General features: G+C 52.1%; 96 protein-coding genes (2 of these 96 only partly in view). 42 read left to right on the top strand and 54 right to left on the bottom strand.

The genetic code is table 11. The features are described 5' to 3' along the window. Positions 1–294: the end of a cellulose synthase family protein gene (locus ACYVBJ_RS03400; RefSeq protein ID WP_460980896.1), read on the top strand. The gene continues 1,197 nt to the left of window position 1, outside the view; 294 of the gene's 1,491 nt are visible here — the last part of the coding sequence; its start codon lies beyond the left edge, outside the window; its stop codon occupies positions 292–294. Between the two features lie 22 nt (positions 295–316). Here the strand turns inward: ACYVBJ_RS03400 and ACYVBJ_RS03395 are convergent, their stop codons facing one another. Further along, entirely contained in the window at positions 317–2,908 is a 2,592-nt protein-coding gene (locus tag ACYVBJ_RS03395; RefSeq protein WP_460980895.1) for a glycoside hydrolase family 9 protein, read from the bottom strand. A 110-nt stretch (positions 2,909–3,018) separates the two neighbouring features. Continuing rightward, entirely contained in the window at positions 3,019–4,014 is a 996-nt protein-coding gene (locus ACYVBJ_RS03390) for a hypothetical protein (RefSeq protein WP_460980894.1), read from the bottom strand. Positions 4,015–4,224: 210 nt separating this feature from the next. Here ACYVBJ_RS03390 and sov point away from each other — a divergent pair, with 210 nt between their 5' ends. The 8 genes from sov (at position 4,225) to ACYVBJ_RS03350 (ending at position 17,170) form a co-directional block, all read left to right on the top strand. Further along, entirely contained in the window at positions 4,225–11,904 is a 7,680-nt protein-coding gene (sov, locus tag ACYVBJ_RS03385) for a T9SS outer membrane translocon Sov/SprA (RefSeq protein WP_460980893.1), read from the top strand. Between the two features lie 70 nt (positions 11,905–11,974). Continuing rightward, positions 11,975–13,033: an aldo/keto reductase gene (locus ACYVBJ_RS03380; protein WP_460980892.1), complete on the top strand. Its 1,059-nt coding sequence runs from the start codon at positions 11,975–11,977 to the stop codon at positions 13,031–13,033. 91 nt (positions 13,034–13,124) lie between these two features. Beyond that, positions 13,125–13,508 (top strand): glycine cleavage system protein GcvH, encoded by a 384-nt coding sequence (gene gcvH, locus ACYVBJ_RS03375; protein ID WP_460980891.1) that lies wholly within the window; start codon positions 13,125–13,127, stop codon positions 13,506–13,508. 98 nt (positions 13,509–13,606) lie between these two features. Then, on the top strand, positions 13,607–14,923 hold the full coding sequence (locus ACYVBJ_RS03370) for a dihydroorotase (protein ID WP_460980890.1): 1,317 nt from the start codon (positions 13,607–13,609) through the stop codon (positions 14,921–14,923). Further along, positions 14,920–15,474, top strand: a complete 555-nt coding sequence (locus tag ACYVBJ_RS03365) for a DUF4199 domain-containing protein (RefSeq protein WP_460980889.1) — start codon at positions 14,920–14,922, stop codon at positions 15,472–15,474. The genes ACYVBJ_RS03370 and ACYVBJ_RS03365 overlap by 4 nt, the downstream gene beginning before the upstream one ends. Before the next feature lie 6 nt (positions 15,475–15,480). Then, entirely contained in the window at positions 15,481–16,002 is a 522-nt protein-coding gene (locus ACYVBJ_RS03360; RefSeq protein WP_460980888.1) for a DUF4199 domain-containing protein, read from the top strand. A gap of 92 nt (positions 16,003–16,094) precedes the next feature. Beyond that, positions 16,095–16,814 carry a gliding motility-associated ABC transporter permease subunit GldF gene (gene gldF / locus ACYVBJ_RS03355; protein ID WP_460980887.1) on the top strand — a complete coding sequence of 240 codons (720 nt, stop codon included), beginning with the start codon at positions 16,095–16,097 and terminating at the stop codon, positions 16,812–16,814. Beyond that, complete coding sequence (locus ACYVBJ_RS03350; RefSeq protein ID WP_460980886.1) at positions 16,811–17,170, top strand: VanZ family protein; 360 nt, start codon at positions 16,811–16,813, stop codon at positions 17,168–17,170. The genes gldF and ACYVBJ_RS03350 overlap by 4 nt, the downstream gene beginning before the upstream one ends. Before the next feature lie 71 nt (positions 17,171–17,241). On the opposite strand, the gene ACYVBJ_RS03345 is transcribed toward ACYVBJ_RS03350, so the two are convergent. Further along, complete coding sequence (locus ACYVBJ_RS03345; protein ID WP_460980885.1) at positions 17,242–18,132, bottom strand: sugar phosphate isomerase/epimerase family protein; 891 nt, start codon at positions 18,130–18,132, stop codon at positions 17,242–17,244. A gap of 514 nt (positions 18,133–18,646) precedes the next feature. On the opposite strand from ACYVBJ_RS03345, the gene gnd reads away from it, so the two are divergent. Both gnd and ACYVBJ_RS03335 read left to right on the top strand, forming a co-directional pair. Continuing rightward, on the top strand, positions 18,647–19,543 hold the full coding sequence (gene gnd, locus ACYVBJ_RS03340) for a phosphogluconate dehydrogenase (NAD(+)-dependent, decarboxylating) (RefSeq protein WP_460980884.1): 897 nt from the start codon (positions 18,647–18,649) through the stop codon (positions 19,541–19,543). Between the two features lie 149 nt (positions 19,544–19,692). Next, on the top strand, positions 19,693–20,754 hold the full coding sequence (locus ACYVBJ_RS03335; RefSeq protein ID WP_460980883.1) for a fatty acid desaturase family protein: 1,062 nt from the start codon (positions 19,693–19,695) through the stop codon (positions 20,752–20,754). A 22-nt stretch (positions 20,755–20,776) separates the two neighbouring features. On the opposite strand, the gene ACYVBJ_RS03330 is transcribed toward ACYVBJ_RS03335, so the two are convergent. Next, entirely contained in the window at positions 20,777–21,661 is an 885-nt protein-coding gene (locus tag ACYVBJ_RS03330) for a DNA/RNA non-specific endonuclease (protein ID WP_460980882.1), read from the bottom strand. Positions 21,662–21,766: 105 nt separating this feature from the next. On the opposite strand from ACYVBJ_RS03330, the gene ACYVBJ_RS03325 reads away from it, so the two are divergent. Beyond that, positions 21,767–23,779, top strand: a complete 2,013-nt coding sequence (locus tag ACYVBJ_RS03325; RefSeq protein ID WP_460980881.1) for a tetratricopeptide repeat protein — start codon at positions 21,767–21,769, stop codon at positions 23,777–23,779. A 90-nt stretch (positions 23,780–23,869) separates the two neighbouring features. Here ACYVBJ_RS03325 and ACYVBJ_RS03320 read toward each other — a convergent pair whose 3' ends face one another. The 3 genes from ACYVBJ_RS03320 to ACYVBJ_RS03310 are packed head-to-tail and all read right to left on the bottom strand — an operon-like array spanning position 23,870 to position 28,045. Then, positions 23,870–24,538, bottom strand: coding sequence for a Uma2 family endonuclease (locus tag ACYVBJ_RS03320; protein ID WP_460980880.1), 669 nt, complete (start codon positions 24,536–24,538; stop codon positions 23,870–23,872). A 40-nt stretch (positions 24,539–24,578) separates the two neighbouring features. Further along, on the bottom strand, positions 24,579–26,702 hold the full coding sequence (gene scpA / locus ACYVBJ_RS03315; RefSeq protein WP_460980879.1) for a methylmalonyl-CoA mutase: 2,124 nt from the start codon (positions 26,700–26,702) through the stop codon (positions 24,579–24,581). A 20-nt stretch (positions 26,703–26,722) separates the two neighbouring features. Then, positions 26,723–28,045, bottom strand: a complete 1,323-nt coding sequence (locus ACYVBJ_RS03310) for a methylmalonyl-CoA mutase family protein (RefSeq protein ID WP_460980878.1) — start codon at positions 28,043–28,045, stop codon at positions 26,723–26,725. 303 nt (positions 28,046–28,348) lie between these two features. On the opposite strand from ACYVBJ_RS03310, the gene dnaA reads away from it, so the two are divergent. Then, positions 28,349–29,758 carry a chromosomal replication initiator protein DnaA gene (gene dnaA, locus ACYVBJ_RS03305; RefSeq protein WP_460980877.1) on the top strand — a complete coding sequence of 470 codons (1,410 nt, stop codon included), beginning with the start codon at positions 28,349–28,351 and terminating at the stop codon, positions 29,756–29,758. A gap of 7 nt (positions 29,759–29,765) precedes the next feature. Further along, positions 29,766–30,809, top strand: a complete 1,044-nt coding sequence (locus tag ACYVBJ_RS03300) for a GNAT family N-acetyltransferase (RefSeq protein WP_460980876.1) — start codon at positions 29,766–29,768, stop codon at positions 30,807–30,809. 13 nt (positions 30,810–30,822) lie between these two features. Here the strand turns inward: ACYVBJ_RS03300 and ACYVBJ_RS03295 are convergent, their stop codons facing one another. The 11 genes from ACYVBJ_RS03295 to ACYVBJ_RS03245 all read right to left on the bottom strand — a co-directional run bounded on the left by ACYVBJ_RS03295 (position 30,823) and on the right by ACYVBJ_RS03245 (position 40,223). Continuing rightward, entirely contained in the window at positions 30,823–31,611 is a 789-nt protein-coding gene (locus ACYVBJ_RS03295; RefSeq protein WP_460980875.1) for a DUF3108 domain-containing protein, read from the bottom strand. Between the two features lie 28 nt (positions 31,612–31,639). Next, on the bottom strand, positions 31,640–32,686 hold the full coding sequence (locus ACYVBJ_RS03290; RefSeq protein ID WP_460980874.1) for an aminopeptidase: 1,047 nt from the start codon (positions 32,684–32,686) through the stop codon (positions 31,640–31,642). Positions 32,687–32,787: 101 nt separating this feature from the next. Next, the gene (locus tag ACYVBJ_RS03285) at positions 32,788–34,074 is read right to left on the bottom strand and encodes a serine hydrolase domain-containing protein (RefSeq protein WP_460980873.1); all 1,287 of its coding nucleotides are present in this window, start codon (positions 34,072–34,074) and stop codon (positions 32,788–32,790) included. Positions 34,075–34,162: 88 nt separating this feature from the next. Further along, on the bottom strand, positions 34,163–34,723 hold the full coding sequence (locus tag ACYVBJ_RS03280) for a GNAT family N-acetyltransferase (RefSeq protein ID WP_460980872.1): 561 nt from the start codon (positions 34,721–34,723) through the stop codon (positions 34,163–34,165). Between the two features lie 7 nt (positions 34,724–34,730). Further along, positions 34,731–35,831, bottom strand: a complete 1,101-nt coding sequence (locus tag ACYVBJ_RS03275) for a mandelate racemase/muconate lactonizing enzyme family protein (RefSeq protein ID WP_460980871.1) — start codon at positions 35,829–35,831, stop codon at positions 34,731–34,733. Between the two features lie 10 nt (positions 35,832–35,841). After that, positions 35,842–36,543, bottom strand: a complete 702-nt coding sequence (locus tag ACYVBJ_RS03270; RefSeq protein ID WP_460980870.1) for a thioredoxin domain-containing protein — start codon at positions 36,541–36,543, stop codon at positions 35,842–35,844. 16 nt (positions 36,544–36,559) lie between these two features. Beyond that, entirely contained in the window at positions 36,560–37,690 is a 1,131-nt protein-coding gene (locus ACYVBJ_RS03265) for an amidohydrolase family protein (protein WP_460980869.1), read from the bottom strand. A 20-nt stretch (positions 37,691–37,710) separates the two neighbouring features. Next, positions 37,711–38,196, bottom strand: a complete 486-nt coding sequence (ispF, locus tag ACYVBJ_RS03260) for a 2-C-methyl-D-erythritol 2,4-cyclodiphosphate synthase (protein ID WP_460974489.1) — start codon at positions 38,194–38,196, stop codon at positions 37,711–37,713. Positions 38,197–38,208: 12 nt separating this feature from the next. Further along, positions 38,209–38,607 (bottom strand): HEPN domain-containing protein, encoded by a 399-nt coding sequence (locus ACYVBJ_RS03255; protein ID WP_460980868.1) that lies wholly within the window; start codon positions 38,605–38,607, stop codon positions 38,209–38,211. After that, positions 38,604–38,957, bottom strand: a complete 354-nt coding sequence (locus tag ACYVBJ_RS03250) for a nucleotidyltransferase domain-containing protein (protein WP_460980867.1) — start codon at positions 38,955–38,957, stop codon at positions 38,604–38,606. The genes ACYVBJ_RS03255 and ACYVBJ_RS03250 overlap by 4 nt, the downstream gene beginning before the upstream one ends. 15 nt (positions 38,958–38,972) lie before the next feature. After that, entirely contained in the window at positions 38,973–40,223 is a 1,251-nt protein-coding gene (locus ACYVBJ_RS03245; RefSeq protein ID WP_460980866.1) for a M16 family metallopeptidase, read from the bottom strand. 172 nt (positions 40,224–40,395) lie between these two features. Here ACYVBJ_RS03245 and ACYVBJ_RS03240 point away from each other — a divergent pair, with 172 nt between their 5' ends. After that, the gene (locus ACYVBJ_RS03240; RefSeq protein ID WP_460980865.1) at positions 40,396–41,445 is read left to right on the top strand and encodes a hypothetical protein; all 1,050 of its coding nucleotides are present in this window, start codon (positions 40,396–40,398) and stop codon (positions 41,443–41,445) included. Positions 41,446–41,480: 35 nt separating this feature from the next. Further along, positions 41,481–42,467 carry a phosphotriesterase family protein gene (locus tag ACYVBJ_RS03235; protein ID WP_460980864.1) on the top strand — a complete coding sequence of 329 codons (987 nt, stop codon included), beginning with the start codon at positions 41,481–41,483 and terminating at the stop codon, positions 42,465–42,467. 30 nt (positions 42,468–42,497) lie between these two features. Here ACYVBJ_RS03235 and ACYVBJ_RS03230 read toward each other — a convergent pair whose 3' ends face one another. The 3 genes from ACYVBJ_RS03230 to ACYVBJ_RS03220 all read right to left on the bottom strand — a co-directional run bounded on the left by ACYVBJ_RS03230 (position 42,498) and on the right by ACYVBJ_RS03220 (position 46,821). Beyond that, positions 42,498–44,417: a DNA polymerase III subunit gamma/tau gene (locus ACYVBJ_RS03230; protein WP_460980863.1), complete on the bottom strand. Its 1,920-nt coding sequence runs from the start codon at positions 44,415–44,417 to the stop codon at positions 42,498–42,500. 140 nt (positions 44,418–44,557) lie between these two features. Then, complete coding sequence (locus tag ACYVBJ_RS03225) at positions 44,558–45,352, bottom strand: ion transporter (RefSeq protein WP_460980862.1); 795 nt, start codon at positions 45,350–45,352, stop codon at positions 44,558–44,560. 59 nt (positions 45,353–45,411) lie between these two features. Then, complete coding sequence (locus ACYVBJ_RS03220) at positions 45,412–46,821, bottom strand: MFS transporter (protein ID WP_460980861.1); 1,410 nt, start codon at positions 46,819–46,821, stop codon at positions 45,412–45,414. Positions 46,822–47,178: 357 nt separating this feature from the next. Between ACYVBJ_RS03220 and ACYVBJ_RS03215 the strand changes: the two genes are divergently transcribed. The 7 genes from ACYVBJ_RS03215 to ACYVBJ_RS03185 all read left to right on the top strand — a co-directional run bounded on the left by ACYVBJ_RS03215 (position 47,179) and on the right by ACYVBJ_RS03185 (position 56,952). Then, complete coding sequence (locus tag ACYVBJ_RS03215; protein WP_460974497.1) at positions 47,179–47,889, top strand: GNAT family N-acetyltransferase; 711 nt, start codon at positions 47,179–47,181, stop codon at positions 47,887–47,889. 214 nt (positions 47,890–48,103) lie between these two features. Continuing rightward, positions 48,104–49,363 (top strand): AAA family ATPase, encoded by a 1,260-nt coding sequence (locus ACYVBJ_RS03210; protein WP_460980860.1) that lies wholly within the window; start codon positions 48,104–48,106, stop codon positions 49,361–49,363. A gap of 57 nt (positions 49,364–49,420) precedes the next feature. Further along, positions 49,421–51,403, top strand: a complete 1,983-nt coding sequence (locus ACYVBJ_RS03205) for a CocE/NonD family hydrolase (RefSeq protein ID WP_460980859.1) — start codon at positions 49,421–49,423, stop codon at positions 51,401–51,403. Positions 51,404–51,693: 290 nt separating this feature from the next. Then, positions 51,694–52,056 carry a hypothetical protein gene (locus tag ACYVBJ_RS03200; protein WP_460980858.1) on the top strand — a complete coding sequence of 121 codons (363 nt, stop codon included), beginning with the start codon at positions 51,694–51,696 and terminating at the stop codon, positions 52,054–52,056. Between the two features lie 114 nt (positions 52,057–52,170). Then, complete coding sequence (locus ACYVBJ_RS03195) at positions 52,171–53,490, top strand: cryptochrome/photolyase family protein (RefSeq protein WP_460980857.1); 1,320 nt, start codon at positions 52,171–52,173, stop codon at positions 53,488–53,490. Positions 53,491–53,590: 100 nt separating this feature from the next. Then, complete coding sequence (locus ACYVBJ_RS03190; RefSeq protein ID WP_460980856.1) at positions 53,591–55,918, top strand: TonB-dependent receptor; 2,328 nt, start codon at positions 53,591–53,593, stop codon at positions 55,916–55,918. Between the two features lie 2 nt (positions 55,919–55,920). Next, positions 55,921–56,952, top strand: a complete 1,032-nt coding sequence (locus ACYVBJ_RS03185) for a DUF4249 domain-containing protein (RefSeq protein ID WP_460980855.1) — start codon at positions 55,921–55,923, stop codon at positions 56,950–56,952. Here the strand turns inward: ACYVBJ_RS03185 and ACYVBJ_RS03180 are convergent, their stop codons facing one another. From ACYVBJ_RS03180 to recQ, 4 genes are all read right to left on the bottom strand, one after another. After that, positions 56,953–58,191: a lytic transglycosylase domain-containing protein gene (locus tag ACYVBJ_RS03180; protein ID WP_460980854.1), complete on the bottom strand. Its 1,239-nt coding sequence runs from the start codon at positions 58,189–58,191 to the stop codon at positions 56,953–56,955. It abuts the gene before it with no gap. Between the two features lie 125 nt (positions 58,192–58,316). After that, the gene (locus tag ACYVBJ_RS03175; RefSeq protein ID WP_460980853.1) at positions 58,317–59,522 is read right to left on the bottom strand and encodes a lytic transglycosylase domain-containing protein; all 1,206 of its coding nucleotides are present in this window, start codon (positions 59,520–59,522) and stop codon (positions 58,317–58,319) included. A gap of 165 nt (positions 59,523–59,687) precedes the next feature. Then, positions 59,688–60,755: a lytic transglycosylase domain-containing protein gene (locus ACYVBJ_RS03170; protein WP_460980852.1), complete on the bottom strand. Its 1,068-nt coding sequence runs from the start codon at positions 60,753–60,755 to the stop codon at positions 59,688–59,690. 183 nt (positions 60,756–60,938) lie between these two features. Continuing rightward, the gene (gene recQ, locus ACYVBJ_RS03165; protein ID WP_460980851.1) at positions 60,939–63,059 is read right to left on the bottom strand and encodes a DNA helicase RecQ; all 2,121 of its coding nucleotides are present in this window, start codon (positions 63,057–63,059) and stop codon (positions 60,939–60,941) included. A 521-nt stretch (positions 63,060–63,580) separates the two neighbouring features. On the opposite strand from recQ, the gene ACYVBJ_RS03160 reads away from it, so the two are divergent. After that, the gene (locus ACYVBJ_RS03160) at positions 63,581–64,390 is read left to right on the top strand and encodes a peptidoglycan-binding protein (protein WP_460980850.1); all 810 of its coding nucleotides are present in this window, start codon (positions 63,581–63,583) and stop codon (positions 64,388–64,390) included. Positions 64,391–64,392: 2 nt separating this feature from the next. On the opposite strand, the gene ACYVBJ_RS03155 is transcribed toward ACYVBJ_RS03160, so the two are convergent. Both ACYVBJ_RS03155 and ACYVBJ_RS03150 read right to left on the bottom strand, forming a co-directional pair. Beyond that, positions 64,393–65,571 carry a glycosyltransferase gene (locus tag ACYVBJ_RS03155; protein WP_460980849.1) on the bottom strand — a complete coding sequence of 393 codons (1,179 nt, stop codon included), beginning with the start codon at positions 65,569–65,571 and terminating at the stop codon, positions 64,393–64,395. Positions 65,572–65,573: 2 nt separating this feature from the next. Beyond that, positions 65,574–66,782, bottom strand: coding sequence for a glycosyltransferase family 4 protein (locus tag ACYVBJ_RS03150; protein WP_460980848.1), 1,209 nt, complete (start codon positions 66,780–66,782; stop codon positions 65,574–65,576). 96 nt (positions 66,783–66,878) lie between these two features. Here ACYVBJ_RS03150 and ACYVBJ_RS03145 point away from each other — a divergent pair, with 96 nt between their 5' ends. From ACYVBJ_RS03145 to ACYVBJ_RS03120, 6 genes are all read left to right on the top strand, one after another. Beyond that, positions 66,879–68,549, top strand: coding sequence for a hypothetical protein (locus tag ACYVBJ_RS03145; RefSeq protein WP_460980847.1), 1,671 nt, complete (start codon positions 66,879–66,881; stop codon positions 68,547–68,549). 295 nt (positions 68,550–68,844) lie between these two features. Then, positions 68,845–71,205, top strand: coding sequence for a penicillin acylase family protein (locus ACYVBJ_RS03140; RefSeq protein WP_460980846.1), 2,361 nt, complete (start codon positions 68,845–68,847; stop codon positions 71,203–71,205). Positions 71,206–71,303: 98 nt separating this feature from the next. After that, complete coding sequence (argS, locus tag ACYVBJ_RS03135) at positions 71,304–73,088, top strand: arginine--tRNA ligase (RefSeq protein ID WP_460980845.1); 1,785 nt, start codon at positions 71,304–71,306, stop codon at positions 73,086–73,088. A 67-nt stretch (positions 73,089–73,155) separates the two neighbouring features. After that, complete coding sequence (locus ACYVBJ_RS03130; protein WP_460980844.1) at positions 73,156–73,464, top strand: hypothetical protein; 309 nt, start codon at positions 73,156–73,158, stop codon at positions 73,462–73,464. Between the two features lie 95 nt (positions 73,465–73,559). Further along, positions 73,560–74,177: a glutathione peroxidase gene (locus tag ACYVBJ_RS03125; protein WP_460974517.1), complete on the top strand. Its 618-nt coding sequence runs from the start codon at positions 73,560–73,562 to the stop codon at positions 74,175–74,177. Positions 74,178–74,273: 96 nt separating this feature from the next. Continuing rightward, positions 74,274–75,167, top strand: coding sequence for a 1,4-dihydroxy-2-naphthoate polyprenyltransferase (locus tag ACYVBJ_RS03120; RefSeq protein WP_460981264.1), 894 nt, complete (start codon positions 74,274–74,276; stop codon positions 75,165–75,167). A gap of 66 nt (positions 75,168–75,233) precedes the next feature. Here the strand turns inward: ACYVBJ_RS03120 and ACYVBJ_RS03115 are convergent, their stop codons facing one another. The 8 genes from ACYVBJ_RS03115 to hemA all read right to left on the bottom strand — a co-directional run bounded on the left by ACYVBJ_RS03115 (position 75,234) and on the right by hemA (position 81,194). Next, on the bottom strand, positions 75,234–76,184 hold the full coding sequence (locus ACYVBJ_RS03115; protein ID WP_460980843.1) for a hypothetical protein: 951 nt from the start codon (positions 76,182–76,184) through the stop codon (positions 75,234–75,236). A gap of 12 nt (positions 76,185–76,196) precedes the next feature. Continuing rightward, complete coding sequence (locus ACYVBJ_RS03110; RefSeq protein ID WP_460980842.1) at positions 76,197–76,694, bottom strand: NADH-quinone oxidoreductase subunit B; 498 nt, start codon at positions 76,692–76,694, stop codon at positions 76,197–76,199. A 24-nt stretch (positions 76,695–76,718) separates the two neighbouring features. Then, positions 76,719–77,264 (bottom strand): hypothetical protein, encoded by a 546-nt coding sequence (locus tag ACYVBJ_RS03105; protein ID WP_460980841.1) that lies wholly within the window; start codon positions 77,262–77,264, stop codon positions 76,719–76,721. A gap of 5 nt (positions 77,265–77,269) precedes the next feature. Continuing rightward, positions 77,270–77,767, bottom strand: coding sequence for an NADH-quinone oxidoreductase subunit A (locus ACYVBJ_RS03100; RefSeq protein WP_460980840.1), 498 nt, complete (start codon positions 77,765–77,767; stop codon positions 77,270–77,272). A gap of 77 nt (positions 77,768–77,844) precedes the next feature. Beyond that, a complete protein-coding gene (locus ACYVBJ_RS03095) occupies positions 77,845–78,450 on the bottom strand; it encodes an outer membrane beta-barrel protein (protein WP_460980839.1) in 606 nt (201 codons plus the stop codon). 70 nt (positions 78,451–78,520) lie between these two features. Further along, positions 78,521–79,081, bottom strand: coding sequence for a YqgE/AlgH family protein (locus ACYVBJ_RS03090; RefSeq protein WP_460980838.1), 561 nt, complete (start codon positions 79,079–79,081; stop codon positions 78,521–78,523). Between the two features lie 145 nt (positions 79,082–79,226). Then, positions 79,227–79,817 carry a DUF4230 domain-containing protein gene (locus ACYVBJ_RS03085; protein ID WP_460980837.1) on the bottom strand — a complete coding sequence of 197 codons (591 nt, stop codon included), beginning with the start codon at positions 79,815–79,817 and terminating at the stop codon, positions 79,227–79,229. Between the two features lie 96 nt (positions 79,818–79,913). After that, positions 79,914–81,194 (bottom strand): glutamyl-tRNA reductase, encoded by a 1,281-nt coding sequence (hemA, locus tag ACYVBJ_RS03080; protein ID WP_460980836.1) that lies wholly within the window; start codon positions 81,192–81,194, stop codon positions 79,914–79,916. A gap of 351 nt (positions 81,195–81,545) precedes the next feature. Here hemA and ACYVBJ_RS03075 point away from each other — a divergent pair, with 351 nt between their 5' ends. Further along, on the top strand, positions 81,546–82,739 hold the full coding sequence (locus tag ACYVBJ_RS03075) for a sensor histidine kinase (protein WP_460980835.1): 1,194 nt from the start codon (positions 81,546–81,548) through the stop codon (positions 82,737–82,739). 46 nt (positions 82,740–82,785) lie between these two features. On the opposite strand, the gene ACYVBJ_RS03070 is transcribed toward ACYVBJ_RS03075, so the two are convergent. Beyond that, complete coding sequence (locus ACYVBJ_RS03070) at positions 82,786–83,328, bottom strand: hypothetical protein (RefSeq protein ID WP_460980834.1); 543 nt, start codon at positions 83,326–83,328, stop codon at positions 82,786–82,788. Between the two features lie 38 nt (positions 83,329–83,366). Between ACYVBJ_RS03070 and ACYVBJ_RS03065 the strand changes: the two genes are divergently transcribed. After that, positions 83,367–84,449 (top strand): LuxE/PaaK family acyltransferase, encoded by a 1,083-nt coding sequence (locus ACYVBJ_RS03065; RefSeq protein WP_460980833.1) that lies wholly within the window; start codon positions 83,367–83,369, stop codon positions 84,447–84,449. Between the two features lie 94 nt (positions 84,450–84,543). On the opposite strand, the gene ACYVBJ_RS03060 is transcribed toward ACYVBJ_RS03065, so the two are convergent. The 3 genes from ACYVBJ_RS03060 to lacZ all read right to left on the bottom strand — a co-directional run bounded on the left by ACYVBJ_RS03060 (position 84,544) and on the right by lacZ (position 89,865). Next, positions 84,544–85,695: a sigma-54-dependent transcriptional regulator gene (locus ACYVBJ_RS03060; protein ID WP_460974529.1), complete on the bottom strand. Its 1,152-nt coding sequence runs from the start codon at positions 85,693–85,695 to the stop codon at positions 84,544–84,546. Between the two features lie 205 nt (positions 85,696–85,900). Continuing rightward, entirely contained in the window at positions 85,901–86,497 is a 597-nt protein-coding gene (locus ACYVBJ_RS03055) for a hypothetical protein (protein ID WP_460980832.1), read from the bottom strand. Between the two features lie 149 nt (positions 86,498–86,646). After that, a complete protein-coding gene (lacZ, locus tag ACYVBJ_RS03050; RefSeq protein ID WP_460980831.1) occupies positions 86,647–89,865 on the bottom strand; it encodes a beta-galactosidase, LacZ type in 3,219 nt (1,072 codons plus the stop codon). Positions 89,866–89,999: 134 nt separating this feature from the next. Between lacZ and ACYVBJ_RS03045 the strand changes: the two genes are divergently transcribed. Next, the gene (locus tag ACYVBJ_RS03045) at positions 90,000–90,947 is read left to right on the top strand and encodes an alpha/beta hydrolase (RefSeq protein WP_460980830.1); all 948 of its coding nucleotides are present in this window, start codon (positions 90,000–90,002) and stop codon (positions 90,945–90,947) included. A gap of 42 nt (positions 90,948–90,989) precedes the next feature. Here ACYVBJ_RS03045 and ACYVBJ_RS03040 read toward each other — a convergent pair whose 3' ends face one another. Both ACYVBJ_RS03040 and uvrB read right to left on the bottom strand, forming a co-directional pair. Further along, entirely contained in the window at positions 90,990–91,517 is a 528-nt protein-coding gene (locus tag ACYVBJ_RS03040; protein WP_460980829.1) for a DUF2911 domain-containing protein, read from the bottom strand. A 216-nt stretch (positions 91,518–91,733) separates the two neighbouring features. Beyond that, complete coding sequence (gene uvrB / locus ACYVBJ_RS03035) at positions 91,734–93,755, bottom strand: excinuclease ABC subunit UvrB (protein WP_460980828.1); 2,022 nt, start codon at positions 93,753–93,755, stop codon at positions 91,734–91,736. A gap of 269 nt (positions 93,756–94,024) precedes the next feature. Between uvrB and ACYVBJ_RS03030 the strand changes: the two genes are divergently transcribed. Then, positions 94,025–94,807, top strand: a complete 783-nt coding sequence (locus ACYVBJ_RS03030) for a hypothetical protein (RefSeq protein WP_460980827.1) — start codon at positions 94,025–94,027, stop codon at positions 94,805–94,807. Positions 94,808–94,925: 118 nt separating this feature from the next. Here ACYVBJ_RS03030 and ACYVBJ_RS03025 read toward each other — a convergent pair whose 3' ends face one another. From ACYVBJ_RS03025 to ACYVBJ_RS03000, 6 genes are all read right to left on the bottom strand, one after another. Beyond that, the gene (locus ACYVBJ_RS03025) at positions 94,926–95,123 is read right to left on the bottom strand and encodes a DUF4177 domain-containing protein (protein WP_460980826.1); all 198 of its coding nucleotides are present in this window, start codon (positions 95,121–95,123) and stop codon (positions 94,926–94,928) included. A 166-nt stretch (positions 95,124–95,289) separates the two neighbouring features. Continuing rightward, complete coding sequence (gene sufB, locus ACYVBJ_RS03020) at positions 95,290–96,768, bottom strand: Fe-S cluster assembly protein SufB (protein WP_460980825.1); 1,479 nt, start codon at positions 96,766–96,768, stop codon at positions 95,290–95,292. A gap of 281 nt (positions 96,769–97,049) precedes the next feature. Continuing rightward, positions 97,050–97,766 (bottom strand): hypothetical protein, encoded by a 717-nt coding sequence (locus ACYVBJ_RS03015; protein ID WP_460980824.1) that lies wholly within the window; start codon positions 97,764–97,766, stop codon positions 97,050–97,052. Between the two features lie 73 nt (positions 97,767–97,839). Continuing rightward, entirely contained in the window at positions 97,840–98,223 is a 384-nt protein-coding gene (locus ACYVBJ_RS03010) for a DoxX family protein (RefSeq protein ID WP_460980823.1), read from the bottom strand. Further along, positions 98,220–98,483, bottom strand: coding sequence for a hypothetical protein (locus tag ACYVBJ_RS03005; RefSeq protein WP_460980822.1), 264 nt, complete (start codon positions 98,481–98,483; stop codon positions 98,220–98,222). The genes ACYVBJ_RS03010 and ACYVBJ_RS03005 overlap by 4 nt, the downstream gene beginning before the upstream one ends. Positions 98,484–98,561: 78 nt before the next feature. After that, on the bottom strand, positions 98,562–98,852 hold the full coding sequence (locus tag ACYVBJ_RS03000; protein WP_460980821.1) for a hypothetical protein: 291 nt from the start codon (positions 98,850–98,852) through the stop codon (positions 98,562–98,564). Positions 98,853–98,951: 99 nt separating this feature from the next. Here ACYVBJ_RS03000 and ACYVBJ_RS02995 point away from each other — a divergent pair, with 99 nt between their 5' ends. Both ACYVBJ_RS02995 and ACYVBJ_RS02990 read left to right on the top strand, forming a co-directional pair. Continuing rightward, positions 98,952–99,746 (top strand): alpha/beta fold hydrolase, encoded by a 795-nt coding sequence (locus ACYVBJ_RS02995; RefSeq protein WP_460980820.1) that lies wholly within the window; start codon positions 98,952–98,954, stop codon positions 99,744–99,746. Continuing rightward, positions 99,746–100,690 (top strand): alpha/beta hydrolase family protein, encoded by a 945-nt coding sequence (locus tag ACYVBJ_RS02990; protein WP_460980819.1) that lies wholly within the window; start codon positions 99,746–99,748, stop codon positions 100,688–100,690. The genes ACYVBJ_RS02995 and ACYVBJ_RS02990 overlap by 1 nt, the downstream gene beginning before the upstream one ends. A 16-nt stretch (positions 100,691–100,706) precedes the next feature. Here the strand turns inward: ACYVBJ_RS02990 and ACYVBJ_RS02985 are convergent, their stop codons facing one another. Then, positions 100,707–101,348 carry a peptidoglycan DD-metalloendopeptidase family protein gene (locus tag ACYVBJ_RS02985; RefSeq protein ID WP_460980818.1) on the bottom strand — a complete coding sequence of 214 codons (642 nt, stop codon included), beginning with the start codon at positions 101,346–101,348 and terminating at the stop codon, positions 100,707–100,709. Positions 101,349–101,497: 149 nt separating this feature from the next. Between ACYVBJ_RS02985 and ACYVBJ_RS02980 the strand changes: the two genes are divergently transcribed. Continuing rightward, positions 101,498–103,000, top strand: coding sequence for a peptide MFS transporter (locus tag ACYVBJ_RS02980; protein ID WP_460980817.1), 1,503 nt, complete (start codon positions 101,498–101,500; stop codon positions 102,998–103,000). A gap of 2 nt (positions 103,001–103,002) precedes the next feature. Here the strand turns inward: ACYVBJ_RS02980 and ACYVBJ_RS02975 are convergent, their stop codons facing one another. From ACYVBJ_RS02975 to ACYVBJ_RS02950, 6 genes are all read right to left on the bottom strand, one after another. After that, positions 103,003–103,338 (bottom strand): translation initiation factor, encoded by a 336-nt coding sequence (locus ACYVBJ_RS02975; RefSeq protein ID WP_460980816.1) that lies wholly within the window; start codon positions 103,336–103,338, stop codon positions 103,003–103,005. A 90-nt stretch (positions 103,339–103,428) separates the two neighbouring features. Further along, positions 103,429–103,629 carry a hypothetical protein gene (locus ACYVBJ_RS02970; RefSeq protein ID WP_460980815.1) on the bottom strand — a complete coding sequence of 67 codons (201 nt, stop codon included), beginning with the start codon at positions 103,627–103,629 and terminating at the stop codon, positions 103,429–103,431. Between the two features lie 8 nt (positions 103,630–103,637). Continuing rightward, entirely contained in the window at positions 103,638–104,420 is a 783-nt protein-coding gene (locus tag ACYVBJ_RS02965) for a LytR/AlgR family response regulator transcription factor (protein WP_460980814.1), read from the bottom strand. Beyond that, positions 104,417–105,898 (bottom strand): histidine kinase, encoded by a 1,482-nt coding sequence (locus ACYVBJ_RS02960; RefSeq protein ID WP_460980813.1) that lies wholly within the window; start codon positions 105,896–105,898, stop codon positions 104,417–104,419. The genes ACYVBJ_RS02965 and ACYVBJ_RS02960 overlap by 4 nt, the downstream gene beginning before the upstream one ends. Before the next feature lie 78 nt (positions 105,899–105,976). Beyond that, positions 105,977–107,134: a YybH family protein gene (locus ACYVBJ_RS02955; protein WP_460980812.1), complete on the bottom strand. Its 1,158-nt coding sequence runs from the start codon at positions 107,132–107,134 to the stop codon at positions 105,977–105,979. A gap of 20 nt (positions 107,135–107,154) precedes the next feature. After that, on the bottom strand, positions 107,155–109,338 hold the full coding sequence (locus tag ACYVBJ_RS02950; RefSeq protein ID WP_460980811.1) for a TonB-dependent receptor: 2,184 nt from the start codon (positions 109,336–109,338) through the stop codon (positions 107,155–107,157). 158 nt (positions 109,339–109,496) lie between these two features. Between ACYVBJ_RS02950 and ACYVBJ_RS02945 the strand changes: the two genes are divergently transcribed. The 5 genes from ACYVBJ_RS02945 to ACYVBJ_RS02925 all read left to right on the top strand — a co-directional run. Beyond that, positions 109,497–110,093: a LutC/YkgG family protein gene (locus tag ACYVBJ_RS02945; RefSeq protein WP_460980810.1), complete on the top strand. Its 597-nt coding sequence runs from the start codon at positions 109,497–109,499 to the stop codon at positions 110,091–110,093. Positions 110,094–110,138: 45 nt separating this feature from the next. Then, positions 110,139–110,690, top strand: coding sequence for a GNAT family N-acetyltransferase (locus ACYVBJ_RS02940; protein WP_460980809.1), 552 nt, complete (start codon positions 110,139–110,141; stop codon positions 110,688–110,690). Positions 110,691–110,821: 131 nt separating this feature from the next. Beyond that, complete coding sequence (gene cmk / locus ACYVBJ_RS02935) at positions 110,822–111,538, top strand: (d)CMP kinase (protein ID WP_460981263.1); 717 nt, start codon at positions 110,822–110,824, stop codon at positions 111,536–111,538. A gap of 63 nt (positions 111,539–111,601) precedes the next feature. Beyond that, positions 111,602–112,657, top strand: coding sequence for an NAD(P)/FAD-dependent oxidoreductase (locus tag ACYVBJ_RS02930; RefSeq protein ID WP_460980808.1), 1,056 nt, complete (start codon positions 111,602–111,604; stop codon positions 112,655–112,657). 97 nt (positions 112,658–112,754) lie between these two features. After that, positions 112,755–115,343, top strand: the 5' portion of a protein-coding gene (locus tag ACYVBJ_RS02925) for a hypothetical protein (protein ID WP_460980807.1). The gene runs 687 nt beyond the window's last position; the window shows 2,589 of its 3,276 coding nt (coding positions 1–2,589); its start codon is at positions 112,755–112,757; its stop codon lies beyond the right edge, outside the window.

Below are 115,343 nucleotides of genomic sequence, written 5' to 3'. Positions count from 1 at the left end.
GTAATCGAAGGATACATTGGCCGTAAAACGCCCTTTGTCCGGACGCCAAAATTCAACGTAACAACCGCAAAGGACAGCTGGGCCGCCAACAAATACGTCAGCCGACAAGTGAACTGGCTAACCGTGCTGGAAGGGATGCTGGCCCTGTATTTTCTGGGCGGGCTGGCGCTGGCGTTTTATATCCACGACTTCCGTATGTTTTTTCTTCACATCATGCTGATGGTGGGATTTGGCATGGTGTCGTTGTATTCACTCATACACGCCAGACAACGGTTCGCTGTGGCAGGTGAGTAGGTACTACGTAACAGGCGTTGACTTACAACGCATCGGCGCGCACAAACTCGTATGATTTGCTACGCATCTCGCTGATGAACGTATCCAGATGCTGATAGAGCTTATCGGTGCGGGCGGGGGCGGTGCCAATGTGCATTAATAGGAAGAAGCCGTTCAGACCGGTTGAACTCTTTTGTTCGTACGTGCGAATAGACTGGAGAATGGTGGCACTGCTGCGGTAGTTACGTGCGTCGGGTGTTGTATAGTCCGCGTGGCTGAGCGTGCCGGGCGTGTAATTGATCAACGTTACGCCCTCCGTTTGCGCCCAATGGGCAATAGTGTCGTTGTACCACTCGTACGGGGGCAAAAAGAGGGAAGCGTTGCTCGATTTGATACCGAACGTAGCAAGCGCAACATAATTGGTCCGCAAGTCCGCAACGAACTGATCTTGGCTGACGAGCAAGCTGTCGCGCTTTTGCCAGTCGCAGTACAGCAGGTGCTGATCCGAATGCGGACCGATGTAATGACCGTCGTGGTGTAGTTGCCTGACGAGCGCCGTAAAATCCGGATTTCGCAGAAAACGACCCGTCAGAAAAAAAGAAGCCCGGACACCATGCTTCCTGAGGGTCCGGGCAATGTGTTGGCCACCATCGGCGTATTCGTCGCCGGTAAAGACCAGGGCAATCCGCCGTGCTGTCGTGTCACCGCGGATTTTAGCCCCTTTAAAATAGGTTGAAAAGAGATGGTTTGCCGCCTGTGGCTCCTGTCGCACGCCCGACTGCTGACCTAGCCTGGCGCGTTGGCGAACGGGTTTGGTGTTACGTAGGGCGGGCTTGGGCGAGGGGCGGTTCTCCGCTTGCTTAGCTGCTAACAGGTAAATCAGCGAAGCGGTACCGTCCATAGTGGGCTCATTGGTGCTGTAGTCGCCGTAATCGTCGTGATACACCGCTACGTCGCTCTGAAACGCGGCATATTCGTCGGACTCGTGAAGCGTTATGCCAATCAGGTTTTTGTAGATGCTTCCGCGCACAGGTCCGTCGACCAGGCCACCATCAATTGGGTATTGTTTCAGATTGGTGAAGGCCGAATGCGGATCGGTCGGTGTATCGCCCCCCGCCGGAAGCCCGTAGACAAAGCTGCTGCCCCACGGGTTGCAGCCAAACAGCCAGTCGAAATTCGCCTGTTCAAATGCAGTGTATCGCTGGTCGCCCGTGAGTTGCCGGTACCAGAAGCACTGCGTAGCAAAAGACGTAGTGAGGTTATTGCTGCACCACACAAACGGCACACCCCGATAAAACGCGTTTTGTTTGGCGCGTTGCCAGACGACTTCAATGCCTTGTTTGTAAAAATCGGTGACGGTCTTCCGTTCCTTGGCTGGCAACCGCTTGGCCAGCTCGGCATGGCCGACATTCACGAAGGGATACCACTGGTAATGCCGGGCTGTATCGTTCAGAATCCAGGGCGTAACGGGCTCCTGCCGGGCAAAGGCCAGTGCTGTCTGTTGGAGGGTCTGCGCCGATTGGCCCGTTGCGCTGGTCGCATTAAGCTGTTCAACTGCCGCCAGCTCCATGTCGTCGGTATAATTGTCTTCTTCGTAAAAGTAAGGAGCGCGGCCCGGCGCAGTCTGACAGTTACCTGGCTTTTGTAAGCCCAGTTGATACGCTGATTTCGATCGCTTTAAGAGCTTATCGGCGTAATCGGGCTGCCGGTCCCGCAAGAGTTGGTAACCCAGGGCTAAGGCACTGCTCACTTTACCCGCCGTCGACGCTACGCCCGTAGCCCGGTTCTTGTACTTAAACATACCTTGTGGCTGACCGCTGGCGAAGTAAACCGGACGTTCAAACCCTTTGCCGTAGAAGTTATCTTCTTTCGGGATCCGCATGCCTGCGTGGTCCCGGTCGTCGCCAAGCTGGTTGAACAGCCACTCGTCGGTTGGGTGCATTTTCAGGAGCCAGTCGAGGCCCCAGCGTGCTTCGTCGAGCACATCCGCGTGGCCATTGCTGCCTGCAAGACCGTTTGCCTGATGCTGATCGCGGAAGGCTGTCGGAAAGTCGCGGGCCGCGGCCAGCAGGTGATAGGCTGCATTGGCCGAGGTCGTTACGTATTGCAGGTAATCGGATGCGTCGTGCCAGCCACCCGACGCGTCAATATGAGTACTATCGGGCATGGGACCATACAACGTATAGCCATCGTGCGTATGGCAGGAATCGTTCAGGAATGGGTTGAATCCACTACGTTGCTGACGCATGTACCGCAGGCAGAAATCGGCCGCTCCGTCGTACACATCCTCGCCGATGCGGACAAGGGGTGAACGAACCCCTTCGGCGGTACGTACGTAGTAGCGGCCAGGCCGACGAAAGGCCGAAAAGTCGAGCCGGTAACTTTGCCGGAATGGGCCGTAAGCACCAAACGAGCGTCCGGCTTTACCTGACCAGACCACCTGATTCGTTTGTTCGTCAACCAGTTCAAAGCGACTTATGGTCTGATCGGTCAGGCTTCCCCAAACGGCAATTTTCGGACTATCAGGCCGGTAACCCAGCAGATTGATACGAATAACGGCTGACTCATCGGCGCGGCTCAGGAAAGCCGCCAGCCCGATCACCAGCGTTATCAGGGCAAGGAGACGAATAAACATAACGCAACGAGAAAATGGCATTTTCGGAGCAAGGTAGAAAAAAAGCGCATGTGCAGACACAACGGTATTTTAGCGAGTGTGAGCTATTTTTTAGGGTCAATACTACCTAATCAGCCTGCCTGAGCCTGCAGCCAGGCTTTTAGCTGAGCCGGATCTGACAAGGTCTTGACCAGGTTACGCAACGCATTTGTGCTCTTCTTCAACGCATTAATGTCTGCATTCAGTGACTGTTCGAGTTGTGCCATCGACGCGCCAGTTGGGATCGGTTTACCCAGCAGGCGCTCCAGCCGATTCACTGACTCAGTCAGCGTTTGCGTCAGTTCATCCGCCTGCTGCTGCAAAATGGTGTTGTAATAGCGAAGCTGGCTGTCGGCAAGCTTTTCCAGATGACGTTCGTCGATGTGATCTAACTCCAGTTGAAGCTGAAGCAGGGCCAGTAGATTGCTTTTTTCGTAGGCTTCGGTTACGCGCTGCATAATGGTCGTTTTTCGGAGCTTTTCGGCTTCGTCGGGCTCCCGGTCGGGGTGAAACGCTTTCACCAGATCGACGTATAGCGTTCGTACAGCTTTGGTACTGTTCTGTTCCTCTGCCTGAATCCGGGCTTCCCGCTTTTGCTGGCGTGCCGATGTGAAGTGCGTTTCGGCTGATTCGGCTGAGGTCTTCTGCTCGGATTGCGATTCTTCCGAATACGTATACCGGTCAATACGTTCGCTGGTCTTCTTACGGCGGTCCGATCCGGCATGGGTATATTTGTCGAGAATCGGCTGTAGCTCATTCAGGTCATATTGCCTGACAAGCTCTCCGGCCAGTTCACAAATAAGTTCGGCTAGTTTCCGCTGTTCCGGTCGGCTGGTTTCGGGTCGATCATGGGCGCGGTCGTACAGCCTGACAAGTCTGGCACGGTGTTGGTTGTAAGTAGCCAGCAAAGGCTCGTATTTGGCGGCTACGCGCTCCTGAACGGTTAAGGTAAGCTGGCGGATTGTCACCAGGTCCTGTTCCAGGCGGCTAATCTGCTCTGTAAGCCGGTTGAACGCCTTCTGGTATTTTGAGAGCGGAGCCCGGCTGTTGGCAAAAGGAAGAATGCGGACAAGCTGAGACGATGGCATGGCTTATGTTTTTAATTTAACCCAAATGGTTTCCAAATGGACCACTTAATTTGTAATTTTACCCTTCCTATTATCCGTAAACTGTCGCTATTTGCAGGAAATATACCTTTTAAAAAATCTATCGAGTTATTAGACGATTGGCCTGATTTTGGCCGTTTGATAGAAGAATAGACCGTACGCTACTAATACTGAACCCGAAAGTACCCCCTGATGGTGAACCCTTACTTTGTTCACAACTTCGTTGCCAGCACTCAACTTTACGTCGTTAACAGGTTGCCAATCGTATCCATTGGTTGGTTAATGCCGGTTTGCTGGCTATTGCTGGGCCTTGGCGTTACGTTCGGACAGGAACCGCAAACGCCGACTCCGAACCGGCGCGGAGCCGCCGGCCGACGTCAGCAGGCAACCGCCGATTCAGCCAGAGCAGAAGCGCGCCGTCGTGCCGTTGTCCGCGCTGATTCAATCAAACAGGCTGTTCAGGAACGTAACGACAGTATCCGGGCGGCACGTAGTGCGAACCGCCGACCAACGGTCAACTGGCCCGACCGGCGCGCCACCCGCTTCTCAGAACGACCGTCTAAGTCGCCATTTATTCTCCGCGATCCGAAAGGAGTAGCTACCGATTTTAAGCTTGACCCGGAGGGACGCATTGCGGTTACCGAACGCGTTCGGGCGGGAGTATCGCTGTCGGGTCCCCCGTTGCCCAATAGCGTGCAGGGTCGGTCGCCGATTGGCGTACCGGGCAGCACCACTACAACTCCCGGTAATCCATTTCCGGATGCGGCTGCACCCAGCACCACCCCACCCGGTACGATTTCGCCGGGCATACCCGCGCCGGGTCTGGCCTTGCCGCCCTCGCAGTATGGCCTGCCGTATCGACCGGCCGAAGCGATTCCTTTTTCTACTTACAATCAACTGCAGAACCAGCGCGTTGAGCAGAGCTTATGGCGTGAATACGGGGCTCGTCGCGATGGACAGAGCGCAATCAGTGGGCGTGGTCTGGCTCCCAAGCTGGAACTGCCGCCCATTATCGACCGGCTGTTCGGGGGGAGTCAGGTAGACTTTAAACCGAACGGGTTCGTCACGCTCGACTTTGGCTATCTCTACCAGTTTATCGACAACCCGGTTATTCCTGTCCGGCAGCGCCGAAACGGGAACTTTATATTTAACGAGCAGATCAGCATTAACTTCAACGGTAAGATTGGCGAGAAACTGGGCGTGCTGGCGAATTTCGATACCAAAGCGGCCTTCAACTTCGAGAACGCCTTAAAAGTAAATTACCGGCCGGGTGGTGGCCTACCGGCGCTAGGGTCTGGTCAGGGGCTGCCGAATCTACCCAACCTGCCCAGTGCTCCCAATCTGCCGGGTGTTCCGGGGGTAAACGGAACCACCCCTGGTCTGCCGGGTTTCACTCCGCAGAACGAAAGCATCCTACAGGGACTCGAAGTAGGAAATATCAGCTGGGCTGTTAACAGTCAGTTGATCCCGGGCGTACAGAATTTATTCGGTATCAAAACCCAACTGCGGTTCGGTCGCCTGAACGCTACCGTAGTGGCTTCGCAGCAGCGCTCGCGCAAGGCCGAGATTGTGCTGCGGGGCGGTACGTCCAACCGGCCGTTCGAAATTCGGGCGGACCAGTACGACGAAAACCGGCACTTCTTTCTGTCGCAGTTCTTCCGGGCGCGGTACGAGTCATCGCTGCGTTCGCTACCACAGGTAACGTCGGGCATCAACGTAACCCGCGTGGAAGTTTACGTAACCAACCGAACCAACACCACCGAGTCGTTACGTAACATTGCGGGGTTTCAGGACCTGGGCGAAGGTAATCCGTACAGCCAGCAGAATCCGGCCGTTCAGCCATTCTCGCGGAGCAACCTGACGCCAACGGCCAATGCCGCCAATGGTCTCTTCGAAAAGCTAACCAGTAATTCCACCAGCCCCTTCCGACAGGTCGACCGGGCGAATGACGTCCTGACGAGCACGTTCAACCTGGCAAAAGGGACCGACTACGATCTGCTGCGGGGCGCCAAACGGTTAACGGATCGGGATTATAAACTTCAGCCTGAACTCGGCTACATTTCGCTGGTAACGCCCCTGCGTAACGACGAGATTCTGGCTGTAGCGTATGAGTACACTTACCAGGGCCGACGGTATAAAGTGGGGGAGTTGACGGAGGATTATCAGGCTCGTCAGGACAATGAAGTGCTGGTACTGAAGCTGTTGAAGTCGGCCACGCTACGGAACAATCTTCAGTTGCCGATGTGGGACCTGATGATGAAAAACATCTACTCCCTAAACACCTCGCAGATCAGTCGGCAGGGTTTCCAGTTACGGATTGTTTATAAGGACGACATCACCGGGATTGATAACCCGAACTTACAGGAAGGGCGACGCGTACAGAACCGGCCGCTGGTGCAGGTGTTCAATATGGACCGGCTCAACCAGCAGCTCGATGCTCAGCCTGACGGTAATTTCGACTATGTGGAAAACATAACGGTCGATAGCCGGTTCGGGAAGATAATCTTTCCGGTGCTGGAGCCATTTGGGTCGTACCTGGACCGTCAGTTTGACCCCGACGAAACCAATCTGAAGTCTAAATACGTCTTCAATCAGCTATACCGCACCACGCTGGCCGATGCTCAGCAGGTGGCTGACAAGAATAAGTTTTTCCTGCGCGGCTCGTTTCAGTCCGGGAATGGGACGGAGGTTGCCCTGCCTTATGGCGTTAACGAGCAGTCGGTGCAGGTAACCGCGGGTGGCGTACCGCTGATGGCGGGTCAGGACTACGTATTCGAAAGCCAGACGGGGCGGCTGCGCATCATCAACGAAGGGGTTACCAACTCGGGCCGGGAGATCCGCATTAGCTACGAACAGCCGGATTTATTCCAGAATCAGATCCGATCACTGATTGGAACTCGCCTGGATTACGCCATCAGTCGGGACGTAAGCGTTGGGCTGACGGCCATGCACATGAAGGAAACCCCGGCGGGTTATCTGACGCGCGTAGCCATTGGCAACGAGCCGGTTAACAATACCATTCTCGGTGTTAACGCCAGCATCCGGAAAGATGCGCCGGGTTTAACGCGCCTGCTGGACAAGCTGCCCATTGTGCAGACCAAGGAACTATCAACGGTTCAGTTTACGGGCGAAGTGGCACAGTTGTTTCCGGGTACGAACCAAAGAGCCCGCAGCGACAGCTATCTCGATGATTTTGAGGCCGCCCGGACCATCTTCGATTTAACCCGTCAGCCAACACGCTGGCGGCTGGGCACTACCCCACAGCAGTTCCCGCAGGGCTCATTCCAGAACCCGCTCGAATCGGCTTTTAATCGGGCTCGTATTTCGGTGTATTCCGTCGATCCAAGTTTGTACACGCCGGGTTCGCTGGGCGCGGTCTCCAATGTTGACCCCGACGATGCCAATGCGCACGTCTACGAGCGGTACTTCCTGCCAACGGATCTGTTTCCCGGTCGGTCGGCGCGGCCGGTGCAGTTGCCCGAAAGCATTCTGGACGTATCGTATTTTCCCAGCGAGCGGGGGATGTACAACTACAACCCCAACCTGACGGCAGCCGGTTTGCTCTCGAACCCAAGACGTAATTTTGGCGCGGTAACCCGTGCGATTGCGTCGGATATTGATTTCGATAACGCCAACGTTGAGAACGTTACGTTCTGGCTGATGGACCCCTTTGTGCAGGGGGAAGCCGGAAAAATTCGGGCGGGTACCGGCCCCGGTCAGATCTTTGACAATACCGGTCGTACGCAGGGCGGTAAGCTGGTGTTCAACCTGGGCGATATATCGGAAGATGTGATTAAAGACAGCCGGTACCAGTTCGAGAACGGTTTTAATAACGTAGACACGACAAACCGCCAGTTGGGTACGGAAACAACCGCCTGGGGACGCGCTCCCTTGCAGCAGTTTGTGACAAATGCGTTTCAGAGCGGTCTGCGCGACCAGCAGGATATTGGTCTGGATGGGTTGAGCAGTCGTCAGAACGCCGATCCGGCCGTGAGTGAACAGCAGTTTTTCCGGGATTACCTGAACACCATCCGGACGCGGGTAACTGATCCCGCAGCGTTGGCTGACATTGAGCAGGACCCCTCAAACGACGATTTCAGATTTTATCTGGGCGAAGAGGCTGATCAGCAGAAATACATTGTTGCGCGGTACAAGCGGTTCATGGGGATGGAGAATAACTCGCCTGAAAACGTATCGGCAAGCCAGTTCTTAACGCCAGCGTCAACGACCTTACCCGACATCGAGGATCTGAACATTGATAATACTATCAACGACAACGAAGCGTACTACGAGTACGAAATCGATCTTCAGCCCGGTAAGCTGGAAGTAGGGCAGCGGTATATTGTAGATAAGGTGTCGGTGCCGACCCCCGGTGCGCCCGGTGGAGTTGTTACGTGGTATCAGTTCCGGATTCCGGTTCGGGAGCCACTACGTAAAGTTGGGAGCATCAATGGGTTCAAGTCGATCCGGTTCATGCGGATGTACCTGACCGATTTTGCCGATCCGGTTGTCCTTCGTTTTGCTCAGCTTCAGATGGAGGCCAATCAGTATCGGAAGTATACCGGTGATCTGACCCAGCGCGGGTTGCAGGAAGTTCCCGAACCGTACGACGCTAACTTCACCGTGTCGACGGTCAATATCGAAGAAAACAGCGGAGCCGATCTAGCGACCCAGGGAGGCAGCAAGTACGTGTATCAGGTACCTCCGGGCTACGAGCGGGACCGCGATTTCACGCAGGTAAGTACCGTTCAGCTCAACGAGCAATCCATGCGGTTAAGCGTAACGAACCTGCGCGACGGCGATTCGCGGGGCGCTTTCCGAAATACGAATTTCGATCTTCAGTTCCGGAAGCAGCTGAAAATGTTCGTGCACATGCACAATCCGGACAACGAAAGTGGTCAGGTGTCGGCCTTCGTTCGCCTGGGTACCGATTATACCGACAACTATTACGAAATCGAAATACCCCGTCTGCGCGCTACACCCGAAGGAAATCGGACGGCTGAAGAAGTATGGCCGGTAGAGAATGAACTCGACCTTGCGCTTGAGGAACTGATCAATCTGAAAGCCGATCGGAACCGCAGCCTGAGCCGTCGAACATCGCTTCCTTTCTCTCAGGAGTCAGCCAATAGGCGATACATTCTGACGGTGGTCGGTAATCCCGATTTAAGTTCGGTGCAGTCGATTATGATTGGCGTTCGGAACCCTAAAATTTCGGGTGATGGCGAACGGGCAAAAACCTTCACCATCTGGGTGAATGAACTCCGGGCCAATGGCTATGACCAGCACGCCGGGATAGCCGCCATTGGTGCCCTGAACATGAAACTGGCCGATCTGGCTACGGTCACCGCTTCGGGCCGCATTACGACCTTCGGCTTCGGGGGGGTGCAAACAAAAATTGGCGAACGATCCCGCGAAACAACGTCTGAATTCGGGCTGTCGTCGGCCATTTCGGTGGATAAGTTTATGCCTGCCAATTGGGGACTGCGCATTCCGCTGTACGTAAACTACGATCACCGCAATGTCGATCCGCACTTCAATCCGCTTGATCCCGATACGCCACTCGAAACGTCGTTGTCGACCTTACCCGAAGGTCTTGAGCGCGACAACTACCGCCGACTGGTGCAGGACAACACTACCCGGCGCGGGTTCAACTTCTCGAATGTTCGGAAGGTTAAGGTGAATCCGAACGCGAAAGCGCACTTCTGGGATATCGAGAATTTCGCGTTTACGTACGCGTTCAACGACACCAAACGTACCAATATCCTAACCGACGAATACCTGCAGCAGCAGTACCGGGGCGGAATTGCTTATACCTACGCGGCTCAGCCCAAAGCGTTTGAACCGTTCCGCAATAAAGCTTCCTTCGAGGCTCCATATTTACGTTGGCTCAAAGACTTTAACCTGACGCTGCTGCCGTCGCTGGTGTCGATTCGTACGGACCTGGATCGGAGCTTCGTTAAAACCCAGCTTCGGAGTTCGGACCTGACCACCAACGGGATCATACCGCAGTTTGAAAAGTATTTTCTCTTTAACCGGTATTACGACCTGACCTGGAACCTGACGCGCAGCCTGGTGCTGACGTACCACGCGCAGTCAAATGCGGTCATTGATGAACCAGCGGGCGACATTAATACCAAGGCCAAACGGGATTCGATCGTCAATAGCCTGAAACACCTGGGACGGATCAAGAACTTCGTGCAGGACATCAAGGCTACGTACCGGCTGCCCCTCGACAAGATTCCGCTGCTCGACTGGATCGCTGCCGACGCTGTGTATGGGGTAGGCTATCAGTTTCAGGCGAATTCATTCGGCATTGCCGATACGCTTGGCGTGCCGTTTGGGAATGTACTACGTAACAACCGGGAGCGGGGCATAACGGGTCGTGTCGATCTGATCCGGCTGTACAACAAAATCCGGTACCTGCGCTTTGCGAACACACCCGCGCCCGTTCGGAAGAACTTCGCCCGGAACCCCGGCGATATTGAAGAGATTGAACGCGGAGAAAGTAAGGTGCTCAAAAACTTTACGCGGGCCTTGCTGACCGTTCGTGGGATCAACTTCTCGTATACCGTGCAGGAGTCTACGATTCTGCCGGGCTTCCTGCCAACGCCAAAATTCTTCGGACTCGATCAGAACAACGCGCCCGGACTCGGCTTCGTGCTGGGCAGTCAGGACCGCAGCATTCAGGAGCGGGCGGCCAGCAAAGGATGGCTAACGCCGAGTACCGTGCTGAACACGGCTTTCCAGCAAACCCTGTCGAAAAACTTTAATGCCCGAACGACGCTGGAGCCGTTCAAGGATTTTCGGATGCAGGTCGAGTGGCGCCTGACCCGTACGGATGCGTATCAGGAGTACTACCGGCCGGGAGCGCTGGGCGGTCCTTTCGAAACCCAGTCGCCGGTACGTAACGGGCAGTTCAGCATGTCGTTCTGGTCGTTCCGTACCGCCTTCATCGGATTGCGGGACAACAATACGTCGCCGATTTTCGACAAGTTCGAGAGTTACCGAAAATACTTTATCGAAAAGCTCACAGCGGCTAATCCGGAAAAGCGTGGGACGTACGACAACCGGTCACAGGATGTCCTGATTCCAGCCTTCTTTGCCGCTTATAGCGGTCAGCCAAAGGAAAAAGCGCAATTGTCGCCGTTCTACAATTTCCCGCTGCCAAACTGGCGGATTGATTACAACGGTTTATCGGGGCTTAACTTTATCCGGAACCGGTTCAGCGCGTTCACGCTTACGCACAGCTACACGTCGAACTACAGCGTCGGCAACTTCGTCTCGAACCTGGAATACGGGGCCGCTTACGTCAACCTGGCGGTGCAGGGATACCCTATGGCGGCTTCGGTGAATCAGCTTAATCAGTTTATTCCGGTATTTGCGATGAGTACCATCACGATGTCGGAGAAGTTTGCGCCGATGCTGGGGGTTCAGTTCCAGACTAAGAGCCGGATCAGCGGACGGCTGGAATACAACCAGAGCCGCGACGTAGCACTGAATCTGTCGAATGCGCAGGTAGCCGAACTGACCAACAAAGACTTGACGGCTTCAGTTGGCTTTACCCGGCAGAACGTTCGGATTCCATTCCGGATCAATGGCGCGTACAAACGGCTGAAAAATGATCTGACGTTCTCCTGCAACCTGACGTTACGTGATACCCGCGCGATTCAGCGGAAATTAGACGCCGAGCAGATCGTAACGGCCGGAAACGTCAACTTCCAGTTGCGTCCGCAGGTGAGCTATATCGTGAGCCGTCGTCTGAACTTCAACTTCTATTTCGACCGTACATTTAATGATCCACTCGTATCGAACTCGTTCCGGCGGGCTACTACGTCGGGTGGCGTTCAGGTGAAGTTCAACCTGGCTGAGTAAGTTCTCAATTCCCCACTAACATTCTTTTAGGTTCATGGTTGATTATGAGAAAGCTTTCCTGTAATCAACCATGAACTACAATCAATTAGGGAATACCGGCGTACTGGTGTCGGAGATCTGTCTGGGTACTATGACGTTTGGGGGCGAAGGCCATTGGAAAGCGATGGGAACCCTCCAGCAGGATGCCGTGAATGATATTGTGAAGACGGTAGTTGACAACGGCATCAACTTTATCGACACGGCAAACGTTTACTCGTTTGGTCAGTCGGAAACGCTGCTTGGGCAGTCGATAAAATTGTTGGGCTTGTCGCGGGAGGAACTGGTTATTGCCACCAAGGTAAGAGGCCGGATGGGAGCCGGCAAAAATCAGGTGGGCCTGGGCCGGTTGCAGATTATGCAGCAGCTGGACGACAGCCTGAAACGCCTGCAGCTGGACCACGTCGATCTGTACCAGATTCACGGGTTCGACGCCATTACGCCCCTCGAAGAAACCATGCGCGGGCTCGAAGACGCAGTACGTAGCGGCAAGGTTCGCTACATCGGCTGCTCGAATCTGGCGGCCTGGCAGGTGATGAAAGCCAACGGCATTGCCGATAAATATGGCTGGTCGAAGTTCATCTCAACGCAGAATTATTATTCCATCGCCGGTCGGGATCTGGAAAACGAACTTGTGCCTATGGTACAGGATCAGGGGATGGCCATTCTGCCCTGGAGTCCGCTGGCGGGTGGATTCCTGTCGGGCAAATACACCCGCGACAATAAACCCACCGATGACTCGCGTCGGCTGGCGTTCGATTTTCCGCCCGTTAACCAGGAAAAAGCCTACGACATTATTGATGCCATGCAGACGATAGCCGAAGCGCATGGCGTATCGGTGGCTCGTATTGCGCTAGCCTGGGTGCTGGCCAAGCCGGGCGTAACGAGCGTGATCATTGGCGCGAAAAATACCGATCAGCTGCTTGACAACATCAAAGCCGCTGAACTGAGCTTAACCACCGAGCAGCTCACTGAACTCGACGCCATCAGTGCTGCGCCTAAACCGTATCCGCAATGGATGATCGAACGCCAGGGAAATGATCGGCTCGCTCCCGCCAACTTCTCGCCAACTCCGCCAGCTGCGGTCCGGTAAGGGAACCGCTGCCGGAAGCGCTGGCGAGAATACTGCTTGCAAATCCGGTGGCGGGTACCGTATTTTGTAGATACAAACTAATTCCCCCACAATGAATTTTCCCGCAGAACTGAGTTATACGCAGGACCACGAGTGGATTCGACTGGACGAAGACGGTACCGCCGTTATTGGTATTACGGCCTTTGCTCAGCATGAGTTAGGCGACATTGTCTATATCGATGTAAATACCGTCGGTCAGTCGCTGGGCAAAGGCGATGTGTTCGGATCGGTAGAGGCCGTAAAAACGGTATCTGATCTGTTTCTGCCCATCGAAGGCGAAGTGCTGGAACTGAACGCGGCCATTGAGAAATCGCCTGAACTGCTCAACAGCGACCCCTACGGCGAAGGTTGGATCATTAAACTAAAGCCAGCCAATCCTGACGATAAGGATGGCCTGCTGACCGCCGACGCCTATCAGGATCTGGTGGGTGCCTGATGCATACCCGTCAATACTAATCAAGGCTCCGGTAGGGGCCTTTTTTTTAGAACTTCCTCATTCACGGCCTCTTTTTACTAGAAAAAGGGCAGTTATTTATGCAACTTCTGATCCGTTCCGCCCGTATTGTTGACAGCGCTTCGTCGTTCGACGGGCAAACAGGTGATATTTTTATAGAAAATGGTCTGATCCGCCAGATTGGCCAAAACCTGAGCGTTGACGAAGGGACTCGAATTCTGGACGTACCTAATCTGCACGTTTCGCCGGGCTGGGTCGACATGCGGGTTTCGGCCCAGGACCCCGGCTTCGAGCACAAGGAAGACCTAACCAGCGTTTGTCAGGCGGCCGCAGCCGGGGGCTTCACCGACATTGCCGTATTGCCCAATACTTCCCCAGTTATCGACGCTAAGGGCATGCTCGGCTACGTGCGCCGAATGGCCGAAGGACAGGCGGTACGTGTCCACGTGATTGCTGCCATTACCAGGAAAGCCGCTGGTGAAGACTTTACGGAGATGCTTGACCTGCACCAGGCCGGAGCGATTGCGTTTTCAGATGGTGCCCATCCCCTGCAAAACCCGGATCTGCTGCTTAAAACCTTACAGTACCTTCAGCCGATAAACGGGTTGTTGATGAACCGCCCCGAAGAAGCGCTGCTGACGCGGTTCGGCCAGATGCACGAGGGGGTTCAGAGCACACTGCTGGGACTGAAAGGCATGCCCGCGCTCGCCGAAGAACTGATGATTGAACGCGACCTTCGCCTGCTCGATTACGTATTGAGTAGTGGGCGAGAAGCAAAGGGTTCTGAGGATAAGAGCAGTGCGCCGTTACTATCGGCACTCCACTTTTCAACGATCTCGTCGGCTCGGTCGGTCGAGCTGATTCGTCAGGCCAAAGCAAAGGGGATGCCGGTCAGTTGCGACGTAGCGGCTCATCAGCTGGTGTTTGACGATTCGGCGCTGGCTGGCTTCGACACCAATCTGAAAGTAAACCCGCCCTTCCGCAGCTCCGACGACGTAGCGGCTCTCTGGACGGGGCTGGCCGACGGTACCATCGATGCCATTGTATCGGACCACTCTCCGCAGGATGCAGAAAGCAAAAACCTGGAGTTCGATCAGGCAGAGTTCGGCATTATTGGGCTCGAAACGGTGTTCGGCGCTGTAATGACCCACAACCGGGGTTTACCGCTGACACAAATTATCGATGCCCTAACGACTCGGCCCCGGCAGATTCTGCGCTTACCGGCCGTTCACATCGCCGAAGGGCAGCCCGTTAGTCTAACGCTGTTCGATCCGGCCGGAAGCTGGCATTACACGCGTACACAGTCAAAATCTGTCAATTCTCCCTTTTTAGGCCAGACACTCACTGGTCGCGTTGTTGGAACCGTGCATCAAGGGATGCTTACTCATACTTCATGAAAGCCATTATCGCTTATTTCAGCCACCCCCTGTTGAAGATCCCGCTGCTGGCCGGACTAGTTACAGGCCTGTTGTGCTTTGGTTATTTTCTGGCGTTATACGCCCTCGGCATACCCGCTTTAGGAAACATCCGGGTGCTTGACTATGGTATTCACGTCATCGTCATAATTGGTACAGTGTGGTATTACCGGAAAACGATTGGCCAGGGACACATGCACCTCTGGGAAGGCATCACCATCGGATACGTATTAAATACCGTAGCGGCTCTCATCACCGGCTGGCTTATTTATCTATTTGTGACCCAGATTGATCCGGGTGTGTTCACGGAGTACGTCGCCAACTCGAAGAAGTTACTTTTAGAAGGTAAGAAACAGATTGTCGATCAGTTTGGGCCGGAAACATTCCAGGACCAGTGGAGTAAGGTTAGCACCATGCAGCCCGGCGTTTTACTGCCCGATGAATTGACCAAAAAGACGGCGCTGGCCGTATTGCCCGTTCTGATTATATCGCTCATCTTTCGTAAGCAGGACTATAGTGTCTTAAACCCCTAACCAATTATGAATGATACAACGTCTACGGCCCGCGTTGCGCTTAAATGGGGACTGATCACCGGGCTTGGCCTGGTTGTTTATTCCGTCATACTGTACACCCTTGACCTGACGGCCATTCCCTGGCTGGGCGCCCTGATCTACGTACTGCTGATTGTGGGCCTGATACTGGGTATGCGCGAATACCGATCTGCAAATAGTGGATACATGAGTTACAGCGAGGGCCTGAGTATCGGCGCACTCCTGTCGGCAATTGCGGGCTTTTTATCGTCGGCGTTTTCTGTATTCTATACAACCATAATCGACCCCGGTTTTCAGGAGAGGCTGTATGACCAGATGCGCGAGCAGATGGAGGAGCAGGGCAAGCTGTCCGATGAAAAGATTGACAGCATGATGGAAATGACCCAGAAGTTCCAGGGCCCGGGCATCACGTTTTTCTTCGGTATATTCTGGTTTGTCCTGATCGGTGTAATCCTGTCCCTGATTATTGCTGCGGTTATGCGTAAAAACAAAAATAATCCGTTTGATTAGAACAGTCGTGCTGTTGGAAAGATGCTGCGCAGGCATTTACAGGCAGAGCTGCCCACGTACTAAACGACTTTGATTGATCTTACCTGACTACCGTGCTGGCTATCTTTCGCAAAGAAATCAATCAGTTCTTCTCGTCGCCCATTGCCTATATTATCATGGGCGTATTCCTGACGGCCATAGGGCTGCTGTTATGGGTATTTCCAGATACGAGTCTGCTCGAAAACGGGTACGCCGATATGGGCACGTTTTTTAACCTGACGCCCTACGTCATGCTCTTTTTAGTGCCTGCCATTACCATGCGTTCGATTGCCGACGAGGTTCGGTCGGGTACGCTCGAATGGTTGTTGACAAAGCCCGTCAGTCGGTGGGGCGTAGTGGCTGGTAAATTTCTGGCGAGCTGGCTGCTGGTAGCGCTGACGCTGCTGCCTACGCTGGTCTATTACGTTACCCTGTATCAACTCGGCGCTCCGGCTGGTAATATCGATTCGGCGGGCGTTTTTGGTTCGTACATAGGCTTGGTATTGCTCGGCGGGGTGTTTGTCGCCATTGGCTTGTGGGCGTCGTCGCTCAACGACAACCAGGTGGTTGCCTTTGTTCTGGGCGTATTTTTCTGTTTTCTGTTTTACGTCGGGTTAAGTGCACTGGCGGGCCTATTTGGGGCAAGCGACGTCGGCTATTACGTATCATATCTGGCTCTGGACGAACAGTACCGTGCCTTAGGGCGGGGGCTGGTCGATTCGCGGAATGTCGTCTATCTGCTTAGCCTGATGGTTCTCTTTATCCTCTTGACTGCTAACCGGCTCAGGCCATGAATACCCGTCTCATTAACAAAACAAAACTGGTTTACTACCTGGCCGTAGGCTGGACAATCGTTCTCTTCATCGGCTGTTCGCTGCCGGGCAACGATTTGCCTGATCTATCGTCGAACCGCGACAAGTGGGTGCATATTGCCATATTTTTGCCATTTGGCCTGCTCTGGCGTCTGGCGGGTCGGCCGGTTGCCTGGGTGTTTATTACCGGGGCGCTTTATGGCTTACTGATCGAAATCTGGCAGGGCGTCATGCCGATTGGCCGCTCCTGCGATTTGCTCGATGCCCTGGCCGATGCAGTCGGAACCGTCGTTGGTATTGGGCTGGCGTGGGCGGTAGCCAAATCTATAAAAAGCTAGGGTCGTTACGTTAGCAGATCGCTCAACTACGTACCAACCCTGTTGATATAGAACAAACAACCATCCCTTGTTTATACGTCGTAGGTGAAGGCCTTTCGGAGAACTTCCAGACTCTTGGGAACGGCTACATTAGGATCTTCTTTGCCCTCGAACTCCAGTGACACAAACCCCTTGTAATTCGCTTTCTGGAATATTTTGCCGATTCGCGGGTAATCCATCTCCTTATCATAAAACGTGCCCCCGCCGTAATACGTTTTCGCCTGAACAATGGTGGCATAAGGCGCCAGTCTTTCGAGTCCTGCGTACGGTTCTCCGACAAAGTTGCCCGTGTCTACGTTCAACCCCATAGCTGGTGAACTCTTCAGCGCATCATAGATTCTGAGCAGATAATCGGTGTTGGAAGACAAGCCCCAGTGGTTTTCCAAAGCTAGTATTACGCCCGCCTTTTCCGCGTAGGCCAGGCATTCGCCCATTCCTTCGATAACCCACTTAATACCATCTTCATCGGTATAACCAGAAATGGGCGGTTCGACTCCTGTCTGGTAATAGTCTGTTTTTATTTTGTTTTTCACTGTGCCCCAGCTTCCGGTGTTCATTCGAACGCAGGGAATACCCATCTGAGTAGCAATATTTATGCATTTGAATGTATGGTTAATATCCGCTTTCCGTTTAGCCGCATCCGGCTGAAGAAAATTCTGGTGGATTGACAGTAGAGGAATGGCGAGTCCACTATCAAAAGCCATTCGCTTCAGTTTATTTTGATACGCGATTGACTCGTCTGCCATTTGTCTGTGCAATACTTCAACGCCGTCGAACCCCAGCCGGGCGGCTTCTTCGATAACTTTTTCGATGGGAAACTTCTGGGGCGTAAAATGCCAGTAGGAATAGCTGGAAACACTGATCGGAATCCGGCGGGTTGCTGTTGTTACCGGTCTGACTTCGACTTTCGGAGATGGCTCCAATAGGAAAGCGGTTCCCAGTAAAGAAGATTTTTTGAGCCATTCCCTTCTTGAATTCTTATCATAATTTAGCATGAACAGTAGGTAGTTAAGGGTTAATGTAAAGAGACTCAAGCTACTTAAACTTCAGATAAATTTGATGCGATCACGCAAATTTTGAATAAAGCAATCGCGGTGTAGCTGCGTAATAAGGCAGGATGGCAGACTTAAGAGGAAAATAGAGGGGTTACACAATTTATCAATCCCTACTGTTTCTTAAAACAGGATAGATGGAATGGATCAAACAAACTACTTTAGCCGCTGTTTTCAACCTTTTTTGGTATTTCGTTTATAGCAAAGAATTTACGTAACTGTTTGGGGAACATAATGTGATCGTTTATCCAGACCTTTCAGTGCGTATAACCGTTCAGATGAGCTTCCCCAAAACCAAAAAAAGGGCTGTAGGCTAAATGTAATGGCTAACTGAAGGAGGTTTAGAAAAAAATCGCCAATTTGACTGCTCAAACCATTGATTGTTATGCACATTGGATTTATTGGCTTAGGCAAGATGGGATTCAATCTTGTCAGTAACTTAGTCCGTCATGGTCACACTGTTGTCGGCTACGACATCAATGAGACATTAGTCGAGGCCATCAAAACAGAAGGCGCACAGGGCGTCACCTCCCTGGAGGACCTCTACAATGCCTTACCCGAAAAGCGTGTTTTATGGCTGATGATTCCGGCGGGGCCGCTTGTTGATAACGTAATTGAACAACTTCTGCCCATCATGCAGGCAGGAGACGTAGTGATTGACGGTGGTAACTCGCATTACCAGGATTCAGTACGTCGCCATACGTACCTGAAAGAGAAGGGAATCGGTTTTCTGGATTGCGGTACCAGTGGGGGCATTAGTGGGGCGCTCAACGGTGCCTGCACGATGGTAGGCGGAGATGCGGACGTAATCGAGCCGTTACACGGTGTATTCCGGGATATTTCGGTTGAAGATGGCTACCTCTATACCGGTCCTGCGGGTAGCGGCCACTTCACGAAGATGGTGCACAACGGTATTGAGTATGGTATGATGCAGTCCATCGCCGAGGGATTTGAAGTACTGCAGAAAAGTCAGTTTCCGCTCGACTTTGCGGCCGTTGCCAAGATGTGGGGGCACGGGTCGGTGATTCGGGGCTGGTTAATGGAGCTAGCCGAAAACGCCTTCCGGAAAGACGCTAAGCTGGACGAAATCAAAGGGCGGATGTTCTCGTCGGGCGAGGGCAAATGGACGCTCGAAACGGCGCTCGACCTTGGTGTACCAACGCCCGTTATTGCGCTTTCGCTGATCATGCGCTACCGGTCTTTGCAGGACGACACCTTCACGGGGAAAGTGGTTGCTGCACTTCGGAATGAGTTCGGCGGGCACGCGGTTGAGAAAAAATAATTTAATTGCATCAAGGTTTCATTCAATCTTCTTATCTTTTCATCGTTCTTTAGAAGGAGAAGGGTTTAGGCAGTTTCGATTGTCCTCCATAGCGCAATCGAAACAGTCTGAACCCTTCTCTATGTTTGTCGTAAACCGTATCCGCTTGCATGAAAGTATTAGGCACTATTCAAGACCCTATTTTTCGGGAAAAACGCTACAACAGGATCGAGCAGTTTTTTTTACGCTACATCAAGGATGAGCGGGATCTGCCGTTTGTGTTTCTCACAATTCGTATCAGTCTAGTGTTGATTCCGCTGAGTGTACTCTTGTTCATGCCGTTTGTGACGGGTTGGGTCTGGTGGACAGTAGCTGCCGTTCATTTTTACGTCAGCAATTTTGTTTTTAAAGGGCCTTTCGGTTTAATGCTGCACTGCACCAGCCACCGGCCATTTTTTAAACCGGAATACGGCTGGATGAATAATTTCCTTCCCTGGATTGTTGCGCCGTTTTTTGGACACACGCCCGAAACGTACTATAGCCATCATATTGGCATGCACCATCCGGAAAACAATCTGGAGGATGACGAGAGCAGCACAATGGCTTACCAACGGGACAGCTTCCGGAGCTTCCTGGCTTATTTCGGGCAGTTTTTCGTCAGAGGTGTTCATGACCTGCTTACCTATCTGCGCTGGAAAAAACGGCCGAAGCTCGCTAAACGTGCCCTAATTGGTGAGATCTCATTTGGGATTATCTGCCTGGGATTATTAGTTGTGAACTGGCCTGCTACGGTGCTGGTATTTCTGCTGCCCTTATTTATTTACCGCTTCATTGCCATGCTGGGCAACTGGACGCAGCACGCCTTTGTGGACTTCGAAGATCCGGGTAATGCGTACAAGAACAGCATTACGTGCATTAACGTCAAGTACAACAAAAAATGCTGGAACGATGGCTATCACATTAGTCACCACGTTCGCCCAGCGATGCACTGGACCGAACACCCCGTCTTTTTCCAGAAGACACTCGACAAGTACGCGCAGAATCAGGCCATCATATTCGACGGGCTGGACTTCTTGCAGGTGTTTTTCCTGCTGATGCGCGGCCGGTACGATAAACTGGCGCATAACATGGTCAACGTGAACGGTACGTTCGCCGATGAGGCCGATGCCATTGCCTTGCTGCGTCGGCGCACCCAACGTATTGTCGTCGCGCAACAGGCCGAACTGGTTTAATACGTAGTGAATTGATCGCTGATCAGTTATAGGCTCCGTCTACGCGGCCCTCAATAATTCGCTGCACTTCGGTTGGTACGTTCGACAGAAAGTCGAAGCCCGTTAACTGTTCAATCGCATCAACGCTGGTCAGATAAGCCCGCCAGGGTTTGTCGGCTGCGGATTGATTGTTGGGAATCATAACGGCAAGAACACGCGTGTTCGTCGATACCCGTGCGGCATCGTTCGAACCCGTTGGCAGCACAACAATAACTTTCCAGAGCGTGGCCGGAACGGTCAATTTCCCATTGGCCAGCGACTCCGTATAACTGTTCTGTCCAGTGCCTCCCGTTCCAGCAGTACCGGCAATTACGTATACTTCATTACCGCCTGTAGTTAGCTGGCGTTCGTAATCTTCCAGATTTTTCCAGACTTCCCGGTTGTGACGCGGAGCTTGTGGCACGATGTTGGTTAGGAGGAAGGTGGTAGCATTGTCTTCGGGTGAGCCGTCGCGGTCGTCGGAAGGGCACAGGTGACCCCGGTCAAAGCCGGTATTCGTGTAATCGGACGTCCGAACGGCGTACCAGCCGCTGGGCAGGGTAGGGTCAGGGCGAAAGTCGTTGGTTCGTCGGCTGTCACCTTTCCAGGCCGGGCTCAAATGCCAGCTTACCCAGTTTGCGATGCCCCGCTGGCGGTTGTAAGATAGAGCAAAGGTCGATTTTGTGAGCAGGTAATTAGCCGGGTCACCGACTGATGCACCACTTGGGTTGCCGAGCGCCAGATTGTCGTCGCGCGTTGGCTCGGTTGATCCCGTGCCTGCTGTTTTGGGCGTAGCAACGGGAGAGCAACTCTGGATCAGTAACCCGATGCTTACAGAAAACGCAATAGTTTTGATTCGATGACCGATATGAATTGATTTTACTGACATTCTTACGGAACTTTACAACAAGTAAACAAACCAATACCTACTTTGTCTACCAAGATAGTGAGTAGCTGCAACATTGACCTAAAATAAACAGAGTTCTCCGCTGTCATGGCCAAAAAAAAGCAACCAACCGGTCCCGGCCCAGAAAAACCTCGCCCGGTGGCCCCTAACCCTGCTTTGTCATCACCTGCTTCTTCCCGTATTAGTTCAGCCCGTTCTGCTGAAGCCGTTCTGCGCCCACCCACGCGCCCAACGGCCGCAAAATCAGCCGATACTACCTCTTCGCCCGATTTGCCGATCGATGAACGGACGGTGTTGTGGTGGCCACCGGTGTTGCTGGCCCTTCTGGGAGCGTTGCTGTATGTCAATACGTTCGGCCATCAGTACGCCCTGGACGATATTGCGGCAATCGGGCAGAATTTGTTCGTGAAAAAAGGCATCGCGGGTATTCCCGATCTGCTACGAACCGAATTCTGGCATTTTAGTAATATTTCGCTGGGGTATTACCGGCCTTTATCGCTGATTACGTTCGCTTTAGAGCAGGAGTATTTTAAGGACAATCCGAACATCAGCCACATGATTAACGCTGGTTTGTATGGGCTGACCGGGCTGGTAACGGGTATCCTGTTGCAGAAATGGCTGCCGAATCAAATTATCCTGGCCCTACTGATTGGCGTTGTGTTTATGGCGCATCCACTCCATACGGAGATTGTCGCCAATATTAAAGGACGGGATGAGATTTTGAGTTTTCTGTTTATCGCGCTGATGCTGTTAACGTATTGGCGCTATCTGGAAACGAAGCAGTGGGCCTGGATTGTGGCCGCCTGCGTTTCGCTTTATCTGGCGTTCCTGTCCAAAGAATCCTCAATTGTTAGCTTAGCCCTGATTCCGGCTATGCAGTACTGGTTCGCCCGCCGGAACCTGTGGCAGTCGCTCATTAGTCTGTGGCCGTTCCTGATCGTGGCTGCCCTTTTCTTCTATCAGAAAAAGGTGATGATCGGTACGCTTAGCGGTAATCCACCCGTTGACTGGGCGAACTATCCGTACGCGATCGAGAAAACGCAGAAGTCGACGATGTTCAAATTTTTCGAGTACTATCTGCGCCTGCTGATTTTACCCCATCCGCTCGTCTATGACTATTCCTACAACGTGATTCCGTCGGGCAGTAAAGGGGATTTGTTGACATGGGCTGGCTTCTTTACGATCGTGGCTATGTTATGGCTTACCTGGAAAGGCTTCGTGAAACGCACATTATGGGGCTTTGGTCTGTTCTGGTTCTTTGTAACGATGACACCGGGCTTAGGCTTTATCTGGCTGCGGGGCGGTATTCTGGCCGAACGCTTTACGTATGCGGCAGTAATGGGCTTTGCGTTCGTCTTAATCTGGGCGTTACATAAATTGCTGGTTCGCAACCCGGAAGATGGCAGTAAGCCGCTGCTGGTTCGGTATGGGGCGCTGCTGGCCCTGATGGCCGTTATTACCGGGCTGTACTCGTTCAAGACAGTGGAGCGGAACCGCGATTGGGAAAACAACTTCATTCTGTTCAACTCCGCTTTACCTTACGCGCCAAACAGTTGTCAGGTTCAGCGGCACGTAGCCAACGAGTGGATTGAAAAGGGGCTGAAAGATCGGGCGAAAGCCGATTCGATTGCCAGCGTTACCAATGCAATTAAGCCGAAGCCGTCGATCGAGCAGATCAAGAAAGCCCAGGTGCTGATTGATACGAACATTGCTCATGCCAATAAACACGGCCGCTGGGCGCTTGATCACTTGCAGGAGTCGACGCGAATCTATCCAAACTTCGGCGAAGCGTACTTCTCCATGGCGTACGTCTTCCAAAAAATCATACCAAACGTAGACTCGGCTAAGCATTATTACAAGCAAACCATCCGGGCGGCTTCGGCGTATGCGCCGGCTTACAATAACCTTGGCGTTATCTATCAGGGAGAAGGCTTTACGCAGAATAACCGGCAGAAACTTGAGCTTGCGTCGTATTACTACAATCAGTCGATGATTGTGAATCCGGCGTATCAGGATGGACGTAATAATCACGCGAATCTGCTGAAGGCTACGGGGCTTGACGTCAGAACCCTGCCTGACTCGATTATCAAAAAATACTAAGCCAACCGTTTAGTTAAAACCCCCGCTCTCAGCGCTGAGAGCGGGGGTTTTGTTTTTGAGACTAGATTCGTACCTGCCGAAAGAATGGCGCTAACTGGTTTGTAGCAACAAGCGTAATGCGTCTTTATTCGCTTCCGACTCAAAAATAGCGCGCACCGGAATCGAGAAGTCGGGCAGGGTTAAGGACTTGATTGTGTCGTTAAGGTGAAAATTGCCAACGGCGTCGAAGGCCATAAACTCTTCATCTAATCGGAACTGCTCAACGGTTTGACGAGTAGGGTCAACTAGCCAATATTCCCGAACGCCATGAGCTGCGTAATCCTCATATTTAATTCCCCGGTCGCGTTTAGCGGTCGCTTTCGATAGAATCTCGATCACCAAATCGGGAGCCGGGTGCTGCATGGTGTCATCAGTAAATGTATCGGCCACTTCCTTCCGCCAGTAACAAATATCCGGTTCGTAATCATTACGAGTAAGCGTAACCATCGCTTTTTCAATGTCAACTTCACCCAAATCACGAGCATCAACATACTCCAGAAGCAAACGGAACAGGCGTTTACTCGCCCGCAGATGACGACGTTTGACGGGCGAGTGCATTATGACTTCGCCATTGATAAATTCGGCTTTTACGTCATCCGAAAGCCACTCATAGAACTCCTGACGACGCTTTTTCTCGTCGTCAAGCATGGCTTGTACACGGTTGATGATCAGTTGAGCATCGGGTGCGTCGAAGAGTTCGGCAATTAATTCGTCGGCCATGAAGCGGGTTCGTTTACGAGTGAATATACGAAAATTCGTGTTACGCCGAACCCATTAACTTCCTCAGAATCTTCTGGGCTGCGATCGAAATGACGGTGCCAGGCCCAAAAATGCCTTTCACGCCAGCATCGTACAGGTATTGATAATCCTGAGCCGGAATGACGCCACCCGCAATAACCATAATGTCGTCGCGACCGATGGCCTTTAGTTCGTTGATCAGTTGGGGTACCAGCGTTTTATGGCCAGCCGCTAAACTGGATACGCCAACGATATGTACGTCGTTTTCGGCGGCCTGACGTGCTACTTCGGCTGGCGTCTGAAACAAGGGGCCCATGTCGACGTCGAAGCCCAGATCCGCGAAACTGGTAGCAATAACTTTAGCGCCCCGGTCATGACCATCCTGTCCCATTTTAGCCACCAGAATGCGAGGGCGACGACCGTCCAGCTCCGCAAACTGATCGCTCAGTTCGCGCGCCAGCCGGAAGTTCTCATCATCGGAAACCTCCGCCGAATAAATACCCGATACGGCTCGGATTGTCGCTTTATGACGACCGAATGCGTTTTCCATAGCGTCAGAAATTTCGCCTAACGTAGCCCGGTGGCGAGCCGCTTCGACGGCCAGAGCCAACAGGTTACCTTCCCCGGTTTGAGCACACGTAGTAATGGCCGCCAAGGCACTCTGGACCTGCTCGTTGTTACGTGTCGATTTGATTTGCTGGAGCCGCCGGATCTGGGTTTCGCGAACGGCCTGATTATCGATATTGAGCAGTTCAATCGTGGTTTCCGAGGTTGGCCGGTAGCGATTTACGCCGACGATTACGTCCTTACCACCGTCGATCCGGGCTTGCTTCCGGGCGGCTGCCTCTTCAATACGTAGTTTCGGGAGGCCTGTTTCGATGGCTTTCGTCATGCCGCCCAATTTTTCTACTTCTTCGATTAGCGCCCAGGCTTTTTCGGCGAGTTCTTTGGTTAGGTATTCAACGTAATACGAGCCGCCCCACGGATCGACCGCCCGCGTTACGTCGGTTTCGTGCTGCAGATACAGTTGCGTATTCCGGGCGATGCGCGCCGAAAAATCGGTTGGTAGCGCAATGGCTTCATCCAGCGAATTGGTGTGTAAGCTTTGGGCTCCACCCAGCACTGCGGCTAGCGCTTCGATGGTCGTGCGCGCTACGTTATTGAACGGGTCCTGCTCGGTAAGGCTGTAGCCCGACGTTTGACAGTGCGTACGTAAGGCCAGGGATTTCGCATTCCTGGGATTGAACTGCTTCACAATCTTGGCCCATAACAATCGACCGGCCCGTAGCTTGGCAATCTCCATGAAGTGATTCATGCCAATGCCCCAGAAGAATGACAGGCGTGGGGCGAAGGCGTCGATGCTCATGCCCGCCCGTAACCCTGTTCGAATGTATTCCAGTCCGTCAGCCAGCGTATACGCCAATTCAAGCTGCGCCGGAGCCCCCGCTTCGTGCATGTGGTAGCCACTGATGCTGATGGAATTGAACTTCGGCATGTGACGACTCGTATAGGCGAATATGTCGCCGACGATGCGCATGGAGGGTTCAGGCGGATAGATGTACGTATTCCGTACCATGAACTCTTTCAGGATGTCATTCTGGATGGTACCCGAAAGCTTTTCGGGCGTAACGCCCTGCTCTTCGGCCGCTACGATGAAAAAGGCCATAATCGGCAGTACGGCCCCGTTCATGGTCATCGACACCGACATTTGATCGAGTGGAATCTGATCGAACAAAATCTTCATGTCGTCGACCGAGTCGATGGCTACACCCGCTTTGCCTACGTCGCCGACAACCCGTGGGTGGTCGGAGTCATAACCCCGGTGTGTAGCTAAGTCAAAGGCAATCGACAAGCCTTTCTGCCCGGCCGCGAGGTTACGCCGATAAAACGCATTCGATTCTTCAGCGGTCGAAAAGCCTGCGTACTGCCGAATGGTCCAGGGTTGGCGAACGTACATGCTGGCGTAAGGACCCCGCAGATAAGGAGGAATGCCGGCCGCATAGTTCAGGTGTTCGGCCGCTTGTAGGTCGACTTTTGTAAAACGCGGCTTTACTTTAATACCCTCGGCGGTAGTAAATGATTTTGACTGGGTCGGTTGATCCGTGTCCGCTGCCGGAATTGATTTATTGATGAAGTCGGGTCTCATAGTCTTACTCTAGTTCCGCTTTACTCAAACGATTCACCTAATCGACGGTCTGGAAGACCAGTCTTCGATTGGCTACGGCCTTTCGGGTGCGTTGCCGGGCGATTGCCTTCATCGAACCGGAACTTATTGACGCCGACAAGCACCTTGCCGGTTTCAACGGCCTGAATCTTGGCCCGATATGATTTGTCAATTTCGCCGGGAATGAACCCGTTTTCCATTGCTTTCGTATAGCCGCCCTGCTTCTCTACATCAAGAAACAACGTCCAGGCAGCCGTAATAAGCTGACTCGTCAGGGTTTCGATGTAATACGAACCGGCCGCTGGGTCCGCTACCTTACCCAGATAACTTTCTTCGGCCAACAGCAAGGACACGTTCCGGGCAATACGTTCTGAAAAGTTGCTTTCCAGTTCGTCAGTAGCATGACCGAGTACCGTGTCGTACGGATGAATGGTAAGTACATCACAACCGCCCATGACCGCTGCCATCGCTTCGGTCGTGGCCCGAAGCAAATTGGTATAAGGTGTTGCGGTCGCGTCATAAAACGTTGACGTTTGCGCGTGAACGGTCACTGATACGGTTGATGTACCATAAGCTCCAATAAACCGCTGCCAGAGTACCCGTAGAGCCCGTAGCTTGGCAATCTCCATAAAGTAACTGGTGCCGACCGAAACGGAAATAAGCGTTTTCGGTGCTAACTCCTCGGCGGTCAGTCCTGCCTCCGTCAATTGATCATACGCATCGGATAGCCGGGCGAAGGTAAACGCTAACTCCTGGGTGGCTGTTGCTCCGGCATTGTGAAACGGGTGACTGTTCACACAAACCGTTCGGAACTGAGGTGAACCCGCCAGTTGGCGCGTGATCTGGGCCGTATCAGCGCTTACATCCGTTAACAAACCGCCTTTGAGCTGATACGGAGCCACCGTTTGCAGCGCCTGTACAAAGTCGACTTCGGCACTTGCCAGTCGAAAATAAACCGGCGTATCGCTGAGCTTAATTCCGTCCAGTAGCCGATTTACATCGACCTGCAGCGGCAGATCGAGAACAAGTGCGTCGGCTCCGCTGGTTAGCGCAGACCGAAAGGATGCGTTGTCCAGTTTTTCGTTGGTAATGCGCCGTTCGGGCGCGTTGAGCCATCCGGGTGCGGCTTTCTGAGCGGTTTGAATGTCGGCGAGCGGCAGAGTCGTCAGGTCATCAGCTGTGTAGTAGGGTTCGACCCCAAAACCTTCCGGCGATGACCATCGCAGACTCTCGTAGGCATGTTCGTCTTTTAACTCAGCCCGGACCTGGGCTAACCAGGCAAATCGATCAACGGGCGAAAATATGTTCTTAAAAAGCGGCTCCATCCTGCGGGTGTCTCAATGTCTAGTAAATGTACTACTTTCTCTTTTTTTAGGCAAAGTGGCGTCTGTAACGGCCTATGACCCAATGCGATTGCATTATTCAAAGGGATTAGGCAGCTGCCTTGGCGTTTTGTCCGAATCCTGTAATTTTAACAGGTTAAACGTTAAATGCAGGGAGAAGAACTAAAAAACGAAGGCTATAGCTGTGGCTTGGGCCGGATAATTAGCTACATTTGTCTCCCTTTTTTTGGACGTTACTCACCGTAATCAGAAAGTATAATTGTGAATGGAACGACCCCGCCAGGCATGCAACGCGAAGTAACAACGGTATGGAACCGCTGTCTGAACGTGATTCGGGATATTGTACCCGAACAAAGCTTCAAGACATGGTTTGAGCCGATTGTTCCCCTTCGGCTGAACGGGAGCGTACTGACCATTCAGGTACCGAGCGAGTTCTTCTACGAATGGCTCGAAGAAAACTTCGTACATGCCCTCCGCAAAGCCCTCGATACAGCCATTGGCCGCGACGGACAACTGGAGTATTCAATCATTGTTGATAAAGGGAACGAGCAGAACCGGCCCCTGACGGTCAATGTCCCGACCACAAAAAGTCCCCAGACAGCCAAACCGGATAATGTTAATCCGGATATTCTGAAAAGTCCGTTCCAGCTTAAAGATCTGGATTCGCTTACGCTGGATTCGTACCTCAATCCGACGTACACGTTCGATAACTACGTAGAGGGGGATTGCAACCGGCTGGCCCGGTCGGCGGGTTACGCCGTCGCCGAACGACCGGGCGTTACGTCGTTTAACCCGTTGATGATTTATGGGGGAGTAGGGTTGGGCAAAACGCACCTGGTGCAGGCCATCGGGAATTACATCAAGAATAACAACCAGAACAAATTTGTTCTCTACGTTACGTCGGAGAAGTTTACCAACCAGTTTCTGAATGCAATCCGGACGGACGGTATTCGCGACTTCACGAGCTTCTACATGCAGGTAGACGTACTGGTAATTGACGATGTGCAGTTCCTACAGAAAAAAGAGAAGACGCAGGAGATTTTCTTCCACATCTTCAACCACCTGCACCAGTCGGGTAAGCAGATCATCATGACATCTGACCGGGCCCCACGCGCGCTCGATGGACTCGAAGATCGGTTGTTATCGCGCTTTAAATGGGGATTATCGGCCGACCTGCAAACGCCTGATCTTGAAACGCGTATTGCTATTATTCAGAAGAAACTTCAGGCCGAAGGCATTTACATCGAAGATAACGTCATTGAATACCTCGCGCACAGTATCAATACGAATGTTCGGGAACTGGAAGGGGTGATTGTATCGCTGATGGCGCAGGCATCGCTGAACCGCCGGGATATTGACCTGGAGTTGGCCAAGCAGACGCTCCGTAACATCGTCGTCGATTCGGAGCGGGAGGTAACCATCGACTCGGTGCAGGAAGCCGTTGCTTCTTTTTATAATGTCACCATCGCTGATCTGAAAGCCAAGAGCCGCAAGCGCGAACTGGTGCATCCCCGGCAGGTGGCGATGTATCTGGCTAAAGAGAAAACTGACCTGTCGCTGAAGTCGATTGGGTATCATTTCGGCGGTCGCGATCACAGTACGGTTATCCACGCCGTGCAGACCATTAGCGACCTGGTCGCCAAACACGCTGAGACGCGCGATATTATCGAGAAGTTGAAAGCCCAGTTTAAATAAGCTGACTATGGTGGACAGCGATGCGTCTATGGTATCCGTTACGTCCACGAGTGCTACGTTCCCTAATCCGGCTGGTGCGATCAGGTTGCTGACTCGGGCCGAGATCAACACCACAGCCTGGGATGCCTGTGTAGGGGCTTCTGCTGAGTGTATCGTTTATGGGTACTCGTGGTATTTAGACGCTGTGCTGCCTAAGCCGGAGTGGCAATGGGTTGGGCTCGTTATAGACAGCCCTTCCGATGGGTACGAGGCCGTGATGCCCCTGCCGTTACGTCGGAAATCGGTGGCGGGTATATGTTATGCCTGGGTGATTCATCAGCCGTTCTTCTGTCAGTTTCTTACTGTATTTCGACGTACGGGTTCCATTAATCCGACTTTGTTTTTAGAAGTCGCCTACGAGCATTTCCGATATGCGTCCAGTTTCCATTGCCAGATAAAATTGGCTGCGTTCACCGGCTCGCTGACGAAGCAGGTTTTATCAACGCACGTCCTGGATTTGTCGGTTGGATACACATCAATTTATGAGCACTATACATCGGACCGGCGACGAAATCTTCGTCTGGCCCAGGCGCTGGATTGGGCAATCGTAGACTCAACCGATTCGCTGCCGCTGCTTACTCTGTTCCGCGATAACCACGCGGAGGGAATACCGGGTGGAGTGAACCGGCAGGCCTATAGAATTCTGGAGAAGCTGATTGGCGAGCTAACGAAGCGTGGCCTGGCAAGTCTTCAATATGCGGTGAGTAACGGGCAGATTGAAGCGGGGGCGTTGTTCGTGCGGGAAGGAAACCGGTTAATCTACCTCTTTAACGCTGCGTCCGAAATCGGCCGACGGGGCAACGCACGGACCGTATTGATCAATCAGCAGATTCAGCACTATGCCGGTCAACCGTTACTATTGGATTTCGAGAGTCCCGAGAAGCCTTCAGTTCGACTATTTTATAAAAGCTTTGGTGCAGTGGAAGCCCCGTTCTGGGCGCTGTGCTGGAACCGGCTGAGTACAATAGAGCGACTGGCCGTTGGCCTGAAAAACAAAATAGCCCGGCGTTGACGCCGGGCTCTGTTTAAAAATAACGCAACGGTTGTTTCAGCCCCTGATTCATGCGAAGGTCCATCACCATGGAGCCGACCCACAAATCAACTTCAACCTTAACAGGGATTTTGTTGATATCGTCTGATACGAAGATGCGGATGGATTCCTCATCTTTAAACAGCTTGTTTTGCGGTAGGACCGGATTAAGCCGAAGCACATTGATTTTTCCCTGTCTGGTTTTGATCACCGATTTGCCCCGGTAACGAACCTTCATGTTATATATCGTATTATCGTAGAAGGCTGGGACTTCGAGGACTTGTCCGCTGCTCAGGTTGTTAAAATCGATGGTGCGCAGGAAATAATAGCCACTGATAAAATCATGCACGTTGTCGGGCACTTTAAACACGTCCTTTTCAGTACGCTCTTCGGCTTTAACCGTATTGGCCGCGTGATTGAACGTAATGTTTTCTTCTTTCCGGTAGTTATTCTCCTGGAGGTTACTGTAAAATTTCTGCGGTAAGATCGCCGAGGTATCGATGTACGACCGCCAGGTATCGCGAATGCGCGTTACCAGGTCGAAGGCACCAACCGTACGGCCATCTACGTTGACGCGGTAGCAGGGGCGGTCGTTTACTTTATACAACGTCGGACTCACATCGACAATGGCTTCTGCAGCGTTCAGAAATCCATAGTGAACGCGGTACTCCAGGTGCTCACCGGGGCCGAAGCTGTTGTTTACCACGCGCCGGTACGTGTTCAGGGTAGTAAAGCCGGTACCCAGAACAGCTATAACGCTAAGACCAATCAGATACTTCTTCATACGAACAACCGCCCACAATGGGCATCGTTTATAAAGATGGATATGTTTCTTTTAAATACGTTAAATAACGTTTAAAATCGCTCCTAAACCGACTCTCAAACTCCTGCCGAAACCGGTTCTGCTGCTTCCGGTAGGTTAAATACCCAATAAAGTACGCATTGTTGGGTAAGTTTCGTTTATCTAAACGTCGTTTTGTTAGTAAGCGTTTGCCTGATCTGTCACGTTCGTCGGTAATCGTATCCGATGACGTAACAATCTGGCGGATCGTTTGCCACTTGAGCGTATCTTTGACTGCCGCAGGCGTTTGAGGTTTAAACGATCGATACAAACTATCCAGCGTTTGAGTACCTCGCAGGATGTGGTCGTCATACCGTTCATAAAACGCCTTTGCGGCCAGGTAGTTTCGATACGGTTCGGACTTAGGGCCGTACTTAGCCTCCATAAACCGCAGCGCACCGTACTCACCGACAAAATCAGCCAGGTTTTCGTTGTATTCCAAGTTATCCTTCACAAACAGTGTGCCGTGGGTTAACTCATGAATAATTAATTCAGCCAGGCTGCCTTCCGTTCGACCCAGCATGTTCGACAGGATGGGTTCTTTGAAAAATCCTAACGTCGAATATGCGGCTACCTCATTAATCCGCGTATCATACCCCTGCTGCTGCAACAGGCTATCCGCTTCCATAAGCCGGTTGTAATCGAAAAAACCTTTATACGAAAACGTACCTAGTATCGGAAAGCTGTATTCAACGGGTACGAGCCTATATTTCTCTGAGCCAATCAGCATCCACATCAGCGGCTTGCCTTGTAAATCATAAAACGACTCGTAACTACCCGATGGATTAAGCTCCAGCGAATCAATAGCAAAACGCTTGATTTCGCGGATAAGTTCTATTTTCCGCTTTAGCGAGTCTGGGTAAGCCGGGTCTGCCAGTACGTCGGCTACAGGTTGTGTATTAAACATAATCCGCAACTGACCTTTAGCCTGCATATACCCATAACTCACTAACTCCCATTGCCAGACCCCTAGAACGACCAGTACCCCTACGACAATAAGAGCAATTTTTTTACGCATTGGTTGGAAACGTCATGATGAAGTATAAACGCAAAAAACAGGGATGGGGGTTTCCCGATCGGATTACTACCGTGTAATTAACCGTCTGAACGATACGTAGCTTACTCTAAAGCCTGGTAGACAGCGATCCGGAATTTCTTCACGAAATCGCTGTAATACGCATAAGGCTGAACGTTCGTGAAAATGAGCAGAATCAGTTCTTCTTTGGGGTCGATAGTGAACTCCGAGCAGTACATACCACCCCACGTAAACGAACCGGGCGAAGCCTGATCACCATAATGAGAAGCTTCAGTAATCAGCTGAAACCCCAGGCCAAATTTATCCCTGCGATCCCAGACTTCGGCGGTGCCGATCTGATTGCGAACCATCATCTCGACGGTCTTGCGGCCGAGAACGCGCTTGTTGTTGAACGTACCGCCATTGAGCAGCATCTGACAAAGCCGGGCGTAGTCGGCAACGGTGCTGATCAGGCCCGCTCCCCCGGAGAAATACGTCCTGGCTCCGGTAACTGCATAATTCCGATACGTAGCATTTGGGTGCAGGGCAAGCGGCTTAGTCATACTTGGTTTTTCGTACAGCTCGACCAGCCGGCTGGCTTTGTTGGCGGGCAGATAAAAATACGTATCGTTCATGCCGAGTGGTTCCAGCACGCGTTCACGAATAGCCACATCGAGCGATTTTCCCGACAGAATTTCGACTAGCCGGCCAATGATGTCGGTGTTGAGCCCGTATATGAAACCCGCGCCCGTTGAGTCGGTACCGGGATCGCGAAGGAGCGGCCGGGCAGCCAGTTTATTGATTACGTCTTCGAGTTTGTCGGGCTGCGTAGAATTGAAGAAAGGTAGTTTGAACTCCGGCCGCTGATCGAGCGGATGCTCATAGGGAATACCGGCAGTGTGGCTCAGCAACTGCCGGATGGTGATCTCACTTTTGGCGGGACGGGTATCGTAGCTGCCTTCAGCCGGGTTTTTCGGGTCGTACCGGACCAGCACTTTAGGATTTTTGAACGCAGGGATATACTTCGAAATGGGCTCATCCAGCAAAAACTTCTCTTCTTCGAACAACGTCATCAGGGTCGTTGTAGTGATGGCTTTCGATTGCGAAGCAATGCGGTACAGGTCGTCGCGCCTGAGGGGCGTTTTGTTCTCCAGGTTGCTGTAACCGAACGCTTTATAATGGACGATCTTGCCCCGGTGGGCTACGAACGTGACGGCGTTCGGCGCGATGTCCTGATCGATAAGACTCTGTAGCCACGTATCGAGCCGTTTTAATCGGTCAGCCGAGAAACCAGTCTCAGCGGGAGATTTAGGAGCGATGAATACCTGGGGAGGAGAAGATTGGGCAAAAAGCGACGAACTGACAAGCAGAAACAGGATACAGATACGCATAAGAGGTACTTAGTCAGGTTACGGGGCGATTGGCTAGTCACGGTTAGCGCCAACAGCTTTACTGGTAAAGCTCAACGAGCGTTACCTTCTACTTTTGCCAGTCCCAGACGACAACGACCCAGGTTTCATCGAGCGTTACGTCGTAAAACGAATGGATAGGTTCAAAACCGACGCGGCCATGGGCACGTAACGAACGGGTATTCAACTCCGAAATATCGGTCACCAACAACTGGTAACGGTCGCTATACACCTCGCGCTGGTGCTCGTACATGCGGTCGAATAGTCGCTGTCCCCGATACCCATCAGCTACGCAAACCTGCCCCATTACGTAGTAGGCGTAGTCGATGAACGGTTTACCTTGATAGTCAAGAGCGTTGATTAAGGCGAACAAGGGGACCAGCTCGGGTACGTCATTCCCGAACTCAGGCAGCATGGTCAGGCAATACCCGACGACATGATTCCTATCTTTCGCAATGACACTTGGGGCGGCCTGATTCATTCGCAGCAGGACGTCAGGCTTGTGCTCAACCGTTACAAAACCCTGAGCAACCTGTATATCGAGGGGCACATTTTTGCGCAGGTTTTTCTGTTGTAGAGCCAGAATGCCACGTACGTCGGCATCGGACTGGACAGTAGTAATCGAAATCATGCACTAGTTAAGAAATACGGATACGATCAGCCTGAGCCAGGAATGCCGGATTAACTTCGGCTCCGATACCGGTCGTATCGGGCAGACTGATCTGATAGGTATGGTACGTAATACCGCCCACAACAGGGTCATCGGCATGTTCAAAACAACCGTCGAGATCATAGAAGCAGACGTTCTGCCGGGCCGCAGCAAAGTGGGCATTTGCCGTTAATCCGAGTCTTGACTCCGACATACAGCCAATCATGCACGGAATACCGGCGGCTTCGGCAATGGCATTGATTTTAAGCGCTTCGAATAATCCCCCGCTTTTGGATAACTTGATATTGAAGTAGTCGACGGCTTCTTCGCGCACAAGCCGGATGGCGTCGGCCGAGTCGAACAGGCTTTCATCGGCCATGATCGGCACAGGCGAGCTGCGACGAATTTGCCGCAATCCCGCGATGTCGTGCCGACGGATGGGTTGTTCGCAGTACTGCACATTCCAGGAGCCAATCGTGCGAAGTACAGCCGAGGCAGTTACTACGTCCCAGCCCTGATTGGCATCGGTACGAATGGGGATTTGATCACCGATCGCCTTGCGAATAGCCTCAACCCGCTGAACGTCGTCGCGCAGGTTGGTGCCTAGCTTTACCTTGATGGCTTCAGCGCCCTTAGCCTGAATGCGCAGGGCATCGGCGACCATGCGCTCGGGTGTGCTGATGTAAATGGTTTCGTCAGTAACAAGGTCACGTTTCGCCCCACCCAGAAACTGATAGAGCGGCATTCCGGCGGCTTTGGCAGCAATATCGTACAGGGCCATATCAAACGCCGAGCGCGTAGTGGGGTGGCCGGGCAGGTAGCGCGTGAGCGTAGTGATGTTCCCTTCAATGTCGAGCGGGTCACGGCCAATCAGTAAGCGGGCCATGTCCTGCGCGGCCGCTAAGCCTGACGCCTGCGTTTCACCGACGATCATCCAGAACGGCGAACCTTCACCCCATCCGGTAATGCCTTCACTGGTCTGAATTTCAATCAAAACGTTACGAGCGTGCTCAATGGTGCCGAGTGAGATAGCGATCGGGGCTTTAAGCGGAATGTCGTAGCGGTACAGGGTGATGCTGGTGATGGTCATGCCCAACGGGTCACAGATTTTTGTCGATAAGTTCGTTGAGCATGGCCGACGTTTGCAGGCCGATCATGCGTTCCTGGAGCTTACCCTCTTTGATTAGTAATAAGGTTGGAATTTCATCGACCTGATAGTGCTGCATTAACGCTTTGCTGGCGTCGGCATCGGCTTTTACAACGACGAGTTTACCAACGTACTGCGTTTGAAGTTGCTCAACAAGCGGCATCATTTTTTTGCAGGGCGCGCACCAGGGCGCGTAAAAATCAACCAGTACCAAACGGTTGGTTGTGGCGATATGCTGCACCTGAGCAGGCGTAACCGCTTTCGCTGATGCGTCTGAGGGCGCACCCTCAACCGGTTTAAGTTTAGTTGTCCATTTCAGATAACCGCCCTGAAGTTCGTATACATTCGCGAACCCCTGCTCACGCATGAGTTTAGCCGCTTCGGCTGATCGACCGCCCGACAGGCAGTAGACATACACTGGTTTGGTTTTGTCGAGATTCGCCAGGTTCTGCGCGAAAGCCGCGTCTCTGAAATCAATGTTTTTAGCTCCCACCAGATGCCCGCCATTAAACTCACCGGGCGTTCGTACGTCGATCAGCTGGCCCGACGGCTGCTGTTGGAGTTGCGTAGCAAAGGCATCAGGCTGGAGCGACTGGGCCTGCACCGCATAGCTGCTCAGCAGCAGAAAAATGGCCAGATGGACTCTGTAGTTCATAGGTACTGTTGTTAGCTTAATTCGGAAATTGGCTTTTGTCGAGCCCCGGAATGATACGTAACGCGTTCTTGTAATATACTTTTTTCAGCACCTCGTCGGGCAGCGCCATGCCATACATGCGCCAGAAGGCGTGGTATTTCTTGTGGTAGGGAAAGTATTCATCGTCCGTTTCGAGCACGCGGAAGTATGTAGCATATTCCGAAGGAACCCAACTGTCTTTTCCGAACAGGATGCGGTCCTGGTATTTCTCGAAGAACTTACGCGAAGCTCGTGGCTGACGACCTAGTTCAGCAATTACGGCCCCGATCTCCACATTCATATTCGGGAACACCTTCATCAGGCTGTCGAGCTTGTTCAGGTCGTTGGGAAACCAGCCCATGTGCGCAGCAATGAACGTTGTTTTCGGATGCTTGCGGAATACATTGTGCTGCTCGGCAATAAGCTGCTCCCACGACACGGGATTGGTTTCTGAGCGTTTGCGACCGGGGTGCAGTTTCAGCTCCAGCCACCGTTCATTAAAGCGATCCATTGGGTCCCAAAAGGGTTTGGGGTCGGCCGTATGAATGAGCACTGGAATGCCTAACTGACCGCATTTGGCCCAGATCGGGTCAAGCCGGGGGTCATCGACGCGCACTCGGTTTCCCTTGTCGTCTTTTACGTTAAAGCCGAGATTCTTGTAAATCTTCAGTCCGCGGGCTCCTTTCTTCACATCGTCTTCGAGGGTCTTAACCGCCTGGGCTGTCCAGTCTTTATCGTTTACCTCCCCAAAGTTGATGTTGGTGAATAACGCGATACGCTTGGGGTTCGTTTTCTGAATATTGGCGAGGGCGTTATCGAAGAACTTTGTGCTTTCGTTGGCATTACTGCTGAAACCGCGTCCACTCAGGTTCACCATCAGTCCCATGTTCAGGCTGTCCATTTGCTTAACCAGCGGGCGCAGATCACCATTATCCATCTGATACTGATGATTGTGAACATCAATAAATGGGTATTTGGATCGGCCCAGCTTGTGTTCGGACACTTTGAGGGTCGAAACCGGTTCGTATTCTTCAAAATCGATAGGACCAGCCGGTGTCGACACCTTAGGCTGGGCCAGAGCAGCAGTTACGGAGATGGTAAAGGCAACCAGTGGAACAGTGAAGCGCATGGGTAAATTAGAACGGGGGTTTATGAATCTTCTCTAAAGATAAGGGCAACACAATGAGCAGCAATACCTTCGCCACGACCAACGAATCCAATGTGTTCGGACGTAGTGGCTTTAATCGAAATATCGTCTTCCGGAATGGCCATTACGTCAGCCAGACAGGTTTTCATGGCCGGGATGTGCGGATTCAGTTTTGGCTCCTGCAACACGACCGTTACGTCGACGTTCGAAACCTCGTAGCCTGCCCCGCGCACCATACGTAGCACTTCGGCCAGCAGCAACTTACTATCGACCCCTTTCCAGCGCGGATCTTTATCCGAGAAATGATAGCCGATATTTCGCATGTTGGCGGCACCCAACAGGGCGTCGCAGAGCACATGACACACAACATCGGCGTCGGAGTGGCCTACTGGCCCAAATGAACTGGGAATCTGAATGCCACCGAGCCAGAAGGGTCGTCCTTCTTCCAGGCGATGTACATCATACCCTTGTCCTACCCTAATTTTCATGAAACCAATAAATTAAATGAGGCCAAGTCGGTGGAGGTAATTACGTACTTCCTGTAAAAACTGACTAACCTGATCAATAGCAGATTGAGCATCTTCCAAAGAAATAGCAAAGTCTAAATCGTAATCACCACCTTGCCGAAGATTAAACAACTCGGTGATGGTGGTGCTATACTCTTCACCGATAAGACCTGTTCGGATAAACTGCTTGCGAAATTCCGTATGTGCTCCTGTATGGGTTTTAGGAATTGGTCCATCTGTGGTATTAAGCAAGGCCAATATACCATCAAACAAAGCGTAGTAAGCGCGATTGATGGTTCCATCAGCGTATGCTGCGTTGAATAAGATATGAGCTTGTTGTAAGTCATCTTCGGCTTTTTGTAAGTAAGCCAGAGATCGATTTAAATCACTCATAAACGTGTGCCTTCCTGTTCCACAGCCTGGTGAAATAGCGTGTATCCTTGTTCGTACTTGGTCGCTGTTGTTGGGAAAATAGATAGTTCAACGCCGTATTTTAAGGCCAAAGCCCCAATACGTGATGCCATTTTACGGATTTCCCGACCAGCCTCCATTTTATCATCGTTCAGCACCACCAGGTAGTCGACGTCTGATTCGGCATGGAAATCACCACGGGCATAGGAACCGTACAGAATTACCTGCGCTAACCGATCACCGTATAGCTCCATCAAGGCTTGTTTCACCTCATGTGACAACGCTTTCACCTCATCGGCAGTGAGCGGTTTAGGCTCGTAGGTTGCTTCCATGGTTTTCGAATAAAGTTAGGCATCAACCGGTTCGGCCCGTCGGTAATACAGGGTCGAGCAGTTATCTTTGCGTAATACCTTTCGAGCTGCGGCTTGTATATCGTCGGGTGTTACTGCCTGTAATTTGGCGGCTTCCTGATTGACCAGTTCCGGATCGCCCGCGTTGGCGGCATAGGCAAGGTTCATGGCCCGGTTCAGCAGTTCGACTTCCGAAAAGGCCAGCGTTGCCTCTGCCTGATTTTTTACTTTGGTTAACTCCTCTTCCGGTACGGGCTGATCGATGAACTCCTGCACGACCGCTTCAACGGCTGCGTCAGCTTCTTCCAGCGATACGCCTTCGTTTAAGGTTCCCTGAACGACCAGCAGGCCCGGATCGACCGAGGACGTAATGTAAGCGCCCACGTTGCTGAACAGCGGATTGTCGCGCAGCAGGCGCTGATACAATCGGGACGATCTACTGCGGCCAAGCATATCGCTCAACAGATCGACGGTTTGGAAGCCTTCGTCAAAGCGGCCGGGCATGTGGTAGGCTTTGTACAGCGCATTCAACGGAACCTTCGCGCTTGTTTCCAGTTTGCGGGCTTCCTGCTGAACCGGCTCCTGGGGTAACTGACGGATATACGGATTACCGGCTGGAATGGGAGCGAACCACTTTGCGCACAACTGCTTTATTTGCTCAACCGTTACGTTACCGGCAACGACCAATATGGCATTATTAGGCAGATAATACTTGAAGAAAAATGCTTTTACGTCGTCTAACGTAGCGTTTTCGATATGACTAATGTCTTTGCCGATGGTTGCCCAGCGGTAGGGGTGCTGCTGATAAGCCAAAGGTCGGAGCTTAAGCCAGACGTCGCCGTAGGGCTGGTTCAGATAACGCTGCTTGAACTCTTCAATAACCACTTTCTGCTGGACATCGAGCACCTGCGGATCGAACGATAGACTCAGCATTCGATCTGATTCGAGCCAGAACGCCGTTTCCAGATTAGCCGCTGGCAACGTAATGTAATAATTTGTGATATCGGGGCTGGTAAACGCGTTATTCTCGCCACCAACTTTTTGTAACGGTTCGTCGTAGCTGGGAATGTGCCGCGAGCCGCCAAACATCAGGTGCTCAAACAAGTGGGCAAATCCGGTGCGGTTCGGGTCTTCGTCGCGCGAACCGACGTTGTATAAAATATTAACGGCCGCGATTGGTGTCGATTCGTCTTCATGGACGAATACGCGCAGACCATTATCCAGAACAAATTGCTCGTAATGAATCATGAATAGAAACTTTTGCGTATAGCCCTCGTTAGATAATACGCACTTAACAAAAGTACGGTTCTGGCCGTACAGAATCAAACGACGTCCATTGGCACTACGTATATCTATTTCTATAAGACGACTTTTCTTGCTTAGCTTCGTCTGTTTGCCCCTGCTGAATCAGGCTCAGGTTATGACTGATTCAAATGTGCAGCAGACGGTGCTTAAAACCCTGGATCATATTTATAACCTGGAGTTCAATGAAGCCGATAATCTGACCCGTCAGCTCCGGGCGCGGTTTCCCCAGCATCCCGTGGGGCCTATTTTGCGGGCTACGCAGCTTGAGTTGCAATACCTGCCCCTGCACGAAAACAAAGCGGCCACTGCGCAATTCATTCAGGCGGCTAATCAGGGGCTTGATCTGGCTAAGAAACTACTCGATAAAAACGAGGACGACCCCGAGGGTGTATTCTTCGCGTTAACTGCGCACAGCTATCTGGCCTCATTTTACAACAATCAGGGTGAATCGCTGAAAGCCGTTAGCGAGTCGAAAAAGTCATATAGCTACTTAAAGGACGGCTTCAAGCTGATGGACAAGAGCCCGGACTTCTTTTTTACGACAGGTTTGTATAACTATTACGTTGAACGCTATCCGATGGATCATCCGATCGTACGACCGTTTATGATCTTCTTCGACGATGGGGATATGACGCTGGGCCTGAAACAAATGGATACGGCGGCCAAAAAAAGTCTGTTTATGCGGGCTGTAGCGAACTATTATCTGGCGCATATTCTGATCAAGCATGAGATTCAGCCGGGGCGGGCGGCACTATATACGAAGTATCTGGCCGACAAATATCCAAATAACCCGCTTTTCGGCATGGTTAACGCCGAAGCGCTGCTCCTGGCCGGGCGGTATGCTGAGGCCCGGCCTTATGTGCAGCGACTTCGGCAAATGCCGGATAAATTAGTGCCGCCTGCGGTCAATACATTCGATGGTATGCTGGCGGAGTACGCGGACAAAGACGACAAAGCAGCGGCTGAATTCTATCAGTTAGCGCTGAAGCAGAAGTTTAACGACCCCTATACGAAAGAGTATCATGCCTTTGCGTATGCGGGGCTGGCCCGTATTGCTGCCCGCACCAATGACCGGAACCTGGCCAAAATGTACTACAAAAAAGCCCTGGCTATTGGCGAATATAAAGCCTTGATTCGGGAGGCAAAAGCCTATACGAAGTCATAAGATTTCACTTCTTTTGTTCTTCGACTCTAACGCGTATGCTTTCCCGACGTTCGTTTTTTCGTAGCTCGCTGGCCGGGCTCTGGATGCTCTCAGCCGACAAATCCTATGTTCAAACCGTTACGGGTCCTGTGCCTGCAAAAGACATGGGCCTGACGTTGATTCATGAGCATATTCTGGTCGATTTTGTTGGGGCCGATGCGATACGTTCCGACCGGTGGAACCGAGCCGGGGTCGTGGATAAGATGTTGCCTTACCTGCACGAGTTAAAGCGGCTCGGTTGCCAGACGTTGCTCGATTGTACTCCATCTTATTTGGGTAAAGATCCGCTGCTGCTCAAAGAACTGTCTGAACGATCGGGCGTTACCATACTGACCAACACTGGTTACTACGGGGCGGTGGATAATAGGTATCTACCGGCGCATGCATTCACAGAAACGGCCGACCAACTGGCCGATCGCTGGGTCGCTGACTACGAAAACGGCATCGACGGAACCGGGATTAAGCCCGGTTTTATCAAGATCAGCGTGAATCCGGGACCCTTGTCTGATTTGCATCGAAAGCTCATTACGGCCGCAGCCCGGACTCACAAACGGACTGGCCTGACAATCTGCTCGCATACCGGGCCGTACGTACCCGCGTTTGAGCAGATCGACGTAGTGAAGCAGGAAGGCGTTCGACCCGATGCGTTTGTTTGGGTCCATGCACAAGGCAGCAACATGGCGCACTACGCCCGGGCGATTCGCGAAGGGGCCTGGGTAAGTCTGGATGGGTTGGATAACAGCAATGTCAGTCAGTACGTCGAAACCTTGTTGTTGATGAAAGAAAATCGGTTTCTGCACCGGACGTTACTCTCCCATGATGCAGGCTGGTTTGATCCCGCTAAGCCCAACGGCGGACCAATCGGCCGCGACTATACTGTGCTTTTTAAGCAGCTGATGCCCGAACTGAACAAGCGGGGCTTTGCGAAGAAAGACTGGAAACAGATCTTGATTAAAAATCCGGTGGAGGCATTCAGCCTGTAATGCGTATCTACGGCTCCGCTGTATTCCAGATTAATAGTCGACTTCCAGGTTCAGCGCTTTACGTAGCTCGTGCAGCGCCGGATTCTTTTCGGCGAGGTAGTTATACTTGTCCTGCGGACTATAAATCATCTTTTTTACTTCCTGTAGCCGAACCTCGTGCTCAATCTGTATCTGGCTGTTTTGCAGCTGCGAGCGCAGGTAGCCGAGTAGTTCAGGTTTTACTTCGGTTAAGTACCCAACCTGGAGCGTGTTGTCGAGGGTAATGCGAATGGTGGTGCCGTCGAGCACAATGTCGCGGTTCAGAATCAGCTGCTCACTAGCCGAATCATTCTGCTGCTGCCGAATCCTGGCAAACGCTGACCAGGCAGCCTGTAACTGTTCGAAAATGAACGGTTTGTCAGGGCGTGTCGGAGCGGTTGCCACAACTTCTTCGGCGGCTGTCGCCTGAACGGGCGTAGCGGTCAGCGATACGGTAGGCCGGAGCCGACTTGTGGCCGGACGAGCCGGTGGGGCCGTCTGCGGTTTCGCCGTGGCTACACTTGCCTGCGCTACGGGAGTGGCCTGAGTCGCATACCCAGCGCCATTTGTGGCAGATCCGTTGACGGGGGGCGTTGGCAGATATCCATTGGTCGGCTCGCTGGTAATGGGGTGCTGCTCAACTACGGAATGGCCGTTGCTGCCTGACGATCCGTTAGGCGCTGATCCATTGGTTTTCGGCTCGTCGTGTGTCGGTCGGCCGTTTTTTTTTTCGTCTACCAACGAATCCGTGGCAGCATGCTCTCCGTTTCGGGAGCCACTACCAGGGGCCGCGATTAGGGCGTCGGCGCGATCGGGGTAGCTACTCCAGTCCAGTACGTTGCGCAGGTTGGCCAGCTTCATCAGCCACAGTTCGATGTGCAGCCGCTGATCTTTAGCCTGTTTATAATTCATATCGCACTGGCCACCGAGGCTTAACGCCGACAGCAGGAACGACATGGGCGCGCGTGCCGACTGATCGAGGTACTGCCGACGAACATTTTCGGTTACCTGTAGCAACTGAACCGTCGCGGCATCTTTACCGACCAGCAAATCCCGGAAATGGCGGCACAGCCCAACCACAAACTGGTGACCATCGAAGCCTTTACGTAATATTTCATCGATCGTCAGCAGGCATTGAGGAAGGTTACCCGCCAAGGCCTGATCCGTCAGTTTGAAGTAATAATCATAATCAAGAATGTGCAGATTGTCCAGCACCTCCTTGTAGCGAATCACCCGATCGGCGGCAAACGTTACGTTCAAATCGAACATCGACAACGCATCGCGCAGGCCGCCATCCGCTTTCTGGGCAATCAGATCGAGGGCTTCTGATTCGGCTTCAATGCCTTCTTTTTCGGCTATCTTCGCCAGGTGACCGGCAATATGCTGGGGTTGAATGCGGTTAAAATCGAAGATCTGACAGCGCGACAGAATCGTCGGCAGGATTTTGTGCTTCTCCGTTGTCGCCAGAATGAAAATGGCGTAGGAGGGAGGCTCTTCCAGCGTTTTCAGGAAGGCATTAAAAGCCGCCGACGAGAGCATGTGTACCTCGTCAATAATATAAATCTTGTACTTACCCGACTGGGGCGGATACCGAACCTGGTCGATGAGGTTACGAATGTCTTCGACCGAGTTGTTCGAAGCCGCATCAAGCTCATGGATATTGAAGGACGCGTTCTGATTAAAGCTCACGCACGACTCACAGTGGTCGCAGGCTTCGCCCTCGGGAGTCAGGTTCTGGCAATTGATGGTCTTGGCTAAAATTCGGGCGCAGGTGGTTTTGCCAACTCCGCGCGGTCCGCAGAAAAGAAACGCCGACGCTAAGTGATTGGTCTTGATCGCGTTCTTAAGCGTAGTTGTAATATGCTCCTGCCCAACGACCGTATCAAAGGTTGCCGGACGGTACTTGCGGGCCGAGACCACGAAATTTTCCATACTGCAAGTTAGCACGCAGGGGGGAGGAAATCAAACAGAATAGGTGAGTGGAATAGGTGGTGTAAATGAGACTGGGCCTGCAAATAGTTGACGGTTAGTTGATTGTAAGTGATAGTGGCTTTTGGCGTTTTACCTGCTCCTTAAATCTCCTTTCCACAGTGCGGACATAGGCGCTGAACCGGTTCTTTCTGATTCCGGATTTGCTCGGTAAAGCCAGAAACCAGAATACCGGTTGGGAGCGCGAAAAGACCAATCCCCATAATGGCCGCCATACCGCCCAGGAGCTTACCCAACGGCGTGATGGGATGAATATCGCCGTAGCCGACTGTCGTCATGGCGCTGATACCCCACCACATGGTTGCCGGAATACTGGCAAACTTGTCGGGTTGGGCCGGATGTTCGACGTAATACATCACGCTCGATACAATGATGAGCATGAAGATGACAAACACCATGCTTAGGATCAGCTCCTCTTTTTTGTCGGATACTACGTTCCGGATTAGCCGGAAGGCGTGGGAATACCGCGAGATGCGGAAGAGACGGAAGATTCGGAACAGCCGTAGAATACGTACGATGGCCAGATCGGTGGCAAACAGCGAGAAATAAAAGGGAAAGATGGCTAGCAGATCAACGATGGCCGAAGCCGAGAGCATGTACCGCAATCGGCCCCAGAGCCAATGCCGATACCTTTCCTTCTCGACGCATACCCACAGGCGCAGCACGTATTCGATGGTGAAGAAAATAACCGAAAATAGCTCGAACGAAGAAAATAGGCCAGAATAGTGCTGGTCATATTCGGGGACCGTGTGCAGAACAATGGCAAATGCATTAAGCGTGATAATCGTAATGAGAAGTACGTTAAATATCAGGCTTGCGCCCCGGCGTTTTCCTGCCGACGTTTCGAGGACACGATAAAGGTTGTTGCGGACTGACATAACAGATACGGTCGTGCCGCAAGCTACGCAGCCGCTGGCAATTTGACCATATCTGTCGATCAACCTCCTTCCGATACAAGTCGTTCGCCAATCCGTCGGTAGTGACGTAATGCGAAGAAGATGACGAGTACGGCGCATCCGGCCATAGCTCCCGAAAACAAGCCAATCGTTGGGGCCGAGAATAAGGTCAGCGCTTCGCCGGAAAGGTACGTGCCGGCGATGTCGCACAGGTTCACGAAGGCCATATACGTAGTAAACTGTGACCCTTCAACCCCTTTCCGGCATATGGCCATCAGCACCGGCATGGCTGCCACACTGATACTGGGGTCCATAAAATACAGCGCGACCAGACCTGTTTGCGCTACGTCGCGCCGTGCCCACAAATTGGCGATCAGGTTGAACCCGATCAGGTAGCTGGCAACAAGCACTAACATAATCACCAGCAGTCGACGCGGTCCGATCCGATCCGCGATGTACCCACCCAGTAAGGAAACACCAGCCGCCAGCAGCATACCGTACGTACCTGTTAACACAGACAGGTCCGTATCATGCCAGCCAAGCTTGCGGATGAGATGAAAGTTGTAAGCTCGTACGAACAAAGAGACGCTCGTATAAGCCAGGATGATCGAGCCAAATAACAATAGGCTATGACGAGCGAACAAGCCTCGGAAAAGCTCTGTAAACAGCCATCGAAAACCAGGGTTGGGCAGCTGGTTAGTCAGCCAGGCGGGTGGGTACTCAGTTCCCGACGCGCCGGTGGTTGTGGCTTTGTATGGATTCGGACGGGAACGATCGGGTGAAGTATCGTGCGAATCTGACGACTGGAACGCAGGCAGCAGCCGATTTTCAGGCCTTTCGCGGATGAAAGCCATTAGGATAGCCCCCGTTAACAAACAAAGGATTTGTATTAAGGCGGCCGTCTGAAAATCATATTGCCGCAGAATCTGGGCAAAAATGGCGGCTCCGCCCCCGTAGCCGATCAGGAAGCCGCACCGCATAAAGGCATTAACCCGACCCCGTTCTGTTTCGGGAATAACCGTAATGGCCATGGCGTCAACGCTGGCATCCTGAATAGCGGCAAACAGGCTGCGAATCAGGAACAGCCAGCCCAGCAACGAAATTTGCCGGATCGGGTCGTCCACTAATAAAATGGTCAGTGAGGCCAGGACGGTCATGAGCTGCGACCCAACTACCCACGGTTTTCGGCGACCCATCGGCGAGTTCTGAAACCGATCGATAACGGGCCCCCAGACAAACTGAAACGCCCAGGGTATACCGATGATGGCGATAAACGACCCGACTACGTCCGGTTTTACACCTTCGGCCGTAAAATAATTTGTCAACGCGGTGGTATAGAATCCGGCCGGAACCCCCTGCATGATGTAGAGATACAGAAAGACTCCGTATCGTAACGGGCGACTTTCGCTGAGCGTCAACGGATAAGATGGCGAAGGGAGGGCGGTTAACATGGGTTCGGCAGCCCCTCGTCCGATAATTCGGATTCGTGACCAGGCCAGTAAGACAAGTTGATCAATTAATATGTTTTACCGCTCCCGAACTATCCTACAAAAAATCCGTTATTCTATTGCAAGACCCGGATAATTTATCGAACATTGTCCGCGTTTTCAGCGCACAACCGATGGCAAAGCTCGTTTACATACCGACCTTCTTCCATACTACGCCATTTCGGTTTAGGTCCGAAAGGACTACCTCTTTTTGTTTGCCTATGCGGTAAACTTTTTCCGACACGTTTTTATTTATTCACCTTAACAATCTGAACGGATCACAACGTCTCCGTATGCGGACTAATCCGCCAATTAACGACGATGATAACGCCCGAAGTAGTCAACGATCAATATATAGTGCAGGTCGCCAGTGAGAACCACTTGCGGTTGGCCGAAACCATCTGCCATGAAATGGAAGAAAGCGCCAAGGCTCGGGGAACCGGCATTGCCAAGCGATCACCCATTTATGTGATGGAAAAAATGCTCGAAGGAAAAGCGATTGTCGCCACGACAATGTCAGGTGACTGGGTCGGCTTTTGTTACATCGAGACGTGGGAACACGGTAAATTTGTGGCCAATTCCGGCCTTATCGTTCATCCTGAACACCGGAAAAGCGGCATCGCCACGCGCATCAAAGCCAAGGCGTTTGAGTTGTCGCGCAAACGATTTCCGGATGCTAAAATCATTGGGATTACCACGAGTCTGGCGGTGATGAAAATCAACTCTGACCTGGGTTATCAACCCGTTACGCTGAACGAGTTGCCGGGGGACGATGCGTTCTGGAAAGGCTGCCAAACCTGCGCCAATTTCGATATTCTGACCCGCACAAACCGCAAGCACTGCCTGTGCACGGGTATGCTGTACGATCCCGAAGAGCACAAGAAAGAGCAAAAAGAAGATAAATGGAATTTTCTGAAGGAATCCAAGCTGTATGAACGCTGGATGCGCATTAAAGAACGGATTCTGCTTCGTTTGCACGTTCACGATCGGCCACGTTCGCGCAAATCGGAGCGGGAGCTGGAAACGGTTTAGCCATTAAAAGACTTTACAGCGGAAGCCCTTACTGATCGATCAGTGAGGGCTTCCTGCGTGATAAGCCCTGTCAGGCAAGCTGCGAATAAGCTAATTACACCGTATGTACTCATGCGTTGGGGGCGTAATCTTGATTTGTCCTAAGCAACTTGCCCCGGTTTAGTGTTGTATTAGTAAGTTGTTGAACCCACGTATTTCCGAACGGCAGATTGTCATGATCATTACCCTACCCGAACGTGCGCTTGTGTTGCTGATTGGTGTCAGCAGCTCGGGCAAATCTACGTTCGCGGGGGTGCATTTTAAGCCGACGGAGATTGTGTCATCGGATCACTACCGTTCGGTTGTCGCCGACGATGAGAACGACCAGCGGGCGACCCGGGATGCGTTTGAGCTGGTTCATCTGATTATAGAAAAAAGGCTGAAACGGGGGCTGCTTACCGTAGTCGACGCGACAAACCTAAAGGCAATTGACCGCAGCGATTATCTCGATATGGCCAGACGCTACGGACTGCCGGCCGTTGCACTGGTGTTCGACTTGCCCGAGTCGGTGTTAATGGACCGGCACCGCTGGCGGGCCGACCGGGACTTTGATGAATCGGTTATTCTGCACCAGTTGACTAATCTTCAGCATACACAGGAAAGCGTACTGGATGAGGGGTTTCTGGCGGTACATACGTTGAACTCACCGGAAGAGATGAATAGCGTCGTTATGAAACGAATCACGCAGAGCGATATCCATCAGGAAGAGATCGGCCCGTTCGATATTATCGGCGATGTGCACGGCTGCTATGACGAGTTAATCGAATTACTGCTGAAATTAGGCTATGATTCAACTGGCTTCACGCATCCGGGCAACCGAAAGCTTGTTTTTGTGGGTGATTTAGTGGATCGGGGCCCTAATTCAGTTGGCGTGTTGACGCTCGTGATGCAGTTGGTGAAAGAAGGAAAGGCCTTGTGTGTATCGGGTAATCATGACGATAAACTCAGACGGTATTTGCGGGGAAACCGGGTGTCACTTACGAATGGCTTAGCCGAAACCGTAGCCCAGGTTGAGGAACAGCCCCGCGCCGTGCGTGATCAGATCCGGTCTTTTCTGGAAAGTCTTCCGTACTACGTCCGGCTAGACGGAGGGCGACTGCTGGTTGCCCATGCCGGGCTGCGGGAAGAGCTGCACGGACGTAGTGGCGAGGTGGTCCGGGCCTTTTGTCTCTTTGGTGCGACCAACGGGCAAACGGACGCGTTTGGCTTGCCGGTTCGCCTGAACTGGGCCGCTGAGTATAAAGGCAGAACCGCGATTGTATACGGACATACACCCCTTGCTAACCCAGTCTGGCTGAACAACACCATTGACATTGATACGGGCTGTGCGTTTGGCGGAAGGCTGACTGCGTTACGTTACCCCGAACGTGAGCTAGTATCGGTCTCGGCAAAGCAGCAGTACGCAGTTCCGTCGCGCCCGTTTTTGCCCGTTTAAGTAGATTGCGTATACTTACTTCGTTAACATCACTCAAAGTCATTTAACCACTTATTCATGTTGACTATCAGAAGGCGGCTGCTAACCCTAACTCTGTTGGCAGCGGCTTTGTCTAGCTATGCGCAGTCCGGTGCCGATTCGCTGTTTGTCCGTCAGAACTACGTAAAAATGGATCGCCGGATACCCATGCGCGATGGTACAAAGCTTTATACGGTCATCTACGTACCGACCGATGGCAGTACAACCAACCGGTACCCGATCCTGATGGAGCGAACGCCGTATTCCGCCGAGCCCTATGGTGAGGATAAATACCCAAAAACCGGACCGGGCATGAGCCGGGAACTGTCGCAGGAGAAATACATCTTCGTGTATCAGGATGTGCGCGGTCGGTATATGAGCGAAGGAAATTTTGAAGAAATGACGCCGAACAAAAGCGTGGTATACGAGCCGAAGGAGAGCTTAAAAAAGCGGCATACAAAGAGAATCATCTTTACCGGTATACCCGACACCAGTCGAACCGCAAAATACATTGGTAACATGCGACCGGTTGGCCCCGTTGACGAAAGTACCGATACATATGATACCATCGAGTGGCTGCTGAAAAATATACCGGCTAATAACGGTCGCGTTGGGATGATGGGGATTTCCTATCCGGGGTTCTATGCTTCGGCGGCCTTGCCCGATGCTCACCCGGCTCTGAAAGCGGTATCGCCCCAGGCTCCGGTAACGGACGAGTTTATTGGCGATGACGCCCGCCACAACGGCGCGTTCTTTTTACTGGATAACTTCTCGTTCATGAACTACTTCGACGCCCCACGGTCCGGACCGGTTGAAAGCTATAATCAACTCTTTAGCTGGAGTCCAACCGATGCGTACCAGTTTTTTCTGGATTTAGGTCCCGTCAAAAATGCGAATGGGGCAACGTATTTCAACAACAGAGCCAATCCAGGCCGGGCCAAAATCTGGAATGAATACCTTCAGCACGATACGTATGATGCGTATTGGCAAAGCCGAAACATTCGTCCACATCTGAAAAACAGCAAACCCGCGACGCTCGTGGTTGGCGGTTGGTTCGATGCCGAAGATTTATTCGGAGCGTTACGTACCTATGAGTCGATTGAAAAGCAATCAACGGGTAACCGGAATCAACTGGTTATGGGCCCCTGGACGCACGGAGCGTGGGCGCGACCGGACTGGAGCCAGTTTGGGCCGCTTATGTTCGGTCAGAACACGGCCAAGTATTACCGCGATCAGTTTGAGTCGGCATTTTTCGCGTTTCACCTGAAAGACAAAGGGCAGTTCAATACGGCCGAAGCGTCGGTGTTCGATACAGGTACCAACGCCTGGAAATCGTTTGATGCCTGGCCACCCAAAGCGGCTCAGTCACGTTCATTTTATCTGGCTCCCAATCGCCAGTTGGGCCTGACACCTTCCCAGGTCGCCAATTCGTTCGATGAATACGTCAGTGATCCGGCCAACCCCGTGCCGTATACCAACGGTGTTCATGCCCGGCGAAACAATCAGTATATGATCGAGGACCAGCGGTTTGCGGCTAAGCGTCCAGATGTAGTCACGTACGAAAGCGAGCCGTTGGCGGAAGACCTGATGGTGGCTGGCCCGATCAACGCGACTTTTTTTGCATCAACAACCGGTACGGATGCTGATTTCATCGTGAAAGTGATTGATGTGCTTCCCGATAGCGCAAACCAGGAGAATCAATCGACGGGCTATCAACGGCTGGTGCGGGCCGAAGTGTTACGGGGCAAGTTTCGCGACTCGTTTGTTAAACCCGAGCCGTTTAAGCCCAACGTAGTAACCTCGGTTGCTTTCCAGTTGCCCGATGTAATGCATACTTTCCGGAAAGGTCATCGGCTGATGGTACAGCTACAAAGCTCCTGGTTTCCGCTGGTTGACCGAAACCCACAAAAATTCATAAACATTGGTAAAGCTGACGCTGCCGACTTTCAGAAAGCAACTATACGTCTATACCACGACAAGGCATATCCTTCCCGAATCGAACTGCGGGTACTGACGAACTAAAGCAGCCGCTTAACATTTGCGTAATATTGCCATTCGGTTTATTCGAAAAAGCCGCCTTTCACTAAGGCGGCTTTTTTAATATATTCTGTTGATTATCAGTAGGAAATCGTACTCAATAGGGAATTTTGTTTTAGAATTGGGATTGGTAAACTTTGGCTCCAAAAAATAATAGGTCGATTTGTTAACATTTACTTAACATTGACGTATTATTACAATACCAACAGTTCTTATAACCTAAACGAGTTATGTAGACAACTGGGCATTGTTCAGCTTTACGACAACCTAAGTCCATGAGAAAATTCTTTTTTCTTCTTACGCTGGTCGGCTTCCTGTCGACGCAAGCCGACGCTACGTCGATAAAAGCGCGTAAACCCAAAGCCGCTAAAGCTACTTTGGCACAGCAGCTCGCCAGGTACGTATCCTTTCCGGATGCACTCCGGCCAGCCAGTAGAGCCGGTGTGATAGTCATTCGGTTTCGGGTCAATGCCGACAACGAGCTTTGCCAACTGGAGGTCTTTAGCCAGAACGAACAAATCAATACGGCTTTAATTCAGCAGTTAACGGGCAGGAAACTGGTCGGCTACGAAAGTGATGCCAGCGAATACGTACCAGGCGAACGGCATACGGTTCGGCTGCATTTTCAGCCCCAATAGGTATATTCTTAATGATGAGTCGTTCGTGATCCTGCTTACGGACGACTTTTTTATGCCCAAACATTTGGGTTGAACCCCTCGTTAGGCCACCGACTAATAACCCACTGTCTAAACATGACTGAACCGCTGTCCATTGTATGGCTCCGGCGTGACCTGCGCCTGCACGACAATGCCGCTTTGTATTACGCACTCCGAAGTGGCAGGCCCGTGCTTGTCGTTTTTATTTTCGACCGCCTGATTCTGGATACGCTGGAAGACCGTCAGGACCGGCGCGTGGAGTTTATCCATACCGAAATTCATAAGCTGCATAGTGACCTGGCGAAGATAGGGTCGGGAATTGTAGCCCGTTACGGTCGTCCCATCGACGTCCTAAAGCAATTGACCGAAGAGTACAACATTGCCGATGTATACACAAACTACGACTATGAAGTATACGCCAAAGAGCGTGACGCCGTTGTGTGTACTATGTTGGAAGAGCGAGGCATTGGCTTTTACGTCAGTAAAGACCAAACGATTTTAGACCGCGAGGAAGTGGTAAGCGGCAGCGGTTCACCGTATACTGTTTTTACGCCCTACAGCAACAATTGGTTGAGTAAACTGGCGGGCAGTTTGGGGGAGTTCTATCTTAAATCGTACCCGACGGAGAACTACTTTACCAACTTTTATAAAACTCAGCCCGAAGACCACATTCCTAGGCTGGAGGAAATGAATTTTCAACCCGTTGGGGAAGCTTTTCCGAAGCCGACCGTTTCGGCTGAACTCCTGCGGGCCTATCAAAAAATGCGGGATTTCCCGGCGCAAACCGGCACGAGTGAACTGGGCATTCATCTGCGGTTTGGCACCATCAGCATCCGCGATCTGGCCCGGCAGGCGCAGGAGACCAGCCCCACGTTTTTGAAAGAACTGGCCTGGCGAGACTTTTACTTTCAGGTTCTGGATCATTTTCCGCACGTCGAGAAACACTCGTTCCGGCGTGCATACGACAACATTCAGTGGCGAAACAACGAAGCGGAATTTGAACGCTGGTGCACCGGACGAACGGGCTACCCGTTGGTCGATGCCGGAATGCGACAGTTAAACGCAACGGGCTGGATGCACAACCGGGTCCGGATGGTAACGGCCAGTTTCTGCGTAAAGCACCTGCTCATTGACTGGCGCTGGGGTGAAGCCTATTTCGCCCGAAAACTGCGCGATTATGATCTGGCCGCGAACAACGGCGGCTGGCAGTGGGCGGCCGGGTCCGGTACTGATGCAGCGCCTTATTTTCGCGTGTTCAATCCGGCGCTACAGGCGCAGAAGTTTGATCCGCAGGGGGAATACATTCGAAAATGGGTGCCTGAATTTAACGGGCTAGACTACGTACAACCCGTTGTCGAACACACCTTTGCCCGGCAGCGGGCTATTGATACGTATCGAAAAGCGTTGGCTAAGTAGTTTGTCGCTGTTGCAACCTTTTTCGTATCCTACGGGTCGCTTTCTGGCTGTCTCGTTAGCCAACGGTATGATCTTTCGGTGTCTTCTTGCCTGTATCTTCTTGCTTCTCGTTGGTCCGACGTCGGTCCGGGCCCAGCAGCGGTTGCGCATGACTGTCGTGGTGCGTGACGGCGTCACCAAAAAACCTGTTCCCGGAGCCAGCCTGCTGGTTGGCGAAACCCGAGCGGGGGCGCAGGCTGACAGTGCAGGCGTCATTACGCTGAATCATGCGCCGGGTGCCCTTACTGTATATATTTCAGCGGTTGGCTATATACGTGGCCGCGAAACGATTGTGCTTGATTTCAACAAACGTGTCGAGTACTTCTTACAGCCCCGGTCAACCGATCTGGAGGAAGTGGATGTCCGGGCTACGCGCGAGGACAAAAACATTAAAACCGTTCAGATGGGGCAGATTCAACTGAGTATGCCCGAATTGAAGCGAATGCCGGTGGTACTGGGTGAACCCGATATTCTGAAGGCGCTGGCGCTTCAGGCGGGGGTTACTACAGCGGGGGAGGGGGCCGGAGGTTTCAACGTGCGGGGCGGACGGGCCGACCAGAACCTGGTGTTAGTAGATGGGGCTCCGCTGTTCAATACGTCGCACCTGCTCGGCTTTTACACCAATATCAACCCGGATCTGGTTCAGGATGTCAGCTTAAACAAAGGTGCGTTTTCGGCGCAGTACGGCGGGCGTGTGTCGTCGCTCTTGTTGATGAGTACTCGGAACGGAAACAAAGAGGGGTGGCGCGTGTCGGGCGGACTGAGCCCGGTCAGTGTCCGGGCCGTGGTTGACGGACCGATCTCAAAAAAACTGACGCTGGTAGCGGGCGGACGGTTTGCGTTCCCGAATTATCTGCTTCGGTCGTTTCCGGTAGCCAGCGTAAAAAATAGCCGCGCGTCTTTCTACGACGGTAACGTCAAGCTCACCTACACGCCCGATGAACGGAATACCATTGCTGTTTCGGCCTATCGGAGTCAGGATAACTTTCGCTTTCCGGGCGATACGTTGTACGGGTGGCATTCTGATGTGCTGACGGGGCGCTGGAGTTACTTGATCCGCCCAAATCTACAGCTTAACCTAACGGCGCTTTACAGTGGCTATCACCTGAACGTAGACGGGGTGACGCCGGGCTTAACCTTTCGGTTTGCATCGTTTATCGAGCAGCGCGAAGGTAAGGCCGATGTCTATTATACCGTCAATCAGAAAGCAAAAGTGCAGGCTGGAATCAACGGCATTCTGTATCGAATTCAGACCGGCGACGTAATGCCGACGGGAGAAAATTCAAGTATCAATCGGCAACGTATCGACCCCGAGTCAGGCCGCGAACTGGGAGCCTATGTGAACGCCGAATGGGATCTAACCCCCCGGATCTCACTCATGGCCGGCTTACGGTACTCGATGTTCTCTTTTCTGGGGCCGCAGACGATCTATCGATACGCGGAGAACGTACCGCGTTCGCCCGAAACGGTGGTCGATTCCGTGGGATATGGCAGAGGGCAGGCAATTCAGAACTACGGCGGGCTGGAACCGCGCGTGGCGTTACGTATTCAGGTGGCCCGAAACTCGGCCATCAAAGCCAGTATTGGCCGCACGCGCCAGTACGTAAATCTGATCTCCAATACCACCGCCATTACGCCCCTCGACTTCTGGAAATTAAGCGATCGCTACGTACCGCCCCAAATTGCCGATCAGGTTTCGCTGGGGTTGTTTCAAAACCTCAATAATAACGCCATTGAGCTAAGTATAGAAGGGTATTACAAACGACTTCAGAACCAGATCGACTATCGATACGGAGCCAATCTGATCCTGAATCCCAGACTCGAAACGGCCTTGCTGCCCGCGTCTGGCCGGGCCTACGGGGTGGAATTTGGTATCAGCAGCAACAAAGGCCGGCTGACGGGTCAGTTAAACTACACTTATGCCCGTTCGCTGATTGCCGTGCAGACGCCGTTCGACGAGCTTCGGATAAACGGCGGTGACTATTATCCATCGTATATCGACCGGCCGCATACGCTGAATCTTCAGGCTCGCTGGGCCATGTCGCACAACTGGTCGTTCTCCACCAACTTTGTGTATTATACCGGCGTACCTGCTACGTATCCTGATGGTCAGTACACCTACTCGGGTGAACCGGTACTGGACTACTCCCGGCGTAACGCGGACCGGATTCCGGATTACCACCGGCTGGACGTAGCGTTTTCAAAAGACACCCGATTTACCAAAGCGCAGAAACGGTACGGTATCTGGACGATCGGCATCTATAACCTGTATGCCCACAAGAATCCATACTCCGTCTATTTTACGCGCTACAATCAGCGGACTGAGTCATACCGGTTATCGGTCTTTGGTACGTTGATTCCATCAATTGCTTACAATTTTTATTTCTGACCATGACCCGGTTCATTGTCTTTATACTTGCGTTAACGGCGCTCATAAGCTGCATTGATCAGGTGCAGTTGCCGGTTCGGACCGAAGAGCCACGATTGGTGGTTGAAGGCCAGATCACCAACGAAGCTCCGCCCTATACGGTCAAACTTACCTATACCGGGAAGTACAGCGGGAGCGAAGGACAAAATTCCGCCGATCAGTTTGTGTTCGGAGCCCAGGTTAGCCTAGCCGATGATCAGGGCCGTTCAACCCGGTTTGTGGCAACGGGGCCGGGCGTTTACCAAACAGCCGATTCGACATTTCGGGGGCAGGTAGGGCGTTCGTACAGCCTGAGTGTTGTGCTGACTGATGGCAAACGCTACGTTACCAAGCCGGAGCGGATGCCCATTGTACCGGCTATCGATAGCATCTCAGGTCGCTTAGTTCGGGTTGAGAATATCATTACACCCTTTCGATACAGTTATGCCATTACGACGCAGGACCCGGCTGCCGAGAAAAATTACTACCGCTGGACGGCCTTTGGCGTAACAACCCGGCGCTCAACGGGGGTGCCCTGCTGCCTGGGATGCCCATCGATTTGCCTGGATCGCTGCTGGATAACCGAGTCGACCGATGCGATCAACATTTATAGTGATGAAGCGATCAACGGCAATCCAATACGCAATAAGGCTGTTTTTCAGTTGCCGGTTTATGCTGTAGGGCCCCAACTGGTAGAGGTGCAGCAGTACAGCATGACCCAAAGTAACTATCAGTTCTGGAAGCTGTATCAGCAGCAGAACGCCCGTACGGGTAGCATCTTTGATCCTTTACCTGCTCCCGTAACGGGCAACGTAGTGAATGCCGATGTTCCTACTGACCGGGCCAGGGGGTATTTTGCCGTTACGTCTATTACCCGGAAGCGGTTTCGCAATCCAGCCGTCGAAACAACCGGCTCAGCCGTGTATGGGTTTATTGCCAGTCAGATCGTACCACTGTATGATTGCCGGGATACATATGGTCCAGTGCCCGTTATGGAGCCGGAGGGCTGGCGATAATTAGAGCTTCCACTGGACGAGCCAGCCTGGTTTGATTTGTTTAGGCTGGGGAACGCCAGCCAGCCCCGTTGCCGGATTCATGGCCATTAGGGTGAGGGAAATGGTCGATCTGGTTTCCGCCGAAATGGCTTTTGTTGCCCGAAAAAACACCGTACCTCGCGCGTCAATATCATCCACAACAGCATACAGCACGTCGCCTACTTTCAAGGCGTCTTCCCCAATCTGTACATCTTCGGTCAGCGTAAAGGCCCAGCTTTGCCCTAGTTTGAGCTGACCCGCGCGGAGGAGTTTAGCACTTACGTCGCCCACGAACACGGGCGCCGTGGTCGGCTGCTGCTTGAGCAGCTCCGTCAACAGGCTATCCATGACCCTGGCTTCGCTGCGGACGATACCGGATGGCTCATCCACCAACTGGCCAATGGGGATACCTACCGGATCGGGCTCTTCATCCTGAAGCCAGCCCATCCGCCGGGCCTGTTGCCGCTCAAGTTCGTAGGCATTGACCGAAGACGCCAGTAACGCACCGTTGCCAAGACTATAGGAGGGGTTCGTAAACAACTCTTTCATGGCAAGAATCCGGTACAGATAATAGCCGGTTTCGGCGTTCATCGTCATGGCGTAGTAGTCGCGGTGACCAACTCGGGTGATTTTCCGCTGCACCATGCCAACGCCCCCGTTATAAGCCGCGGCCACGAGCGTCCAGGAACCCAGTTTGCGGTACAGAAACTTCAGGTATTTGCAGGCTGCTTCGGTGGACTTCTTCAGATCCGTCCGTTCGTCATTGCCGGGCGTAATTGACAGGCCCATATCCTGCGCCGTATCGTCCATAAACTGCCAGTAGCCTACAGCACCCGCCGACGAAACGGCACTGGCGTGCCAGGCGCTTTCAATTAATGGCAGATATTTGAAGTCGTTCGGAATCGCATGTTTGCTCAGGATGGGCTCGATCACCGCGAAATACGGAGCTGAACGCGCCCGTAATGCCTGTACATGCTGAATATAGCCCGAACTGCTGGCCAGGGCGAGGGCCAGTTTAGCCGATACGTCACCTTGTTCGGTCGGTACCAGTTCACCGCAGAAATGCAGTCGCTCCGGACGAAGCCGCGGGGGCTGTAACTTAGCTACGGACCGCACCGGTTTACCCGAATGCGCAGCCGTTTTCTTTTGCGTCCAGCCGACTTGACTACTCAGTAAAATACTTAAAATCAGCGGGACTACGTATTGAATGGCTTTTGTCAAAACAGTTAGCATTAGTTCAGCCCATAGACAACGAAGCCTGCCCTGGGTTTAGTTCGGGTGGATGCGGACGAGTTAGGAAACAGGAAATAGACGACACTGCCGCTAAGTCCGCTTCACAAGCAATACTAGAGTGCTTTCCACGTAAGAATCCAGCCGGATTTGAGCTGATCGACATCAGGCAGGTTGATGCCGATGCGGCCGGTCGAGGCATCAACGGCCGTCAGGGTCAGCTTATACGTGTACTTGTCCTGAGTCGAATACAGTTTGTCGGCGCGTAAGTACAGTTTGTTCGTTTTCGGATCTATATCTTCAACTACCGCATACAGCAGGTCGCCTTCCTCTACTTCAATACCATCGGCGAGGCCGTGCCGGGTCAGGTGAAACACCCAGGTTTGACCACGTCGTAAATCGGCGGTTTCGCTCAGACGCGCCCTGATACCACCCCTGAAAACGTCGGCCGCGTTGGGCAGCGGAATATCCATCGTTCGTCCGGCTGCATGGGTAGCGCTTTCTGGAATGGGCGTATCTACCGCTGCCTGCGTAGCGTCGTCTACAAGCAGCTCCGGAATTAAAATATCCTGACCGGTTTCGGAACCTGGATAAAGCGGTTCACTCAGGTACGCCATCATCGGGTCGGGAATAATGTGTGGGTAGCTTTGGTAATTCGAGAATAGCTCTTTAAAAGCCAGTATCCGATACAGGTATTTTCCGGTTTCAGCATTCAGGCGGAGGTAATAGTAATCGCGCTGCTGTTGCTTCCGGATATTGCCCAGTAAAGCACCAATGCCGTTGTTGTAAGCCGCAGCAGCCAGGGTCCAGGAGCCCAGTTGATCGTGCAGATAGTTTAAGTAACGGCAGGCCGCGTTCGTCGACTTGATAAGGTTGTGGCGCTCGTCGTATCCCGGCCGAATCGTCAATCCCAGTTCGCGGGCGGTAGCGGGCATGAACTGCCAGTAACCAACCGCCCCTTTCGGCGACACGGCGAACCCCCGAAGCGCACTTTCGACCAATGGTAGGTACTTAAAATCGAGGGGAATATGATGCCGGGCCAGAATCGGCTCGATAATGGGAAAGAACGAGGCCGCCCGCTGCCTGATCCGGAACAGAGCCTGGTTCTGATTGGTGTTCTGCACTAAAGCCGATACCAGCCGACGCGCAACAACTTCTTCGTGTATAGGCACTGACTCACCACAGAAATACACAGGAGGCAGCGCTTTGATCAGTCCGGGGTCGGTAGACGGCAGCGTAGACTCCGTCAAGCCCGAAATCCGGTTGAACTGACTCGTTAAGACCAGACTGGTTATCAACGTACAGGAAGCAAGCAAATTCATCAAACAGGCACGTACTAGTTACGTATGGGTACCTTACTTTGACGGGTTATATAGTCTATAGTAACACAATACTATAGTTATTTTTTTGTCGCTTGGCCATCGCTACGTCACACAAAAAGGTCGCCCTGATTAGAGCAACCTTTTGCGTTACGTACTGAATGTCAATTAAAGCCAGTCCCAGAAGTGCAGCGGACGAGTTCCTTCCCCTTTGTTTAACTGCAAAAATCGGGGGCGACGGAATCGAAGCACCATCAGCCCCATCATCAGTTTCTTGATGGGTAGTTGATCGCCTTGTTTTTCCAGGCCCGCGTTCCGCGTAGCCGAGGAAGACTCCGGTGATCTGGAAGCCATCGCAATAAATTGCTGCGTGTCCGACGGGGCTTTCGTCAAGGCGGTATTTGGCCGGGGACCCCAGGTTGGGTCGTTGTAGTCTTCGTCAACGAGTTCTACAGTCGGCGAATCCTTGATTTTCTTCGACAATGCCAGTGGCTTGGTCCAGCTCGGCAGTGGCTTGGTCAACTGCGCAATCGTGGAGTTACGGAGCAGCAACGAATACTGCCGCGGATTACTGAGCAGCTCCTTGTACGCCAGAATCCGGAACAGGTAGTGACTTGTTTCGCGGTGCAGCTTGAGCCGGTAGTAATTTTTCTGCCCTTGCTGCACCATCCGATTCTGCACGTGCGTAATACCGCCGTTATAGGCAGCGGCTACCAGCGTCCACGAACCTAATTCAGCATAGAGTTGGTGCAGATACCGACAGACGGCCACCGTTGCTTTCTGGAGATTATAACGTTCGTCGACTTTGCCATTTACGGTTAAGCCCAACTCCCGGGCGGTGCCGGGCATCAACTGCCAGTAACCCGATGCACCTTTGGGGGATACACAGTCGTTGACCAGCGCACTCTCAGCCAGCGGCATGAATCGGAAATCACGGGGAATCTTATACTTCCGAAGAATCGGGTCGATGATAGGAAAGAACGTCGAGGCCCGACGGCGGAGGTCAAATAAACATTCGGGCTGAGCGCCGTACGTCCGCAGCGTTTGTACCCATCGACGCGAAACACGGGGTTCGTCGACCGGAACTTCTTCCCCGCAAAAATAAATTGGAAATACTCGTTTGGAGGAATCAACAACCAACAGCGAAGGGTTATTTAAGCCGTCTGGCGACTGAAGATTTCGACTCGTATCCGCCCCGATTGTGGCTAAGCCAAAGGCCGGTTTAATGGCGGCCATAAGCAATGAAAAACCTACTTCTCTTATCAAAATAACGGTATTTGTTGTGGTACATAGAGACGACAAAGCCCGTACTAACGTAGCGGGCTTGCCATACATGACTCTACGAATATAGCTGATTATCTGCTGACTACAAAACCGCCGTTCTAAGAATTATCCAACGGCCCAGCGAAAAGTAGGATTTTATCTGCCCATCAGCCCCACAACCAGGGTTATTTTGGCGTAGTCGTACCGCCCTTCCAGGTGGTCGAAAATGGGCTTGAGCCGACCTTCTTCGAGGCCGACGATGTCAATCGCCTGCTCGATTTGCCGACGGTCAAACGGGTCGACAAGGGAGGTTAAATCCAGGTCGTAGCCTGCCTTCGCCAACTGCACCAGATGACCTGCAATGGAGCCTGCCGTGAGCTGCCGTTCGGCGGCAATTTCATCGATCGTGAGGCCTCGATTATACAGATCGAGGGTAATCAGCTGGGTTGCTCCTTTGGGTTTTTCGCCTGCCTGAACCCGGCCCTTTACGTGGCCGACAATCGCATCCAGAAACCGCCTGCCGAACAACTGCAGCTTGCGTTCGCCAACCCCGCTTACGTTACGTAATGCATCGGGCGTGGTTGGCCGCTGCCGCGCCATGTCTTCCAGCGTGGTGTCGGTGAAAATAACGTAGGGTGGTACGTTCTGCTCGTCGGCCAGTTCTTTGCGGAGGGCACGAAGCCGCTCGAACAAATCGTCGCGGTTGGTTTCGGTTTTGGTCTTCGGTTTCTCAACCACCGGTTTCGGCGCATCGTCGGGACGTACCAGATCAATTTTACGGCCTCCATAAAGCACCTGGTCCGCCAGTATACCCCGACGCAGGGCGTAGTGCTGGTCATAGCCAACCTCAACCACGCCAATGTTGATAAGCTGATGCAGATAATTCCGCCAGTCTTCAAAGCGAAGGTCGCGGCCAGCGCCATACGTTTTTACCTGATCGTAACCACCCTGTAGCACCGCCTGGCTGCGGGAACCACGCAGAATGTCGATCAGCAGGTTCATCGGTACGCGTTCGCCCGTCCGCACGATAGCCGAGAGCGCTTTCTGAGCCAGAATGGTACCGTCGAACGTAACGCGCGGGTCGCGACAAACGTCGCAGTTGCCACAGGGTTCCGCTAACTCCTCTGAAAAATAGGACAGCAGAATCTGGCGACGGCAGGTGTGGGCATCAGCATACTGCTGCATCCGCTCCAGCTTGGCCAGTTGCAGGCCCAGGTTTGCCGGACTATTCTCGGCCAGCATTTCCTTGTACGTCGCTACGTCGGCAAAGCTGTAGAACAATACCGTCTGCGCATCGGCTCCATCACGCCCCGCCCGACCAATCTCCTGGTAAAAGCTTTCGATGTTTTTAGGCATGTTGTAATGAATCACCCAGCGCACGTTCGACTTATCGATGCCCATGCCGAAGGCAATGGTCGCGCACATGATCCGAACGTCGTCGCGCAAAAACGCTTCCTGCGTACGCGCCCGATCGTCGGGGTCCATCTTGGCGTGGTAGAAGGCCGCGCTAAATCCCTTTTCCTGAAGCTTTGCCGCCAGTGATTCCGTCGATTTCCGGCTTAGGCAATAAATAATACCCGACGTATCGGGCTTGCGTTGCAGGAGCCGGATAATTTGCTGAATGCGGTTCTGGCCGGGTAAGACCTGAAGACTAAGGTTAGTCCGGTTAAACGACGAGATAAAGATGGCCGGGTCGTTCATGCCCAGCCGCTGGCCAATGTCCTGACGGGTAAGCTTATCGGCCGTTGCTGTTAGGGCGACCGTGGGTACCTGCGGAAAATGCTCTTTCAATACGTGTAACTGGGTATACTCTGGCCGGAAATCGTGCCCCCAGGATGAGATACAGTGCGCTTCGTCAATGGCGAAGAGCGAAATGGTCACGCGCTTCAGAAACGCAAAAAAGGACTCGGTCAGCAGTTTTTCGGGCGATACGTACAGCAGTTTAAGCTTGCCGCTGAGGCAGTCGGCTTCGATATCGCGCTGCTGCCGACTGGTTTGCGTGCTGTTGTAGAAAGCCGCCTGAATACCATTCATGTGCAAAGCACCAACCTGGTCTTTCATCAGGGCGATCAGGGGCGAAACCACAATGGTAATACCCGGCAGCATCAACGCCGGAATCTGAAAGCATACTGACTTGCCACCTCCTGTAGGCATCAGCACCAGCGTATCCCGTCCGCTCAGAATGGACCGGATGATGTCTTCCTGCATGGGACGGAAGCGGTCGTATCCATAATAGCGTTTAAGATAATCAACTGGCGACTGGTCGGCGATGGTCATTTTACTACGGGTATATACCTATCAAAAATACAAAAAAAAGCGGAAAACAGTGCCATCCCGACACGCGAAGACGTCGCTACACTGCTAGGTACTATCGGCCTGCAAAAACAGCCATCAGGGAAGATAACGTAACACAAATGAAGCGCAGGATAATGAAAAACTGGGCCAATGAACTGAGCTATTGGCGAAGACGACCGTGTGTTGCTGAGGTGATTAACTTCGGCGGATGATGCCAGAATCTGAGGGATGACTTAACAGGTTGGTAACATAACCCATTCCTGTTCTGCACTATCTTTGCCGACCTGCTATGGGCTTTTTCTTCGTCGCTGAATAAAGACGCCAGTGATGCCGACGATTAGGTGTGAACAGACCTGACAGTGACCGGAAATCAACTCATTGACCGATTACTAGCCCTTTCTTAATCGGAACAGCGCAACGGCGTATCTTTAACGCCCGAATGTGCAGGATGCCCAGTTGCTCCGGGCCTCACCAAGTCAACTACGTATTAATTTGTTATTGAGATGCTTAAAACAGCCTTTCAAAAAGAACTGGTACTGACCGATACGCTTGAACAGGGAAGCCATGGTGCTGAAGTCAAACGCGTTCAGGAGTGGCTTTCGCTCAACGCGTTACGTTTTCCCGATGTAAGCCTGACGACAAATGTAGACGGTCAGTTTGGCCCGGCAACAAAACGGGCCGTGTGTAATTTTGAGGAGGCCGTCGACCTGCCCCGAACGGGTGTGGTTACGCCCGATTTATTTGCGCACTTAAGCAAACCGCTGGCCACGGCTTTCCAGACGGTCGCGTCGATTCCCGATGTTCGGCGGGCGGTGGTGCAGGTAGCCCGGCTGCACCTGCGGCAACGGGCTACGGAACTTCAGACCACCGATGCGCAGAATCTGGGTCCCTGGGTACGTAGTTACTGCGATGGCTTAGACGGATCGCCGTTTAAATGGTGCGCTGGCTTCGTGCAAACTGTTTTAGATCAGGTGGCGTCTGCGCATGACCGTTCGTTTACGGTCATTATGCCGCAGACGTTAAGCTGCGATGTACTGGCCCTGAGTGGTCAGCAGAATGGCAGGTTGATTGACAACGCTGTGGTTCAAAAGAACCCGGCCCGGATGCAGCCCGGCGACGTATTTGTGTTACGTTATCCCAAAGCCCCCGACTGGTACCATACCGGATTCATTACCAAAATCGAGGGCGATGTGGTGGAAACCATCGAAGGCAATACCGACTCGAAAGGCTCCAGCAACGGAACCGCCGTATTCGCCCGCGTCCGCAACTTCCGCAAGACGACGCTGGACGTATTCACCATCGACGGTTTGTAAGGTCAAAGGTGGGTGAAAATCGTTTCGGCGAACGCTACGTCGGAGTTCTGGCTGGCTACCGTTTGCAGGTTCTCTTTCGAATACGAAATGCCCTGCCTGACGGCCTGCTCCAGCAACTGGCTGATGGCTATGGGCGAAGTGGAATCAACCACTGCTCCTAACTGCTCCTGCTGCACCAACTGACCCATGTAGCCATAGTCGGACGACAGCAGCGGCTTACCCGAAACAGCCGCCCGAATAATCACGGACGCCATACCCGTATGACGTTGGTATAAAGCCAGGGCGTAATCGGCCAGCTCGAAATAAAGCTGAATCTGTTTGCCGCGCGTATCCCGGAAAACACAACTGATCTGTATGGTCGGGGCTACCTCCGTAATAAGGTGTTCGATCTGTTGCTGATAATCGGGTTTGATGGCGCCGACCAGCAGCACACATACGCGTGAATGCACCGATGGATTGAGCTGTTTAAGCGATTCGAGCAGCGGTTCGATGCCTTTCCGATCTTCAAGTGTACCAAATAAGAGAAAGACTTTACGGGCGGGGTCAATGCCTAACTCAAGACGTAGCTGAGCCACTTCTGCCGGGTCGATGGGGTACGACTTGACCGGGTCGGGTAGGGGAACCACCGTTACGCTGGGGGTCATCGCGCGCAGGGCGGGTACCGCCGAATGGTCGAGGCAGAACAAATTCTTTAATACACCCCGGTCCAGTGCGCCCTGAAGCGTTACTTTCTTACGGACCATGTTCAGACGGGCTTTCAAGCCGGGCGGAGCGGGGTAATGAAAATCGGGTCGAAAGTAAATACCCGACACGGGGCAAGGCGATTTTCGACCACACCAGAGCGCCAGTTGAAAAATATCTGAATACATCATCAACGCGTGCGTTGGCGTGTGTTCACGGATGTAGTCCAGCAACAAATTCCACTCGTTGAAGGAGCGACGTAATACCGACGACTGATGAACACGGGCAATGTCTTCCGGTGGAATGCTAATGAACCGTACCGTTGTCTGAGCGGGGTCCTGTGCCAGCAGTTGCTGAAAGGCCGGTTCAAACGAGGCCTGCGTGACCACGATCAGTTCACCTTTGATTCGATAGTGAAGCCAGTAGTGAATCAGATGCGTCAGGTAATCGGCGTGGTGACCATTGATGATCGTATCGAACAAAAGTATTTTCCTCGCCATATCTATGAAACTACGCGCCGGTATACGTCCAGCGTTTGACTAACTACGTTCTCGGGAGAGAAGGCCTGCTGCCGTTCGTACCCCTTTTGCCGTAACGATTGCCGCAACGTATCGTCGATAATAACCCGCTCAATCTGCTGTTGAATACTCACTTCCGATGTTGGGTCGAAGTAAAGGGCGGCATCCTGGGCCACTTCGGGGAAACAGGATGTGTTACTCAGCACAACCGGGCAACCCGCAGCAAACGCTTCCAGAATGGGAATGCCAAACCCTTCGTAGAGCGACGGATACACAAACGCAAGGGCGTGTTCGTACAGGCGAAACAAGATAAAGTCGTTGATGGCAAAATGAACTACCTGATCAGTGAGGTCGAGGCTACCGATCAACAGCTTTTCGGCATCACTGAAGTCGCCACCACCGGCGCAAACCAACCGGATGCCCGGAGATTTCTTTAAGATTGGCGCGACGGCTTTCAGAAAGAAACCGAAGTTCTTATATGTACCCCGCATGCCTACGTACAGCAGATACGTTTCGGGAGCCTGAATCTGAAACGTATCGGGTACGCTTAAGGTCCGGAAGTTCGTGGCATGATGAACCACCGTTATCTTGTCCGGATCAATGGTAAACACCTCAACCAGGTCTTTCTTGGTATTTTCGGAGACCGCAATCACATGGGCCGACCGGTCGAGCAGTTCCTGCTTCTGCGCCTTCGACGCATTGTCCAGATGCCCGTACGCGTCGCCCAGTTTTTCTTTGATCACATCGTGATACGTTAGCACAAAGGGCTTGTTGCCAATGAACTTCAGAAAGTAGCTGTGGAAAAACGTCGGGTGAAACACGTCGTAATCCTTCCGGATCAACTGAATTGAACTCAACAGGCGATTCACCTGGGAAAACAACATGCTGGTGTACATGTAGCCCAGAAAATACTGGAAGGGATACGTATGGAACTGCCTGCTGTTCAGCAGGTAATCGTTATTAGAGAAGCGAACGGAGAGCGTTGTGTCGACGCCTTTCTTGCGAAGCGATACAATCAGATCGTAAAAATACCGGGCCACCCCCCCAAATCGCGCACCTGTAAAAGCCTGATGGTCGTACAAGATTTTCATAAGAAGCAAAAGCACCGCAATGTTACGCATAAAGTCGTAACCAGCAGTTACGACCGGTCCAAAACCCCGCCGTCGCCCGTCGGACGTAACGATCACGAACATTGATGACCGATTACTCTAATGGATACGTCTGGTAAGCGGCTTTCTCTATTTTTTTGCGCTTTACATCATTCACAGCCAACAAATACATCCATTGTAATGCAGACTAAATACGTTCTTTTGCTCGCGCTCAGCTGGGCGGTTGGGTCGACGGCTTTCGGCCAGTCGACCGGAGATTTGAGCGGTTCGCTCCGCGAGGTGGCGGCTCAGTTAAAGCCGGTTAAAGCAGCCGATAAAGAATATAAACAACAGCTAAAGACCGCTGGTAATCAACCGTATCTGGTAACCTTCGAGGTGACCGAAACCGACAAGAAAGGAAAATCGACGGAATATATTTACGAGCTTAATCTGGCCGATGTAGACCCGAACTCGGTGAAGTATGACACCCGGAAAGATTTGATGCCGATTACGCTTAAAACCGTTAACGGGAACGACTTCGTCCGCGTGAAGGAAAACAGCCAGCTGCGGTTTAACAATACGTTGACGCTGTATGCGGAAAATATTGATAACGCGCGGGCCCTGACTGAAGCGTTACGGAGCACCCCAGCCTCGGCAAAGAAACTTCTTGAGAGCCGCCTGAACATTGGCAGTTCATTGCCTGCGTTAACGGATTGGCTGCGCAAAAACGTGGTCGATGCCACCAGCAGTGACGAAACGTATCGGCAGACCGTAACGCTTACTGATGGAGCAAACCCGTTGAAGGTTCGGGTCACGCAACAGCAGAATACCGGCAAAAAAGTAGTCGATGAGACCACAGACCTCAATGTAGGCGACCTTGATCCGTCGGGTGTGAAGCTCGACGTGAAAGGGAAATGGATATGTATTGAAGCCACTACCCGTAACCGGGAAAACTTCATCCGGCATTCGGAAGGTGGAAAACCGGGCAACGACCGCGTCGTCCGGTTCTATTTCGCGGATCTGGAAAAAGCCCGCGAAGGCAGCATGGTTTTGCAAAAGCTATTGCCCCTGGCTCAGCAGAAGCAGAAAGATATGGCTCCCGCCTACCGCTCCGCCGACGATACGCAGCAGCGACTGGTTGCGGCCTTGAAACCCATGGGTGGCGTTGAGCAGTCGTTAAAGCCGGGTTGCCAGAGCGTGTTTACGGTTGCCGAATCGGGGAAGACAACGGAGTACCGCTTCTTCTGGGGAGATCTGAACGAGAAGGCAACCAAGCTGAGTGCATCGGGTAAGGCGTTCACGCTCGAACTGGCCATGCCTAACAAACAGAAGTACATAGAAGTCTGGCGCAACGGCGAAAAACAAAGCTACGTTGGCGAACTGGAAATTCAGACGGATGATATCGAAGCGATCCGGTACCTGCCGGGGCAACTGGAAAAGATGATCCCGCAATGCCGGGATAGCCGCAAACTGACCGTGCCGGGTGGTAGTACCGAAGCAAAGCTCGAATACGTATCGCAGAAGTTGATACCCGTGCAGGCCGGCCGTAAAACCATTACTCAAAAGCTGGAAAAGGCGGGCGGTTGTGCCATCAAGGTGACGCAAAGCACAAGCGACGGCAAAAAGACCGTAGACGAGCAATTCGAATTCAGCTTAGGTGAAATCGATCCGTCGGCGGTAGAGCTTGTTACGTCCGGCGACGAAGCCTATGTGCAGCTGATGACCAGAAGCAAAGAGAAAACGATCAAGGCGTTCAAGAATGGAAGTCCATCCAACTACGTCAACGCCGTTCAATTCTTCGGTAACGACATTTCAACGGGTTTGCAGGTTCGCGAAGCCTTCCGGCAGGCGGTACAGGGTTGTAAGAAATAGTACATACTGGTTGACAAGGCTTAACTACCGTAAATTATGAATGGGCGTTAGTTAACTATAGGTCAGTTTTTTGTCATCCCGACGACAGGAGGGATTTTCGGGAGTTGAAAGCAATAGTAGCCTCATCAGAAGGTTCCTCCTGGGGTTGGGATGGTAAAAAACCGACTATTATCATTCAAGTGCTTATTTGTAATTCACGTTAAGTAACAAAAAGAAATAGGTACGGTTGTTAAATGTCAGTTAACGTTGTATTGTGTACAGCGTTAACCGGCTTATTTCAACTACGTACCACGCTATGCGTTCATTTCTTCTGCTTGCCTTACTTCTCCTTACAACCCATTCTTCTTTTTCGCAACGAATACCGGGTTTGCAGCAGCCCGTCGAAATGATCCGGGACCGCTGGGGCGTCAACCATATCTATGCAAAAAATGAACATGATCTGTTCTTTGCGCAGGGCTATGCCGCAGCTCAGGATCGACTCTTTCAACTGGAAATCTGGCGTCGGCAGGCAACGGGTACGGTGGCGGAGCTGCTTGGGCCGCAGGAAGTAAAACGCGACATCGGTACCCGACTGTTTCGGTTTCGCGGCAACCTAGATCAGGAGCTGAAGCACTATCACCCGCGTGGTCCGCAGATCGTAAGAGCGTTTGTAGAAGGGGTCAATGCCTACATCACGCAGATCCTTAAAACGCCCGAAAAGCTACCGTTTGAATTTCAGGTACTCAACACGAAACCAGGGCTTTGGACACCCGAGGTGGTCATCAGCCGACACCAGGGGCTAGCCTATAACGTACGTGAAGAGCTGAACTATGGACGCTTGGTGAAGCTGATCGGCGCTGATAAACTTCGGGAGTTGCAATGGTTTCATCCCCTGCCCACAGGCGGTAAAGCCGACCAACCCGACCTAACGCTCCACGTGAACGGCGACGAGTTGTTTCAGCCTATTCTTGACTTATACGAAGCGTTTCGGTTGCCCTTAAAATTTGGTGGTCAGCCTACCAAAGCTGACGAAGACGAAGCACTACGTTCCAGAGAGGCAATCGATGACTGGTTTAACGTAGACAGGCAGTACGTCGGCTCGAACAATTGGGTTATTTCGGGAAATAAATCAGCCAGTGGTTATCCGATGCTGGCGAATGACCCGCACCGGGCGCAGTCTACGCCCTCGCTCCGGTACTGGGTTCACCTGAACGCGCCGGGCTGGAACGTAATAGGTGCCGGAGAGCCGACGCTGCCCGGCATTTCCATTGGACACAACGATCATGGTGCCTGGGGACTGACCATTTTCGAGACGGACAACGAAGACCTATACGTCTACGAAACCAATCCGGCGAATCCGAATCAGTACCGTTACAAAGGCCGCTGGGTGAGCATGAAAACCCTGGCCGAAACTATTCCCGTGAAAGGCGCACCAGCAGTGCAGGAAGAGTTGAAGTTCACCCGGCACGGTCCCGTGGTTTACGAAGACAAGAAGAACCACAAAGCCTACGCCGTTCGGGCGGGGTGGCTGGAGGTAGGCTGTTCACCTTATCTGGCGAGCTTACGCATGAATCAGGCCCGTAACTGGACCGAATTTCGCCAGGCTTGTGCGTTCAGTCGGCTGCCGGGGGAGAATATGATCTGGGCTGATAAAACCGGGACGATTGGCTGGCAGTCAGTTGGCTTATCGCCCATTCGCAGGAATTTTACGGGACTGGTGCCCGTTCCTGGCGATGGTCGCTTTGAGTGGGGTGGGTACCTGCCCATTACGCAGCTGCCCAACAAGCTTAACCCACCGGAAGGATACGTAGTAACGGCAAACAACAACCTTACGCCTATTAACTACCCGCACCGCAATGCTGTTGGCTGGACCTGGTCGAGTCCGGTTCGGGCGCACCGGATCGAAGAAGTGCTAAACGATGGAAAGCGCAAGACTCTGACGGATTTTATGGCCCTACAGGCTGACTATCTCGCTGTTCCGGCCCGAACGTTGGTGCCCTTGCTGCAAAATCTCTCATCGACCGAAAACCGCACCGAACAGGCGTTGGCGTATTTACGGCGGTGGGATTACAAACTTGAGCCGAGTTCGGTGGCGGCTTCGATCTACGTAGCGTGGGAAGGGCAGTTAAAACAAGCGGTTTACGCGCAAAACGTACCTCAAAATGCCCGGCCTTATCTCAAAAGCTTACCCTCGAAGCGGGTGATTGATGCCCTGCTGGTTCCGACTACCAATCGCGATAGTTTGCTATTAACCTGTCTGGACCGGGCCGTAGCTGAACTCTCGAAACGGCTTGGTAACGAGATGGAGGACTGGGTGTATGGGCAGCGTAAAAACAAACACATCACCATTACGCACCCGCTGAATAATATGGTCGACAAGGCGATGCAACAGAAAATTAACCTTGGGCCGGTAGCTCGGGGTGGGTACGCCGAAACGGTAAATGCCACAGCCAATGATCTGAACCAAACGCACGGGGCATCCTTTCGCATTGTAGTAGACACCGAAAATTGGGATAAAACCTTGGGCATCAATAGTCCAGGTCAGTCGGGCGATCCGGCGAGTCCACATTACTGGGATTTATTCCCAATCTGGGCTGAAAATAGCTACTTCCCAGTGTTCTTCTCCAGGCCCAAGGTGCAGTCGGTAGCGGAAAGCACCACTGTGTTACAGCCTTAACGGACGGTTAAGGTTCCAAACAGACGTAATGCCGTACCTCCGGCTATATTTCGTAGGTTTGTAACCGCAAACCGCAAGACAGGCGGTTCAACTCGTTCATGGATATTCAGGAAGATTTAAAAGGAGCCATTCAACGCGCTATTGCTGAGCTGTATCAGCAGGAGGGTGTGGAGGTGGTTTTGCAACCGACCAAAAAAGAATTTGAAGGACTGTATACGTTCGTTACGTTCTCACTAACGAAAGCCCTTCGGCAACCGCCCGCAGCGATTGGACAGGCCATCGGCAGTTGGTTGGTTAAAAACAGCGACGTCGTTAGTGGCTTCAACGTCGTGCAGGGATTCCTTAATATCAGCGTTGCCGATGCTGCCTGGGTTACCGTCATCAACGACATTGCTGCTGATGCCAACTTCGGTACGTTGCCCTCGAAAGGGCAGTCGGTTATGGTTGAGTTTTCGTCGCCGAATACCAACAAACCGCTGCACCTTGGGCACCTGCGTAACAACTTCCTGGGCGATTCGGTAAGCCGCATCCTGAAAGCCAACGGCTACGATGTTGCCAAAACCTGCATCGTCAACGACCGTGGCGTGCACATCTGCAAATCCATGCTGGCCTATCGCATGTTCGGCAATGGCGAAACGCCGGAGTCGGCAGGCATGAAAGGCGATCACCTGATTGGTAAGTACTACGTCCTGTTCGACAAAGCGTATAAGGCGCAGGTCGAGGAGATGGTTAGTCAGGGAACGCCGAAGGAAGAAGCCGAAAAGAAGGCTCCCTTGATGCAGGAAGTTCAGCAGATGCTACGCCTGTGGGAGCAGGGTGATCCGGATACCGTTGCGCTCTGGCGGCAACTGAACGACTGGGTGTATGCCGGTTTTGATGCTACGTACCAAAGCATTGGCGTAAGCTTCGATAAGACGTACTACGAATCGAATACGTATCTGCTGGGTAAAGAAGTTGTCGAAGAAGGCCTGCAAAAAGGCGTTTTTTACCGCAAAGACGATAGTTCGGTCTGGATCGATCTGACCGAAGAAGGACTGGACCAGAAGCTCGTTTTGCGCGCCGACGGTACGTCGGTGTATATGACCCAGGACCTCGGCACGACCGATCTGAAATACCAGGATTTTCACAACGACCGTCAGATCTGGGTGGTTGGCAACGAGCAGGATTACCATTTCAACGTATTGTTCGCTATCCTGAAACGACTCGGTCGGCCGTACGCCAACGGACTGTATCACCTGTCGTATGGGATGGTCGATCTGCCAACGGGTAAGATGAAATCGCGGGAAGGTACGGTTGTCGACGCCGACGATCTGATCCAGGAAACCACCGAAGCCGCTGCCACTGCCGCCGACGAAGCCGCCAAAGGTAAACTCGACGAATTCAGCGAAGCTGAGAAAGCTGAGTTGTTTAAGATGCTGGGGCTGGGCGCCCTTAAATATTACCTGCTGAAAGTTGATCCCCAGAAGCGGATGCAGTTCAACCCCGCCGAATCCGTAGATCTGCACGGCAATACGGGGCCCTACATTCAATACGTTCACGCCCGTATTCAATCCGTTTTACGGAAAGCAGCTGAGATGGGCGTATTGACCGATGGAGTTGTAGAGGCCAGTATCTTAGATGAGATTGAGCAGCAGCTGGTGTTTCAGCTCAGTCAGTTTCCGCAGCGGGTAAAAGAGGCCGGTGACGACTACGCTCCGTCGTACATTGCGCAATACGTCTATGAGTTAGCGAAGACGTTTAATCAGTTCTACGACAAGCTATCAATCCTAAAAGAGACTGATCCGGTTAAGCTGCATACGCGTATTATACTGTCGAAATCGGTCGCTGAAACCATCCGTAAGAGCATGGATCTACTGGGCATACAGGTTCCGAAAAAAATGTAACCACTTGCTGATAGACGCTTCCATAAAGTCTTTACATTCATCTCGTAAACTTTTAATTCTGCACAGAATGAAACGAGAAATTATGAAGTTGGATGTAACGTCGGTAGCGCTTGTTTATGGGGCGGTGCTCGCGGTTTTTGGCTTATTCATTGCGTTGATGATGCTCGCATTTGGATCTATACTAAGCCTAAGCCCTATGCTTGGTCGGTCAGGCATGGGCATGATGATGAGAGGGGGCATGTTCGCAGCCATCTTTCTGCCTGTCTTTTACGGACTGCTTGGACTGATATTCGGGGCCTTGTTTGCCGTCGTTTACAACCTGGTTGCGCCCCGCGTCGGCGGAATAAAAGTGTATATTCGTGACGTCACCGATTAACAATCGATTAGAATTTACAATCCGTAAACTATTTCGTTGATCATCCCGTTTTGCCAGTAATCCAAACAAACCCAAGTTCTTACCCCTAGTTCGCTATGAAAAATAGAATCCTACTTACACTCACCGCTCTTGGTGTGTTTATTCTTGCTTCTGGTTTTATGTTTAAAAACATTGTGAAAGGCATTTTCAGCGATAAAAGTGAAATCGCTGTAGCCCCGGCTGAAATCGACGCTCCCACCAAGTCGCTTTACGACTTCACCGTAAAAAGCATCGACGGCAAACCCGTATCGCTCAGTGGTTTCAAAGGAAAGAAAGTCGTTATCCTGAACGTAGCGTCGAAGTGTGGGTTTACGCCCCAGTACGCCGATTGGGAGAAGTTTTACAAGCAGCATGGCGACAAAATCGTCGTACTCGGCTTTCCAGCCAACAACTTCGCGAGTCAGGAGCCAGGTAGCAACGAAGAAATTGCTTCATTCTGCCAGAAAAATTACGGCGTATCGTTTCCGATGTTCGAAAAAGTAAGCGTGGCCGGTAATGATCAGTCTCCACTATATCAGTGGCTGACAACCAAGTCAATGAACGGCTGGAACGACAAAGCCCCAACCTGGAACTTCTGCAAATACGTCATCAACGAAAAAGGCGAACTAACGCACTTCTTCGCGTCGAAGATCAAACCCGACGACGAAGAATTCAAGAAGGCAGTAGGCATTTAAACAATGAGTGAAAGTGCGAAAGAGTGAAAGAGCGAACAAAAGCAGTAAGTCCTGTTCGCTCTTTCACTCTTTCGCACTTTCACACTTTCAACTATGATGAATCCCTGGGTTGCAGCTGCCCGGCCACGTACACTGCCGCTGGCTTTAGCTAGTATTATCCTTGGCAGCTTTCTGGCCTGGGCCGATCTGCAGTTTGACTGGCGGATCGCGCTGTTAGCCGCGCTGACCACTATCTTCCTTCAGATTCTTTCCAATTTTGCGAACGATTACGGTGATGCCGTGTCGGGTAAAGACACCGAGTTGCGGGTAGGTCCGCGCCGGGCCGTAGCAACGGGCGACATTACCAAGGAAGCGATGCTGCGTGGAATCATCGTTACGTCAATTCTTTCGCTAATCAGCGGTGTCTGGTTGCTGGTCGTTTCGTTTCAGAAGGCCGACGCCAGCATTTTCTGGTTCTTCTTCATCCTTGGCTTATTGTCGATTGCTGCAGCGATTGGGTATACGAACGGCAAACGTCCGTATGGCTATGCGGGCTTTGGCGATATTGCTGTTCTGATGTTCTTCGGCTGGGTTGGCGTGCTGGGTACGTACTTCCTGCATACGTTATCCTTCAGCCCGATTCTCTTATTACCTGCAACCAGTGTTGGCTTATTCGCTACCGGCGTTCTGAATATCAATAATATCCGGGATATCGAAACGGATACAATGACCGGTAAACGCTCGATTCCGTCACGGCTGGGGCTATCGTTAGCCATCCGTTACCATTGGGGGCTGCTCCTTGCCGGAATGTTTTGCGCCCTGGTGTACTCGTTTCTTACCAGTGCAAATTGGTTCAGTTACCTATACATACTGGCTTTCCCCTTATTCGTCATAAACGGTCGGGCGGTCGCTACCCACAAACGACCGGTTGAGCTAAACGCACGCTTAGGCCAACTTGCCCTGACGACACTATTGTTTGTGGTGCTGTTTGGAATCGGGCAGGTGCTGTAAGCCCCCAAACGGGAGAGGCCGGTTTCAGTGCGCATTGCGTTTGAAGGGTAAATCTAATCTTACCTGTTAGCTGGTAGCAGAAGGCGCTTCCGGGTTGTCTTCTGATTCAAGTGGATCTGGCGACTGGTTGACTCCTGAAACGTGCACCAGCGAAATCACGGGCTTGGGTAGTGTTGTATAGATGCAATAAGCTGCGCCAAGCGCCCACACCTTCAGGCCGATCCTGGCAAAAACTAACGCCTGCTGGATGAGAAACATCAGGAAAATGGTAAGCCAGCCATTCATTAGAATTGTGGCATCCAGCAACAGGTAAAGGCTAAGCAGCCCCGCGCCAATCAACAGGAAGAACCAGTATAATCCGTAGGTTTTGCGAAGATTACGTAACACGAGCCGCCCCGCCTGCCCGAATGCACGGAAGGCGTTGGGTTCGTCTTCGCGAAACATGAGCACTTTCGCATAGTCACTGATGCAAAGGACGAGTGTAGCCGTTGAAACGAACAAACCAAAGAAAGCAGCACCTATCCAGAATAGACCGCGCTCGGTCAACGTATCGCTAAGCAGAACGCCAGCCAGCGTACCAATTATAAGCCAGACACCTGCCCCGGCTACCAGAAACAGGACGGTTACACCAGCTAACCGAGCGAAGCGGCCGACGTAATGGCTACACGCCTGCCAGAAGATACCCGCATTAACCCGTCCCTGAGGTTGAGCAAAGCAAACCAAAACACCACCCGCGAAAAACAAGCTCAGGAATACGTATAGAACTCCCAGCCAGCGGCCAACGCTCAGCAAGGGATCAATCGTTTTTCCGCTTTGATGTATAAAGTCCGAATACACCGTATAATCGAATCCGTCCAGCAGATTCAGAAAGGCCAGCGAACTCTGGCCTTCGGCTTTCAGTGTGTTGTAAAACGGAATAGCTGCCAATAGGCCCAACACCAGCGTAACGCCATACATCAGCCAGAGCAGCCGAAGCGCGGTAAGGGTTTGCCGAAAAGTGCTGGATAAGACAGGCACAGCTTAGAAAAGTTATTTCGAGTTCAGCAGCGGATGTTCGGTTCTGATTTTTTCCTGAAGTTTCAGAAATCCATCGATCAATGCTTCGGGTCGTGGCGGACAGCCCGGTACGTACACATCCACGGGAATGATCCGGTCGACACCTTTGACGACATGATAGCCGTGCTGCCAGTACGGGCCGCCACAGTTCGAGCAGGAGCCCATCGAAATCACGTAACGCGGCTCCGGCATCTGCTCGTACAGCCGCCGGATGCGGTCGGCCATTTTGTAAGTTACCGTACCCGACACAATCATGATGTCGGACTGACGAGGGGAAGGGCGCGGAAAAATGCCGAATCGATCAAGATCATAATTAGCCGCGAACGCCTGCATCATTTCGATGGCGCAGCAGGCCAGACCGAAACTCATAGGCCACAGCGACTTCTCCCGCGACCAGTTCAGTAGTTCTTCCGAGTGCAGCAGAATGATACTTGCTTCGCCGGTTTTATTGGATGGGTCAGATAAATTCATGCCGTTAATTTACAAAACATCGCATTAGGGTTGAGCGCGGTTCAGGACATCGATTTGATACGAGTACGTAAACGGTTCGAGCTGTCGGCGCAGGTTTTCGCGGGCTTCCTCACGATCTCTGCCGCGTGGCCGAATTACTTTCCGGGAGATTGGCCCAATGTGGTAGCCTAACAAGCCACCGGCAGCTGCACCGCCAATCATTGCTAGACCAAGGTTAAGGCCGTAGACCGCCGGACTACGAAATCCATTTTTCTTTGACGATTGAATGACCGTGTAGCCCAGCACCAGCGCACCAATAACGCTCCCGTGAATGGCACTTTTTTTTCGGTTGTTCCGGCGCAGAACCACCTTCCGGATGTTAGCCAGCGGAACCTCGCTATCTTCATACCGAAACCCGTTACTTGTCTCGTTACTTAGGCTGATCGCTGTCTGCGAGACGTCATCCAGGATGCCGATGAACCGATCTCCTTCCAGCGTAACGATCTTGATTTTATACGACTCCGGTTTAGACGTTTGGGCATACGCAGCCGGTACGCATAACAGCAGAAAAGCCAGCGCGTAATATCTCATAAAGGCTAACTGGTTTGCGGAGGCTCAGTACCCACTGCAGAGCGGTATTTGGCGTTTACCTGGTCATACAAGGCTTTTGGTACTTTCGTGTTCATAGTGGGCACCTTCGGGTCTGGTTTCACCCAGTCCAGATACCCTTTAGCCCATACATAGGCCAGGCCTAATCCGAGTATACCCACAAACAGTACGGCTTCAGCCAGCGCAAACCAGCCCCAGGCCCCATTCGTAGCTTCAATCAGTCGTGACTGACCAAACACCGTAGCCCAGGGGAACAGAAACACCAGCTCTACGTCGAACAGCACGAACACCAGCGCCACTACGTAGAACCGAATGTTGAACTGCACATTCGCGTTGCCGATGGGTTCTTCTCCCGACTCATACGTACTGTTTTTCTCGACGTTTGGCCGGTCGGGGCGCAAGAGCCGAGCAATAAACAAGACAATGCCGATAAAGGCAAAGGCAGCCACAATGAACAGTAAAATGATGCCGAAATCAGAGAGCATAAGTTAGGTGGCCACAAGCGTCAGGAACGAACACGGAGTTTATAAAGAGCGGTATACGCCTACCGGCTTATTGGAGCTTACTTCTTTTTCTTTTTATAAAAGTTGTAAACAACCGCAACCTGGAACGCCCGGTTTTTATACGTAGCCAGCGGTTCGGGCGATACGTCGGTGTAGCCCTGTACGTACCGGACGTGCAAACTAAGCTTATCGAGCAGATCAAGGAAATCGTAATGAGCACCAACCACCAGGCCGACATCGTTTTTGGCACCGGGGCCGTTCGTCTGACCAGCGTTCAGGGCATAGCTGAACTCCGGGCCAACCTGCAACGTAATGCCTTCGGTCGGAATGAAGCCAAACAGGACGGGTACGCTGGCGTAGTAATAGCTGTTACCCGTTGTCTGACGGCCACCCACGCGCTCGATCTGGAAGTTCGCGCCCTTTATAGAAAGCAGAACCTCGGGTTGGATCACAAACCGCTGAAGCCGGTACCGATACATAACCCCCAGGTGAGGTTGCAACGTCTGCTTGGGAATATTTGGGCTAATGCCGGAAATCTGTACCTGCGTTAGCGACGCACCGGCCTTAAAACCGAAGTGGCCACCAACGGGGTTATTACTTTGCGCCCAGGCGAAAAAGGGCGAGAAGACCAGAAACGCAAAAAAGAGTAATCGATTCGTATGCATACGGGAACTGTTGGAAGAGAATAGACCCTTCGATAACGCATTATCAGCCCGCAAAATTGGTTAAAAAAAGTTAATTCAGCCGTGGGTCAACCGGATAATGGGCAATGGATTTATATTCTCCCCCCATCCGCTTTAAAACACCCCGCCAGAATTCGCTGGTGGGCGTGTTAAACAGAAAGTTAGCATCGGTCCGGCTGACGATCCAGGCCTTTTGCCCAAGTTCTTCGTCGAGCTGTCCTTCGCTCCAGCCCGAATACCCGATAAAGAACCGAATATCCTTGTCGGCCAGGGTACCTAAATTGACGGCCTGCTTGACCTGATCAAAGTCGCCACTCCAGAATAAACCGTCGTTTATCCGGATCGAGTTGTCGATCAGATCGGGGCGTCGGTGAATAAAATGCAGCGTGTTCTGCTGCACCGGTCCCCCTACAAACAAGGGCAGTTCGGCCTGAACTTCGTCGATAACATCGCTCAGGTGAATATCAGTCAGTTGGTTAAGCACCAGACCGAACGTACCGGCCGCGCTATGCTCACAAACCAGCACCACACTGCGTTCAAAGTTCGTGTCGCCCATGAAAGGCTCGGCAATCAGCAAATCTCCGTTTGTAACGGTTGGCGTATTGGTGTTCATGGGACATCGGACGTTGACAGGTTCGTATTGTGAAAACGACTTTTCGAAAGCTATGTTACTCAAAAACTATTGAATTGACCTCGTAAGAGAGGAAACAACCAGTATACGGAACGGCTGTTGCTCCGGATTGCTCCAGTAGCTCTGTTTACTGGTTGAACGTAACGCGCACTTTTTTGTTTGAAACCCGTTCCAGCAAAGGCCGCAGGAGCTGATCGGCATTATGGCGTGCCTGTTCCAGAACACCTCCGTTTAGAGCCGACTGATGAATCTGGGTTTCCGCCTGGCGATACGCATCACTGACCAATTGGGATTCGTCTAAAAAAGAGAATTTAGTATCGTACACCCGGGAGCGATCGTGGTTGATTTTCCAACTGCACAACTCGGGCTGCGGGAGCTTAACAATAACTGAATCTGCGGTTGTAACGATACTGGCGGGTGCCAGTTGGGTCAGGTCAATGCAGCCTGTGGCTTCGCCTTCTACAATAAGCACGGCATTGGCGTTGGGCAGCAACGTGTTGACCTGTTCATGCTCAACAATGTCTTTGAAGGTGTACTTCACCAATTCGAGCTTACCCAGTGCGGTTACTTCTTTCAGGACAATGCTTTTCGTGCTGTCATTACGTCGGAAGCGGCTCAGAACAGAAGCTGTACGTACCTGCTCCCATACCGCAATGAGACCCGCGATCAGTACAGCGATAAGAAACAGGCGAAGAAGGGCATTGATAAGCTTAGGCATAGCAAGGGTGGGTTAATGCGGAAACTCAACCGTATAACAACGAAAAGCTCCCAAATCGTTGCCAATCCGGGAGCTTTGCATCAAGTCTATCTGCTGTTAAACGCGTTTAGGTTCGTCAGCGGTTTGTTTCTCTAAATCAAATAAGTCGTTCAGGACATCAATCAGCGTCTCGGCTTCACCGCGTTTGCAGGCCGCCTTCAGCTGCAAAACCGGAAGCTTAATAATCTTCTGCATAATACCCCGCGTAATCTTGTCTACTTTCTCGGATTCATCGGCTGTCAGATGCTTCAGGTGACGGGCAATCTCATCGCGACGAATTTGCTCCAGGGCATTCTTCAGTTTGTTGATCGTCGGTGATACCACCATTTCCTTCGACCAGTCGCCGAACTCGGCTACCGATTGGTCGATAATGACTTCAACCTGCGGAATAGCCGCTAACCGCTGATTCAATGCTTCGTCGGCACGGTTCCGGATGTGGTCAATATTGTAAACCAGTACACCCGGAATCTGCTCAACCGCAGCATCGACGCTACGTGGCACCGACAGGTCAATAAAGTATTTATAGGTCAGTACGTTGATGTCCTGAAGTAAGCTCGGCGTTATAAGCGGCTCATCGCGCATGACCGACGAAATAATGACATCGGCCCGTTGGATTTCGTCGGTTAGGTTTGCAAAATCCGCTACCCGGAATCCGTACTGTTCGGCCAGTGCTTCGGATTTCGCCTGCGTGCGATTGCAAAGCGTGATGTTCTGACCATCGCGATCAGCCAGATTCTTGCATACATCGGCTCCAATCTCACCTAAGCCGATAACCAGTATATTGGGGTGCTGATTGGCTCCAACCAGTTCGTCAATCAGTTCAACGGACGCGTACGAAACCGAAGCGGCTCCGTCCCGAAAGGCGGTTTCCTGAGCAACCCGCTTGTTGGTGAAGAAAATCGTGTGCATCAGCCGATGCAGGAACGGCCCAGCCATTTCCAGATCCGCCGACCATTGGTAGGACTGCTTTACCTGATTCGGTATCTGCATATCGCCTACTACCTGCGAATGCAACCCAACGCATACTTCAAACAAATGCCGAACGGCCTCCTCATGCGCTCCGAAAAACTGAAAATAAGGCAGGTAATTATCGGTATCCAGAAGCCCTTTCTCGATAAGTAACAGGCGGGCAATATCAGCGCTAATGTCTTGTTCAAAAGCGTAATATACCTCCGTGCGGTTGCAGGTCGAGATAACGAGTAAGTCCGTCAGCCCGAAGAAATCCCGCAGCCGGAGCATCAGGCGCTTCGCTTCGTCTTCGTTAAGTGCAATTAGTTCACGTACCCGGAGCGGGGCCGTTTTGTGCGATAAACTAATTGATTTAAATGTATCTAGCATTGGTCCGAATCACACTAATTGGCTAATGGCCTTCGCAAATTTACAGCACAATCGCCGTAGATGAAAATGCACTGTATAAACGGAATGGTTATTTAGAAACTATATAAATAACTGGAAAATTTCTTACTTCAATCCAATTTACAGATAGAACACAAGTGCCTTGTCAGAGGTTCTTTTTTGTACAATTAGCCTTATTTTTTCGTTAACTACCCATATACAGAACCTGATTCACAACCGAATAAAAGAAGGGAATTTTTGAACGGACACCGCATTCTCAGGTTCACACTAAACCGTCTTTCAATCAGTCGTTACGTTCGTAAATCCTGATGTTGCTGATCAGAGCCCCGCGCCATGCTGAAGTCATTTGACATTTATAGTCAGAACAACATTCTGAAAATTATTGTAGCCCTGAATCTACTGCTGGTGGGTACGGGTTCGTTGCTGTACACAAATCGTCTGATTAACAAGCTGGAAAATCGTGAGTACCAGTATGTGCAGTTATACACGAAGGCGATTGCCTATGCCAGTGATACCAGCCACACGAATGCCGGGGACATGAACTTTGTGACCAGCGAAATTCTGGAAGCTAACAAGACGATTCCCGCCATTTACGTCGACCCCAATGGGTATATATCCATGCCGCTTAATGTAAATACGCCTAATCATCTGTCTATCAAAGAAAAGCAGGACTTCTGGCGGCAGAAGATCGTGGAAATGAAGAAGAAACATCCACCGGTTGTGGTGGAACTGGGTAACGGCGAACGGGGCCTTGTTTATTACAGCAACTCGAATCTGTTACGTCAGCTAACGTATTTTCCGTATGTCTTACTGTCAATTCTAACGGCCCTGGGTGTGCTGGCTTATCTGGCCTTTAGTTCATCCCGACGGGCCGAGCAGAATCGCGTTTGGGTCGGCTTAGCTAAAGAAACGGCTCACCAGTTGGGCACGCCTATGTCGTCGCTGATGGCATGGGTTGAGTACATGCGCTCTGATCCGGCGCAGTACGATCAGTCGATAACCGACGAGATTGAAAAGGACGTACGGCGTTTGGAGACCATTACGGCGCGTTTCTCGAGCATAGGCTCCATTCCTACGTTGAAAGAAGAGAACCTGAACGAGGTCGTTCAGCAGTTTACTGACTATTTGTCCCGGCGAATTTCCACCAAGGTGAAAATGACGCTTAATAGCCAGTTGCCTCCTAATCAATTGGTTAAAATCAATAAGCTGCTGTTTGAATGGGTGATTGAAAATATCTGTAAAAACGCCGTTGATGCCATGAAAGGAACGGGCGAGCTACGGCTGAATATGGTGCCCTTGCCGCATCAGGAGGTGGCCATTGACATTACGGATACCGGAAAAGGAATCTCGAAGAAGAACCTGCAAAAGGTATTTTCGCCGGGGTTCAGCACTAAAAAAAGGGGTTGGGGACTGGGCTTAACGCTGGCTAAACGTATCGTCGAGGAGTACCATGATGGGCGACTCTACGTCAAGCATTCCGAAGTCGGCAAAGGAACCACCTTCCGGATTGTGCTGAACAGCGACTAAAAAAAGCCTGGCCGATCAGACCAGGCTTTCTCTCAGAAGTTAGCAGTTACCGCGGGAAGGGCAGGCTAACTGTATCCGATTCGACCACGTTGCTCGTGTTCAAATCGCGGTCACGAATCCGGATCTGGAACTTGACCGGGTAGAGCTGATACGACGAACCGTACTGGAAGCTCTGGTTGAAATCAAGCGTGCCTTCAATGGCACCTTTGGGCTTTCCTTTGGTCAGATCAGGAAAAATAAGGGTTTGCAATTCGGGCGAGACGAACTCCACAAACTGCCGGTTGATAAGCCGGAACGTTTTAATCTCGTAGTTACCCCAGCCTCCGTTCTGTTTGTACTTGATGGAGTCTTCCCGGGCGAGGGGAATGCTGTTGCCCAGGTTACCATCGCCATCTTTAAACCCTACGGTAAGCACAACAGAGTCGCGTTTGCCACGGCCGACGCCCCGCTGTGCTTCAAGCGTGTATTTGAACAAACTTTTAAAGCTGATCTCGGGGGTATTTGAATAATTAGGCTCGTTAAAGCAGGCCGACATGGTCAGGGCTACGCCTAATGTAAAGAGATACGGTTGAATTAGTTGCCGTCGCATACTGTTGTACTCGTTGTGCAATAATCGCTTTTGTTACTTTGTCTGTTTCATTATCACTCTCCAACGAAGCGGCTGCTATTCGGCAGGCGCTCCGTCAACAAATTCTGAGCGTCGAGGCCAGTAGCTTTGCGTCACTGGCTTTAGCGGTATTTCGGTATCAGGCGACGTATAACCCCGTTTATCGCGATTACGTCCGGTACCTGGGCGTTCAGCCAGAACAGGTTACAGACTTGCGTCGGGTGCCATTTATGCCAATCGGCTTCTTCAAAAGGCACACCATATTAACGGGATTTACGGCCAACGACGCAGCAGCCAATACACTGACGTTTGCCAGCAGTGGTACTACCGGTGAGCAGACCAGCCGCCATCTTGTGCCCGATCCGCTTCTTTACGACGCCGTAAGTACCCGAATCTTTGAGCAAACCTACGGCTCTTTGCGCAACTTCCACATTCTGGCGTTGCTGCCGTCGTATCTTGAACGAAATAACTCGTCGCTGGTGTATATGGTTCAGCGATTTATAGCCCGGTCGGACTCGAATTTATCGGGATTTTTTCTGAATAATTTCGATGAACTGACCGATCGCCTGGAGCAGTTGACCAAACCGACTCAACAGGCGAAAGAGCCCGGAAAACAGATTCTGCTGATCGGCGTTACGTTTGGTTTGCTGGATTGGGCTGAATCGGCCCGGCGTTTGTCGTTCCTGGCCGATCTGCCAAACCTGATTGTTATGGAAACCGGCGGCATGAAAGGGCGACGTAAAGAACTGCTACGGGAGGAAGTACACGAACTCCTGATGCGTCAGTTAGGCATTAAAGCAGTTCATTCCGAGTACGGTATGACCGAATTGCTTTCGCAGGCGTACTCCATGGGTGAAGGTGTGTTTCAGCCGAGTCCGACGTTACGTATTCTTCTGCGCGACATCAACGACCCATTCCTGCTGTATCCGGATGACTACCCGCGTACGGGCGGCATTAACGTAATAGACCTGGCTAATCTGGATTCGTGCGCATTCATTGAAACCCAGGATTTGGGTCAGTACGTGGGTACCGACGGCCAATTCCGGGTAATTGGCCGATTCGACAATTCTGATGTCAGAGGCTGCAATCTGATGGTACTGTGAAAAAGAGAAGCGAGGAGTTAGTAGCGATACGTGAGAATAAATCATTGGCGTCAGCCTTCTCTCTTCTCGCTACTAACTCCCCGCTCCTTACCAGCTATGCGTACGATTTTACGTCCTCGAACGAGATTTCATCACCACACATGATAACCAGCCGCTCGATGACGTTGCGAAGTTCCCGTACGTTACCCGTCCAGGGTAACGATTGCAGGTAGTTCATGGCATCGGGCGTAAGCTCCTTCGCGGTAGAACCGTATTCGGTGGCGATGTCCTGCAAAAACTTATCGGCCAACAAAGTAATGTCGGACCGGCGTTCGGCGAGGGGCGGTACGTGAATCATGATCACGCTCAGGCGGTGGAATAAGTCTTCACGGAAGTTACCGTTGATGATTTCCTGCCGAAGGTCTTTATTCGTCGCGGCAATTACCCGTACGTTCACTTTAATCTCTTTGTCGCCCCCGACGCGGGTAATTTTGTTCTCCTGCAAGGCACGTAACACTTTTGCCTGCGCCGACAGGCTCATATCGCCGATCTCATCCAGGAACAACGTACCACCGTCGGCCTGTTCGAATTTACCTACCCGCTTGGCGGCTGCTCCGGTAAATGCGCCTTTCTCGTGGCCAAATAGCTCACTCTCAATCAACTCGCTCGGAATGGCCGCGCAGTTAACTTCGACCAGGGGCATGGTGGCGCGGCTGCCTTTTTCGTGAATCTGTTTCGCCACCATCTCTTTCCCTGAACCGTTGGGGCCGGTGATCAGCACGCGGGCTTCCGTAGCTGCTACGCGGTTGATGGTGTCTTTTACCTTGCGGATGGGTTCGGATTCACCGACGATTTCATTGAGTTTATAGATGCGCTTTTTGAGCGTTTTGGTTTCCTGAACCAGTTTCGCTTTTTCGATCGCATTTCGAACCGTGATGAGCAGGCGGTTGAGATCTGGTGGTTTGGTAATGAAATCGAAGGCACCCCGTTTTGTGGCTTCAACCGCATTTTCGACGTTACCAAAGGCCGAAATCATGACAAACTGGGTGGTTTTGCTGGCTTCGTTCGCCTTCTGCAACAACTCCAGTCCGTTCAGTTTCGGCATCTTGATGTCGCAGAGGGCTACGTCATACCCCGTGCGCATAATCATCTCAAGACCCTCTTCGCCGTCTTTCGCTTCGTCCACATCGTAGCCTTCATACTCCAAGATATCGCGTAGAGCCGCACGAATGGGTTTTTCGTCGTCCACGATAATCAGTTTGGCCATACAGCAGGTAGGGTAGGTTTGAACATTGGGTTAGTATAAGGCCGAAAATAGGGGTTTTCTAGCTGCATCCGCAAGCCGCTACCCTTTTATTTGATAGAATATCTTACGGCTCCTGATCGATCCGTTACTGTAATTATGGTACTAACAAGGTTACATAATCGCGTTACATGGTCATTGCCAACGCATTTCGGAAAGGTCGAATTGCTTAATTGATCACCAGCGTTACGTCGTCGAAATACGCCGTTCCCGTGGTTCCGGGCAGATAGGATAAAATGACGGCCATATAATCGGTGTTGCCCGTGTAGTTGTCCAGCACAATACTGTACTCTTTAAAATCACTAGTGCCCGAAATCGGAGTTTTGCCGTCCGTACTGATAAAGAGCACTGCATTGCCCCGCCCGTCAATGATTTTGTCTCCGCGGAGCGTAACGGTTACGCCTTTCCCTTTGACATCCGCCGTTTTTACCTTGGCTTTCAGGGTAACCTTAGCGCCCACGGGAATGGGGGCTGATGAAAAGCTTTGGTAGACAAAGCAGTTGGCCAAGGTGTCTTTGATCGTTGCACAGGTAAGCTTGATTGAGTGCGTACCTGAAGCCGCAGCTTCCGTAGAGTGGGCAAATTTGTAATCGTTTGGATTAGGCGTTTTGCTATTGTGGACGACAAAATTCCAGTCTGTTCCGGGCACTTGCTCCATGTCGCTGTTCTTAATCAGCGGTTTGTTTGCCAGCGTGTCTTTCTGGCTGTAGCCATCTACGGAACAAAGCAGCGATAACGCGAATAATAGTAATAAGGGGCCTTTCATGAGTTTAAATAATCCTGGGCGATGGTATCAGATTGTAAATATGGTTATTGAGAAAGACTTCTGCTACTTGTTTTCGTTGATATGTGTAAAAGGAACGTTTACATACGCACTACGTATCCCTACTACGTCTCTCTGACGCGTAGGCGCAGTTATCGGGGCAGGGAAAGGCCGATCACGCCCGCGATATTCGTTCGGGCATCAACCGGACGGAGCCGAAAGGAATAGCGGTACGGTTTTGTAGCTGGTAACTGATATTCGGCGTGCACTCTGGGTGTCCAGCTATCATCACCCCCCAGGCCCATCTGAGCCATGTCGACGTTAACCACCGTTACGGTACCGCCCTCCAGCTCCTGCGTATCGGGTTGCCTAACGCGTAGCAGGGCTTCGTCCGTGTAATCCCGGGCGTTCAGGTTCAGCAACGAGCCGTCCGTCGACTGGTCGCTCATGATGAGCAGGCCGACGCCACTCGCATCGGTCAGTTCGGCCCAGCGCACGTCCGTTTTATTGCCATTCTCCTGCGCCATCGTATACGGAAAATACTGGTCGGCAATCTGGCCTTCGTACAGCCCTACCTTAGCGGCATCTTTCCGGTCGGCATAACTCTCGAAGGGCCCCCGGCCGTACCATTTCAGGGTTTTTACGGTCGCCGGCATCTGGAACTGCATACCCACTCTGGCCAGCGGAGGCAGTGTACCCGACGGGGTATAGGTGGTCGAAACCTGTACATCGCCGGTGCCATATACGATGTAGTCAGTTTGCTGCTGGATGCGGCCACCATCACCGACTAGTTCGTTCAGACACGTAATGCGGACCAGGTGGGGGCTGGGCTCGACTTTCAGGTCGATTGGTCTGGCTTTGACGGTATCCAACCCGGCCCGACGCCAGCGGGCTGCGAACGACCGGTTACCCCCGCCTTCATCGTTATCGGTCGGTACGCGCCAGATACTAGGCTGTAGACCTTTGGCCAGAAGGTTCTTGCCCCGAACAATCCATTGGCTCAGGGAGCCGGTCGCTTTGTCGAAGACAAGGGCAAAGTCCTTACCGCGTACCGTTACGTTGGTTGACGATGTGGTGGCCTTCACGACCGGAATGCGGTTCATGCCCATAACAGGCAACGTAGGCGACGTAACACGCACTGGAAACTGACCTGACGCCACTTCATGGGCCGCCGGAGCCCATGAAGTGGCCTGTTTCAGCCGGATGCTGACGGTAAGATAATATTCGCTATTGGGCTCGATAACCTCTGGAAATTTCACCGGCAGGGTCACGACCTGCGTCTGTCCGGGTTTAGCGACCAGGTTGTTTTCGCCACCCTGCTGCACCACCTCGCCGTTGCGGACTAAACTCCACTCCATCCGGAACGGCTCCAGCGTCTGAAAGTCGTAAGTATTCCGAACGTTCAGCTTAACGGGGGTGCCCGCGGAGAGGGCGGTCGGGGTCGTTAGTTTTACATACTGATAGACCAGTTTGACCTCGTTTATCTCCGGTTGTGGCGTTCGGTCGGGGTTGACCAGCCCATCGCCCGCATTGGCCCCATCGATGTAATTGATATGAGCGGTATACTCTTTACCGGCTTTGTTACGTAGTCGTAGGCCCTGATCGACCCAATCCCAGATGAAGCCGCCCTGTAAACGCGGATATTTATCAATGGCCACCCAGTAGTCTTTCAGATTGCCGACGCTGTTGCCCATGGCGTGGGCGTATTCACAGACAATGACCGGACGACTGGGGTCTTTCTCCATGAGCTTAATCATATCGTCGACTGATGGGTACATAGTCGAGATAATATCGAAACTGCTCAACGACGTACCAGTATAGGGGCGACGGCCTTCGTAATGGATCGGCCGCGTTGGGTCAATGAGCCGCATAATATCGGCCATGTCCCGGAAGTTTTGCCCCATATCGGTTTCGTTGCCGAGCGACCAGATAACAATAGACGGGTGATTCTTATCCCGTTCGACCATGGCCCGGCCGCGGGCAACGAAGGCATCGCGCCATTCGGGTTTAGTGGCCGGTGTCTGGCCTTTATTCCAGAGCTCATGGCTTTCAATATTCGCTTCGTCGATGACGTACAACCCATATTCATCGCAGAGGTCATACCAGTCTGTTACGTTCGGATAATGCGACGTGCGTACGGCGTTGATATTATGTTGCTTCATCAGTTTGATGTCCTGAATCATGGACTCCCGACTGATAACGCGCCCCGTGTTCGGGTCGAACTCGTGCCGGTTGACGCCTTTGTACGTAACAGGTCGGCCATTTACCAGCAGTTGCCCCTCCGTAATGACCATTTCGCGGAAGCCAACCCGCTGAGCCACCGCTTCGCTTACCTGGCCATCCGCACCAATCAACTGAGCCGTTACCGAATACAGCGCGGGCGACTCGGCGCTCCAGAGGGCTGGCGATTTGACGTCTTTCCGTAGCCGCAAAATGGCTTCCTGACCGGCATCCGTCGCGCTTGCGGACGTAACGACTTCCGAAAAAACGATCGTCTTTTTGGGATCGTACAGCGTAATTTTGAGCGTATAGGGCGCTTGCTGACCCGACGGAGCCAGGTTCCGGACGTTCGCTGTGATTTTGAGCGTGGCGTTCCGGTACTGGTCGTCTAAGTCGGTTACTACGTAGAAGTCACGGAGGTAGGTTTTGGGCGTAGCGTAGAGAAAAACGTCGCGGAAAATGCCGGAGATACGCCAGAAATCCTGGTCTTCGAGGTAGCTGCCATCCGACCAGTTAATAACCTCGACGGCGAGCAGGTTTCCGTTCGGTTTCAGTTTATCGGTAATGCGAAATTCGGCGGGTGTCATGCCGTCTTCGTGGTAGCCGACAAACTCACCGTTCAGGAATACCCGGCACGTGGACTGAACGCCCGCGAAGTGCAGAAATACCTCTCGGTCCTGAAAATTACCCGGAACCGTAAAGGCCAGCCGGTACAGGCCAACGGCGTTTGTATCGGACGTAATACGCGGGGGCGTAGCCGGAAACGGATGCTTGATGTTTGTAAAGATCGGGCGATCGTAGGGTCTGCCTTCGCGGGCACCGACTACCTGCCAGTTGGACGGTACAGGCAAATCGTCCCAGGTTTTATCGTTCAGCGTCGGCAGGTAAAAGTCGGCTGGTACCTGGCTGGGGTGCTTTGCCCACCGAAATTTCCAGATGCCGTTCAGCAGTTTCACATAAGGCGACGTGCGCCAGTCGGGGGCGGATAGGGCCTGCTGTTCGGTCGGGAAAGGAACTAAGGTGGCGTGCGGTTTTTCGGTATTCCGGCTAATGATCTGCGGGTCTTCCCAATCGGGTAGAGTTTGCTGCGCTTCAGCTTGTTGCACCAGAAATCCAATCAGAAACAACGAGACAAGCAGGCGGGTAGGCATGAAGGAACGGGTTAGTTACGTTATCTACTTGAACACACGCTGCGTTAGCCAACGAACGAGCCGAATGTGGTCAGGGCAGTTCTGAACAACTGCGCTTAAATTTCGCCTAAAGTTAACTGCCATCCCCTAATCTCATGGTTGTACGTACTGTACTTTTCTGTATATTGTTGATAATCTGTGCTATAGTAGCCCCCGCTCAGTCCCGTCGGCGGGCGCAGCTGACAGCTCCACAAACTTCCGGCCCCGTTCCCGTTGTGGCGGCTCCGCAGGCGCGTTTACTGGAGAGTATGGTGCTCAATAGTTCGCTGCTGAACCGGGCCGTTAAATATTCAATTTTTCTGCCCCCTGATTATTACACCTCCAACCGACGTTACCCGGTGGTTTATTTGCTGCACGGCTACGGCGATGACGAAACGGGCTGGGTACAGTTTGGCGAGGCCGACCGTATCACCGATGAGAAAATTAAATCGGGAGAGCTGCCGCCCATGATCATCGTCATGCCGAACGCCGGAGCATCCTGGTACATCAACGATTACCAGAATAAAGTCCGGTACGAAGATATGTTTGTGCAGGAACTGATTCCCCACATTGATTCGATGTTTCGAACGCGCACCCAACGCGAGTATCGGGCTGTGGCGGGCCTGTCGATGGGTGGGTCTGGATCGTTAACCCTGGCCATGCATCATCCCGAACTGTTCAGTGCCTGTGCGGCTCTCAGCGCCGGTATTCGCACCGACGAAAGCTTTAAAGAAATACCCGATGAGCGCTATAACACCGTTTTCGCACCCGTATTCAGCGGCCCAGCTAAAGGCGAAGACCGATTAACCCTGACCTGGAAACGAAATAGCCCCATTACGTTGGCCAGATCCGCGCCCGAAGGTGATCTGATGAAGGTACGCTGGTGGATTGATTGTGGCGACGACGACGCTCTGACGGTAGGGAACGCTATGTTGCATCTGGCTTTGTTGAACCGGAAAATTCCGCACGAATACCGCGTTCGGGATGGCGGCCATACGTGGTCGTACTGGCGAACGGGCCTGCCCGATGCCCTGAAATTCATAGCGACGAGCTTTCATCGGTAATGAAGGCTCGTCACTAGAATTAACCCGTATCGAGAACAGATGTTACCGCTTCTGTATGGGCACAATCGCTTCGGTCTCATCCCAGGCAAGCATCATATCAGTACCGTTTGAAGCGGGCACGAAGGTGATGTAAAACTGTTCGGCCGGGGGGCTGTGCTTACGCGCTACAATAGGGACGCGCAATACGTCCTTTGTTTGGTCATAATTCGTACCCCACTGCCCGGTTTCGCGATTAAAAATGGCAATCCAGCCTTGTTCCGACGGAATGGTCCAGAGCGAATACTCGCCTTTGTCTAAGGGCTGACCAGCTACCGCTACGTTCTGGTTAAATTCGATCACCGTAGCCTCGTTGGCCCCGGTCCGCCATACCTGGCCGTAGGGCACCAGGCCACCGAAAATCTTACGATCTTTCTTGTAAGGCTGGCTGTAGTCGACCTTTACATGGAAGCCGTCTTGGTCGATCTCCGCAATGGATTCAGGACTGTTGGACTTGGTTAGGCTGCGCAGCACGAAAAAGGCAATAAGCAGTACAGCCGCAATGCTGCCAATGATGATAAAAATACGTTTCATGGTAGTTCGAATGGTTTGGAACCGATGGCCTGTAAGTTAGGAAGAATTGATAACTTGTCAGTTTCTGGTAGCCATTACGTACCAAAATCCTGACACCCATCCTAGTGCGAATGGAACGTGTGTTGGTATAAAATACGATGAGGTGACACGGCCAAACCGCATCACCTCAAGGACGGCTTGGGATCTCCCTCCAACCGTTACAAAGATAATTCGCTCCTACGCTGTTTCCTTCTTGAGCTTGTCACGTAGTTGGAATAACTCGTCGCGTAATCGCGCTGCTTCCAGGAAGTCGAGCTCTTTGGCGGCCCGTTCCATCTTCGCCTGGGTTTCGTTGATGACCTTCTCCAGATCGTTCTTACCCATGTATCTGACAACAGGATCGGCCGCGATACGTATCTCTTCGGGTTCGATGTATACGTGTTTCGGCTTCGAGTCGGCGACTTTCGTCTGACCCATGATGGCTTCGCGGGATTTCAGTACGGTCTGCGGTATGATGCCGTGGTCCGTATTATATTCCATCTGAATGGCCCGGCGACGATTGGTTTCGTCAATGGCTTTCTGCATGGAACCCGTAATGGTATCCGCGTACATAATGACCTTCCCGTTGGCGTTACGTGCCGCCCGGCCGATCGTCTGAATCAAGGATCGAATGTCGCGCAGGAAGCCTTCTTTGTCCGCGTCCATAATGGCTACGAGCGACACTTCGGGCAAGTCAAGACCTTCGCGCAGCAGGTTAACGCCTACTAAAACATCGAAATTACCTAAGCGCAGATCGCGCAGGATTTCGACCCGATCGAGCGTTTTGACTTCCGAGTGGATATAGCGCGTTTTGACGCCCACCCGCTCCAGATACTTGGTCAATTCTTCGGCCATCCGTTTGGTTAACGTAGTAACCAGTACGCGTTCGTTCGCTTTGATCCGGGCATCGATCGACTCCAGCAGGTCGTCAATCTGATTGAGGCTGGGGCGAACCTCAATTTCGGGATCGAGCAGACCCGTCGGCCGAATCAACTGTTCAACCACAACCCCTTCTGCTTTGCGAAGCTCATAATCCGATGGAGTCGCCGATACGTAGATCGTCTGGCCGGATAAATCTTCAAACTCCTGGAAGGTAAGCGGCCGGTTATCCATGGCCGATGGGAGCCGGAAACCATAGTCGACGAGCGCCGTTTTGCGGGAACGGTCACCGCCCCACATCGCGCGAATCTGCGGAATCGTTACGTGGCTTTCATCGACCACTAACAAAAAATCATCCGGGAAGTAATCCATCAGACAGAACGGCCGCTGCCCCGGCTGGCGCCGATCGAAATAGCGGGAATAATTCTCGATGCCGGAGCAGTACCCCAGTTCACGCATCATTTCCAGGTCGAACTCGGTTCGTTCCCGAATTCGTGTCGCTTCCTGTTCGCGAAATTCAGATTCAAAATAACGTACCTGAGATACCAGATCGTCCTGAATCTCGTACATGGCGTTGTTAAGCGTATCGCGACCTGTTACGAAGAGGTTAGCCGGGAAGATAGTCACTAGGCTTTCGTTCGAGATTTTCTTACCCGTTGATGGATCAATGCGCTGGATCGTCTCGATCTCATCGCCAAAAAATATGACCCGGTACGCAAAATCAGCGTAGGCCACGTAAAGGTCTACCGTATCGCCTTTGACGCGGAACGTGCCGCGCTGAAATTCGCCCTCAGTTCGGCTGTAGAGAATGCTGACGAGCTGGTGCAGGAACTGATTGCGGCTCATCCGCTCACCAACGCCAATTCGAACCACATTCCGCTTAAATTCTTCGGGATTCCCCATGCCATAGATGCAGGATACTGATGCGACCACGATTACGTCGCGCCGACCGCTCATCAGGGCCGAGGTTGCCGACAGGCGCAGCTTATCGATCTCTTCGTTGATGGCGAGGTCTTTCTCGATGTAGGTGTTGGTGGTCGCGATATAGGCCTCCGGCTGGTAGTAATCGTAATAACTGATGAAGTATTCGACGGCGTTCTCCGGGAAAAACTGCTTGAATTCGCCGTAGAGCTGAGCGGCCAGCGTTTTATTGTGGCTTAACACAAGCGTTGGCCGGTTAAGCTGAGCAATAACATTGGCAACCGTAAAGGTTTTACCGCTGCCCGTTACGCCCAAAAGCACCTGTGCTGGTTCGCCTTCTTTAAGGCCACCGATCAACTTGTCGATGGCTGCGGGCTGATCGCCGGTCGGTTGAAATTCTGAAGTTAATGTAAAGTTCATTCGTAGCGCAGCCTGTGCGGCCCTGTCTAATCAGGCTAATTTACGAAAAAAGTAGCCTGATAGCAAGGTGGTTTTTATTGATAAACCTTATTGCTTGCAATAAGTTAAGCTTGTCTGGCAATGGGCTAATTCTCCTTGACTGCGAGTAATTTGTAGACTGGCTTTTCGTTAATAAGTAGCCTTCCTGCCTAGTGTTGGATGCGTTCTTGCAGTATAAAGTAGACGGGTAGTAGTTTTACGCTGGAAATATTTTGTTAATTATTCGATTTATGCGACTTCATGTACTTAGCTGGCTCAGCATTTTAACCGTTTGTTTTGCGTTTACCGCCTGCCAGGACCACCGCATGTTGCAGGGCCAGGAATCAGGATTTCGGTTGAAAAAAGTGGTATCTCAGTCGAAAGGCGCTTACTCGTCGACGGTATACACGTACTCAAGTGGCAAACAGTTAGCGAGTTACGTGTCGCGGGTAGATACCAGTAGCGCTGCCGAAAACACGCCTGGCCAGACGACCATTATGCAGTACAATGCGCAGGGCCAATTAGCCAGTGCCGATAAGCAGCCTGCTGCATCGGCCTACGCCCTGACGCGCGTTACGTATGCGTTCGATGGAAGTGGTGCTATTATTTCAGCCGCGCTCTATCAGGACGAGAACAGGTCGGGTAACTACACACTCGTTGAAACGTATAAACTCCAGTATGGCGCGGCCGCTATGCCAACCAGCGTTACTATCGTTCGTGGTTCGGACCAGGAAATTCAGCAGTACACGTACGAGAAAGAAAACATTGTTACTTCAATCCGGAGCGGAAACAAAGGCACCAATCGGTATAACGTCAGTCTGAGCGGATTTAAGTATGATGATAAACCGAACCCATTTTATAAGTTGATTACCGGCGGACCAGACGCTGCCGTTTACAACAAGAACAACGAGGTGGCCAGCAATATCATCAATACGTATAATGCCGCTGGGTTGCTAATTAAGAAAGTAGTCAGAAATGCCCAGGGTAATGCGGCACTGGACGTAACGACTACGTTTGAGTACGAGCAGTATTAATTGCTGAGCTTATTTTTCATGTGCGATCCATCGGAAGGAACGTATTCGCAGTCTCATTTAACGTAGAGTGGTCCAGTTACAGGTAACTGGACCACTCTGCGTATTAGCTGAAAAGAGCTTACGCTATTTCTCGTTTAAGCATAATAATCAGCCCTTTAGAGCCACCACCGTAGACTGCAGTATCTACGGCCGAAATAACTTCCCAGCCATCCCGACCAAGTTCATTCAACTTGTCTGTTAACGTTTGAGAGTCAATATCACCACCCCAGAATCCGCTGGCGGCTACGTCCAAAACGCGATATTCAAACTTTTTCATGAGAGTAAACTGCTAAGTAGATCAAGAACAGCGCAAGTATACAAATTCTGGTTCATCCAGTTCGTTCACGTGTGCTATGAACTGCCAGCAGGTCAAAGTGCCTTACCAACAAAAAGCCCCTACGTTTTCGCAGGGGCTTCAATATAATCAGAATTTTGAGTCACACTTAACCAACAGAACCTTCCAGACTGATGGCCAGCAGTTTCTGGGCTTCGACGGCGAACTCCATAGGGAGCTGGTTCAGGACTTCTTTGGCGTACCCGTTGATGATCAGCGCTACAGCCTGTTCCGTTGGGATACCCCGCTGGTTGCAGTAGAACAACTGATCTTCACCGATCTTGGAGGTCGTAGCTTCGTGCTCAACCGTAGCCGACGGGTTATTTACTTCCAGATACGGGAAGGTATGTGCACCACACTTATCGCCTAACAGGAGAGAGTCACACTGCGAGTAGTTACGTGCGTTTTCAGCGCGTTTCAACACTTGCACCAGACCCCGGTACGAGTTCTGGCTTTTCCCGGCCGAGATACCTTTCGATACAATCCGGCTCTTGGTATTTTTACCAATGTGAACCATCTTGGTACCCGTATCTGCCTGCTGCATATTGTTGGTAACCGCTACTGAATAGAACTCACCGATCGAGTTATCGCCCTTCAGGATAACCGAAGGGTATTTCCACGTAATAGCTGATCCGGTTTCGACCTGCGTCCATGAGATTTTGGCGTTCGCGCCTTCGCAGATGCCGCGTTTGGTCACGAAGTTGTAAATACCGCCACGACCTTCCTTGTCGCCGGGATACCAGTTCTGCACCGTCGAGTACTTGATCTCCGCATCGGCATGAGCTACTAACTCAACCACGGCTGCGTGAAGCTGATTCTCGTCGCGCATAGGAGCTGTACAACCCTCGAGGTAGCTAACGTACGAACCTTCGTCGGCGATGATGAGCGTCCGCTCAAACTGGCCGGTTCCGGCCGCGTTGATCCGGAAATAGGTCGACAGCTCCATTGGGCAGCGAACACCCTTTGGAATGTAGCAGAACGAGCCATCGGAGAACACAGCCGCGTTAAGCGCTGCAAAGTAATTGTCTTTGGCCGGAACAACGGAGCCGAGGTACTTCTTAACCAGCTCGGGGTGTTCGTGCACAGCCTCCGACATCGAACAGAAGATAATGCCGCGTTCGGCCAGATCCTTCTTGAACGTAGTGGCTACCGATACGGAGTCCATAACGGCGTCGACAGCCACGCGTGGGCGTTCGCCTTCTGGCTCGTCAATTACACCGGCCAAACGTTTCTGTTCGCTTAATGAGATGCCCAGTTTGTTGAACGTATCAAGCAGTTCAGGATCAATCTCATCGAGACTGCCTACTGTTTTCTTTTGTTTCGGAGCCGAATAGTACTTAATGGCCTGATAGTCAATCTTTGGATATTTAACGTTCGGCCAATGGGGTTCGGTCATCTCCTGCCACATCCGGAACGCTTTCAGGCGGCTTTCGAGCAGCCATTCAGGTTCATTCTTTTTGGCGGAAATAAAACGAACAATGTCTTCATCAAGACCGGCGGGAGCCTCATCAGCTTCAATCAGGGTCTCAAATCCGTATTTATACTCGGAATTGGTAATACTTTCTAAAATTGCCTCGTCCTTAGTCATGGTCGGTTGCGTGCGCAGTTAATAAGCACCGTTGCAGTATAAATTTAACAATCGGCCGGATGGGTACGTTCCGGGCAGGCTGGACAAATATCGGAAACTTTCCGTTATTTCGATTATTTTATGATACTAGCCAGGCTTTGTGTTATTTCGCTAAACAACGCAACTCAGTAAATTAATACCTGATGCAGCCGCTCCATTTTCAATAGAGTTACCCAATTTTATATACGACAAACGCCATTACGTTACAGTAATGGCGTTTGTCGATACTGAGCAGAACCGGTCTACTTCGCTGTTACCTTAACATTGCTGTAGTACAGGGTTGTAAGCCCCTCGTAGCCAGAGTCGGTGCCGACAATCAGCCAGAGTTCGCCTTTGTCGTTGGTGCGCGCGGTGAGCGGAGCTTCGGCATTATTACGCGTGATGAGTTTGTAATCCGTTACGTCTTCGCCAGCGCCGACAGTGCCTAACAGCACCGCATCACGTCCGCCTTCCGACTGACTTCCTTTGTCGATGTTCATGCCGTAATAATCGTCCTTCAATTCCTTCTTCGGCTCAACGGACGTAGCGCCCGCCTTCAGAAACACACTGCCTCCGGGCGAACCACCGATACCTACCGAGTTGTCGGCGTACGAAGAAGCGAGTTCTACGTCGAACACCAATTTATAATCGGAATTAGGACGTAAGCCGGTCAGCTTCTTTTTCATGAACATAAAGACATCATCACTGCGGTTCATGCTTGATAGCATGATCGACTTACGTGCACCATCTAAGGGCGCGGGCAGCCCTGTCCACTTCGACTCAAACCGGATATCACCGATCTGGGTATGGTAATCGCTGTAATCAGCTTCCCAGCCATCGCTGTTTTGCTGAAAATTGGTCTGGTAGATTACGCCGGTCTGAATGGGTTCCGGCACATTTGGATTATTTTCCTGATTGCAGCCCGAAAGCCCAAACAGACTGCCTGTAAGAATAGTGGCAATAAACAACGTTGACTTCATTGGATGTATTCAATTGGTTTCCTGTATTGACTCTGCCCTGCCGGAAACCGTTGGAACACGTACCCAGAAAATATCACTGACGGCGGCTGTTGTCGTCTAAACCGCGTAGTGCCAGGTAGAAAGCAATGACATAAATGAGTTGGTTAGCAGCGCCAGCCCAGTCTTCTTTCAGTGTTGTGCCAAATAGTAATGCGCCTATAATCAATCCGCCGAGCGCATAACCGAATTTGCTGAAACGGCCGCCCAGCAGAATCAGAAAGCCACTGATAAATTCAGCAAAGGGCAGTACGTAGAGGAACGCTTTCGTTACCAGTTCCGGTAGAATTGTAGCCGCAAATCCGGCCGACGTTTTTGTGACAAACGCGTTGAGCTTTGGTATCCGGACCAGGCCATGCATGAGCATATTGATACCTAAGCCAATGCGGATGACAAGCTGAGCGAGCTGATTGGCACTCATTCGTCGGTTTCGTTGTCTACTTCCACATTACCTGCTTCCACGTCTTCTTCGGCCATTAGGTCGTCGTTAACGCCGTTCGAATCACTGTCCGAATCGTTTACTTCTTCTTTGATCGGCTCCGGTCCCTGATTGGTCACGGGGTTCATGTATTCGATCTGCGAAACGCCATTGTTGGCTTCCTGGCCCTGCGCCAGTTTCGTTAGCACGCCCTGGTTTTCGTCTTCTGCCGGATTATAATCCTGATTGTTCGTTGAGTTCATACTTGTATTGAGTTACCATAGTGGAGCACAGGCTGAAGACGTTTCGATAAGCGCTCAAGGCTGTGCTGCGTAATTAGCCTACACACTGCCCGATCGGGTCACGTGACCACCCAACGCGTAGTTATCATCCTGATGATGGTCGTGTTCGCCGGTTGGATCTCCATCTTCATCGAGGGGTTCGTCGGATAAACCGTCGTTTTCGGTTTCGAGCGATTCGTCGCCACGGTCGGCGTCGCCGTCTTCCATGGCAACCGGTCCGTTGTCACGGCCATTTTGATTGCGGAAATTATCGGGGTCGATGCGTTCGACGCGTGAACCGATCAATTCCGTCTTATCCTTTACTATTGAATCTGCGATTAACGTTTCCATATCGGTTGAGGATCTGTAGTTTGTAAGTTAACTCGGTAGAATGGAGAAAGGTTAAGCTTATTCAGCTACCATTCTCCATACGATGATTTATATTGCTTCATGAAACTACTTCGACTCGTCGTCTTTCTGCTTGTACCGGTCCTATCGTTTGCACAAGCCAGCCGTGAACCGTTGTTTACGTCTTTTGATGGGACTAAAATTCACTATGACGTAATCGGCGAAGGCAAGCCTGTTGTGCTGCTGCACGGGTTCATTACAAACGGGGAAAGCTGGAAGCGGGCTGCCGTCCGGCAAGCGTTAGCCGATGCCGGTTTTGAAGTCGTTACGCTCGATTTACGGGGGAATGGCCAGTCCGATAGACCCCATGAAGCCAAAGCGTATGAGGACAACGCAGAGTTAAAAGACGTAATGGCGTTGATGAAGCACCTGGGTCTGACAAACTACGATGTGGTTGGGTACTCGCGGGGAGCTATCCTGACCGCTAAACTGCTGACGCTCGACAAACAGGTTCGTCGGGCAGTAATGGGTGGTATCAGCGTCGACTTCTCCGATCCGAACTGGATTCGCCGTAAAAACTTTCATGAAGCGTTGACAAAACCCGGTAGCCATCCGGAACTACAGCCTGCGGTTGATAATGCGCAGAAGAGCGGAGCCGACATGGTCGTGCTGGCGCGTTTGCAGGAGTTTCAGCCGGTAACGAGTAAGGCTGAATTAGCTAAAATTAAACTACCCGTGCTGGTTATCAATGGGGATAAAGATAACGACAACGGCGATCCGCAAACCTTAGTCGATGCCATTCCCGGCTCTCGGTTGGTCGTTGTACCCGGCGATCACGGCGGAGCTATGCGGACTTCCGAATTTGCTAAGGCGGTAGTGGATTTTCTGAAGGAATAATGGTGAGCGAACTTCGTAAAAAAGCACTTTGGTTAGCTAGCTTTCTTTTCCTGATTCCTTTGATAAGCTGGGCTCAGGAACCATCTCTTACGTTTCGCAATCCGAAAGATAGTGCGGTTAATTACTACCTGACAATCCCACCGGTTGGACCACCCAAGGGATTGCTGATGCTCCTGCATGGTTTCGGTGAATCTCCCGAATACGTCAATGGAGAAACTGAACTACCCAAGGAGGCTGCCCGGCAGGGTCTGCTGACAGTACTAGTCACCTTACAGCGAGGCTGGCAGTCGTTTTACGTGGATGAAGACTCCCAACAGACGCTTGCTGACATCATCAACGAAATACAGTCTAAACACAAGTTGACTGGCAAAAAACTGTATCTGGGTGGCTTTTCACTCGGAGGAAGCGGAGTTGTGCGATACGCGGAACTGGCTATGGCGGGCAATTCCCTGCCTAAACCTACCGCCATCTTTGCCGTTGACCCACCTCTGGATTTTACCCGACTTTATCAAAGCTCGCTACGCCAGCGGAAGTATGGAAAAGTAGAAGTGGCTGTTAAGGAAGCTCAGTTTCTCATGGATAAAATGGATAAGGAATTTGGTGGTCCGCCTACAGTCCAACCCGCCAAATACGTAGCGCTGTCGCCCTATAGCTATACAGATACAACTGCCCATAATGCGAACCTGCTCAAAAACACGCCCATACGACTAATTAGTGAACCTGATCTCCTGTGGCAGATGAATGAGCGAAATCGCGATTTGTACGAACAGAATACAATTGATTGTGTAAGTCTAATCAATTATCTGCGCTTGATCGGTAACAAACAAGCCATATATGTACCAACAGTCAACAAAGGGTATCGCAAGCAGCAGGGGAATCGGAACCCACACTCATGGTCTATTGCTGACCCAAACGATACGGTGGCATGGTTGCTCAGCTACTAAGTTGGTTTTGCTGGAATTATAAATTCGGAATACCTAGCAGCGTATTCGGGTTCGGACAGATAGCGAGAAACTTATCCCGGTCGGCTAACGAGCATACACCGGGAAAATCCCCTTTCATACCCAGCATGTCGGTCATAAGTTGGAAGTGGAGGTGGGGAGGCCAGTCGCCGTTTTCAGGGTAGGGACCAATCTCGGCTATCTTCTGGCCCGGTTTTACTTCTTTGCCCTCATACAAACCACTTAACGATGAGCGGGTTAAATGGCCATATAAACTGAATAAAGGCTTGTCGTTAACGCGGTGTTCCAGAATAATAGTTGGCCCGTAGTCGCCGAAGTTGGCGTTGTCGTGGAAACTCTGAACCACACCAGCTAAAGGCGCAAACACAGGTGTTCCGGCCTCGGCCCACAGGTCGATACCGAGGTGAATTTCGCGTGGGTCAGCCGTTGTCTGCTGGAAATGGGGGCTTCGACGATAGATAACCCGATGTTCATTGTAGCCGCCAACTCCTACTTTCGCGCCTGCCGCCCTAAGCTTGCCGACTATGTAATCCGTAAACGTAGCGGTATTGGTCAGATCAAGCGTAGCGAGGTCTGGATTTGCAGCCGAGAAGTCAAAAATGAGATAGGGGTCTTTCTGAAAATCGAAGGGAAGAAGCATCGCGCATGCGGATTGACGCTGCAAGTTAAGCAGTAACTGACATCAGGAGTTCGGTTGGCTACAATTCGCGGGTTATGGGTATCTTTGCAGCTATTTTCTTCGTTAACTAAGCTATATTCTTCGGTCAACAGACCGTTTAACCTAACTGCATGGAATCGATCATTAATAAATCCGCCCGTCAGGCTACCTTACTTGGCCACCCGGTGGGTCTTTTTGTTTTGTTTTTCACCGAGATGTGGGAGCGGTTTAGCTACTACGGTATGCGGGCCATTCTGTTGCTGTTCCTGATCGATAACGTCCGGGGCGGCATGGGCCTGACCGAAAGTGAGGGTGCGGCTATCTACGGTATTTATACCGCTTCGGTGTATCTGCTTTCCGTACCGGGCGGTTGGATTGCTGATAATGTAATCGGTCAACGTAAATCCATCTGGTACGGTGGACTGGTGATCATGCTCGGTCACATCATTCTGGCCATTCCGTCCGGATCAGGAATTTTCTACCTGGGACTTTGCACTGTAGCGCTCGGCACCGGTTTACTAAAACCGAACATCAGCAGCATTGTAGGTGAACTATATCCCGAAGGCGGAGCTCGTAAAGACGCGGCTTTTTCGATTTTCTACATGGGCATCAATACCGGCTCACTGCTCGGTATCTCAATTGTCGGTTACCTGGGGCAGAAAGTGGGCTGGCATTATGGCTTCGGCGCGGCCGCCGTGGCGATGGCTCTGGGTATCATTACGTTTCGAACATTAGGGCAACGTTACCTTGGCGAGTATGGCAATTACGTAGCGCAGCCCGCAAGTACCGATAAATCCTCGAATGGTAACCGTTCTCTGCTCGTGTTTCTGGCCGTGATTGTAGTCTTACTGGCCGTACTTCAACTGACGCACATCCTGGATTTGACGACTGCGCAGGGCTTGGCCCAGGCGATGGGTACTATCATTTCGCTGGTTGCGCTGGGAGGGTTTGCCTATATCCTGATCGCTGGGGGGCTGGATGTCGTTGAAAAGAAACGAGTCGTCGTACTCTTTATATTCTTTCTGGCATCGGCAGTTTACTGGGCCGGAAACGAACAGCAGGGCTCATCGCTGCAAATCTTTGCCGACCGATACACTGATCTTAACCTGTTTGGCTGGCAAATGCCATCGAGCTGGTTCCAGAATCTTAACCCTGCCTTTATCCTTATTTTTTCGCCTGTGCTGGCCGCCTTATGGGTATTCCTGGCAAATCGTAAAATCAATTATTCCGTACCCGCCAAGTTTGCAACCAGCCTGGTCTTACTCGGATTGGCCTACGTCGTGATGGTTGTGGCTTCAAAGCTGGCCCTGACCGGTACCCGTACGTCGCCTTTGTATTTAGCCACTACGTATCTTTTCTTTACGCTGGGTGAGTTGTTCCTCAGTCCGGTGGGCTTAAGCGCGTTTTCTAAACTGGCGCCTAAACGGTATACCAGTCAGTTAATGGGCCTGTGGTTCGTTGGGTCGTCGTTAGGGAATCTGATTGCAGGTTTATTCGCCGGAGGCTTCGAGGAAAACAACGTTCAGCAGATGCCCGAGATGTTCCGGAGCGTAGCCTTGTTCAGCGTTGGGGCAGGTGTATTGATGCTGCTCTTTGTGAAGCCACTCAGAAAGTGGATGGGTGGAATAGACTAACCTCACCCACCTGCTTTCTTCGCTTTGTAGCCTTTATTGGTGAGCCACGTCAGGACCTTGTCGCGGTGGTCGCCCTGAATTAAAATTTCGTCGTCTTTTGTAGAGCCGCCTGACCCACAGGCGGCTTTCAGTTGTTTACCCAGCTCGGCTAAATCAGCATCGGTGCCGATAAATCCCCGAACGGCGGTTACAACCTTATTCCCGCCGAGTTTCACCAGCCATATTTTAAGGTTCTGCTGAGTCGGTGGCAGTGTTTCGGCTTCTGGTTGCTCGTCGGACTGGTAGTCAAAGTCAGGATTGGTTGAATACACAATCCCGTTTCGGTTTTTCTTGCTCATAAACTGTCAATCTTCTCGCAAAAATAGCGGCTTTCACGGGTTAGTGAGCATGCCCTCCGGCAGTGCGCTACCTAGCGAGCGGTACGCCACTTAGCAGTGCACCACCATTTTCGTACGTAATGCCACAGCCATAGCCAGAACCCCGATAGTACAACGGCGGGCAGGATCACAAATTTCACCGAAGGCTGGCTCGGGCAACGTAGCGACGGGCCCGTAGATATAGCCCAAAATGGGAATGCTGGCCAGAATGGGAAACCAGCGAATGAGTTTACGTTCGGTAGCCGCTTTCATGGTTCTGATTACAACTCCAGCAATTGCCGTACGGTATCGCCATACGTACTGCCGGTTGTGACTTTAGTGGCTTTCTTATCCGTTAGGGCGAGCAGGAATTTCCCGTCAAAATGCCGGTGAACCTCGGCAATTTTATGCCGGTTAACCATCACCGATCGGCTTACGCGTACGAACGTATCGGGCAGTTTTTCGGCCAGCGTTGTCAGCGTGTAGGTCGTCAGGAACTTCTGACCGTCCATAGTCGCCAGAAAAACGTACTTGTCTTCAGCCTCAAAGAAGGCGATGTCTGACAGGGGAATCAGTTTGATTTTATCGCCCGTTTTCACCGAAATTGAATACACCTCTTTCTTGGGCTGCATCTGGGAAATCAGCCGCATCACATTCTCAGTCATGGGATTGCTGAAAGGCTGACCTACTTCAGTACGTTCGACCAGCGCCCGAATTTTCTGCGCCGTACGCGCTAACCGTTCGGCTTCGATGGGCTTGAGCAGGTAATCGACCGAGTTTTCTTCGAAGGCCCGAATGGCATATTGGTTGAAGGCGGTGGCAAAAACGACCATCGGCACGGTAGTCAACCGGGATAACATATCGAAGCCATTCAAGAGTGGCATTTCGATGTCCAGGAAAATAACATCGGGTCGTTCGCTTTCGATAAGCGTCAGGCCTTCGGCTCCATTAGCGGCTTCACCAATGACGTCAAATGTGTCGCGGTGCTTGTCTAATAATCGACGCAGACGGCTAATGGCTAACGACTCGTCATCGATCAGTATAGTTCTTAGTGGAAAGATCATACGCTTCCAATGGTAGGTTTCATAACGGGGTGCTTCCCCTGAATTTTGTCCATCCGTATTGATAACAGCACCTGTTTCAGGGGCCAGTTCTGAAATTCGATGGTGGCATCGTCGCCGTACAGCAGTTTGAGCTTGTCCTGAATGCTACGTAAGCCATAACCCCCATCCATGTCGTCGGGAAAAGCCGGACCGTTGTCGTGGACGCACAAATGCAGGGCGTCATTCTTGCGGTAGATCCGAACGTCGATGCGCCCCATATCGGCGAGTTTGGCAATGCCGTGTTTGATGGCATTCTCAACGATGGGCTGGAGCAGAAACTGGGGTAATTTCAGATCGTTCAGGGCCGGGTCTGATACGTCGACGCTAAAGGTTAACCGGTTTCCAAATCGCACCTGCTCGACCTGCAGGTACGTCCGCACCATCTCCAGTTCATCGGTCAGGGTAGCGAACAACTCGCCATTACGTCCCGTCGAATAGCGAAACAGTTTCGATAAGAGCAAGGTCATCTCTTCGGCCTTGTCCGGATTGTCGTGTACCAGGCTGGCAATGCTGTTAAGGGCGTTATACAGAAAGTGCGGATTGATTTTAGCCTGTAAGGCGTCGAGTTCGGCGCGGGTTTTCAGCTTTTCAAGATTAAGCAACTGGTATTCCTGCTCCGAGAGTTTTCGGGTTAATTGACGCCCCTGATGAAGGACGTACAGAAAGAGGTTGGCAATTATCAGATCGCCCATTACATAAATATACCAGGGTGCCGTTCCTTCAATACCTTCAGGCCGTTTCTGTAACTGATCTATAAATGTTTTTCCGAGCAGAAGGTAAATGGCGTAATTGATAATTAAAAAGTTGAATATCGCTGCTGCGGTAACTATAAGATGCCGTTTCCAACTTCTCTGAAACTTCCGGGTGAGCCATCCTGACAATGCCCATGTTAGCAGAAACACCGCTGCTCCATCGCTAATATTTTGTACAATCAAAAATCTATAAAAGCCCGCTACAACAGGGTCCTTACCTTTCGAAATGAGGTGGGTAAAAAAGATAATTGCGTTACTGCCATAAATCAGCAGTGCCCCAAGAATAGAGCCAATAAGCGCTCCCCAACCCGGCTTTTGCAGCAAGTTGGTTAAGGTGATGCGTTCGGGCCGGATCAGGCCAGTTCGGTAATTGCCGCGCCCCGAAAAATTGAATTTTGCGCCTTCGACGTTCGCGCCGGTCAGGTCCGTACCTTCCAGGCCACTGAAGCTAAGATTGGCTTCATACAAATCGGCATCCGTAAAATCGGCCCCATTCAGGTCGGAAAAGCTGAGGTCAGCCTGCCGAAGTATCGCCCCCCGGAAGTTAGCCCGCGCCAGGTTTGAAAAACGCAGATCCGCCTGCGTCAGGTCGAGGCCGCTGAAGTCAAAGTCAGTCATGTCCGACGCCCGCATTTTCAGGCGTCGGCCATTCTTACCGATGGTGCCGATTAATTGTTCACGCGTCATAGAGAGAGTCTGTCAGGGGTGAAGGAGTGAGCTGATTCTAGCCCATGAATGGGGTTGCCAACTCAGTCCCAACGACCGCTATTTGCACTTTGCCAGTAGGGGTTCGATATTTTTCTGGCCCCAGGCCGGATGCAGCTCACTAGCTGGTTTAAATGTAGCAAATTTTTCTACGGCCTGCTTAAGCACCGGGCAACCCGTACTAGGGCCACCGCCGAACTGCTCGGGCGTGTACATAAGTGAGGAACCTTCGAGCGCATACGGGCGTGGATTCGCCGGATTCAAACTTTTCGCCTTTTCGATACCCGCCTGAAATAACGGGCCGTATTGTTGCCAGCGGTTCGTTGGGTCAACAACCATGCGAGCCTGTGCAATGTACGCTTTTAATACAGCCAGTTCATCGTTAGCCGGCGATAGTGCTTCGGCGGCTTTCAGGTTTACGTCTGCCTGATCGAGAAACTTGTCTTTTTCGGCTTCGTCTTTGCCCATAAAGCCCAGGTACACGTAGTTAAGCCCGGCATAATAGCGCGGTAACCACTCCTTCGGCTCTGCATTCGCGATACGTTCAAACTTGTTGGCAGAAGCGAGTATGTCGGCAGTTGGTGATTTTTGACTTATGTTCTGCATATCGCCAATTGCCTGGGCCATGGCTTGCTTATACTGTTCCGACTGAGCCCAAACAGATGTCAGCCCAAACGTTAGGACTGTGATGAGTACAATGGCAATCGTTTTTATTGGGTTATTGGTTTTAGAGGATGATTGTTTACTACCAAAAGACATGAGTAAGCGCTGAAAAAGGCCCGGCTGTTGAATCCGGCAGTTATGAAAAGCGCGGACCTTCCAACTGCCATTCGATTTGATTAAGACCGTTGTCTGAATCGACTGTCTACTTGCCGGAGGCTGCTTGTGAAAGCGAAGTTGAATAACACCCGTTGAGTGCATGAGCGCCACGGTTGGGCTTAGTAAGACAACGGTTGACGGAGTAGCGCCTGGTCGCATAAGAGAGCCTTTCAGTGCCCACGAATTAAACAGCTCTTCGTGAATTTGCCGGTTGGCTTCGCGCCCTTTGATGTGTTGACCAGCGAAGGTGATGTAATCGCAGTCGTCGGTCAGGCACTGGACGAACGCGTCGGCATCACCAGCGTTCCAGGCGGATTCCAATTGGGCAAAAACTTGGCGTATCGCTGCTTCTTCGGCGGCTACGACAGCGGTCCTTTGTGTTACGTTGGCCGTTTCCATGCGTAAGCTGATGATCGATGTTACAGTTCGTTGATATTGACTTTGGCCTTCTTCGAGAGCATGATCAGGCCACCGACGAAGAAGCTTCGGTAAGACTGCGGACCAACGGCATAGCGCGTCTGGCTCGGTCCGCCCTCGCGGTTGGGTGCGTAGCGGTAGGTGAACACATTCTGCGTGTTCAGTATGTTATCCACCGATGCGTACAGGACGACGAGGTTTTGGTTAATGCGGGTGACGTGACTAGCCGAAAAGCTGAGGTTGTTGACAATCGGCGTTCGATCGGCCAGGAAATCAGCATCACTGCGGTTGGGGTTATAGTAGGGCCGACCGCTGCTGATGGTGTACGTCAGGCCCATGTTCGTGCTGATTTTCTCGAAGTAGCGCTTCGTAATCAGGCTGATGTTGTGGTTCGATATGAAAGTTGGTGTGGCCACAACGGTATACTGTTGAAAGAGCCGTTTCGTGTCGACGTAACTATACGTAACCCAGTAGTCCAGTCCTTTTACCGTTTTCTGGTCGCGCCAGAACACATCGAAGCCTTTGGCATAGCCGGAGCCGGTGTTGTCAGTACGTCCCCAGGGGAAGCGGTAGGGATTGGCATCGAAGGGCTGACCAGTAAACTCACGCACCAGTTGCGCGTAATTTTTGTAGAAGGTTTCAATCCGGAACGTACGTTTGTTTTTAATGATCTGGTAATTCAGAATCAGGTGATCGGCCCGTTCAAAGTCAAGCGATTTGTTTAGATACAGATAGCGATAATCCGGAGTTTGATAAAACTGTCCGTAAGCCAGCGACACCTGACTGAATACGCCGGTTTTATACGCCAGCGACAGGCGCGGTGATACGTTAAACCGGCCGATAACGGACGAATATTCACCACGCAGCCCTACCTGAACCGCCAGGTTGCGACCCAGGTACGTTTGTGATTCCGCAAACACCGATCCATACGTATCGTGCAGCTTATAGTGGGTGCCCAGTACTGAATTCCCGATTGAGACGGAGTGAGCTTCTGCCCCGAACAGAAACGAGTTGCTGCTGCCTAAAAGTCGGGTCAGTACGAACCGTCCCTGAGCGCGTTCACTCGACCGGCCGAAATCCTGCGCATCGAAGGTGGTGGCATCGATATCGTAGCTGTACGATAAACCAGAGTTTAATGACCAGCGACCGTTTGCCCAGCTGTCGGTGTACGTACTGGTCGTAAAGAAGTTGCGGTTATGCTGTTGTAAAGCGGTTAAACCAAGCTCGTTGGATGGGTCGCGAAAATTCATGCCTAACCGGCTGTCGGAGTACATGCCGTAAAACTTGAGCATACCCGTCTGGCTGGGTTTAAGCCGGTAGGTGAGCGAAGAACCTGCAAACTCGGGCTCACGCGTCCAGTCAATAGTTTGCCTGACGAGCGCAAAGAGCGGTTTCAGGTTTCCGTAGTAACCCGTTGCCGAAATCGACGATTTTTCGCTGGCGTGATCGTAGCTGATACCCGCGTTGGCCAGATTTAGGCTCAGTCCCAAGCCTTCGTTCTGCGTTTTATCGACAGTGTTCAGCAAGAGTACCGATGACAGCGCCTGACCGTACTGCGCCGAGTAACCGCCCGTGCTGAACGACGTTCCCTTGAACATGAAGGGCTGAAACCGGCCGCGCGACTGTACATCGGGTAGTGAACTAAAGTATGGATTCTGAACGATCATGCCGTCGATCACCACTTTTGCTTCGCTATTAGACCCACCGCGTACAAACAGACCTTCCTGCTCGCCAACGCGCTGCGTACCGGGCAGCAAATTCATAGCGGCCGTAATATCAGCTGCGGCTCCCGCGGTCGTGACAATGTCCATGGGTTTCAGCATGGTCATCCGTTTTTCGTCTGACGCTTCGAACGACCCAGCCGTTATGACGACCGTATTTAGCTCGTTGGCCATCTCGGTCAGGCGAATGATTAGCGGGCTAGACTGTGCGACGATAATTTTCTTAGCAAATGGTTCGTAGCCAATGTAGGATACCATCAGGGTGGCTGTGTCTTGGCGGGCTGTGGAGAAGCGGAACGCTCCGGTGCTGTCGGTATTGGCCCCGTCGTAGGTACCGCGCAGAAATACGTTCGCACCGGGTAAAGCATGCCCTTTCTGGTCCAGTACGCGACCGACTAGAGCGACCTGGGCTAACAGCGGACTTGTTATTAAGACGAGAATAAAGAGGACGTAGTGCGGTTTCATGGCGGCTCTTGTTGTGACCTGATGAGTCAAAACTAGCGCGCCGGATTGCCGACCTTTTGCCTTTTCCGACGAATGTCGGTAGGTGGGGTGTGAAATAGGGTAGGAAAGGGACGAAGTTATTTTTGTAGTATTGACGTATCAAACGCAATCCAGGCGCTATGACTGCCCGCAACCAACTCCTTGACCGTATCCGCCAGAACAAACCGGAGCCACTTCCTCTGCCCGACGTTCCTTTATTTGTGACTGAAACGGACGACCTGCTCGCTCAGTTTCAGGACGCCCTCGCCTTCGTGGGTGGTCAGTTAATCGATTTAAGAGGGGGGGGGGCGTTGCAGGAGCCCCTTCGGCAACGCTTTCCGGAAGCGCAACGGATCGTATCGGCCATAACTCTTCCCGGTATCGAGCTGACAACCGTTGATGCACAGACCGACAAAGTCATCCTGGAGCAGATTGACGTGGCAGTCTTACAAGGCGAATTTGCGGTAGCTGAAAATTCCGCCATCTGGGTGCCGGAAGGGGCCATGTTTCACCGCGCCCTTCCGTTTATTGCGCAGCATCTGGTTCTGGTGATCGACCCCGACCGGCTTGTGCCAAACATGCACGTAGCCTACCAGCGAATCGACCGGACGCAGCTCAGTTATGGGGTATTTATCGCGGGGCCATCCAAAACCGCCGACATTGAGCAATCGTTAGTAATTGGTGCGCACGGTGCACGCAGTTTAACGGTTGTGTTCATGAACGAAACGTCACGCTAACATTTAGAGCAATCTATTGTTACTGACGTAAAACCCTGCGTTCCCTTGACTACTACTTTGATTACGTTTCAGCTTTCGGTTGGTCGCCTTCGTCCCTGGCGCGAGGGAGACGAAGATTCGTTATCGCACCACGCCAGCAACCGGCGTATCTGGAACAATGTACGCGACTTTTTCCCCTATCCATATACCCCCCGGGATGCCCACTCTTGGGTGCGTTCGAACAAATCGTACCAGCAGCCGAACAACCTGGCCGTTGAAGTAGACGGCCAGGCCGTGGGTAATATTGGCTTCACGGTTAAAGACGATATTTATCGCTACAACGCCGAGATTGGCTACTGGCTGGGTGAAGATTACTGGGGTCGGGGCATCATGACCGAAGCGGTACCGATTATGACGGACTATATCTTTCAGAATTTTCAGGTCAACCGCATTTTTGCCTGCGTACTCGAAGGCAACATCGGGTCCATGCGCGTGCTCGAATCAGCGGGCTATCGCCACGAAGCCATTCACCAGAAGGCCGCCGTTAAAAACAATCAATACCTGGACGAGCACATCTTTGCCTTGCTTCGGTCGGAGCATAAAGAGCGGGTTATATAACGTAGTTGGTCGCAGGACGTAACGCCTGCAACGTCGCCATTGCGAAGGTACTTACCCAGCGTCATCCTTTGCCCTCCGCGTTTTTTGTGGTTATTTTGCCAAAACCTTACCGCTTCGGCGGGTCGTTTTTCATGCCGAAGATCGTAATTGCCATTGACGGATACTCAAGTTGCGGGAAGAGCACAACCGCCAAAGCTGTAGCCGCCCGAATGGGCTACGGATACATTGATACGGGGGCCATGTACCGGGCTGTCAGTTTATTCTTTATTCAGGAGCGGGTGACGCTGTCGAACCACAAAGAGGTGACCACCGCGCTCGAACACATCCACATTACCTTTAACCACAACGCCCGGACCGGCAAGAACGAAACCTGCCTCAACGGCCTGAACGTAGAGGAGGAGATTCGGAAGATGTATATCTCCAACATCGTTAGTGAGGTCAGCGCCATTCCGGAAGTTCGCTGGGCGATGGTCGCCCAGCAGCAGAAAATGGGCCGCAAACGGGGCGTGGTTATGGATGGGCGGGACATTGGTACCAAGGTGTTTCCCGATGCCGAAGTAAAAGTGTTTATGACCGCCGATACGTTTATTCGGGCGCAGCGTCGACAGCAGGAACTCCTGGCTAAAGGCGAGCTGGTGAACCTCGACGACATTGTGAAGAATCTTGAAAAGCGCGATCTGATTGATACAACCCGTTCCGAAAGTCCCCTGGTACAGGCGCCCGATGCTACGTTGCTGGATACCTCGCACATGACCATTGAAGAGCAGGTCGACTGGGTGATTGAACAGGCCGACCGGCGGCTGTCGGAATTGCATCGCGAAGCCCGCGCCCGCCGGAAACAGGCCTAAGCCATTCTGGGAAAACTAAACAACGGCCCGCTGGCCGAACTCATTATCGTTGATTGATTACCAATGAAAGCCGATTTCCTGATTGTAGGGCAGGGGGTAGCCGGTTCGGTGCTGGCCTGGACCCTGGATCAACGCGGCTGTACCGTACTGCTGGCAGATGATCCCGCGTTGCCTTCGGCTTCGTCAGTAGCCGCCGGCATCGTGAATCCGCTAACGGGCCGAAAACTCGTTCGGACCTGGAAAGCCGATGAGCTGTTTCCGTTCCTGCATCAATTTTACACCTCAATCGAACGCCAGCTGGGCGTCCGGTTTTTTCATCCCACCCGCATTTACCGGCCCTTTCGCTCGGCTACTGAACAGGCCGATTACCTCGCCCTGGCGGCCCAGCCCGACCTTCAGCCCTATGTATCTGCTGAGGTCGATAATCAGCAGTACAGCGGGTTCATCAAAAATCCTTTCGGTGGCCTTGAGGTCACGCAGGCCGGTTGGGTCGATCTGACCGAATTCGTGCGGATTATCAAAGGCTATTTCATGCGGAAAAATCAATACTACGAAGGACGAGTAGATGCCGGTAAATTGATCATTAAGGAGAATGCGGTCGAGTGGAAAGAAATTGAGATCGGAAACGTAATCTTTTGCGATGGTACGCAGGGCGGGGCGAATGAACTGTTCAACTGGCTGCCCTATAACCCCGTAAAAGGCCAGATCCTGACGGTTACCGTCGATTCGTATCCGATCCGGAATATCGTGAATCAGGGTGTGTTCATCCTGCCGGTGCGGGATGGGTTACTAAAAATAGGCGCTACCTACACCTGGCACGATCTGGACTGGCAAACAACCAACGATGGTCGCGCGTTCTTAGAATCGAAGGTCAGCAGCGTCCTGAACGTACCGTATCAGATTGTAGCCCAGCAGGCTGGCATCCGCCCGTCCACCAAAGACCGGCGGCCCTTTGTGGGGCGGCACCCCCGGCAACCGGCGGTGGGTATTTTTGGCGGCATGGGCACGAAAGGCGTGTCGCTGTCGCCGTATTTGGCGGAGCAGTTTGCGCGTCATCTGCTCGATGGCGAAGATTTAGAATCGGAAGCGAATATTAATCGGTATATATCGTTATTATAACGAGTTAGGAACGAGGAGAGAGAAGCCGGACTAAAAGTGACGTAAACGAAGGGTTCGTCGGTCATTTTTCGGCTCCTGTCTGCTGACTGTTAAGCATATGCGAAATCAATACATTCTGCTATTGGGCCTGTGGTTGGGCGGCTTAAGCATGGCCGCGGCTCAAAACTATCCATCGCTTGAGCGGTTCGGTAAAAACCGCATTCAATACCGGGGTTTCGACTGGAAGATCATCCGGACGTCGAACTTCGAGATTTATTATTACCAGGACGGAACCCAGATCGCGAACCTGACCGCTCAGTACGCGGAGTCGGAGTTCGATCGGATCACGGAACTGCTCGGGTATACGCCGTACAATCGCATTAAGATTTTTCTGTTCAATTCGCCCGAAGAGCTGGCGCAGAGCAACATCGGTCTCAACGCGCAGAGCGGCCTGAGCAGCCGGGAGCAGGATCTGTCTAAGTCGCGGGTTGAACTGGCCTTCACCGGCGATCAGGTCAGTTTTCGTCGGCAGATCATCCGCGACATTTCGATGCTGTTCGTCTATGACATGCTGTACGGCGGCAGCCTGAAAGATGCCTTACAGAGTTCGCTGCTGCTGACCCTGCCCGATTGGTTTATGCCGGGTATTGCTGCGTATATCGCCGAAGGCAACAGCCTTGAACTGGATGATTACATGCGCGACGTATCACTGAATCACCCCGTCCGCAAACCATCTCTGCTATCAGGCGCGGAAGCCGAGCGCATTGGTCACTCGATCTGGAACTATATCGTTCAGAAATACGGCCGCGACAACGTATCGAACATCCTGAATCTGACCCGGATCATCCGGAATGAACAAAGCAGCATTTCCAGTACGCTGGGTATCCCATACAGTCGCTTCCTGCGCGAATGGCGCGAGTATTACGCCGGTATGGCCAACAGCGTATCGCAGTCGTACCGCAGTACGGCCGACGATTTTCAGTTGAAAGTTGGGTCAGCCGATGACAAGAATGTCTTAGTCAGCCTGAAGCTTAGCCCCGATAAACAATACATCGCGTATTCAGTGCTGCGCGACGGTAAGTTCAGCGTTGAGGTGGTAAACACCACAAACCGCAAGAAGACGACGGTGCTGGCGGGCGGCTACCGGCTCGATGGGCAGTCAACCCGCACCAGTACCCCGCTGGTCGCCTGGCAGAAAGGCAACACCCTGCTGGTGATCACCGACGAGCTGGGACGTACCAATCTGTATCAGTTCGGTAATTTCGAAAAACGGCCTAAGCAGCTCTTCAAACGGCAGGTCAATGGCCTCTCGCAGGTAGTCTGGATGGATGCTTCCGAGGATGGGGGCAGCCTGGTCTTAAGCGCCGAACGGAAAGGGCAGAACGACCTGTTTCTATACAGCATCAACCGGGGTTCGTATCAGCAGCTTACCAATGACCTGTACGACGATCTGTACCCGGCTTTCGTCGGGCGGACGGCCCGGCAGGTAGTATTCAGCTCCAACCGCAAAGACGATACGCTCGGGGTCGATAAAGGCTCGTACAAAACCGTTCGGGATCAGCTGAGTCTGTTTTCGCACGAAGGCAGCGCCCGTGATCTGTCTCTGGTTCGCTTAACGGATTCACTGATGACCTATGCGACCCAGCCTCTGCCAGCCAGCGAAACAAGCGTTTTCTTCCTGAGTGATGCAACGGGCATCCGGAACCTGTATAAGCTCGACACGGAGAATAAATCCGTCGCTCAGGTAACGGCGTTCCCCCAAAGCATTCGGTTGTACGATTTGAATCCGGCCAATGGTGGCTTTGTGTATAGCAGCCTGAAGAACGGAGAAGAATACGTAGCGTTTCGGTCGCAGTTGAATCTGACTCAATCGGTTCAATCGCCCCCGACCCAGCGGGCCAGCAGTTTGCGACCCGCAGCCACGGGCCCCAGAGGCAGTCAGGTGAAAACAGATACGGCAACGCAACAAAACCGGACCGCGGCCCCCGATACCAGCAAAACCAGAACCGCCGGATCAGGGGGTCTGCAACCAGACCCGGACAAACGATTGGCTCTGGAACCCGGTGAAGTCGATACCGATAATTATCAGTTTGATCCCGAAGTGCTCAAAGCGGCTGAATACCGCCAGCGTCGTTCGGTAGCCGGTGTTACGCCCAGCATCACCACCGCGCCCCCGCGCAATCGTCGCCGGGAGAATATTACCATCCGTGGACCATTCGACTACAAAGGGTTGTTCGGTATCAATGAGGCTACGTCGAACTGGCGGATCGACCCAATTCGGGGATTTGGTTACGCTCAGGACGTTACGTTGACTGACTTGCTGGAAAACCACGTTCTGCGGGCGGGCGGCTTTATTACCACCACGTTACGTAACAGTGACCTGTTCGCCGAATATTCCAACCTGACGCACCGGGTCGATTTTGGGGCTCGGGTCGACCGGCAGACGTTGTTTTTGCCCCCCGATGCCGGGTTCACCCAGAAATACCGCTACAACCGGTTCGCGGTGTCGGCTTCCTATCCCATATCGGTCAACAGCCGCTTCACCCTGTCGCCGTTCTACGCCATCACGCGGCTGATCGATCTGTCGTCGTTTGCTGAACCCGACCGTGTATCTGATTATGCCGGTGTGCGGGGTGAGTTTGTCTTCGACAATACCAAGGTCAATGGCATGAACATGACCATGGGGACGCGACTGAAACTGCGCTTC

This window comes from Spirosoma fluminis (assembly GCF_054778895.1).
This window is presented reverse-complemented; position numbering and strand designations above follow the sequence as displayed.

Coding starts and splice junctions, on each gene's coding strand:
- ACYVBJ_RS03395 (WP_460980895.1), bottom strand. CDS start 2,908: ATGTTTATTCGTCTCCTTGCCCTGATAACGCTGGTGATCGGGCTGGCG.
- ACYVBJ_RS03390 (WP_460980894.1), bottom strand. CDS start 4,014: ATGCCATCGTCTCAGCTTGTCCGCATTCTTCCTTTTGCCAACAGCCGG.
- sov (WP_460980893.1), top strand. CDS start 4,225: ATGGTGAACCCTTACTTTGTTCACAACTTCGTTGCCAGCACTCAACTT.
- ACYVBJ_RS03380 (WP_460980892.1), top strand. CDS start 11,975: ATGAACTACAATCAATTAGGGAATACCGGCGTACTGGTGTCGGAGATC.
- gcvH (WP_460980891.1), top strand. CDS start 13,125: ATGAATTTTCCCGCAGAACTGAGTTATACGCAGGACCACGAGTGGATT.
- ACYVBJ_RS03370 (WP_460980890.1), top strand. CDS start 13,607: ATGCAACTTCTGATCCGTTCCGCCCGTATTGTTGACAGCGCTTCGTCG.
- ACYVBJ_RS03365 (WP_460980889.1), top strand. CDS start 14,920: ATGAAAGCCATTATCGCTTATTTCAGCCACCCCCTGTTGAAGATCCCG.
- ACYVBJ_RS03360 (WP_460980888.1), top strand. CDS start 15,481: ATGAATGATACAACGTCTACGGCCCGCGTTGCGCTTAAATGGGGACTG.
- ACYVBJ_RS03350 (WP_460980886.1), top strand. CDS start 16,811: ATGAATACCCGTCTCATTAACAAAACAAAACTGGTTTACTACCTGGCC.
- gnd (WP_460980884.1), top strand. CDS start 18,647: ATGCACATTGGATTTATTGGCTTAGGCAAGATGGGATTCAATCTTGTC.
- ACYVBJ_RS03335 (WP_460980883.1), top strand. CDS start 19,693: ATGAAAGTATTAGGCACTATTCAAGACCCTATTTTTCGGGAAAAACGC.
- ACYVBJ_RS03330 (WP_460980882.1), bottom strand. CDS start 21,661: ATGTCAGTAAAATCAATTCATATCGGTCATCGAATCAAAACTATTGCG.
- ACYVBJ_RS03325 (WP_460980881.1), top strand. CDS start 21,767: ATGGCCAAAAAAAAGCAACCAACCGGTCCCGGCCCAGAAAAACCTCGC.
- ACYVBJ_RS03320 (WP_460980880.1), bottom strand. CDS start 24,538: ATGGCCGACGAATTAATTGCCGAACTCTTCGACGCACCCGATGCTCAA.
- scpA (WP_460980879.1), bottom strand. CDS start 26,702: ATGAGACCCGACTTCATCAATAAATCAATTCCGGCAGCGGACACGGAT.
- ACYVBJ_RS03310 (WP_460980878.1), bottom strand. CDS start 28,045: ATGGAGCCGCTTTTTAAGAACATATTTTCGCCCGTTGATCGATTTGCC.
- dnaA (WP_460980877.1), top strand. CDS start 28,349: ATGCAACGCGAAGTAACAACGGTATGGAACCGCTGTCTGAACGTGATT.
- ACYVBJ_RS03300 (WP_460980876.1), top strand. CDS start 29,766: ATGGTGGACAGCGATGCGTCTATGGTATCCGTTACGTCCACGAGTGCT.
- ACYVBJ_RS03295 (WP_460980875.1), bottom strand. CDS start 31,611: ATGAAGAAGTATCTGATTGGTCTTAGCGTTATAGCTGTTCTGGGTACC.
- ACYVBJ_RS03290 (WP_460980874.1), bottom strand. CDS start 32,686: ATGCGTAAAAAAATTGCTCTTATTGTCGTAGGGGTACTGGTCGTTCTA.
- ACYVBJ_RS03285 (WP_460980873.1), bottom strand. CDS start 34,074: ATGCGTATCTGTATCCTGTTTCTGCTTGTCAGTTCGTCGCTTTTTGCC.
- ACYVBJ_RS03280 (WP_460980872.1), bottom strand. CDS start 34,723: ATGATTTCGATTACTACTGTCCAGTCCGATGCCGACGTACGTGGCATT.
- ACYVBJ_RS03275 (WP_460980871.1), bottom strand. CDS start 35,831: ATGACCATCACCAGCATCACCCTGTACCGCTACGACATTCCGCTTAAA.
- ACYVBJ_RS03270 (WP_460980870.1), bottom strand. CDS start 36,543: ATGAACTACAGAGTCCATCTGGCCATTTTTCTGCTGCTGAGCAGCTAT.
- ACYVBJ_RS03265 (WP_460980869.1), bottom strand. CDS start 37,690: ATGCGCTTCACTGTTCCACTGGTTGCCTTTACCATCTCCGTAACTGCT.
- ispF (WP_460974489.1), bottom strand. CDS start 38,196: ATGAAAATTAGGGTAGGACAAGGGTATGATGTACATCGCCTGGAAGAA.
- ACYVBJ_RS03255 (WP_460980868.1), bottom strand. CDS start 38,607: ATGAGTGATTTAAATCGATCTCTGGCTTACTTACAAAAAGCCGAAGAT.
- ACYVBJ_RS03250 (WP_460980867.1), bottom strand. CDS start 38,957: ATGGAAGCAACCTACGAGCCTAAACCGCTCACTGCCGATGAGGTGAAA.
- ACYVBJ_RS03245 (WP_460980866.1), bottom strand. CDS start 40,223: ATGATTCATTACGAGCAATTTGTTCTGGATAATGGTCTGCGCGTATTC.
- ACYVBJ_RS03240 (WP_460980865.1), top strand. CDS start 40,396: ATGACTGATTCAAATGTGCAGCAGACGGTGCTTAAAACCCTGGATCAT.
- ACYVBJ_RS03235 (WP_460980864.1), top strand. CDS start 41,481: ATGCTTTCCCGACGTTCGTTTTTTCGTAGCTCGCTGGCCGGGCTCTGG.
- ACYVBJ_RS03230 (WP_460980863.1), bottom strand. CDS start 44,417: ATGGAAAATTTCGTGGTCTCGGCCCGCAAGTACCGTCCGGCAACCTTT.
- ACYVBJ_RS03225 (WP_460980862.1), bottom strand. CDS start 45,352: ATGTCAGTCCGCAACAACCTTTATCGTGTCCTCGAAACGTCGGCAGGA.
- ACYVBJ_RS03220 (WP_460980861.1), bottom strand. CDS start 46,821: ATGTTAACCGCCCTCCCTTCGCCATCTTATCCGTTGACGCTCAGCGAA.
- ACYVBJ_RS03215 (WP_460974497.1), top strand. CDS start 47,179: ATGATAACGCCCGAAGTAGTCAACGATCAATATATAGTGCAGGTCGCC.
- ACYVBJ_RS03210 (WP_460980860.1), top strand. CDS start 48,104: ATGATCATTACCCTACCCGAACGTGCGCTTGTGTTGCTGATTGGTGTC.
- ACYVBJ_RS03205 (WP_460980859.1), top strand. CDS start 49,421: ATGTTGACTATCAGAAGGCGGCTGCTAACCCTAACTCTGTTGGCAGCG.
- ACYVBJ_RS03200 (WP_460980858.1), top strand. CDS start 51,694: ATGAGAAAATTCTTTTTTCTTCTTACGCTGGTCGGCTTCCTGTCGACG.
- ACYVBJ_RS03195 (WP_460980857.1), top strand. CDS start 52,171: ATGACTGAACCGCTGTCCATTGTATGGCTCCGGCGTGACCTGCGCCTG.
- ACYVBJ_RS03185 (WP_460980855.1), top strand. CDS start 55,921: ATGACCCGGTTCATTGTCTTTATACTTGCGTTAACGGCGCTCATAAGC.
- ACYVBJ_RS03175 (WP_460980853.1), bottom strand. CDS start 59,522: ATGAATTTGCTTGCTTCCTGTACGTTGATAACCAGTCTGGTCTTAACG.
- ACYVBJ_RS03170 (WP_460980852.1), bottom strand. CDS start 60,755: ATGGCCGCCATTAAACCGGCCTTTGGCTTAGCCACAATCGGGGCGGAT.
- recQ (WP_460980851.1), bottom strand. CDS start 63,059: ATGACCATCGCCGACCAGTCGCCAGTTGATTATCTTAAACGCTATTAT.
- ACYVBJ_RS03160 (WP_460980850.1), top strand. CDS start 63,581: ATGCTTAAAACAGCCTTTCAAAAAGAACTGGTACTGACCGATACGCTT.
- ACYVBJ_RS03155 (WP_460980849.1), bottom strand. CDS start 65,571: ATGGCGAGGAAAATACTTTTGTTCGATACGATCATCAATGGTCACCAC.
- ACYVBJ_RS03150 (WP_460980848.1), bottom strand. CDS start 66,782: ATGTTCGTGATCGTTACGTCCGACGGGCGACGGCGGGGTTTTGGACCG.
- ACYVBJ_RS03145 (WP_460980847.1), top strand. CDS start 66,879: ATGCAGACTAAATACGTTCTTTTGCTCGCGCTCAGCTGGGCGGTTGGG.
- ACYVBJ_RS03140 (WP_460980846.1), top strand. CDS start 68,845: ATGCGTTCATTTCTTCTGCTTGCCTTACTTCTCCTTACAACCCATTCT.
- argS (WP_460980845.1), top strand. CDS start 71,304: ATGGATATTCAGGAAGATTTAAAAGGAGCCATTCAACGCGCTATTGCT.
- ACYVBJ_RS03130 (WP_460980844.1), top strand. CDS start 73,156: ATGAAACGAGAAATTATGAAGTTGGATGTAACGTCGGTAGCGCTTGTT.
- ACYVBJ_RS03125 (WP_460974517.1), top strand. CDS start 73,560: ATGAAAAATAGAATCCTACTTACACTCACCGCTCTTGGTGTGTTTATT.
- ACYVBJ_RS03120 (WP_460981264.1), top strand. CDS start 74,274: ATGAATCCCTGGGTTGCAGCTGCCCGGCCACGTACACTGCCGCTGGCT.
- ACYVBJ_RS03110 (WP_460980842.1), bottom strand. CDS start 76,694: ATGAATTTATCTGACCCATCCAATAAAACCGGCGAAGCAAGTATCATT.
- ACYVBJ_RS03105 (WP_460980841.1), bottom strand. CDS start 77,264: ATGAGATATTACGCGCTGGCTTTTCTGCTGTTATGCGTACCGGCTGCG.
- ACYVBJ_RS03100 (WP_460980840.1), bottom strand. CDS start 77,767: ATGCTCTCTGATTTCGGCATCATTTTACTGTTCATTGTGGCTGCCTTT.
- ACYVBJ_RS03095 (WP_460980839.1), bottom strand. CDS start 78,450: ATGCATACGAATCGATTACTCTTTTTTGCGTTTCTGGTCTTCTCGCCC.
- ACYVBJ_RS03090 (WP_460980838.1), bottom strand. CDS start 79,081: ATGAACACCAATACGCCAACCGTTACAAACGGAGATTTGCTGATTGCC.
- ACYVBJ_RS03085 (WP_460980837.1), bottom strand. CDS start 79,817: ATGCCTAAGCTTATCAATGCCCTTCTTCGCCTGTTTCTTATCGCTGTA.
- hemA (WP_460980836.1), bottom strand. CDS start 81,194: ATGCTAGATACATTTAAATCAATTAGTTTATCGCACAAAACGGCCCCG.
- ACYVBJ_RS03075 (WP_460980835.1), top strand. CDS start 81,546: ATGCTGAAGTCATTTGACATTTATAGTCAGAACAACATTCTGAAAATT.
- ACYVBJ_RS03070 (WP_460980834.1), bottom strand. CDS start 83,328: ATGCGACGGCAACTAATTCAACCGTATCTCTTTACATTAGGCGTAGCC.
- ACYVBJ_RS03060 (WP_460974529.1), bottom strand. CDS start 85,695: ATGGCCAAACTGATTATCGTGGACGACGAAAAACCCATTCGTGCGGCT.
- ACYVBJ_RS03055 (WP_460980832.1), bottom strand. CDS start 86,497: ATGAAAGGCCCCTTATTACTATTATTCGCGTTATCGCTGCTTTGTTCC.
- lacZ (WP_460980831.1), bottom strand. CDS start 89,865: ATGCCTACCCGCCTGCTTGTCTCGTTGTTTCTGATTGGATTTCTGGTG.
- ACYVBJ_RS03045 (WP_460980830.1), top strand. CDS start 90,000: ATGGTTGTACGTACTGTACTTTTCTGTATATTGTTGATAATCTGTGCT.
- ACYVBJ_RS03040 (WP_460980829.1), bottom strand. CDS start 91,517: ATGAAACGTATTTTTATCATCATTGGCAGCATTGCGGCTGTACTGCTT.
- uvrB (WP_460980828.1), bottom strand. CDS start 93,755: ATGAACTTTACATTAACTTCAGAATTTCAACCGACCGGCGATCAGCCC.
- ACYVBJ_RS03030 (WP_460980827.1), top strand. CDS start 94,025: ATGCGACTTCATGTACTTAGCTGGCTCAGCATTTTAACCGTTTGTTTT.
- ACYVBJ_RS03025 (WP_460980826.1), bottom strand. CDS start 95,123: ATGAAAAAGTTTGAATATCGCGTTTTGGACGTAGCCGCCAGCGGATTC.
- sufB (WP_460980825.1), bottom strand. CDS start 96,768: ATGACTAAGGACGAGGCAATTTTAGAAAGTATTACCAATTCCGAGTAT.
- ACYVBJ_RS03015 (WP_460980824.1), bottom strand. CDS start 97,766: ATGAAGTCAACGTTGTTTATTGCCACTATTCTTACAGGCAGTCTGTTT.
- ACYVBJ_RS03010 (WP_460980823.1), bottom strand. CDS start 98,223: ATGAGTGCCAATCAGCTCGCTCAGCTTGTCATCCGCATTGGCTTAGGT.
- ACYVBJ_RS03005 (WP_460980822.1), bottom strand. CDS start 98,483: ATGAACTCAACGAACAATCAGGATTATAATCCGGCAGAAGACGAAAAC.
- ACYVBJ_RS03000 (WP_460980821.1), bottom strand. CDS start 98,852: ATGGAAACGTTAATCGCAGATTCAATAGTAAAGGATAAGACGGAATTG.
- ACYVBJ_RS02995 (WP_460980820.1), top strand. CDS start 98,952: ATGAAACTACTTCGACTCGTCGTCTTTCTGCTTGTACCGGTCCTATCG.
- ACYVBJ_RS02990 (WP_460980819.1), top strand. CDS start 99,746: ATGGTGAGCGAACTTCGTAAAAAAGCACTTTGGTTAGCTAGCTTTCTT.
- ACYVBJ_RS02985 (WP_460980818.1), bottom strand. CDS start 101,348: ATGCTTCTTCCCTTCGATTTTCAGAAAGACCCCTATCTCATTTTTGAC.
- ACYVBJ_RS02980 (WP_460980817.1), top strand. CDS start 101,498: ATGGAATCGATCATTAATAAATCCGCCCGTCAGGCTACCTTACTTGGC.
- ACYVBJ_RS02975 (WP_460980816.1), bottom strand. CDS start 103,338: ATGAGCAAGAAAAACCGAAACGGGATTGTGTATTCAACCAATCCTGAC.
- ACYVBJ_RS02970 (WP_460980815.1), bottom strand. CDS start 103,629: ATGAAAGCGGCTACCGAACGTAAACTCATTCGCTGGTTTCCCATTCTG.
- ACYVBJ_RS02965 (WP_460980814.1), bottom strand. CDS start 104,420: ATGATCTTTCCACTAAGAACTATACTGATCGATGACGAGTCGTTAGCC.
- ACYVBJ_RS02960 (WP_460980813.1), bottom strand. CDS start 105,898: ATGACGCGTGAACAATTAATCGGCACCATCGGTAAGAATGGCCGACGC.
- ACYVBJ_RS02955 (WP_460980812.1), bottom strand. CDS start 107,134: ATGGAAACGGCCAACGTAACACAAAGGACCGCTGTCGTAGCCGCCGAA.
- ACYVBJ_RS02950 (WP_460980811.1), bottom strand. CDS start 109,338: ATGAAACCGCACTACGTCCTCTTTATTCTCGTCTTAATAACAAGTCCG.
- ACYVBJ_RS02945 (WP_460980810.1), top strand. CDS start 109,497: ATGACTGCCCGCAACCAACTCCTTGACCGTATCCGCCAGAACAAACCG.
- cmk (WP_460981263.1), top strand. CDS start 110,822: ATGCCGAAGATCGTAATTGCCATTGACGGATACTCAAGTTGCGGGAAG.
- ACYVBJ_RS02930 (WP_460980808.1), top strand. CDS start 111,602: ATGAAAGCCGATTTCCTGATTGTAGGGCAGGGGGTAGCCGGTTCGGTG.